A 93791-nucleotide genomic window follows, 5' to 3' on the forward strand; every position below is an offset into this window, starting at 1 on the left:
AAACATCAAGAAGCTAGAATCTAGAAGTGAGAAGCAATATTTTTACAGGCGAGATTTTTCTAGCTTCTAGCCTCTCGCTTCTAGCTTCTGTTTTTCCCAGTCACGGTTGTTGCGGGGATGACAAGCGGATAGTTTTTAGAGGCGCCCTGAATTTGCTGATTTTTCAGAGGTTACTTAGTATATTTTCAAACGATTCCGTCTGTGCTAACTATATCCCATGAGACGAGGACAATCACCTAAACTAATTGTAATTATTGTGTTTTTTTCTTCCCTCCTCCTGCTTTCGGGGTGCAAGGGTAAGATGGAACCGTCGGTCGGCACTTCCCCCCGCAAAGGAGGGGGACCTGCCGCAGAGGCAAAACAGCGCATAGATCCGCCAGTCCTGGAAGGAAGCGCTCGCGTAGCTAGGCTCGCCCGCGAAAAGATGGGCAAGGAATCGACAGTCGCGGAAAAAGCGGAGCAGGCCAAGAAGCAAAAGGAGAGCGTCGAAGAAAAAGAAAGTGCTCCCCTCGGTCCCCGCACCCCGGAGCTCCCCCCCGTCGAGCAAAAGGAAAAGGCGGCTGCGCTTTCCGACACCCCGGCCCTGAGCTCTCTTTCGGCCAGCGGGATAACTCCCCCGACGGATCAACCGCCCGTGGAGCCACATCAGGTTCCCTTTCAGCCCAAGCTCGTCACTGCAAAGACGAACATAGTCCTGATACTCGACGCATCCGGGAGCATGTCCGCCCCATTCGCTGCAAGCAGCAGCACCAAGTACGAGGTATTGCGCAAGGCGGTGGGCGAAGTGATGTTCGAGTTCATTCAGCAGCAGAAAGACTTTCCGAGAAATATCGCCATCAGGGTTTTCGGGTCCGAGAGCCCTGCCGACCTTGGGGATTGCAACGACACCAAGCTACTTCTCCCCATGGGTGAGCCTGTCCTTGAGGCCATAGAAAAAACCTTATCAGCGATCGAGCCCAAAGGGATGAGCCCCCTTTCGGTAGCGCTTGAAAAATCCCTTTCGGATTTCCCTGCCGTGAAGGAGGAGGACCGCGTGATTGTCCTCCTCTCCGACGGCGGCGATAACTGCGGAGCCGATGCCTGCGCGGCCGCCAAAAAGATCGACACCTCGGCTCAGGGGTACATCATAAACACGGTGGCATTCGACATAGCCCAGCAGGATCGTGAACAGCTGGAATGCATAGCACAATCCGGCGGCGGAAAATTCTTTCTCGCAAGAAACGAAAGCGAGCTGCGAAGCGCCCTTTCCGATGCGGTGAACTCCACAGTTCCTTACAACCTGAAACTCTCAGCCAAGGCCGGTGCCACACCTATTCCATTTCGCCTCAAGGTCTTCCGCGCCGGAACGCAGAGCGTCGTCAAGCAGGACGAGAGCATGGGCACGAAGCTCTTGAACCTCCCGGCGGGAACCTACGATCTGCTGATCGAATACTACGCCTCACCTGAGATGAGCAAGCCTTCCAAGATGCTCAAGGGGGTAGAAATAATCGAGACCACGAAGGTTGAACAGACGGTCAACTTCGATCTGGGGCAGGCGAATTTTCTGGCGCTCGATAACGATGGTCGCCCGGTCGCTGCAAAACTCGAAATCATTCCGCTGGGCCCGGACGGCCCTTCAGGTCCTCCGGCCATACTGGATATCGAGGCGCAGTCCACCCCTGTCTTTTTAACCCCTCAGAGTTACGACATAATGGCGAACCTCGCTGAAGTCACCCCGGAGGGATTTTCCATAAACGAAAAAAATGTCGCGGTAACTCTCGGTGAATCGAAGGATGTGACATTCCGATTTCAGAAGGGATCGTTGCTGCTGACAGGAGTCACGACGCAGGAAGAAAAAATTTCATTCGTCTATCAGGTTTATAAAGCCGGTCGCCCGGACCTCCCGATAGCAAACGGCGCGTTCGACAGCTCAGGCGGCACGGTACTGCTCCCTCCAGGCACTTATGAGATAATCGCGATCGGAACCGACCCTAAGATGGCAGCAAGCCCCAGGACTCGCATCAAGGAACTCGAAATAAAATCGGCCGAAGTAAAAGAGCTTCCAATCAGATTCGAAATGGGAACCCTGAAAATTTCGGCCGTGGACGGCAAAGACAACAAGATCCCCGCCGAGTTCACTATACGCGAAAAGGAAGATTCCACTGCCATTGCAAAGGCCAGGTCCGAATCGGGTGACCCCGTCATGCTCTCGCTTCCTCCCGGAACTTACGACATAGTAGCGGTGAGCCTGAAATCGGAACTTGAACCGAGGCCATCCGTTCCCGTTCAAAACGTGGAGGTAGCCGCAACGAAGCCTACCGAACAGGTGATCAAATTCATACTCGGAACGCTCAAGTTGCGGGGGAGAAACGCAAAAGAAATTCCGATCAAAACACAGTTCACGATCTACCGGGCAGCCTCCGATGAAGTCGTATCGAACGCGCCCCCCACCTCGGACTGGGTCGTCTTTGACCTCGCCCCCGGCGTATATGACGCGCTCGCGATAGACATCGCGTCCGCCACCGGAACCAAGCCGATGATCTGGCTCCGCGACCTGAAAGTAGAAGATGGCAAATCCTCCAGCCATGAGGCTATCTACACGACGGGCAAACTGAAGATAATAGGACGCGGGCCGAACAACAAGATCATCACCTGCAAGTTCAAAGTTTTCGAATACGGAGCCGACCGCGAAATAATAAGCGGAGTCACAGGCGACGATTGGGAAATCTTTGAAATCGATCCAGGAAAATACTACCTCGAGGCGAGTTACAAGGACGAAGATCTCTCGGTGGTCCTCAAAAAATGGATCAACATCGATATCGGCGACAACGAGGTCGTTGAACAGATATTGAGATTCTAAAGCGCCGCCGACGCCCGCTCACTCAATGCAGGACGAAGCGCTTTTCCTCTCCAGAGTAGTGAAGCATCTGCTCGAGGATTATGTTGGCGAGAATGTTGATTCTGTTGGAGCCATCGTCCGCCGCCAATTCTATGCCGTCCGGACCGAGCTCTATGGAAGCAAGCCCCGTCATGCCGAGCACGGTGTCCTCCTGCCCTTCGAAGGAAAAGTTCGAAGGAACGGGGATAGCAATGGCGCTGGCCTTGGGTGAATAGGCCGCAAGCGCCGTCATCAACTGATCCGCAAGGCTCGATATGAGTCTTCGCGATGGAATGGTGGTCGCGTTGGTCCCCTCGATCGGAGTTATCAGAAGCCTCGACCTGTCCGAAAGCGTTCTTATTTTTATTGAATACCCGCTTTCGCTCGACTCATCCATTTCAAAATCGCCGACCTCTATCCCTATCAGAGCGCTGACATCGAAACTTACGATCTGCCCTTTCCACGGATCCGGATCCTTGGGGCGCATCGATTTTATTATCGGCTTTCCGCTGGAATCCAACTTGATCGGCAGATTTCCATAACGGTCGGCTGGCTGGGACTGATCTATTTCAAGGGCATAGAAGGAAAGTTCGACCCCGCCGAGCTGTATTTCGAGGAGGTTTCCCTCTGGGACTTCCGAATCGCCGGAAAAATTCAGATCACCGCTCCTTGGAACCACCGGCATCTTTTCCACCGAGGAAACTGAGAGCCTCGGAGCCAGCGCCCTGTTGCCTCTTATAGCCATGAGCAGCGGCTGCTTGGGCGTAAAATAACCGTATCCGGAAAGCGCAGAACCGAGAAGCTCCATGACCCTCGGCCTCACATAGCAAAGGGTCGGAATAGAATCCTTCACTCCAGGCACCGGCTCGAAGGCATCGCACTCATTGACGAAATCAAAACCGATCTTTCCAAAAAAAGGCTCATGGATGTCTATGTCGAGAAGCCCTTTAACCGATTTGCCATCTCCATGCGCAATCCCCGTGTACAGAAGAGCGTTCACGGCATCGAGCAGTAGCGAAACTCCCAGTCCCTTCGAATATCTGTTGTATGAAGACGAGATATCGCCGGATGTGAGTATGACTCCCGCGCTTTCAACCATGTTACCGGGAGGAATCCCTGCGAAGTGCTTCTTGTTCCCAACTGCAAGGTCTATCGCTGCAGTAAGCCCCTTCGACGTGATTTCGCTATCCCCCCCAAGCTTGAAGCCAAGTGGAAGTTTAATCGCAGGCAAAATTCCGCCGAATATCCCGTCGCCCCCCTCCTCGCCGAGAGGAAGTTCCATAGAGAGATATCCTCGCATCAGGCCCGTCGCATATGAGGACCCCCCACAATAGATCAGCTTGTTGACGGCATCGAGAATCGCATCATTGACAGCCGCCGTCTGCGCGTGAATCGAGTTGAACGCCTTGCATGTTTCCCTGACGGAGGAGGATGCCCGCTTCACGTCGCACCAGATGAAATGCCCGAAGGGAGACGCATCCCCCACTATGTTCTCGAGAACAAGCGGCGAAGGAATATGTTTGCAATATTTCTTCCCCTTGTAGGAGCAGTCGTCATGGCGGCTGGAAAAAATAAGATAGTCGCCATCTCCCTTCCTTTCCCTCTTCACAAGGAGATCCACAGTCGCCTTCCGGAAGGAAACGAAAAGGGGGAGAGGATCTTTGTCCGAAAGACCGTCGCCATCTGCGTCCGTTGAAACATTCAAGTCCGCTCTTGTATTTTCAAGTTCCAGAACTATTGAAATTTCACCCTCCGCTAGATCGAAGGAGGATATTGCGATCGAACCTATCTGTGGAATTCCAGCAAGCTCAATTTTATATTCCGGACCGGCGCCCTTCTCCTCGCATCCATCTATCGAAACGGCTTCAGTCGATGTTGTGCTTTTCGCGCCATCGTCGCCTGAAGGATCCGCCTCCGGCTCCCCCATGAAGATCGAGGCTAAAAGTGTCGTAAACTCATCCGCGCCTAGGATATTATTTATGAACGGAACAAGCGCGTTTCTTAAAAACCCGCTGGACAATGACAGCGCGGCGGCCTTCGACACCCTCATCGATCCATTTTCTGAAAAAGGGCTCTCGATGCGCCCCCAGCCGAAGGTCCAGGAAAACTGGTGTCCCTCTTTTGATTCCATGCTGGCTATATTGATCCCCTCCCGAGGCTCTATCTCCGCCGAAAAAACTCCCGACGGGTCGGCACACAGCTCGCGCGGCTCCTCGCGATTCAACTGCACGTCAACGCATTCGATTCCACCGCCAAGGCGGAAATCCCATGATATGGTCGGATACTGATCTGCATCGTAGGATGGATGAGGAGGGGGAGAAATTATTTCCAGCTTCGGCACCTCCCCGGAAACCTTGAATTCATAAGGCTTTAAAAGCACGCACTGATCGCCGGTGGCGGCATTGCAGACCTTTATCAGAAGCTCATTATCCCCGGGCAAGACGGGGACTCCAACGAAAAATTTTCCCTGGCCGCCCTGCTCCACGTTGGTCACGCAAGCTATCTCTCTCTTCTCCCCACCCGCACCGACCGTGGAATTTTTCACTGAAACTTCAAGCCCGCCAGTGGAAGCCCCAATAAAATCGCAAAAACTGCAGTCGGGAAGAAGGTCCAGCGTTACCATTACAATGCCGGGATCCAACGTGCCCGAAGATTTTACGTCGGGCGAAAAAATGACCTGTGCATCCGTAAGCGAGGGCCTGACCACGCGGCTAGTTCGAATTCTTTTTTCGACCGCATCGCCCGAGAGTCTGCTCGCAGAAATCGATACCGCATGCGGGCCCGGTGAAGACAGAGGAACTCTTACCGAGTATCTTCCTTCCCTGTCTATGCAGAGCCTGTCGCTGTTTCTGCTTGCATCCCAGCATCCGGATGTATCGTAGGAAGATGTATCGACATAGCTTATCGCCTTGGTATATTCATGCTGAACCGCAATGCGAAGTTTTGCGAGGACCGATCCCTGCATATCTATGGTTCCGCGCATGACAAAATATTCCGAGTCCACTCCTCCCGGCGGCGAATCGACGCACAAAAAACCTGAGCCGATTTCGCAGATCACTATCTCCGGCTGACGCGGTATCTGGCACATGCCGGGGTTTTTCTCGCTGCCGACATTTCTCTCCTTCTCCGGAAGCTTATCCACATCCTCGTCGGAAAAGGAGATCGATCGTTGCAAAGAAGAAGAAGAAGAAGAAGATATCGATGAGTCCTGCCACCAGCTTCTTATCTTCGCAATATAATGATGCACTCCTGCATCAGAGACGCGCCCAGCGCAGACTATCAACAGGAACAGCAGGAGCTGTGCCGCAGGGAGAGCTATATTTTTAACTCTTCTCATACTTGCCCCCTTTCTCGTCCGTTAAAGAAAAAAGTTGCGTTAAAAAAGCCCGCCTGTGTCAATTATATGACGCAGGGGGCCGGAGCGGCGCATATTGCCGATGGATCATCCAAGGGGCTAGGGTCCCCCGAGAATCGGAGTTTCGAAAGTCGCGCAACTTTTTTTAAGACCGGACGATAAAGATGCCACATATGGCAAACAGAATCGAAGTAAAAATCCGCGGGGCGGCGGCCTTACTTGCCTGCTGCGCCGTTCTATTTTCATCCTGCGCCGGGGACGATTTCACCCCAGTCTATTTTCCTCCTCCGGCAGGGGAAACCGATGAAGCAAAGGCGCCGAGTGAAAACGTCACCGGAAGAAAATGCACCATAACATTCACATCGCGCCTCTGCGTCCAGATCAAAGGGGATAATATAGAGGCTGGCATCGGCGAGGGAGAAGAACTCTGCGGCGAAGTTCCCCCTTTCCCAATTCACATCTCCGGATCATCGGCAAAGCTGATAGGCTCGGAATTTCCCGATATACAATTCGAGGGGGGCGGTCTGCCTGTCCCCATAACCATCAACGCCAGAGGAAACAGCGATGGCACCTCCAACATTGCGGAGGGCCCCGTCGATTCATCTGGAAACATAAGCATGAGCGGATTTTCTTTCTTCATATCCGCTCTGGGGATAGTCGGCGAAGTCCCCAATCTGACATTGACCACAAAAGCAACCGAGGAGCTGCCGCATCTTCAGCCCGCGAGCGGTTCTCCCCCGGACGCCTCAGGGGCAATGAAGCTTGCGATAGGCACCGTGCTCGGATCGATAATCCCGGCAGCCGATACATATCTCAAGGGCGCTTCCATGCAAGCCTTATTCACCGGAGCGATATCCCCCTCCCTCAGCGAATGCGGAGGAGGTGGCGAGAAGAATATTTCGGTGACAGCGCTTTTTGTCGATCCTGACGGCCGTCAGACTGAGGCCCCCATAGCCGGGGATAAGTATCTGGACATCTCGAACGGAACCTATATCGCCGACACGAACCTCGACATCGGGAAGCGCTATGAAAGCAGCAGAAAATTTCGCGCGACCAACATCGGTTCGACCGTACAGCAGATATCGCTCCCCTCCAAGAAGGGTCCCTTCTACCTGGAATCTGTGCAGTCGCTAAACAGAACCCTCAAGGGTGGAGAGTCCATATCGCTAAATGTCACCTTCCGTCCGTCCATAGAAAACACGGAACCGGGAGTCATAACTGAATCCATAGCAATAGGCTCGGATCAGTTCATATTGCGCGCGACCGCCCTTTCAAAATCCGGAAAGGGATCGATCGACCTGTTGGATGAAAACGGCAACACGAAGGATCCCGGCGTAGAGATGGTAGAGATAGGTGGCTCGGCCCTTCCGGCCAGCACTCAGAGAAAATTCTTCCGCTGCAAGGAGCTGGACTGCTCCGGCACCCCTTCCTACACGGAATGCACAGCATGCGGAGATCCCTCATCCGAGCCCTGTTCACTACTTCCCATATCTACGGAAGGAAACCCGATGGCCGAAGTTGACTCATCCTGCAGCGCACTATATCCGGATGCGGCTCCGCTACTGACTATAGATCTCAAGGGAAACACCGGAATATCGCTGGACGCGAAAAAGCAGGTTCTTGCGATAAAAAATTCCGGCACAAACCCGCTGCAAATAACCTCGATAGCCATAGAGGAGCTTCCCGATAGCAAATCGCGCGGACAGTTCGCGATTCCCAAAAATGCCATCTTCGTCGCAAAGAGCATGAAGGAGATAAGCGACAAAATAGCGAAGGCGCTCTCCGGAGGAGGCGATTTTTCAGGCAGCAAACTCCCGGCCACCCTTCCACCTTTCCAGCCCAGCTATGATGAAACATCGATGTATGTCGTAGTGACCTATCAGCCCGATGACCTGCTCGGCGCAGACGGACAGATGGCCGGAATCGGAAGCGAGGTCAAAGACCGCGCCATCCTCAAGATACTCACATCCGACGGGGAGATAAAAACCGAGGTTTCCGGAACGACCACGATCCAGGAAAGCCCGGCGCTGGAAATATATTTCAAGACCTCCGGCGGATCGAAATACGTGGCGAATAAGAAGGAATTCCCCTTCAAGGGGGTGACGGCCGAAACCACTGACATATCATTTCCAATGTTCATGCGCACCTCCGACACCTCACAAAGCGCGATGCGCGTCGTATCGATATCGATAGAGGGCGAAGATAAGGATATGTTCCGCTGGCTCGACAGCAGGGAGAAGATAGACTCCGCCATACCGGAATCAGGCAAGGGTTTCCGTTGTTCCATCCCGGTGATAGACGAATCCAGCGGAGAGATGGTGGACGAGATCTTCGAGCTTGCCCCGGTATCGCTCTCATCGAAGGGGTTCGATCTCCTCCCCGGGGCGTTCACTACGGAGAATATGCCCCTCTTCGGATGCATCAATTTTCACCGTCAGGAAGGGACCAGCCTCAAGAAAGGAATATTCAACGCCGATCTGAAGATAGTGGCACAGGAACTGGACTCAGCAGGCAACCCGGCAAAAAACCCGGACGGATCCTACCGGCAAACTACGATGTCGGCTGTACTCAAAGCGGCCATAAACCCGAGATCGGGAATGATGGTCCTGAGAGTTACCCAGACGATGTCCGCGATTCTTAATCCAAAATTTCCAGGACTTTCCTCCATTTCATCCAAGCACGATCGAAGATTTTTACAGGAGGAAGGAAAACTGAAAGATTCCGACTATGAAGTTTTTTTAGGCGCCATAATTCTCGATCCGTTCGACGAGATGCATATCACGTCCACCGATGGCCAGGAGATCGTAAGTACTCCAGGTGACGGAGTAACCTCGGTATTCAGGGCGGTGGATACGCACCCCGTCACCACCGACTACCCTGAGGAAAACGCCTTCGACTTCGCCAGCCTCCTTCACGATAGTGAACTCGCTTCCGACAAAAAGGGAATTTTTAACGGATACCCTAACGTCCCCGAAGACCTTAAGTCGAATGGATGGAGAATATTTACATCGACTCTCTCATATCCGGGCCCCCTTCCACCCCCCGGGGTTCCAAAGCCCGACATGCCGTCGGATTGCGAAGTGGTGAATCCATGCGATCCTGAAGGACTTAAAAAATTCACCAAGTCGGGCGTGAAGTCAGGCGAAAAAGGGGCATGCGCCTTCTTCTACGCCTCGGGTGGAAGATTCGACAGCCCGGCATTTCACACTTCAGAAGAGATGGACGGCGGGGAATATGAAAATCTCTGCAACCGCGTGAATAAAAAACAGACGCTGAAGGATGTGAACACCGGATACTATTCTATCGACGGCGCCATCGTGTTCGAGGAGGTTGGACTTAGATTTTTCGGCCCGACCTTTTTCCACAACCCCGGCGGCCCGCTCGGAAACTATCCGCCGATGGACGAAGTATTTCACATGACATTCACCACCGAAATGTTGAAGCCACAAAAAAGCCCGGAAGATTTCAATATGCTTCCCGACGAGAAAATCAACATCTCCAAGTCGGAGTTCAAGATTAACCTCGACGATCCCAAGCTGATATCCCCTCCGATATGCAAGACCAACTCTCAGGACGTCCTGATCGGCGGGAAGATATACGATTCCTGGCGCTACATCGAAGGGCTACTTTTCAAAGACGAAGAGGGAACGATACCCGCTGGATGCCCCGGAGAAGGCTCGTCCTACACCGGAGGTTCCGCATATCTGCGCGGAAAGCCAGTTGATCACGAAACCGGCACCCTCACGATAGTGACCGGCGCCAAGTTCGGTTCCAACGAAGAGCTCTCCTTTGCCTTCAAGGATGTCATGATGTTCGTCGTCATGAAGGGATGGATCTGCGATCCGCTGGGGCGAGAGGAAGAGTTCGAAGGAAGTCGCTGCTATGACAGGGCGTTCAACGAAAGGGATGCGGAGGGCCAGCAATCTCTGTCGGAATAACGATCTTTGCGGAGGCTAAGACCTCCGGCGGAAGGATGCCGTCATGGCTGAAAGATTTTTCCCCGAAATAAAAATCAAGGATCCAAGGGAAGAGTTATCCCTTTCAGATTCCTTTGGGATAGGGGCCGAACTCAAGGTCGGCTATAATTTTTCCACTCCGATATCCGAAGGAAGCGGTTTGAGAATAGGTGCGGCGCTCGATTTTGAATTCGCCGACACATTCGACCGTTCAAATCTCATCGAGCTCCAGTTCATGCAATCATATTCCAAAGGCAACTCCTCAGCCGCGAAGAGTTCACACTGGGGGCTTCAATTCGGCGGCGGTTCCAAAGGAGCGATCGGGCGCATATTTGGAGATTCAGGACAACTCGCATTCTCGCTGAAGAATGAGTCGCTCTCGCTCATCGGCCTTGGCCACTCCGACATCAATGCCGCGATGATCGGCGAAGAAAGCACGAAATACACGATGGACATAGGAACCGAGGTCGGGCTCACATCCGAAATCAACCTCGGCGGAAGATGGCGAATGAACCTAGGACTCAGCGGCTACTACGGAATAATCTTCGGGGGCCACACTTCTGAATACAACCGACTTTCGTTGAACACGATGTTCAACATGGGCTTCGACCACGGACCACATTCCCTGAAAACGAAGGGAAATTTTGAAACCAATCTCAGCATAGGCGAGGAACTTCTCGGCTTCTATTCACTCGCACAGGGGATGGTCTTCCGCTACGCGATGAACAACACCCTTTCCGACGGACAGCAGCGCCTTGCGGAATACGGGCTGATCGGAGAGGAAGGATCGTCTCAAGGCCCCCTTGCCACGGTCCCCTACTTCATGATGGCGGCATCGCTCCTCGGAGGTTTTTCCGATCCGGTCGCGGATCACCTTCGTTCCAAGGCCTTCTGGGGCTACTTCACGGGATATCTACTCAGAGGAGGAGGATCATTATTTCTCTACGGCGACGCCTCTGCCAGCGGCGGAATCGGAGACTTTCTGACCGCGGCAAGGATGGGGGCATATGCGGCGGCGGGGATAAGCAGCGTCGAGTCGCGACGTTCACTAACGCAGGATCAGATTCTCTTTCGCGAAGAGATAGTCGATCTCGCCGCATTCGGCCTGAATTTTCTTCTGGCCGGAGTCGGAGAGGGAGTCAGCTATTCACCTTTGACCTCCGCAGGCGCGGGCTCGAACATTTCACTCGTGATATCGCCCGGCAGGGTTTCGAAAGTGGTAAGGAGTCGCAGCATCTCAGCCGGATATGCGGTCAAAGACAAGAGGGCTGCGCTTGTCCTTCACAACGATTTCAGGTCATTACCCCTCTTCACATCGCTCGCAGTAATGCTCGGCGGCACGGACAAAAGCCAGGAGATCCACACATCGATGGGTCCGCAGTACAGGCACAAGTACTTCAGGGTTTACGGCGGCCTCGATACGGTGATCCGCTTCGGCAAAGATGCCGGAGCACGCGTCGGCGTCGCGGGCGGCGGGGACGTGATAATTCCACTCTGGAAAAATAGGGAAGACTCCCCCGGCATCAGCTTCGGGCCTAAAGCGTTTAGCGACTTCACCGGAAATTGGGATCTGCTGATAACCGGAGGAACGACCTTCTAGAAAATTCTCGACAAATCTAAAACTATAAGACGCGCTCACTCCCTATAGAGGCCATGGGTTATTATGTACATCGCCACCGCCTTTTCCAGATCCTCATGAAAGCGCCTGCCGCTGCGGATTTTTTCGCGCACATCGGTGGAACTTATATTCGGTATCCTCGATTCGCTGCCGCGCGGAATCTCGATTATTTCAACCTCTCCCCTGATGCGTTCGAACTGATGCCACTTTGAGATATCCCCCCTGATATCGCTGCCAGCAACCAGAAGGAATCTGCTGTCGGGATCCCTTTTTTTCAGCCGTTCGATCGTCCGAAGGGTTATGCTGACCCCTCCCATTTCACGCTCTATGTCGCTGACCCTGATAGGAAAGGGAAGAGGTGAAAGGGCCAGATGGAGCATCGCCAGCCTGTGCTCGAATTTTTCGAGCGATTTGGAAAAAGGATGGATAAAGCACGGGACGACTATCACCTCGTCAGCCAGCCCCCTGTCAAAAATCCACCTGCATATTTCGGTATGGCCGCGATGAGGCGGATTGAACGAACCCCCAAAAATTGCGACTCTGTTCCTCACTCCTCCCCTTTCTGAAGCCCCACGCCTGTGCAAAGCGTCGGACAAAGAAGAGGGCTTGCTAAGCGCCCTCCGCACAATTAATATACGCCGCCGATATGAAACTCAACCGCGTAATTATAGTTTTCAAAAACCCCGGGCGGGTCGAACGTGAGAACACGCGTTTCGAGGGAAGCCCGGATTTCCCCGTAGAACATAAAAAAACCATCGATGCGGTCCGCAGGGCCGTTGAAGAGATGGGGCTTGCCTGCGATCTGATCGAAAGAGAGTGCATGCACGCAGGCCTCCCTGCCGACCTCATCGCCACCGTCGGAGGGGACGGGACATTTCTTATAGCATCGCAGTTCGCAGGCGAAATACCCATGCTCGGCATAAATTCGATGCCCGGATATTCGATAGGTTTTTTCTGCCGCGCCGACATCGACAACGTACATGACGTCCTCAAGGAAATAGCCTCCGGAAAGCTCGCACCAAAAAAACTGCAGCGGATCGAGGCATCGATAGACGGAGTCCCGGTAAAAAACCTCGCGCTCAACGACATACTCTTCGCGAGAAATTCTCCCGCAGAGATGTCTCGTTACGTGATAAAAGTCGGTGGAGAATCGGAGCATCAAAGAAGTTCCGGAATCTGGATATCGACGGGGGCTGGATCGAGCGCGGCCATACTCGCAGCAGGTGGCGTTCAACTCGATGCAGAATCTCATGAGCTCCAGTACCGCGTGAGAGAGCCGTATGCGGCTCAGATGAAAGATTATAAACTCTTGGGCGGACTGATAAATCAGGATGAACCTTTTGAAATAACCCCGCTGAGGGATGCCTACATATTCGTCGATGGCTCCTGCATAGTGCATCCCGTAAGGAAGGGGCAAGTCCTTTCCGCAAGGAGATCCAAATCACCGATAAAAGTATTTTTGTAATCCAGAGTTCTTCTTCTCCAGTCACGAGTCACGGTTGTTGCGGGATCCCCGATTAAAGCACTCGGGGATGACGATCTTCTCATCATTCGGGGATGACAACCTTCTCGTCACTCGGGGATGACGACCTTTACCAGTTACGGCTTTCAAGGCATCTCGACAATCATCGCCGTCGCCTCGCCTCCTCCGTTGCAGATGGCAGCAAGCCCGCGTTTTTTACCTGACTTGCGCAGGGCGTGAATCAGCGTAACCATTATCCGCGCGCCTGATGCGCCTATCGGGTGACCCAGTGCCACCGCTCCGCCATTCACGTTCACCAGGGCTGGATCGAGCGAAAATTCCTTTATCGCAGCCATGACAACCGCGGAAAAGGCCTCGTTGATCTCGAAAAGGTCGATATCGGAAATGGAAAGATTTGCCTTTTTCAGCACCGCCTTGATCGCTCCGACCGGTGCGGTTGTAAACCACTCCGGAGCCTGCGAAAAACTGGCATGAGCGATTATCGAAACCATGGGTTTCAGCCCCAGCTTCTTCGCCCTCTCTTCGCTCATCACCAGAACCGATGCGGCACCGTCAGATATCGAACTCGCGTTTGCCGGAGTGATCGTACCGTCTTTCTTAAACGGGGCCTTGAGGGTTGGAAGCTTCTCGAAGTTGACACGCGAAGGTTCCTCGTCGGTATCGCAGATCACGGGGTTCCCTTTCCGCTGGGGAACTTCCACTGGAGCTATTTCCTCCTTGAATAAGCCATCCGCAATCGCCCTCTGCGCTCTGTTATAGCTCTCTATCGCATAGGCGTCCTGCATCTCGCGAGTGAATGAATATTTTTCGGCACAAAGTTCCGCGCAGGTTCCCATGTGCGTATCGCTATAGATATCCCACAGCCCATCGAAGATCATCCCGTCCACGAGTTTGCTGTCGCCCATCCGCAAACCTCCGCGAGCATTCGGCAGATAGTAGGGAGGATTGCTCATCGATTCCATTCCGCCTGCGACGACTATCTCGGCATCTCCTGCGCGAATGGTCTTATCCGCCAGCATTATGCTGACGAGTCCGGAGCTGCAGACCTTGTTGACCGTGAGAACCCCGACCGAATCGGGAAGATCGGCGGCAAGCGAGGCCTGCCTCGCTGGCGACTGCCCCAATCCGGCGGGAAGCACGCAGCCCATTATCACACCATCTATAGATGAAGGATCGACCTTTGACCTGTCGCAAACCGATCTTATGGTGACAGCTCCGATATCAGGAGCGCGAAGCTGAGAAAGCGCGCCCTGAAAACTTCCGATCGGAGTTCTTGCCGCTGAAACGATAACCGTGCGTGTCATAATCTCCTCCCATTTGAATTTTTAAAAATCCTCCTTACTGCGAATCAAACCCTTTTGGATCATACGGGAACTGCTCGGCAATCGATTCGAAGGCCTTCTTCGCCTCGGCGGAGAGCTTCTTCGGAGGCACTACCTTCACGATCACGTACTGATCTCCGCGCTTGCCTCGCTTTCCCAGAACCGGAGCCCCTTTGCCGGAAAGGCGGAATTTCTGTCCGCCGGCCGTCCCAACCGGGATCTTCATTTTCGCACTGCCTCCGGTTGTCGGCACCTCGACACTTGCTCCCAGGACCGCATCGTAGATCGTCACGGGAATCTCGGTATAGATATCGGCCCCCTCCCGCCAGAAGAGCGGATGCGGCGTCACATGAATCCGTAAATAGAGATCGCCATCCTTCCCACCGCCAAAACCGGGCTGGCCCTTGCCGCTTATCCTGACCTTCGAGCCGTTGTCCACACCGGCCGGAATTTTTACGGTGAGATTTTCGGTCCTATCCCCTCGCCTGATCGATATTCTGCGCTCGGTTCCTTCTATGGCATCATCAAATGATACCTCCACATCCGCGAAGGTATCCTGCCCGTTTACCGTGGGCTGATAGGAAGACCTGCGCGCATCGCCGGGGGAGTACGTCTTTCTTCTAACCCCTCCCATGTTGAAGAGGTCGCCGAGGATATCTCCGAGGTCTCCAATATCTCCGAAGTTTATCTGGGAAGGATCGAAACCCTGCCCGCCCCCCGTGCTCTGCCATCTGAATCCGCTGAAATCCTGCCCGGCGCCATCGAATGCACTGCCGAACATATCGTATTTCTTGCGCTGCTCGGGATCGGAGAGGACGTTGTACGCCTCTGATATCTCTTTGAAACGTTCCTCAGCCCCCTTCTCCCCCTTGTTGACGTCGGGATGATACTGCTTCGCGAGCCTGCGATAGGCCTTTTTTATTTCATCGACGCTCGCCCCGCGGGGGACGCCCAGAACCTGATAATAATCTTTCATCCAAGCACCTCAGCCGTTCCCCTTAGCTAAAGTTATATTTTTCTGCGCCTGATATTTCCCCTTTTTGTCCGCGTAGGAGAGGGCGCACGCCTGATCGGACTGCAAAAAAAGAATCTGACCCATCCCCTCACCAGCATAAATTCTGGCGGGAAGAGGAGTCCTGTTAGAAATAGCTATCGTGGCGTGCCCTTCCCATTCCGGCTCGAAGGGTGTCACGTGGATATCGACGCCGCAGCGGGCATAGGTGGACTTGCCGAAGCAGATGGTGACCACGTCGCGCGGGATTCGGAAATATTCTATCGTCTTGGCGAGAACGTAGCTGCCCGGGGGAATGTCGCAAAATTCGCCTTCGTAATCGCGAAAATTCCCCGACGAATCGGCCTTCGGGTCCATAACAGCGTTCTGTCGCGGCTCAAAAATCTTGAATGTTGGGCCGATCCTGAAGTCGTAGCCGTAGGAAGAAAGCCCGTAGGATATCCCCTCCCTCACCTGTTTTTCCTCGAAGGGCTCTATCATCCCATTTTCCGTCGCCATGCGCTTTATCCAGCTGTCGGACTTCACCGCCATAAAAACTCCTTGTTTGTTTCTAAAATGTGGATATTGAAGCGCCTTATATACGCACCTTATCGGAATGACAAGCTTTACCATCCGTTATCACGAGGGGCGGGGATGCCGGATATCCGGCACGCCGGGGGCGGAATAAGAGATGCAAAACTGTAACCAGTCGCTTTCAAGGAATCGAATTATACTCCCGACCGCCCTCATCTGCACTTTCATATATATATGTACGATCACCATGGCGATCTCAACCCCCGATGTAACTCCCCTCCTCTGGCGTATCCCGTGGAGGACCTCCTTCATGTGGAAGAGTGAAAAGAAACCCCTGAGAAATTACGTTCCTATAAGTGAGATATCCCCTCACCTTCGCACCGCCGTCATCCTGGCCGAGGATGACCGCTTCGAGGAACATGAGGGGGTTGACTGGAAGGCGATAAAAAAAGCAGCGGAGATAAACATGCAGCGCGGGAAGTTCAGCCGCGGCGGCTCTACGATCACGATGCAGTTGGCAAAAAATCTCTACTTGAGCCCCGACAAGAACCTCTTTCGCAAGCTCAAGGAAATACTGATAACCTTCAAACTGGAAAACACGCTATCCAAGGAAAGAATTCTCGAGATATATCTCAACGTCGCCGAATGGGGGAACGGAATATTCGGTGCGGAGGCAGCGGCAAATCACTATTTTGGAAAGAAAGCCAAACATCTTTCCAGGCATGAAGCGGCATTTCTCGCGGCGATTCTGCCACGTCCAAAATTCTACGACCGAAATCGCGGCGGCCCCTACCTGCAACGCAGGATCTCATCGATAGAGGGACGGCTGTAACACCCGTGACTGGTGACTCGCAACTGGTTAACGGTCGGAACCCCGCGTTAGCGGCGGCTTACAGCATGCGGGAATGACATTCATTGTGTCATCCCCGAGTGACGAAAAGGTTGTCATCCCCGAGTGCTTTAATCGGGGATCCAGCAACGACCGTGACTGGTAACTCACTTCTAGATTCTAGCTTCTTGATGTTTTGGTCGATGGTCAATCGTCCATGGTCGAAGTTATTGTTACAGCTAACTTCTCAGAGGTTCCTTAAAAAAAGCCATTTCAGATTGTCTCCGAAATGGCTTCTTCTTCTACTTGGCGTCCCCACGGGGATTCGAACCCCGGTCGCCGCCGTGAAAGGGCGGTATCCTAGGCCTCTAGATGATGGGGACGTTTAATACAGCCGATAGTGCTTAGTGAGTAGTGTTTAGTTACCGTTTATTCCCTATTGAATGCTTCAAACCTTTGAGCATTTTAATTACTCCTAAGTTCGCATATCGTAATTTTTCTAATTTATCAACCGCGGTGCCCAAATTCTGCAATGTAGCGATCCAGTGATCCAATTCTATTGCAGATCTTATGGATATATTCCAATATCTGATGAATTCCTTTCCTTCGTAGCTGTCCTAGCCTTACGCAACATTCGCGCCTACGGATGATATCGCACTAAATAATTGTTTGACGATATGCTGGATTGGATAGCTATTCGGTAATTTTTCAAAGAGCGATAGAGATTCTTTTATGCACTCCTGATTCACCTGCCAAACCTTCAATTCTTTATACGTACCCAATCCGGGTCCTCCCAACTAAACACTAAGCACTATCAACTGCCCTTACTGTGAGCCGCCCGAGGCTCGAACTCGGGACCACATCCTTAAAAGGGATGTGCTCTACCAACTGAGCTAGCGGCCCAAAAACCCTTATCAAATAGCGAGGCTGCAACAAAAAGAGCCTTCAAAAAGTCGGCGGAACCTAGCAGATGACAGTTGTCGTGTCAATTGCCCTAAGCCCCTTTAAACTCATTTTTTGCTCTTAAAGGAGGGCTTTCAACCTCTTTTTGATTTGACAATCGTCAGCCGATACTTAAAACTTCGCCGAAATTTTTTAAACATAAAAAGGAGGGGGTATGGCGAAGGAAACATTGGTAGTAGTTTCGAAGGTTAAGGATTTCGTGAAGGAACAGGGTCTGCAGACCTCGGAAACAGCGGTGGACGCTATTTCTGACGCGGTCCGCGAGCTTCTTACGAAGGCCATCGAAAGGGCGAAGGCCAACGGCCGTCAGACGATAAAGGACCGCGATATCTAGTTTTTGAAATGGCGAACTGCCGGAAAGGCCTCGCATCATGCGAGGCCTTTTTTTTAGGGAGGCCTCCGATATTTGACCAAGGATAAAAATTCGAAAGTGAAGGGTATGACTTTAAGTAACCTCCGAAAAATCAGCAAATTCAGGGCGACTCTAAAAGCTGTGCGCTTGTCATCCCCACAACAACCGTGACTTGTGAGTGGTGAACGCTTGGAACGGGATTCCCGCTTACAGCATGCGGGAATGACGGCGTGATTGTCATCCCCGAGTGGTGTAATCGGGGATCCCGTAACAACCGTGAGTGGGAAAAACAGAGCTATCGGATGTTAGAGATGATCCGCCTCGCCGTATTCACTAAATCATTCCTAGCCTCAGGACTCCAGCTCACTTGGGAACTCCTTCCTTGACGGGAACTGGTGGTTCTGGATCGTGACAATGTTTTATTGGATACTGCCCTTACTGGTTGTGAATCAGAAGGAACTACGGCAGTGGTTGTGGTGGATTCAGAAGCAGCAGTTTGACCAGTGACGTCGGCGACTTCAACCTTCCCCCCCCCTCCCCCGGTTTCAAAAGCCCAATCAACCCGTTCACATCCATCCCCTCAACCCCTTTTCGATATGCAGGTCTTAGCGTAAGTGTAGTTTTAGAATTATCTGAGGATAGAATATTCCCCGTCGCCCCTTCGAGGGGAGAATATTGTCCTAGTTTGCCACCATCCTCCACGCACCAAGTCCCATTACTATCATAAAAAACTACATTTAGATTATTGGCTTCGACACTATCGGGCCATTCACTAACATTAAACGCCTGCGCTGTTACGACCCCTTTTGTTTTTTTATCCCCTTTCGGAATCCTAGTTAGCTCAACCTCCTCCCCCTTGCCATAGACTCTTTTCTCAACCACTTTCTTCGCCTCCTCCGCACTCTTGCCAAGAATTTTGGTGAGGTACCACTCGGCAAAATCCCTGCGCCAGAGCTCCCCTCCAGAGCTCGGGAGGGATCTTAAAAGTTCTTTGGCCTTTTTTACATCGCCATCTGCCTTATTTTGTATGATTGTTAACAATTGGCCTGCATTATTCTCACCGTATCCCTTATTATCGGCGATCGTATCCTTAAACTTTGCATCATCGATCGTTTCGGAGGGCTTGGCGCTCGCATCTATGTTTAGACTGTTGGAGCCTCCCCTTTGCGCCGGCGGCGGGGGAGCGGAGTGAGCCGGCGCGGCACCGCTAAAGTTCGGCGCCTCAGGCCCCTGCATCTTCATGAATTCGGCGACGGGATCATATGAAAGCCCCGGCCCCTGCTGCTGAGCTATCAGGCTACGGGCGTTCTCCGCAAAAAGTTTGGAAAGCTGGCCCGACCCCGCAGCTATCATGCTGGCCGCGGGAGAGTCGCCTGCGCCGAACATAGCGAAGTTGGATTCTCCAAATGAGCTGCCGATGCGCCCGGTGATAAAATCCTCCGCGCTTTTCGTTACGTTCGAAAGGGCGCCCAGAAATCCGGCAGGGTTATGAATCATCCCATCTTCAACTCTAAATCCGCCAGATAAAGCCATAGTCCCCTCGCTTCCCTAACTAGCCGCGAAGCATGTTGCCGCCATAAGGCGAGCCGAGCATGTCCGCGAGTTTGATTTCATCCTTGAGATCGCCGATCAGGCGATCCTTAAGCCCCTTCGCCTTGAAGAGGTCGGATATCTTTTCCGTGAGCTCCGAATTGAGCTTGGCTATCTCCGTCAACCGCGTCTTTTTCTCTATCAGCCGCCCGTAGAGCTGGGCCTTGGATTTCACCATCTCCACGCCGGGGTGGGAGGTGTCGAATTCGCTATAGACCACAAAGCTCGGGTCGCTTTCCGGAATCGCCCCTGCTTCCACCCCCTCTGCTGATGCCGCTATTCCCGCGGGAGCGGAGACCGCTTCATCCCTATTTTCCCCCTCTTCGCCGGTGCCGGAGCCAAAGCCTCCTAGCATGGCGTTTAGATCGCGCGCAGCATTCGATCCGCCGGCGTAGGCGATCGATCCACTCCCTTTCGATGATCCAGTTTTTCTTTCGGAGCCCTTTTCCCCACCCTTGCGGCCGGTTTTTTTGTCGGATTCGCCGGATTTGGAGGGTTTCGCGACATCCTGTGTCACCGAGGCCGCTAGAGCCCCTTCAGCGCGGGCCGGATCGGCGCTCTTTGGAATATCCTTCGCATCCACAGCAGAAGTCAGCTTAGCCGCGGATTTATTCCCCTTATCCGATGCCCCTCTTCCCCCCTCCTTTTTTCTGCCTGTCTGGTGTTCGGGTCCCTTATCACGGATGGATGGGCGCGCCCCCCGATCGGCATTCATCCCCCCCTGATTCGGGGCCTTTTGGGGATCTCCTACGAACTCGGTTCTAGCCGATGGCCCCTTGTCGAGAATGGGGTTTCTGGTCGCCGTAGCGGCCGGATCGAGAGCCTTTGCCTGCGCGGCCGGCATCTTTGTTTCGAGGCTTTTAAGGTTTGCGGCATCGGCCCTGTTTTTCAGGAACTCCTTCGATGCCTGCGAGCTTTCGGCAGCGGCGCGGCCATGGCTTTCCAGAGGAGCCCTTTCAGCCCTCTGATTATCCCCCCTCCCCACATCTATCTCGGGGCCTTTTAAAGGCGCAGCCGCCCCCTCCCTTCTTCTAGAGGGATCGGGAGGGGAAGAATTAGCCATATCCATGGCTTTAGAGGCCTGTGAGCCCTCCCTGACGGCGGAGCCTTCGCGCTTTTCAGCCAACTTCTCCGAGGTGCTCTTCTTCGATTGCTGCCAGCCATCCCCAAATTTTTTGATTCCAACCTCGCTCATCTCTTGGGACTCCTCTCACCACCTGCGCCCGGGGTTCAATATATGTAACTAGTTGTATTTACAGCTTATTACATAATAACTCCCGCCGGGACGGGGTACTTCGCCACTTGACTATGCAATTGACAAGCCAAGCGGAAAAATAATGAAGTCGATTATAGATATTCGATTTAATATATTGATTTATATAAACTTTAAAAGAAAACCCCCGGAGGGATGCGAGTTGCTCCGTCTGACGGATGAAGGGGCAGCTGGTGACTACCGTGACTCGTGACTGGAGGAAAATCGGGAGCGAAATTCATCTATGCGTGAGATCGATGACTCGACCTGTTGCCGCATGAGCTCGCCGGATGAAATCGCGCCCGAAATGGAATCGAAAACACGGTTCTCCAGCACAAGGTCTCCGGAACAGACCAGCACGGCGTCATTTCCGGCCGAAATCGCCATCGAAGCGGACTTCTCAGGGGGATGGCTGTCCGAAATCCCCTTCATCTCGAGGTCATCGGTGAGGATCAGCCCGCGGTATCCGATCTCGTTTCTAAGGAGGCCGGTTACGATCGACTTCGATATCGAAGCGGGAAATTTCGGATCCAGCGCAGGAACGAGGATATGAGCGGTCATGATTGAAGCAACCCCCATCCTTGCGGCAACATGAAATGGAATAAGCTCGCATTCATCAAAGCGCGCGCGCGAGTGCCTGAGAACGGGGAGCGCCAAATGGGAGTCGAGGTCGGTATCCCCATGCCCCGGAAAGTGCTTGCCGCAGGCCCCCACTCCATTTTGCTCGAGGGCGCGAATGAATTCAGCACCGAGATCGGCGACCACGGCGGCACTCGCAGAAAAGGCGCGATCCCCTATCGCCGGATTTTTCGGATTTGTCGCCACGTCGAGAACGGGCGCAAAATCGAGATCGATCCCGAGCTTCGCCATTTCACAGGCCGCCTTCGAAACGAGTTGCTTTACGGAGGCGCGCGGCTCTCTCATATTTTCATATTCGGCGGCAGGGGGAAGCTTAGGAAAGGGGGAGACCAGCCGACGCACCCTTCCCCCCTCCTCATCCACTGAGATGATGAGGTCATTTCCCCCCTCACTGCGAAGGTCGGCTATAAAACTGCGCAGCTGTGAAAGGGATTTCACATTCCTTGAAAAGAGGATGACTCCCGCAGGACGGACTCGCCGCATAAACTGGGCAAGTTCCACGGTCATCGCGGTGCCAGGTACTCCGACCATCATCAGCTGTCCGGCCTCCTGTCGCATATAACCTCCGATAATGCCGAGCATGAATAGCTGTTTTCGAGTAAGAGGAAGAAACTAGAATCTAGAAGTGAGAAGCGAGATTTCTAATCTCCGCTTTTTCTAGCTTCCAGCCTCTCGCTTCTAGCTTCTGTTTTTCCCAGTCACGCTTGTTACGGGATCCTCGATTACACCATTCGGGGATGACACCATGAATGTCATTCCCGCACGCTGTAAGCCGCCGCTAACGCGGGGCAGGCGGGAATCTCGTTCCAACCGTTCACCGCTCACCAGTCACGAGTCAGGGGTGCTATCTGTTCTTCGGCGCGAGCGCGTCGCGCAGTCCGTCCCCCAGAAAATTGAAACCGAGCACGACGAGCATTATGGCCACGCCGGGATATATCGAAAGATGCGGGGCTATCAAAAGATATTTCGTCCCCTGATCGAGCATCACCCCCCAGCTCGCGGCATCGACGGGAACACCGAGTCCAAGAAAGGAGAGCGAAGACTCGACCATTATCACCCCCGCCATGCCGAAGCTGGCGTTCACGAGAATCGGACCTATCATATTCGGGAAAAGGTGCCTCAGATAGATGCGCCATTTTCCGGCGCCGATCGCCCTCCCTGCTGCGACGAACTCGCGCTCCCTGAGTGACATCGTCTGGCCGCGCACGAGGCGAGCAAAGGTAACCCATCCCTTCAGGCAGAGGATGAAGATCACATTCACGATCGAAGGCTGAAGAAAAGCGGCGATGGCTATCGCGAAGAGAAAGCCGGGGAAGGCCAGAAAAACATCCGAAAAAAATATGAAAATTTTGTCGGGGATACCTCCGGCGTATCCAGACCACACCCCTATGAGGCTACCCAGAAGCATGGAAACTGCGGTGACCACAATCCCTATCCCGAGGGATATGCGAGCGCCATAGATGATGCGCGAAAGTATGTCGCGTCCATCGGCATCGTTGCCGAGCGGATATTCCAGCGACGGGGCTGCAAAGGCCATGTCGAGATTGTATTTGCCCGGATCGTGAGGGGCGAGCCACGGGGCGAAGATCGCTGCGACGATCAGGATCGCGACAAGCACCGCACCAATTTTTGAAGTCAGAGTTTTCATCAACCTCAGCCTTAGCCTGTTTTTTAGGTCAATGGTCTATACACCAGCCGCGGTCGTTGCGGGATCACCGATTACACCATTCGGGGATGACAACCTTCTCGTTATTCGGGAATGACACCATGAATGTCATTCCCGCACGCTGTAAGCCGCCGCTAACGCGGGGTTCCAACCGTTCACCAGTTACGAGTCACGGCCTTTATATCCTCACCTTCGGATCCGCAACCTTGTAAAATACATCCGTCGCCGTATTTATCAAAACGTACGCAAAGGAAATAACTATGATACACCCTTGCACCACCGGATAATCTCGCCTTGCAATAGAATCCAGCAGAAGCATTCCAAGCCCCGGCCAGTTGAATATCTTCTCCGTGATTATCGTCCCTGCCAGAAGGGCTGCGGTCTGCAATCCGATTATTGTGATTATCGGATTCAAGGCATTCCGAAGGGCGTGCTTGAAGATGACCCTGCATTCGGAGAGCCCCTTCGCGCGCGCGGTGGTCACGTATTCGCGAGAGATCTCCTCTATCATCGAGGAGCGCGTCAGTCTCGAAAGCATGGCAGCTAGCGCAGCGCCAAGCGTTACGGATGGAAGTATCAGGGATGAAAGGCTCTCGCGCCCGGAGATAGGAAGCCAGCCTAGCTTCACCGAAAAGATAAGTATCAGAACCGGCCCCAACCAGAAGTTCGGAATCGATATTCCGAAGAGAGATACGAACATGGCCGACTGGTCCCAGAAGGTCCCCTTCTTCACCGCAGCAAGGATGCCTGCAGGAATCGCTATTGCTACTGCCACGAACATCGCACAGACCGAAAGGATGAAGGTGGAACCGAAGCGGTCGCGGATATAGGATGTAACAGGACGCTTGTCGTAGATCGAATTGCCGAGGTCGCCAGTAAAAAGCCCTGCCAAAAATCTTCCGTACTGCTTTGCAACAGGCTCATCGAGATGGAGATTTTTGATGAGCTCCGCACGATCGGCCTGGATCGCGTTATCCCCGAGTATCAGATCGACCGGATCTCCGGGGATTGCGTGGATGAGAAAGAAGACGATAGTCGAGACCGCCAGAAGAACAGGCAGCGCGGCGAGCAGTCTTTTTATGATGTACACAAGGACCATTTCATACCTTTCAATTTGTTCAAGTCACGGCTTTTACTGGATCCCCGATTAAAGCACTCGGGGATGACAACCGTAATGTCATTCCCGCACGCCTTAGGCGGGAATCCCTTGCCAGCCGATCAACTTAACCTTAGCCTCAACCTGAACCTGTTCTTCCGCCAGTCACCATTCACGAGTCAGCAATCACCTTTTTTTCTTCTCCACCCCTACAAGCGTATGCAGGTCGCCATCGGGACGAAGCGTTACGCCGATGAGATTATCCCTGTAAAGCACCACATTTTTCTCGTACCAGAGCGGAAGGTATGGAAGATCCTGCAAGAGGATTTGCTGCACCCGCGCATAGATCTCCTTGCGCCTGGCGCGATCCATCGTCACCCTTCCGAGGAGCACCAGATCGTCCACCTCAGGATCGCTATACCTGTTCCTGTTGACTCCCTTTGGAGCGAGCTGGGAGGTGTGGCAGATGTCATAGAACATATCGGGCTCGGTGAGCAGCGACCATGAGAGCGAATACATCTGAAAATTTCCCTTTCTGATATCACCGTAGAATTTTCCCCACTCGTAAGGCTCGACGCGAACTCCGATGCCGACATCGCCAAGCTGATGCGCTATCATCTGTGCTATGTCGATGCGCTCCTTTACCGTCGAGGTCTTGTACACGATTACAAAGCGCTTCCCGGGGCCATCTCCATCCGGATCCGGAAAACCGGCCTCGTCCAGCATCCTCTTCGCCTGCGAGGGATCGAAGTCGTACCCCCTAAGCTCGCTGTTATATGCCCAGTTCTCCGGCGCGAGTATCGAGTTGGCTTTCACCGCGAGCCCCTTGAAACGATGCCCTATTATCGCATCCCTGTCTATGGCATGCGCTATCGCCCCCCGAACGAGCCCGTTTTTGAGAATGGGATCGGAAAGGTTGAACCCGAGATAGGTAACAACGACGCTCGTATCCGATTTCATCTTTATAGCGGGGTCTTCCAGAATCTTATCGATAAGCATCGGCGGAATTCCGTTCTGTACCAGATCTATCTCCCCTTTCATGAGCTTGAGGATTCTGACATTGTCATCCTTGATGACGTCGAAGGTCAGCTTCCTGGTTTTGGGAATCTCGCCGTAATATTCGGCGTTGGCCTCAAGCTCCACTATGGAATCGGAAACGAATCGAATGAGCTTGTACGGGCCAGTGCCGACGGGGGCGGTCCCGAAGCCCTCGCCCATCTCAGAAGCGGTCTTTTTCGGGACGATTCCTATTCCCAGAACGGTCAGAAATGGCGCATAGGGCTCCTTGAGTTCTATCCTGATCGATGTCGGCGACAGCACCTCCATAGCCTTGACCCTGTCGAAGGCCCCTTTGAATGGGGAGTTGAGCTCGCTTCCCAGTATCGACTTGTAAGTATACTCCACATCCTCCGCGGTCAGAGGAAGTCCGTTATGAAACTTCACCCCTTCCCTGATACGAAAGATGTAGATCGTCTCGCTCGGCTGCTCGTAGCTTTCGACCAGATTGGGGACGACTTCGAAGTTTGGGGTGAGCTTGAAGAGCCCGTCGCCGATGAGACGGGAGATCATTATCCCGTACGAGTCCGTGGCAAGCCTCGTGTCGAGAGTTACCGGGCCGTTTGGAATACCTACCCTAAGCGTGAAATCCGTTTCGGCGGAGCGCGAGCAGGAGAAGGAGAGGATCATCGAGATCAGGCAGACCAGAAGTCCAAACCGTAACGAGAGAGGCCTCATCATTCCCGCATTCTTTAAACCGCCAGCTGCGGCGGTGGTACGATCAGTCAGATCGCGGGATGCGGTTTTTACGTGATCCCCGATTAAATCATTCGAGGATGAGAAAAAGCCCCCCGGCTTCCGAAAAGGAATTAGCTCCGGATTCGTTTGATATTTACCGCAAAATATCATAGATACCCCCTGCCTGACTCCTGACAAATTACGTGGAACAATGACCTATGTCAAACAGACTCAAAAGAACATTCGTATCAGGGATAACCTTGCTATCGATTGCCGCCGCATCCCCACTCTCGGCGGCCAGTTCCTTGAACCTGAACAAGGCCCTCGGCAATCCGGGCTTCAGCAGGGAGGGAACCGCAATAGCTGTGATAGACGCCGAAAGCGGGCAACCATTGGCGATGCATAATCAGGATATCCCGCTAAACCCCGCCTCCTGTATGAAGATATTGACCGCAGCAGCCGCCCTATCTTCCCTCGGACCGAATTACAGGATGAAGACATCCTTCTATTCAGACCATGAACCCACAGGCGGGGTTATAAACAACCTCTACGTGCATGGTACGGGGGATCCGATGCTGGTCTCCGAGGAAGTTTGGAAAGCGGCGCGTGACGTCCGCGGCGTAGGAATCCAAAAGATCACCGGAGCGATCGTAATCGACGATTCATTCTTCGACTCGCACGAATTTCCCAGAAAGAACGGCAACGACGGCAGGGCCTACGCAGCCAAGACCTCCGCAGCCGCGGTGAACTTCAACGCGATAACGATCAAGGTGGCCCCCGGCGATGGCGCAGGCGCCCCTGCTATCGTAAGCGTGGAGCCGCCGGTCGACTACATCTCCATCGTAAACAAGGTGACGACGGGCGGAAAATACAATGTGGGGATATCCTCATCCCAAAATTCTCATGGAGAAACCTTCCTGCTTACGGGCTCGATTCCAAAAAACGCCGGAGTGCAGGCGATTCACAGAAGCATAAGCGACCCAATAAAATTCGCAGCATCAGCGCTGGCCTTTGCGCTTCGCCAAAATGGCGTCGAGGTGGGTTCAACGGTTCGCCACGCGACTGTTCCGCAGGGTGCGCATTTGATCGCCAGAAAGAATTCGAAGCCCATGTCGGAACTGATTCGCTCGATGAATAAGTTTTCCAATAATTTCATAGCTGAACAGATCGCCAAGCACATGGGAGCCGTGCGCTTCGGAAGCCCGGGCTCGACCTCCAAGGGGATCTCTGTGATATCGGAATACATGCGTTCCATTGGGATCCCACAGGAATCCTTCTCCATCGAAAACGGCTCCGGCCTCTCCGATCAGACTCGCATCACCGCAAACGCATTGGCACAGGTTCTCGCTTCGGCATATAGCGACTTCGCGATAAGGCCGGATCTAATATCCTCATTCGCGATCATGGGGGTCGATGGAACGACTCGCAATTGGAAATTTGCGGACAGGGTGCGAGGAATCGCAAGGACCAAGACCGGAACCCTCGGCGGAGTAAGCACGCTGGCCGGATACGTTCCCATGAAAAGTGGCAAAATAGCAGCATTTGCAATCCTCGTAAATGGACTCCCAAAGGGGGCCGATGCCGCGCACCGTGCGGAGGTTGAAGTGGTGAAGATGATAGCGGAGGCCACGCCGTGAGCAAAGAGAGGTCTTCAAGAATACTGCATGGATTCATCTCCGCATGCCTTGTGGCAGCGGTTGCGGCGTTCATAATCCTGGCGATTCCGGACCACCTTGGACGCGCGGGAATAGGCGCCGGTTCCGCGACGAAGAAAAATTTTCCCTCGGCGAAAAATCTCTCATCTATCGTCGATCTTGAAAAGGAGAAACAGGCGGCTGAAGTAAAGATTGAAAATCCATCCGGACAGCTCGCCTATTTCAAACCTGAGCAGGTCCCGATCCCTCCGGGTCAGGATGCACAGGCGCAGGATTTGACATTGACGGATCCCAATCAGTCTCCAGACGTGGCGGGAGGTAGCGGCGCAGCTGTCGATGACAGCAGCTTTGGAAATGCTGTACCGATTGAGCCGGAACCGACCGAAACCTTTCAGGGAGTCCCCGACAACTTCGTACCGGTTGCGGAGGATACTCCCAGAGGTTCATCCATAACGCTCGTCACGTACCCAAGATCCAGCCTGGCGATTCACGAGCCGCCCGCGCACGTTCTCAGAAGATCTAAGAAAGAATATTCCTGGATCTTCACACCGCCTGAGTTGGAAAAGGATGTGGCATTCTGGAAGGCGATCTATTCCCGATACGACAAGAACCAGGTCGTCCTGCATCATCCCATCTATCTCGATATCATCTATGATGTCGTAGATCTGGGATATATCGAAGGGGACATGCGCCTCTCGGAGCTGGAAAAACAGCACAAAAAGGAAAAACTCATCGAGGAAAAGCGCGAACGAATAGTTTCCATACTGGAAATGCTGGCTCAAAACCAGCGCCTCTCATCCTCTCTAAACGACGAGGAGTGGAGAATCAAAAAGCTCTTTGACAATGTGGGTGATCCGAAAAAATTCCAACGCGCCGCGGAGGAGTTTGGAGTTCGCGCCCAGATTGGACAGCGCGACAAATTTATCGCCGGGCTAAAATATTCAGGGCGATACCTCGGAGAGATCGAAAGAATATACGAAGAAAGCGGAATGCCCCGCGAACTGAGCAGACTCATCTTCGTCGAATCGATGTTCAATCTGAAGGCGAAGAGCTCCGTCGGAGCCAGTGGAATATGGCAGTTCATGCCACAGACCGGAAAATTATATCTGAGAATGAACAAGATAGTCGATGAGAGAAACGACCCGATCGCGGCGACGCACGCTTCTATCAAGCTGCTCAGGCACAATTACAATGAGCTCGGCACGTGGCCACTGGCCATAAACGCCTACAACGCGGGCAGAGGGCGCCTCAAACAGGCCGTCCAGACGCTTGGCACCAAAGACATCGCGAAGATCGTAAAAAATTTCAAACACCGCGCGTACGGCTTCGCATCGAGGAATTTTTTCCCGGAATATCTGGCTGCACTGGAGGTAGCCGAAAACCCGGAAAAGTACTTCGGGCCCATATCATATGACGACCCTCTTCGCTTTGAGATGGTGAGAACCGCATATCACATATCGCTTCCCAGCGTGGCCGGCGTCTCCGGCATACCGCTGGAAGAACTTCTGGAACTGAACCCCGGATTCAGCTCGAAGGTAATATCGGGCGACCAACTCATCCCCATCGCTTATCCGATTAAGGTGCCCGAGGGGAAGGGATCGATATTCATTGCAGCGGCGGCGAGGGCCCCAAAGAGTCAGCGGGGATCCATAAGGCACGTAGTGGCCCCCAACGAAACGGTAAATTCGATAGCTTGGATGTACGGCATCGACCCTACGAGGATACGGCAGGCCAATGCGAATATACGAAGAAACCCATCCAAGGGAGAGATCATAGTCATCCCTTTCGACTGAATAATTTCATTGCCTGCCTTTATCTGGCATGTTAACGAGGCAATCCGATGAAGATCAGAAAAGAGATAGCCGCTATCGTCGTAGCCGCCATGATGTTCCCGGCGATGGGAGCCTCCTGCGCTCGCCAACCCTCTTCCGCCCGCAGCGAAAAAATAATAAAAAGTCACTTCAAGAAATACGGCAAGAAGTTCAAACAGAGCGACTACAATTCGAACCCGGTCGAAAAAGTGGAAGTGATCTCACAGCAGGAGATCCACAAAAAACTCGTGGCGATAGAGGCCTTCATAACCCTTAAGGACGGAACGGTAAAACTCATCCACGCGACCGTTGAAAGGGGACCGGTCGGCTGGCGCTTCGTCTCATGGGAAAACGCAGGCTGATGTCGCTGCCGTCGCTCACCGCCTCAACCATTCCATCCCTGTCGGTTTTTATAATCCCTTCCGGATAACGCCACGAATCCTTCACGAAGGGCCTTACCCAGCGCGGACGTTCGTCTGAAAGAATAACATAATCAGGATCGAGCCTCTGAATCGATCTCTCTATTTTTTCCACATCGTATTTCCCCATCGAAGCGGCAAAGAGAAGCGCATTGGAAGGAACCGGGGCCCTGGCGGAATCTCCCTGCATCAGAATATTCACCTCATCGTGGATGATGTTGAGGGATATGGAATATTCGCCGCGTCTCGCGCCAAAGTCGCGCATCTGGTTTATGAATTCAAACCCCACTCCGGAACGAATTTCGCGCGTCACTTCCGCAGGCAGAACTTTAAGAGCATTGCCCTCCGACTTTATCCACTGCAGGAAGGAGGAAAATTCCGCACCGTCGGCATCGGGGCCGGAAGCCGAACCGACTATGATTTCCTCCGGCGAAAAATTTTCGATCATATAACGAAGCCCCTTGAAGCGCGTCACCTTCGGAGCGGTGACAACAATTGCAGAAAGTCGATGAACCCCCATCGACCAGAGAGCCGGGGCAACGATTCGCTCGCCTATGTCGAAATTTTCCCCGGAATTGCCTCCTCCATCCACTAGGATATCGCTTCCTCCCGGAAGACGAAGCAAGGCCGACTGCCCTTCCCCGACGTCGAAAAAATAAATCCGCAGACGGGTCTCAAAGAGAGGGAGCACCCTCCAGTATAGAGCATCGCCTAAAAGGAGGAGCGCAAAAAACGCAGGCAGGATGAATCTCATCGATCTTCCTTTTAAAATATCGGATGCGCTTATGGATATCAGAAATAGATATAAGAGCGACAACTCCAAAGCGGTGGGAGCGAAATTCAGGATCCCCCACGAACCGTGCTCGGCGGAAAAATTTGAAATCGAGAGAAGAGCCCCCGCCGGAATCGCGACGAGATGCCAGATCACCGCAGCTAACCATTGCGAAAATAGCGCCACGAGCGATGCGATAAATGCAGCCGGAACCAGCGCGAAGGCTGCAACAGGAATTGCCACTATATTTGTAAAAAAACCCAAAAGTGTTACGATCTTGAAGTGGTAGGCAACCAGCGGAGAAACCGCTATCGTGGCTGCAGCGGTTACCGAAGATGTGGATATCAGGGACGAGGCGATCCTGCGGGCCCATCTTGATTTGAAAAACCCAACGCAGCGCGCCTTCAAAAAAATCTCAAAGCGGCGGGCAAAGATGGCTATTCCCAACACCGCTGTCACTGAGAGCTGAAAGGAAATGTCGAAGAGAGAAAGCGGCATAATGAGAAGTATGAGCGCCACCGCAATCGCCAACGTATTGAGGAGATCCTGCCTGCGCCCGACAAGCATTCCAAAGAGATAGACGGTTATCATTATTCCGGCGCGAATCGATGAAATCGAATATCCTGTTATCACCACATACGACCATATCGCAGGAAGCGTAGCTAACGCCGCAATTCTCTGAACCGGCATGCACAGCAAAAGAAAAGAAATCCTACCGATAGAAATTTTTATGAGAAAAAAAATGAATGCCGAGACAAGCCCCACATGAAGACCCGATATTGCGAAGATATGCGATATCCCCGCCGCCGAAAATTCGCGGCGCAAATCGCCGCTGAAGAGATCCTTCTTGCCAAGCGCTACTGCCTCTATCACGCCCCTGCGCTCCTCTGAAATAGATGTGGGTATGGAGGCCGCAATATTGTTCCTGGCCCAGTTAATCGCGCGCTGTAAAATAGAGCTGTCTTCGCCGATGACTTCAAACTGGCCGTAGATCATGCCCGTCGCACCTATTCCACGCGAACCGAGAAATCTTCCGTATTCGAATTTGCCGGGGTTATCATTTTCATCCGAATCAAAAAACCTGCACCTGAAGCGCACCCGTTCTCCCTCTTGGGGAAGAAGCTTCGCCCTCGATGCGAAAAATCTCGCGCGTCCAGAAACAGAGGAAAGCGCCATCTCCGCACATTCACAGTTCTTCAGATCTATATCGGCGCTGCATCCGTTTCGCCTTCGCTGTGGAACTCCGGAAACGACCCCCTCGCAAAGACAAGATACGCTAGAATCCGGCGAAATCCCATCAAGTCCGATTGAGTTTTGCGCATGAATCGATGCGGATGCGCCGATGGCGAAGGATGCGATGAGGGCAAAAGACACTGAGGCCAAAAAATTCCAGCGGAACCACGCACACGCGATCAGCGATATAAATGAAGCAACGCCAAGGACCAGCATTGCACCAAAAAATTCAGAGGGTATGAGTCTGGAACTATACGCGCCAGTCGCGAGCGACGAGGCGAGGAGGAGCATCGGCCGGTATGTATTCCAGCGCGAAGCAGATATCGCTGTAGAGAGCTGAGACTTCCCTTTCGACTCCATCATATCTCTTGCTAGAACGAGAACCGGAGAGAATCAAGGCGAGTTTATCGCGCAACCCCATTAAAAATATTCTCACCTTTTCCGTCGGGCGTTGGTAGAAAAGCTGTATCGCTTTCCGAACATTTATATTGTTTACCCAGAACTCTCCGCTCTGAAGTTCGAAATTTATTCCGCCTGTAACGCGCTCGTATATATTCATCAACCGGGAATGAATCTTCTCCTGAAGGGCTCCCACCTTCGCATTGAACTCCGACATCCCTTTTCCACCTCTCGACCAGATATCGAGCTGGTAAAGCTGCAGACCTCGGGAGACGCCGCAGAGAAACTGGATGTCGCTTCTCTCCTTGTCGATCATATCCTCGATATCCACATCGTTTACGTGGATTCTGCCATTCTCCTCGTAGGTCCACTGCTCGTTGGGTCCGGCCCTGAAGGTCACACGATGATCAAGAGGAAGATCGCTGGCAGAGGTGGTCCTGCCACTTCCGCCTGACCTGCCAACCGCATCGGATTTCCTGAATCTGTTTATAAGGTCGACCATTTTATACCTTGGGGAAAAGAGGGCACAGACCCTCAAATTACTTATCGGCCATGAGGCGACTCAAAGTTGCTTCGTAGTCGGCATAAAAACTCTTTCCCTCCTCATCCTCCTTTAAAATTTCCACAAGCGAGTGAAGGGCGAGAACCTGGGCCTCGGAAAGCTCCATGTTCTTTAAGCTGTGACCTCTGAAGAAGATCTCACCCCTGAGGCGATCAAAATGGATAGAGGCTACCTCACCCTCCATTATGAAGGTGTAGGTCATGCGATCCTTATAGGCCGCAAGCATGCTATCGACCTGCTTTCCGGAAGGATTTCGGACCGGGCGCGCCCGCCCTCCCATCCTCCTCATGATCTCGAGCGGAGAGGAAAGATTCGGATCTGACCTGACTTCCTCAGCTCCAATCTCTTCGTATCCCCTGTTCATTTTAGGATCTCCCTTCTTTCCCGCATTCATGCGTTTGCAGAAAGCATGCCAGAGAGACGTAAAACAAAACCTTCTAACTATATGTTAATTATATCTTTTTCACTTTGAGAGGGCTGCTGGTGCGTCTCAAAGAGGGAAACGTGTGAGACGGGATGGAAGTATTTTGACGCTTTAGCAATCCCTTCCAGGGGGATTCCGAAGGAGAGAGAGACTTTGTATCCCCCCAAAAAATCGCTGGATATCGGACAATCATGCGTATTAAGGGAGTAAGAGCGGAGAGATTTGGAAATACATAGCCTTTCTCTCCCCCGAGGAGGAAATATCGAAACCAGGGAAGGAACAAAATTTCAGAGAATGGTATGGCGGGAGATCGCAAAAATTCCGTTCGGAAAGACGATCAGCTACAAAGAGCTCGCAAGGAGAATCGGTCACCCGAAAAGCTGTCGGGCTGTCGCCAACGCCTGCGGCGCAAATCCGCATCCTGTAAAAATACCCTGCCATCGGGTGATAGCGTCAGACGGATCCATAGGAGGATTTTCGCTCGGCATCGAAAAAAAGATCGCCCTTCTGAAAAAGGAAGGGATCACTTTCCCGCAGCGGCGGCGGAGCTCTTAGCGTTTTTCTTATCCATCCAAGCTCTGTAGGCGAGAAAGACGATCGCGAACAAAATCATACCGACGCTCAGGAGCTGATAGAAATCCGGATAGCTCTGACCATAGAAGATGGCCAGCGCATAAGTCGCTATCAGGCCGGCGATGACGCTTGAGGAACGATTGGCCGGAACCGTGAAGGTATTCTCACGCTTGTCGAGATAGATGAGGGTGCCAAAGATGCCCGTCCCCTGTGAAAAGAGCCCTATCAGCAAAGTATGGATGAAATACGGAGTCTTTGGAAGACCGACGAATCCCCACCACAGCTGACCGGGGACGCTCTCCCTTCCGGAGCCAATGCCGAACAGGGCGATGATAAACATCGAGACGAGGAGCAGAGGCATCGCAATGAGTTGTTCTTCGACGTAGTAGCGCATCTTTTCCGCGTAGTCACTGCTCTTGGCGAAAGTGCTCATCATATATAGCCTGAAGAAATATCCGACCAGATATACGATTATGTCGATGGCACAGACTATGGTCATCGCCGATCCGCCATCACCCATAAAAGCTACGAGCAGCGCGCCCATGCTCAAAGCGGAGGCTACCCACGAGGGCCAGTACACATTTCGCCTTCTCTTTTTCACGATCGTATCGACGATCGGAGCTATGACCAGAACGCCGCCGCGCATGAGGAGCATGGCAAAAACTATGCTCACTCCGCTGAAGGTGTATGCAAGCGTAGTAGTGATGATCTGAGAGGAGGTGCAAATGCCTGATATCACGGTGAACCAACGTGGACGCGGAATGGAATAACCGAGAAAATTAAAATGCGTGGCGTATTTCCACCAACCGGCAATCGTGATTATCACGTATATCGAGATAAAACCAGCAACGATCGCCATCGGCTGGATCTCCACGCCCGTGAAACCGACTCCGTTCATCCCCGCGAAAAATCCGCGGGTGATCATTTTCGTCATCATGGAGTACGGGACATACGAGGCGAAATATCCAAAACAGAGGGCCGCTATCCCAAAAACCGCCAACTTCTTTTTTATTTCACGAAACAGCTGCATGTTGATCTCCTTATTATGATGATAAGAGAGGAGCGTTAGCGAAAATTTCTACCCTATCAATATACCGGCTATAGTCGCAGTAAGACAGGAAACTATCGCGCCTCCGAGCATAGCGCGCATCGCTAGCTTGGAAAGATCGCTGCGGCGCTCGGGGGCCAATGCCGAAAGACCGCCTATCTGAATTCCTATCGAAGCGAAGTTAGCAAAACCGCAGAGCATATACGTACCCATGATCTGCGCCTTGGGCGTGATGGCGCCACTTTCGATCAACGGGGCGAGCTTGGCGTAGGCTACGAACTCATTCAGCGCCAGCTTCGTCCCGAGAAGATTCGCAAGCTCGAAGACATCCTGCCTCGGAACACCCATCAAAAAAGTAAGCGGGGAAAAAATCGTCCCCAGAATAGTCTTCAAACTTCCGGGGAAGTACCCTTCGTACTCCCCGTTGGCCATTAAAGCGCCTCCCAAAAGCGTGCCGTCGATGAGCCTGTCCAGAACGAGGAGAAGCTTATCGATAAAGGCGATGAGCGTAATGAATGCGATAAGCATCGCCGCCACATTGAGCGCCAGATGCAGCCCGTCGTAAACCCCTCTGGAAGCGGCATCAAGGACGTTGCTGCCGACGTCGATCTTCGGCAGGCTGACGCTTCCCGCAGTTTCGGAGACCTGAGTTTCAGGAAAGATTATCTTCGCAACCATGAGGCTCGCCGGAGCAGCCATCATCGATGCGATTATTATGTGCTGCGCAGGAATTCCCATCGCTATATACCCGGCCATGACGCTTCCGGCTATCGTTCCGAAACCGCCGACCATTATAGCGCAAAGTTCCGACATCGTGCAGCGATTGAGAAAGGGCCTTATCAGTAGGGGAGCCTCTGTCTGTCCCAGAAATATATTGGCAGAACAGGAAAGAGACTCAGCGCCGGAGGTCTTCATAAGCCTGGACATCACCCACGCAAAAATTTTGACTATCTTCTGCATGATTCCCAAGTAGTAGAGAATCCCCATGAAGCACGCAAAAAATATTATTATCGGCAAAACCCTGAAAGCGAACTGAAATCCGAAAATGTCCGCCTTCGAAGGATCCACTATGTAACCAAAAAGAAATTTAGTGCCGTGATCGGTGAGCATGAGGAAGGAGGTGACCTTCATGGCAAACCATTGTATCGCATCATTTCCACGTGGCCAGCTGATCAGCAGAAGTCCCATTCCAAACTGGATGGAAAAACCCACTATGAGGGTTCTGAAATTGATCCGTTTCTTGTTATTGGACATCAAAAATGCCAGGGCAAACAGCACGATAATTCCCAGCACTCCCATGTAGCGCTCCATCTCCCCTCCGTTATAGCCCCATCGACGGGGACCAGAATTTTGCTTTTCCCTTCGCCCTGTCTATCTCATCGAGAACACCGAAAGCGCCGAGCGCGATTTCGATCACCCTCTTCTCTCCCGCGGCCATGTCGGCCGGATCTATCCAGACATTCTCGCGCCTGTCCGCAATGACGAGACAGACCATCCCCGCCCTGTGTCCGGCCATATTCGAAAGGGTAAAAAGACATGATGATTCCATCTCAAAGTTGCAGACGTTCATCCGGGCAAGTTTTTTCGGAATCTCCTCATCGCGAATGGGAAAACCGGGGACCTTGCGCCCCTGCAGACCGTAGAAACCACTGCCTGTTGCAGTCAAGCCGACATGATATTGCAAGCGCATTCGATTTGCAGACTCTATCAGAGCGAGGACGACCTCATGATGTGCCACCGCAGGATATCCCTCGAAGACAAAAGCCGTGGATGTATTCTCCAGGCGCACTGAACCGGTGGAGATCACCTGATTGTTAAGCAAAACCCCCTCGCGAAGCCCCCCGCTTGTTCCAACTCTTATGAATGTCGGATTAGCGACGATCTGCGAAAGTTCTATCACAGCGATCTCGGTGTTGTCGGGTCCCATGCCAGTGGCCATCACGCTTATCGGAAGCCCTTTGTACTTTCCGGTGATAGTTACATACTCACGATTGCAGACCGGAGGATTCTTTTCGTCGAAGTATTCGGCAACCTTGTAAACGCGCGCCGGATCTCCGCACATCATTATATAGGGCGCCACCTCGCCCGGGGCGAGCCCTATGTGATACTGACGCCCTTCCGCCGTAGAGGCCAGCTCGGCCGATTTCATCTTGCTCTTCATCGCCATAAATCCTCCAGTCGTTCTGATTGGTTAGATAGCCGGATAGAATCCACTAGTCAACGCGCAGATGGAATTTCTTGAGAAAGCTGTGGCGATGAACCGGCGTGATGCCGTGTAGTCTGATCTCTTCAAAATGCGCCCGGGTTCCATACCCCTTGTGCAAAGCGAAGGAAAAACAAGGGTACTCTTCGGAAAGCCGCGACATGATGCTATCCCTGAAGACCTTCGCCACAACAGAGGCCGCGGCTATCGTGTGAGACTTATCATCCCCTCCGATGATAGGAAACTGTTCGACCGAAATACTGTCAATTTTATAAGGTCCGTCAACCATGACGGCATCGGGTTTCATCGCAAGGCCATCCAGCGCGCGCGACATAGCGAGCAAAGAGGCCTGATGAATGTTGACCCGGTCGATCTCCTCTGGGGAAACAGAGGAGATGGAATAGGCCAGAGATCTATCGACTATCTCAGAATAAAAAAACTCACGCCTTTTGGCTGTGAGCTTTTTAGAATCCCTCAGTCCTTCCAACCTGAAACCCTCGGGAAGAATGACGGCCGCTGCGACCACAGGACCCGCCAAAGGCCCGCGACCGGCCTCATCGACGCCTGCTATCGCAAGAAAACCTTTTTTGCGAAGAAGATCTTCGAAATCAAATGGCGAAGTTTTACTCTCCCGCCTTCTCTTCGGACTGCGGGGCTTCGGCTGCGTCTTCATCCGTTGCGATTCCCCCGTCTTCCAACAAGTATTCGCGCTGACCCTCTTTGATCCTTGCGGCCTTACCGCTGAGCTCCCTCAGGTAATAAAGTTTGGAACGACGAACGCTCCCTGAGGTCACCACTTCTATCTTTTCGACCTGCGGCGAGTGAAGGGGAAAAACCCTTTCAACTCCAACACCGAAGGAAATTTTTCTGACGGTAAAGGAAGAACTGACCCCCGCCCTGCGGCGCTTTATGCAAACACCTTCGAATATCTGGATTCGCTCCTTCTCACCCTCCTTGATACGGCAGTGAACTTTTAAGGTATCGCCGGGTCTAAAGCTGGGACGATCTCCGCGAAGGCCGCTTTTATCGATTTTTTCCATTATGTTCATAACCGGCTCCATCCTCTCTCTCCCCTCCTACGGGGCCTTTAAAGCTCGGGGCTTCTACCCACTTAACCCCTATTTGTCAACTATTTAGCTCGGATGTTTTTTGGATGTACCCGAAAAAGTCTCCCGGCATTCGAACTTTGCGATGAGGTCGGGCCGCCTCTCCGAGGTCCGGCGAAGACTCTCCTCATGGCGCCATCTCTCTATATCTGCATGATTTCCTGAGAGAAGTACTTTGGGAACCGCAATCCCCCTAAAAACCTCGGGACGGGTATAATGCGGATGTTCGAGAAGCCCGGATTCGAACGATTCCAGTTCCGCGGAGGCCTCATTGCCAAGGGCTCCAGGGAGGAGGCGTATCACCGAGTCGGCGATCACCATCGCCGGTATCTCACCTCCGCTAAGGATGTAATCACCGATGGAAATTTCCCTCTCCACCACGAGATCTATCGCCCTCTGGTCTATGCCTTCGTATCTTCCGCAGATCAGGATTATTTGGTCCAGCTGCGAGAGCTCCCTCGCGAGCTTCTGAGTAAAAGGCTCTCCCTGCGGCGCGAGCAGTATACATTGAGAATTCTTTCCACGAGAGATGCCCTCAACCGCTTCGACGAGAGGCCCGGCCATCATCACCATTCCGGCGCCCCCTCCGTAAGGTGAATCATCCACGCTTCTGTGTTTGTCTTTCGAGTGCTCCCTTATATCGTGAGTCTCGATCTCGACGATCCCCTTTTGCCTGGCGCGTTTGATTATCGAATCGGTGAAGGGGGAATCGAACATCTGCGGAAAAATTGTAAGTATGTCTATTTTCATTTCATCTATCCCTGATCCAACATCCCCTCCATCGGGCGGATGGTCATTACTTTTTTCGCAATATCTATATTGCGGATCACTTCGGAGATCGCCGGCACCATGATCTCACTTCCGCGCTTCGCGCCATCGGGAAGAATTTCGTATACATCATTTTCGCCCGCTGTAAATATCCGCACTATTTCTCCTACCTCGATTCCTTCTTCGGTTACGACTTTCATCCCAAGAATCTGATAGCTGTAGTATTCACCTTTTCCGAGCTGAGGAAGCCTTTCTTCCTCTATGAATATCAGGCTGCCGTTCAGCGTTTTCGCCGAATTTCTGTCTGAAATCCCGTCGAAGCGCACGATGGAAAAAGAGCCCTGGGTGCGAAGACCCACGACAGCGAACTTTTCAAATTCGGATTTGCCATCCCTTGACAACAAAAGATGCTCGCCCTTTGAGACCGGGCAGCTTCCGCTAGCCCAGATGACCTGACACTCGCCCTTAAGAGCGACCGCCCTGCCCACCCGTCCGCATTCGACGAGGCCGGTTGATTTATTGGATTTGCTGCACACGGAAACTATTCCAGAATCTCTAACACCGAAGGCTTGCGTATCTTGGTAGATGCAGCGGAAAGGATCGTGCGAAGAGCCCTTGCAGTCCTGCCCTGCTTGCCAATGACTTTCCCAAGATCCTCTTTGGCGACCTTGAGTTCAATTATGTTAGTCTGCTCCCCATCCACCTCGGTAACCTCGACCGAATCTGGTTTATCGACAAGAGCCTTGGCGATCATCTCAATAAGCTTGCTGATCGATTCCTCGGACATACGACTTCCTCCTTGAGGGAATCTCAAATATTTTAGATGTTCTTGATCAGCTTGGAAACCGTCTCGGTGGGCTTTGCACCCTTGCTCAGCCAATAAGCTATGCGTTCCTTATCAGCCACGACACGCTTCTCCTTGCTGCTCACATCATAGGTGCCAACAAGTTCGACAAAGGAGCTGTCCCTCGGTTGACGCTCGTCGGAAACCACTATGTGGTAAAAAGGAGCATTTTTCTTTCCACGCCTTGCCAGCCTGATCTTCACAGACATACTTCCTCCAGAATCTTTTTAATTAACTCGGGTAAAGGGCGAGAGCTGTTATCAAGAAAAGGCTTGTGTAGTCAAGCCTTTAAAGAGTTTTTTCATACCGCCCTTGGAAAACTTCCTCATCATCTCGGAATATAGCTCGAACTCCTTTATAAATCGGTTCAGATCAGTGACTGAAACCCCTGATCCTAAAGCGATTCTTTTACGCCTAGAGCCGTTTAAAAGTTTGGGGTTCGAACGCTCCGACTTCGTCATGGAGGATATCATCGCCTCCTTGCGCCTCAGCTCTTTTTCAAGCGTAACCGGGTCAATTTTATCGGCAATAACCCCAAAACCGGGGATCATACCCATAAATTTCTCCAACGGACCCATTTTTTTCATCATTTTCAGCTGTTCTACGAAATCATCGAAGGTAACTCTGCCGCCGGAGAGCTTTTTGGCTATCTGCTCGGCCTCTCCCTGATCGACGTTCGCCTGCACCTGCTCAACCAGGCTCACGACATCACCCATACCGAGTATGCGCCCCGCCATGCGCTCCGGATAAAAGGGTTCCAGGTCCTCAATTCGCTCCCCGGTGCCAACATATAATATCGGCTTACCAGTCACGGCCTTGACCGAAAGCGCCGCCCCTCCCCTTGCATCTCCATCGAGTTTGGTGAGGACCACGCCAGTAATCTCGAGAAGCTCGTTGAACGCTTTGGCTGCTTTCACGGCATCCTGCCCGGTCATGGAATCGGCGACATAAAGGATCCTCTGAGCCTCGACCTTTTTGGAAATCTCGCTGACCTCATCCATCATCAGCTGATCGATGTGAAGCCTGCCAGCGGTATCTATTATCAAAGTATCGTACCCGAATCTCTCCGCATGTCTTCTCGCCTCTTTGGCGATCTTTACAGGCTTGGTCTTGGGATCGGCATCGATGAAATCCACACCGCATTTTTCCGCCATGATCTTAAGCTGTGAGATGGCGGCAGGCCTGTACACATCGACGGAAACAAGCAGAGGTCTTCTCCCGATCTTCTTGCAAAGGAGGGCGAACCTCGCAGCTGTTGTCGTCTTGCCGCTTCCTTGAAGACCGACCACCATCGTGACGAGAGGAGGAGAAGAGGCAAAATCGAATGGCTGATGCGCTTTCCCGAGCGCGATTACCAATTCGTCGTGAACAATTTTCGTGAACTGCTGGGCCGGCGTGATAGAGGAAAGGACCTTTTCACCCACGGCCTGCACGGAGACCTTTTCGACGAAATCCTTCACAACCGCGAAATGCACATCGGCGGAGAGAAGAGCCAGCTTGATTTCCCGCGCTGCAGCGAGCACGTCGGACTCTTTCAGCTTACCCTTGCCGGACATCGCATCGAAGGTTTTTGAAAAAGCTGTCTTGAGATTTTGGAACAATTCAACCCTCCAAACCTATCTCGGCATTGATAGCATCGGCAATTGCAGCGACCAGATCGCCTATCTGAGATTCGTTTTCACCTTCCACCATCACTCGCGCGATATTCTCAGTACCGGAATATCTGACCAGGAGACGGCCGTGTTTGCCAAGCGTTTCCTCTGTCTTTTTGATCTCCGCGGCGACGCCCTTCATCCCTTCGAAGGGAACTTTCTCCCTGACAGGAACGTTTATTATCTTTTGGGGAAAGGGTTTGAAACTTTCAGCGACCAGCTCCGAAAGCCTCTTTCCATTCTGACGCATGATCGAAAGAACGCGAAGCGCTGCCAGAATCCCGTCTCCCGAAGTAGTATGATGAAGGAATATCACGTGGCCGCTGTTCTCTCCTCCCAGATTGTATCCCCCGCTGCGCATCACCTCCATGATGTATCGGTCTCCGACATCCGTGCGCAGAAGCTTGATTCCTTTTCGGGCGAGCGATATTTCAAGCCCCATATTGCTCATCGTCGTGCCGACGACGGTATCCTTTGCAAGCGAACCCTTCGAATGAAGATGGAAGGCACATATGGCAATAAGAGCGTCTCCATCGACGAGGGCGCCGTTTTCGTCGCACATGATTACCCTGTCGGCATCGCCGTCCAAAGCTATCCCAACATCAGCCCCCTGCTCACGCACTATCCTGCACATCTTCGCCGGATGGAGGGCTCCGCAATCCACATTTATATTGAGCCCGTTCGGCTGATTGAATATCGCATGGACGCGCGCGCCAAGCTCGGAGAAAATGGTAGGAGCCACCTTGTAACCGGCGCCATTGGCGCAATCCAAAACTATGTTGAAACCATCGAGCGTCAGCTGCGTAGGAAAGGTACCCTTGATGTACTGTATGTAACGTCCGCCTGCGTCGTCTATCCTGTACGCCTTCCCCATCTCGAGGGGAGGAACTCTCAACCTGTCGAGATCTCCGCTAAATATCATGCGCTCCATGTTGAACTCGGTCTCGTCGGGAAGCTTGAAACCCTGGTTGTCAAAAAACTTGATGCCGTTGTATTCCACAGGATTGTGCGAGGCGGAAACCATAACCCCGGCTCTCGCGCGCATGCTGTGAGCTATAAATGCTATTCCCGGAGTGGGAAGCGGCCCCACGAGCATGGCATCCACTCCCATCGAGCAGATTCCGGCAACCAACGCCGACTCGAAAACGTAACCTGAGAGCCTGGTGTCTTTTCCTATGACTATCCTCTTGAGCCCTGCGGCATTGCAAAAATGATTCGCTATCGCCTGCCCAAGTTTCACAGCAGTGCAGGAGTCCATGGGATAGCTGTTTGCTATGCCGCGAACCCCGTCGGTGCCAAAAAGTTTTCTTCCGTTGTGATACATATCGCCCCTCTGCCAAACGCTATTCCGATTCGGTGAGCTTCGCCACGACACGGTCGATCACCCAACTGGGAGTCGAAGCCCCCGCTGTTATTCCTATCGTCGTGGCATCTTTGAAATCGTCCATTGAAATCTCATCATCGGTTTCGATGAAAAATGTAGCAGCGCCGCACTCCCTCGATATTTCCGCAAGCCTGTTTGTGTTGGAGCTGTTTCTCCCCCCAACCACCACCATCGCATCGACGCGCCTCGCCAAATCCCTTACCTCCTCCTGCCTCATTCCAGTGGAACGGCATATAGTATCGAAGACGAGGCACTCGGGAAATCTCGACTTTATAAGGGCTACAAGCTGCTCGAATTTTTCTCTCTGCTGCGTGCTCTGCGAGACGACGCAGACCTTCCCAAGGTCGGGAGGAAGGGCCTCCACTTCGGCAGCGGTGTTCACGCAAGCTCCACGGTCCTCCGCAAAACCGAGCAGTGCCTTTACCTCAGGGTGCTCCTTATGGCCGATGATTATGATAAAATAGCCTTTTCTCAGATGGCCTCGAACCGTCCCTTGGATGCGCCCCACGTCCGGACATGTCGCATCGCAAATTACAGCTCCGCACTTCTCCAGCCGTTTTCTTTCTTCAGGCGGAACCCCATGGGTTCGTATCACGACAGTACCGGAGAGCTCGACAGGTATTTCATCTATAACGCAGATCCCCTGTTGCTCCAGCATTTCAACAGCCTGTGGATTGTGTATCAGCGGACCATAGGTATGGACGGGATGATTTTCCGGATGATTCTTGGCGACATCGAGGACCTTGTCGAAAGCCCTTCTGACTCCCCAGCAAAACCCGGCTGAAGTAGCGACTATGATGGTCTTTTTAGTCATTTTCATTTTCTCTATCGGCCTTTTTCGGAAGGGAAGAGGTCTTGGCTATATTATCAAGTATGCCGTTGACAAAGGCGCCGCTTTCGGAAGTTCCAAAACGCTTCGCTATTTCCACGGCCTCGTTGATAGAGACTTTGATCGGGATGTCCACCCTGAACAAAAGTTCATACACTGAAACCCGAAGCACGCTCTTGTCTACGGCTGCCATCCTCGATATTTTCCAGTTCGTAGAATTGTCCGAAATGGAGGAGTCTATCTTCTCGATATTGGAAACGACTCCGTCAAAAAGAACGTTGGCAAATTCCACAACCTCGGATGAAAACTCGTTGCCCCTCCAAAAGTTGTTCCTGACCATGCGAGCATCTTCTCCGCCAACGTCGAGTTGGTAGAGCATCTGAACCACGCATTCCCTGGCTTTTCTTCTAATTCCCATCGTCAGCCTATATTTCTCAGGACGTTGGCCATCTCTATAGCAGCCAACGCGGCTTCGGAACCCTTGTTGCCCTGCTTCGTGCCGGCCCTCTCTATCGCCTGTTCGAGGTTGTCGGCCGTGATAACTCCAAAGCTGATAGGAATTCCGCTGGAAAGCATCGTCTGCGCTAGACCGCGGGCAGACTGATTGGCCACGTGCTCGAAATGAGGAGTCGAACCCCTGATTATCGCACCCAGGCAAATGACGGCGTCGTATTTTCCACTTTCAGCCAGCTTCTTCGCCGCAAGCGATATCTCCATGGCACCGGGGACTTTGACGAGAACCGCATTCTCCAAATCTCCACCGCTTCTGGATATCACATCCATCGCCCCATCGACGAGCCTGGAGGTTATGAAATCGTTAAATCTGCTCACCACGACCGCCATCCTCAAACCCTTCGACGACAGGCCCCCTTCAATTATCTTCGGCATATCATATCCTCCCAAAGCATCCGCTTCAAACCTTCTCCAACAGATGCCCCATTTTTTCACGCTTTGTTTTCAGATAGAACTCGTTGTACTCCCCTGGTTCAATCTCTATCGAAACCCTTTCGACTATCTCTATGCCATATCCAGAAAGCCCTACCACTTTCTTGGGATTGTTAGTCATCAAACGCAGCTTGCGGATTCCCAGATCGACCAAAATCTGCGCGCCAATGCCATAATCGCGAAGGTCGGCTTTAAATCCCAATTTTTCGTTAGCCTCGACCGTATCAAAACCCTGGTCCTGAAGAGCGTATGCGTTGATCTTGTTGTGAATCCCTATTCCACGCCCCTCCTGGCGAATGTAAAGCAGCGCGCCCCGCCCTTCAGCCGAAATCATCTCCAGGGATTTTTTCAACTGCGCACCGCAGTCGCATCTGCTCGAACCAAAAACATCGCCGGTCAAGCACTCCGAATGAACTCTGACCAAGACTGGCTCACCGCTGGAAAGATCCCCCTTAACGAGGGCGATGTGCGCATGCGAATCTATGTCGTTGGTATAGGAAAAAATCTTAAAACCCTCATCGCAAAAGATGGGGAGCTTCGCACCAGAGCTGCGGTGAACCAGGGATTCTTTCCTCATCCTGTATCGAACGATATCCTCTATGCTCACTATGGAAAGGGAGTGCTTCTTCGCAAATTTTTCAAGATCGGGCATGCGCGCCATCGAACCGTCATCGTTCATGATCTCGCAGATTACTCCCGCGCTCTTCATTCCGGCGAGCCTGGCAAGATCAACGGAGCCCTCGGTCTGTCCAGTCCTAACCAAAACTCCGCCTTTTTTGGCGCACAGAGGAAAGATGTGACCCGGCCTGACCAGATCCTCAGGCTTCGCACCGTCGGCGATCGCGGCGAGAATTGTCGTGGCGCGATCGGCGGCTGAGATGCCGGTGGTAGTGCCGTGCTTCGCATCTATCGAAACGGTAAATCCGGTATGAAAGGCGGAGGTGTTTTTGCCGACCATCATCGGAAGATCGAGTTTTTTCGCGTCTTCATCGGTGATGGTCAGACAGACAAGCCCGCGTCCAAATTTAACCATGAAGTTGACAGCCTCGGGAGTAATCATCTCCGCAGCCATTGCGAGGTCGCCCTCATTTTCGCGGTCCTCGTCATCGACGAGTATCACCATCCGCCCCGCCCTGAAATCGGCGAGAGCCCTCTCCACCGCTGCGATGCTGCCAGCGTGCTCTTTGAAATCTATAACGGCCATGATTAGAATCCGTGTTTCTTGAGAAATTCCTCTGTAATCTTCGACCTCTCCGAATACTGCTCGCTGTCGAGAAAGCCAAGTTTCTCAACATACTTGCCGATTATGTCAACTTCTAAGTTGACCTCATCTCCGATGCGCATCGAGTGAAATGTCGAGTTTAGCTTGGTGTGTGATATCACCACCACGCTGAAGGAGTTCCCTCCGCATCTCGATATAGTCAGGCTTACCCCATCCACCGCGATCGAACCCTTTTCGACCATGTACCTGGAAAGGTTGTGCGGAATTTCTATGCTGAACTCCTGAAACCCTGTTTTAGTAATAATATCAATAACTTTTCCAACACCATCGACGTGTCCCTGCACCAGGTGGCCGCCAAAACGCCCCCCCGCCTGCATCGCCCGCTCGAGGTTTACACGCATCCCAGGCTTTAGCTTGCCCAGTGTGGACCTCGAAATCGTCTCAGGTGAGACATCTGCCCAAAAACATTTTCCGAGCCGGGAAGTGATCGTCAGACAGCAGCCATTGACTGAAATGGAATCGCCGACATTGCATCTTTCGATGTCAAATTCGGATGCTATTTCGAGGAGGAGCACATCATCTCTTTTTCTGGCGGAGCGAACCTCGCCAACTCCCTCAATTATTCCGGTGAACACCGCCGCCCCCTCTCACGACCGAACCCTCGATGACAAAGTTGTCTCCAAATCGCTGTATCGAAACGCCGGAGAGTTTCACAACTTTATCAATGCTCGGTATCGCAATACCGGGGAGAAAATCCTTCCCTCCTCCCCCGATGAAAACAGGAGCCATGCAGACCACCATATGGTCCACCAGCTTGCGTTTTATGAAATCGGAAAAAAGTTCTCCACCACCCTCGAGAAGTATGGAAGTAATTCCAAGTTCCCCTAGCTTCTGAAGCATGTGGGGCAGAAAAACGCGCCCCGAACCTGTGGCACGACACCTCATCACAGTGAAGCCATTTTTCTCTATCCAGCGAACTCTTGATGCAGGGGCCTTCGCAGTTGTGGCGAAGATGCAGCTCTGCTTCGGACGGCGAAAAAGCCTCGCGCTGCGAGGTATGTTTAGAGCGCTGTCTACTACTACAGCCACCGGCATGAGGCCGTGCCAATTCTTCAGCCTGACGTTCAGGCGAGGGTCATCCTTGCGGACGGTCCCTCCCCCTACCATCACCGCATCGACCGTACCGCGAATTCTATGCACATAGTTTCTACATTCTTTGTTGGTGATCCACTTCGATTCTCCGGTAGCGACGGCAATCTTTCCATCAAGAGAGAGCGCGGTCTTAGCCGTAACGTGGGGAACGCCGCTGATCATAAAGCGATTGTAACGATCATTCAATTTAACGCAGCTTTCTTCCAGTATGCCGACCGATACATCGATCCCTTTATCCTGCAGTGCCCTGATCCCCTTGCCATTTACGAGAGGATTCACATCCCTGGTTCCGATGAAGACACGCTTGATTCCCGCCGTAGCTATCGCATCGACACAGGGGGGCGTTTCCCCGTGATGGACACAGGGCTCCAGAGTGACATACATATCCGCCCCTCTCGCTTTCGACCCCGCATCCTCTAGGGCATTCACCTCCGCATGAGGCGTGCCCGCCTTTTTGTGGTATCCCTCCCCGACTATCTTTCCGCCCTTGACTATGACCGCTCCCACCATCGGATTTGGTGAAGTTCTTCCAAGCCCCTCGAGGGCCAGAGCCAGGGCCCATCTCATGTAGGATTCCCTTTTGCTCGACATCTCATTTCTCCCTATTGAGAAGCTCGTTGAGCTCTGACATGAACTCGTTTATATCCTTGAATGATCTGTAGACAGAAGCGAAGCGCACGTAGGCAACTTCATCCAACTTGTGCAGTGCAGCCATAACACGGGCGCCTATGACGGAACTCGGCACCTCTGAATCCCCCTGCTCCTGAACCCACCGCTCGATATCGTCGGCCACCGAGTTGATAGTCTCCATAGAGATCGGGCGTTTCTCGCAGGCCTTTTTAACTCCACCGACTATCTTCATGCGATCGAACGCCTCCCGACGACCGTCTTTTTTAACGACGGCGGGTAAAGGCTCCTCGACCCTTTCATAAGTCGTGAAGCGCTTGCCGCAGACCTCGCACTCGCGCCTTCTGCGGATGATGGCTCCATCCTTGGAAACCCTCGAGTCGATGACCTTGCTTTCAACAGTTGGACAAAATGGGCATCTCATCTTTTACCTGTAGAGCGGAAAAGCGTCACAAAGTTCCCGCACCTGGGATTTTATAGATGTCCGCAAGCTCTCGCTGGAAAGATCGGAAATAACATCCGCGATCCAGTTTCCGACGATATTCATCTCAGACTCTTTCATGCCGCGCGTTGTCATCGCAGGAGTCCCTATTCTGATGCCGGAAGTAATAAAGGGAGATCGAGTTTCCCTCGGGATCGTATTCTTGTTTACGGTTATGCCCGCATCTCCAAGCGCAGCCTCGACCTCTTTGCCGGTTACATCCTGGGCGGTCAAATCCAACAGCAGCAGATGGGTATCGGTGCCGCCGGAAACTATTCTGATTCCTCTCTTGGAGAGGGCTTCTGCCAGCGCCCTGGCATTCGCCACCACCTGTTTGCAATAGGTCGTGTAGGCGGGCTGCAGGTCCTCTAGAAATGCCACCGCTTTGGCAGCAATAACGTGCATCAGCGGACCTCCCTGCAGGCCGGGAAAGATCGATTTGTCGACGGCCTTGGCGAATTCCTCCTTGCACATAACCATTCCACCGCGCGGACCGCGTAGGGTCTTGTGGGTGGTCGTAGTTACAAAGTGACAATGTGGAATCGGACTTGTGTGAAGGCCCGTTGCAACGAGCCCGGCGGGATGGGCTATGTCGGCCATCAGGTATGCGCCGACCTCGTCAGCTATCTCACGAAATTTCGAAAAATCTATATCGCGTGAATAAGCCGATGCGCCGCAAACTATCAGCTTGGGCTTGTTCTTGTGTGCAAGTTTTCTGACTTCATCGAAGTCGATCAGTTCTGTTTCAAGATTAACGCCGTACGGAATCACCTTAAAATAAGTTCCGGATATGCTGACGGGGGATCCGTGCGTAAGATGCCCTCCGTGTGAAAGATTCATTCCAAGAAGAGTGTCCCCCGGCTTGAGTATCGAATAATAGACGCAGAGATTTGCCTGGCTGCCTGAGTGGGGTTGAACGTTGACGTGATCGCAGCCAAAAAGTTTTTTCGCGCGATCCCTTGCGAGATTTTCTGCTACGTCGACAAACTCGCAACCCCCGTAATACCGCTTCCCCGGATACCCCTCGGCATATTTGTTCGTCATCACTGAACCGAGCGCGTTCAAGACATTCTTAGAAACGAAATTCTCCGAAGCTATAAGCTCGAGCTTGTGTTCCTGCCTGCCGAGCTCGTCGGATATGGCCCTGGCAATTTCCGGATCAAAGTTTTTTAGGTTTTCCGAAATCACGGTTCCCTCCTTTTTGAAATGTGTCAGACGCAAAGCGAATCAGATTGCGCTTGGCTATCATAGGGTTTCAAAAAGGGCAAGGATAGTAAGGAAGGTAAAAAGCGGTTATTACAGCTCTATTTTGGCTATCCGAGGTTCGTGGCGCCCGCCTTCAAACTGGGTCATCAGAAAAACGTCAGTCAACAGAACCGCCATATCGAAGGCGGTTATCCTAGCGCCTATGCAGGCCACATTGGCATCGTTGTGACGCCTGGCGAGTTCCGCATCGACCTGGTCGCGCAGAACCGCCGCCCTGACTCCGCGATAGCGATTGGCCGCCATGCACATGCCTATGCCGGAGCCGCAGACCAAAAGCCCTCTATCGCATTCCCCGCGGGAAACCAGACCTGATACCTCTTTGGCGTAATCAGGATAATCGGATTTTTCGGCGCTGCGCGGGCCACAATCGATGACAGTTTCGCAGCGCGCCTGCAAATGCTTCTTCAGATGTTCCTTGAGTTCAAAACCTGCGTGGTCTGAGCCTATGGCGATCTTGAATTGCATCAGTTGTTCCTCTTTGAGATCAGGTCAATGGCATCTTGCACGGAGGAAAGATTCTCGGCGATTTCATCGTCGATATCCAATTCAAACTCCTCCTCGAACGCCATGACTATCTCCATGAAATCGAGATGGTCGGCGCCAAGGTCATCTATAAAGGATGACTGCAAGGAGATGTCCTCCTCGGAAAGGCCGAGTTGGTCAGCGATGATCTCCCTGACTTTCCCCGCTACTTGTTCAAGAGGCAGGTTCATGTTTGTGGACTATATCTCCTGACCGACGATTTCGCGGCCCTTGTAAAAACCGCAATGGATGCACACCCTGTGAGGAAGCTTGGACTGCCTGCACTGGGGACATATCGAAAGGTTCGTCGGTTTTCTCTTTGAGTTGGCCGCACGGCGCATATTTCTTCTGCTCTTCGATTTTTTTCTCTCTGGGACTGCCACAGCATTCTCCTTTCAAAAACGTTTCAAAAATAGCGCCCCAATTACATTAATAAAGGGCGCATGTCCAGCATCTAATGAAAATCTCAGCGTTTTTGCCCACCTACCAGCTTTAACCCCTTGAGGGGCGCCCAGCGAGGGTCGACCTCCTTCTCCGCACAGGAACACTTCCCGTCGTTCAGATTCTGACCGCATCGCTGACAGAGCCCGGCGCAATCCTTTTTACACAGGTGCTTCATGGGGATCTGAAGTATCACCTGTTCCCTAATGATATCGGATAGATCGATATAGTCTCCCTCGTAGAAGCCGAACTCCAGCTCCTCGCTGGAGAGCTCCACTTCGCCGTTTTCCTCCCTGCCGAATTCGTCGTCATCGGTGGAGGAGGGAATAAGCAAAACGCTTATCTCCACCCCCTGCCTGCTGTCATACTCGCAGAGGCATCTGTCGCAATCACGGCGGGTGGAATACTCGACATTTCCCTTTATATCGACATTGTCGCCGATCCTCTCGAGTAAAATTTCCGCACTGGCGGCTGCGCCACGAAGATGGGCCTCTCCGACTGCATCGGAAAGAAGATCATCAAGCCAGCGATCCTGCTCTGTAGCGGAGATCTTAAGGCCATCTTGCGGTATGTCGTCTAAAAATATTTCCATATATGAACCTGTATATAGACCTGTTTATTCATCTGCAATTGCGCTAAAATCAACGCACAGCGCCCAAACAGAGCTTAAAACATTTTTCTATTTTTTTATCGGCCGGTTCTTCTCGTCCACGAAGATCTTCCTGGGCTGAAAATTTCTGACCTCAGACTCATCGTAATCCCCATAGCCGCCGATGATTATCTTATCGCCCCGATTTATCAAAAGCGCGGCAGCCCCGTTTATGGATATCGTTCCAGAGGCGGGAGCCCCTTCGATAACATAGGTCACCAAACGTGCGCCGTTTGTCACATCCCATACATGGACCTGCTCATACTCGAACAGATCCGCGGCATCCATAAGGACCCTGTCTATGGTTATGGAACCTTCATAATCCGCAGAGGCATCGGTAACGGTAGCCCTGTGAATCTTTGATTTCAGCATTCTCCTGCGCATAGCGCGGGAACCTATACCGAAGGCTTAATACATGTCAACCGATGGATTATCTTATGAAATCTCTGAAAAGCTAGCTGCAACAAATAACTTCGACCATGGACAAGTGACCATCGACCAAAACCATCGATCGCAGCTGGTCAATGGTCCATTGTCGCTGATCTTTGATCAGCATTTTGTAAGACTGGATTATATTCGAAAATATCGTTATTAAGATTAAAATTACGATGAAGATTAAGATTACGATGAAGATTAAGATTCGGGGATGACAATCACGCCGTCATTCTCGCATGATTTAAGCGGGAATCCCGTTCCAACCGTTCACCAGTCACAAGTCACGGTCGTTGCGGGGATGACAAGCGCATAGCTTTTAGAGGCGCCCTGAATTTGCTGATTTTTCAAAGGTTACTTATAAGTTAAAGAACTTTATCCGGATGCCAGTTTTATATTGAAAGTTGGGAGAATACCTCTTGCAGAAGACCTTTTACAAAGCTAGATCACTGAGTACTATGAATACCGCTGATGAAAAAATAGTGATCTTCGGCTTCGGTGCACAGGGGCGAGTCCAAGCCCAGAACCTCCAAGAAAGCGGCCTCGATGTGACAGTCTCCCTCAGGCCCGAAAGCCCCCGTATAGAGGAGGTGCGCAAGCTTAAACTCACCTGTCGCACCGATCTAAAAAAAGCGGCCTCCGAAGCATCCATATGCGCCATCATGCTTCCGGATAGCCAGCAGGCTGAATTTTATTCCCAAATCCTTCAGGAGAATCTAAGGCCTGGCGCCGCGATCCTTTTCGCGCACGGTCTAGCGGTACACTACGGCATGATCGCGCCAAGAAATGATATCGACGTTATCCTGGTGGCCCCCCTCGCTCATGGAATCGCTGTGAGAGAGGAGTTTCTAGCTGGATCCGGAGTCCCCTGCGCGGTAGCGGTGGCACAGGATTTCACTGGAAGGGCCTTCGATCGTGCGCTCTTTTATGGAAAGGGAATAAGCAAAGATGGGCCCTTCATAAAGTCCACCTTTCGCGAGGAGGTGGAGACCGATCTTTTCGCCGAACAGGTAATACTCTGCGGAGGGCTGCCCGAGCTCATCCGCGCCTCATTCGAAACCCTCGTCTCAAACGGCTACAATCCAGAAATAGCATACCAAAGCTCCTTACGAGAGCTCCATCCGATACTCTCCCTCATGGAAAAACATGGCATAGAGGGGATGAGGAGAAGGATAAGCGACACGGCAAGGTTCGGAGCGGTCACGAGGGGAAAGAGGATCGTCGATTCAAAGACCAGGGTTGAAATGAATAATCTGCTATCGGAAATAAAATCTGGAAAATTCATCGAAGAGCTCAAGAAAGAGACGGCCTCGGGATTTTCGCAGACAGAAAGTTTGCTGGCAGATGACGCCTCCAGCGAATTCGAAAAGGTGCACCGTAAATTTGTAGAGGGAAAATTGAGATGAAAAGAGAGCCGGCGGTAGCAGGGTCTTTCTATCCCGGAACTTTCAGCGCGCTGACAAAAACCCTGAAGCGACTGATTCACCCGGTTGAAAATCCAAAGAAGGTCATATGTGCAATCGCGCCGCACGCGGGTTACGTCTATTCCGGAGAGGTCGCAGGAAGGATCTTTTCAGAGATATCCGTTCCGGAAAAGTGCATAGTACTTTCTCCCAATCACCGCGGCTACGGAGCCCGCGCCGCGATAATGGCGAAGGGAAGCTGGGCAATTCCTACAGGTGAAATCCCCGTGGATGAGGATATATCTTCCTCGCTTCTGCGAGAATCCACGGGGCTACGCGATGACATGAGCGCACATCTGCAGGAACATTCTCTGGAAGTTCAGCTCCCCTTTCTTCTTGCGCGGCAGCCAAAACTCAGAATAGCCCCGATAACGATTTCACTGCTTGGGGCGGCGGGGTGCGCCGAGCTTGCATCTGCCATCGCCAGAGTGGTTTCGAAATGCGACGAGGATATATTGATAGTCTGCAGCACAGACATGAATCACTTCGATGCTCAAGCGGAAACGATGGAGAAGGACAGGATGGCCATAGAAAAAGTCTTGGATCTTGATGCATCAGGGCTTGTTGAAATCTGCTCCAGCAGATCCATAACCATGTGCGGCGTTATCCCTACCGCAGTGGCAATCATGGCATCCCTTGAACTCGGGGCAAAAAAAGCGACTCTGGTCGAACACAAGACCTCCGGCGATGTTACGGGGGATTACACCTCGGTAGTCGGATACGCCGGATTCACAATAGAATAGGATGACCATTTTGCCTTGACGCAGCCCGCTGCTTTCCATACTTAATCTCCCCATGAAACCACGCGTACGATTTGCACCGTCACCAACCGGCTCTCTCCATATCGGAGGGGCCAGAACCGCTCTCTTCAACTGGCTCTTCGCCAGACACCACGGGGGCACATTCATACTCCGTATAGAAGACACGGACCTCGAGCGTTCCACGAAGGAATTCGAGAAATCGATCCTCGATGGAATGAAGTGGCTCGGGATGGACTGGGATGAAGGCCCGTTCTACCAGACGGAGAGGATGAATCTCTACAAGACGCATGTTCAAAAACTCCTCGATGATGGGAAGGCCTACAGATGCACATGCACCCCTGAAGAGCTGGAAGCAAAGCGTCAGCAGGCCCTAGCCGAAGGCCGCAAACCCAAGTATGACGGGAAATGCAGGAACAGCGACTCGAATCCGGATCTACCGGCAGCGATAAGGTTCAAGGCCCCTCAGGATGGCGCCACTGAATTTCACGACATCTGCAGAGGAACGATAAGGTTTGAAAACATAGAGCTCGACGATCTCATCATCGCCAGGAGCGACGGCAGTCCGACTTACAACTTCACAGTCGTAGTCGATGATGTGACGATGAAGATAAGTCACGTCATACGCGGCGACGACCACATCAACAACACGCCGCGACAGGTTCTGCTGTACAAAGCATTGGGTTTCGAAGTACCGGAATTCGCCCATCTTCCCATGATACACGGACCTGATAAAAAGAAACTCTCTAAAAGGCATGGCGCCGCGTCGGTTATCGAATATAAGGAGATGGGCTATCTTCCACACGCGCTGGTCAATTATCTGGCCAGGCTAGGATGGTCTCACGGAGACCAGGAAATTTTCACCATCGAGGAGCTGATCAGGAACTTCGATCTGGATTCCGTTGGGAATTCGCCCTCGGTATTCGATATGGAAAAACTCGGCTGGGTGAACAGAGAGCATATGAACAAGCTCTCCAATAATGAGCTTGCCGACCAAGTCGTTCCATTTTTGGAAGGAATCGGCTTAAAAATAGACGACCGCTCGTACGCCAGCGCAGCGATTGCGACAGAGAGAGAAAGAGGCAGAACTTTAAAGGAACTCGCGGATATCTCCGCATTCTATTTTCGCGATGAAATAGTCATCGATGAAAAAGCCGGCTCGAAGTGGCTTGGAGAGGCGGGCAAGTCGTTGTTAGCTGAAATCCTCATTCAATTGGAAAAGCTCGATCAATTCACAATCAATTCGATAAAAAATGTCATCGACTCAATCGCTGCTCAAAAAGCTCTCAAGATGCTAGACGTGGCCCAGCCGATAAGGGTCGCGTTGACCGGCACCACCGTCAGCCCGGGCATATACGAAGTGCTAAGTATTTTAGGAAAAGAGCGAGTCGTGAAGAGGATCAGGGCCGCGATCGGATAGATCCACAGTTCAGTAGACTTTTATTTTGATTACCCGATCCCCTTCCGAAGTGCGGCTCCTGTCAAAGCCGACGCGTTTCCCCACGACGAGATATTTCTTATCCCCTTTCGGGCCCACCAGTGCTGCCTCGTCGAGATTGAAATAGAGGTCCACTCCCTTCGCATCCTTTATGACACCGTACCCCTGTCGCGGATAAAAGCTCGATACACTACCCTTGGGGAAAAGATCGTTTTCCTCAACAAACTGCAACTCAGTTTCCCTCTCGATAGCGAACGGAACTGGAAGCCAGTTCGGATCCCTCACATCAAATTTCGGGGCGTCATTTTTCATATATCATCTTACAAACTTGTTACCCTTGCGCTTCGTAACGGCTGCTGCCTTCTTCACCCTAGCCTCGTCCTGCTTTTCAGGATTGATTATGGGTTCCAGGTAGAAATCTTCCCTGAGGCGTTCAACCTCTCTGATCCTCATCTGCGCGGGGTCCGTTCCATGAACTCGTATTATCGTCGGTCTTATGAAAACCATGAGTTCTGTGTTCTCGGTCTCCTTATCCTTTGACTTGAAAAGATTGCCCAGCACTGGAATCTTATGCAGATAGGGCACCCTCCTCCTAGTCAGCGTATCGTGATATCGCGAAAGCCCACCTATGACCGTGGTCTCTCCGTCCTTAACAAGGACCGTTGTGGTTGCGGTGTTATCGACGATTATCGGGACGCCCTGAATCGACCTTCTAAAATCCGGCGTCGATGTGATGGCCTCGATGTTCAACTTCACATAATCATCCACCGTAATCTGTGGCGTAACGGTGAGTTCGACGCCGGTTTTGATCTCGTCAAGCCCGCTCGTTCCAGTCGACGTACCCCCGCCTCCGGAAGTGCCTATGTTGACCGTACCGCTCCCCTGAACTAGCAGAGTTGCACCGCTGCGGATATTGGCGGCCTGACCGTTGGAAGTGACAACCGACGGATCAGAGATAACATAGATGTCGCCCCTTTGCTCGGCGGCTAGTATCTGAATGTCCAGTTGCGTCTTCTTGAAAAGCGAGCCTATCATGAGCCCGCTCGTAGGATTCGCTACAGGCAGATCGACATTCAGATTTCGCTGCGAATCAGCCTGACCTACCGATTCCACTCCTCCAAATCGGAATGCCGAGCCATCCCCTCCCCTGGAAGCGCCCCACTGAATGCCCAGCTGTTGGCCGAAGCTTCTGGTAGCTTCCAAAATCTTCGATTCGATGAGGACTTGGGCATCGCGTATATCGACATCCCCGATGAACCTTCGAATGTTGTCGAAGTTGGAGATCAGCTCCTTGATAATCAGTGAGTTGGTCCTAGCATCGGCTACCACGGAGCCGCGCGAAGAAAGCAATTTCTGAACCTTTTCCAGCATATCCGGGGCAGGCGCATAGCGGAGCCTGAAAGTTTCAGTTTTTAGATCCTCGCCGGATTCCTTGAACTGGTCATCTTTGCCGATCCTCACGACCTTGCCCTCGACTGCATATTCGAGGTTGTTGGCACGGATTACTGCATTTAGCGCGTCTGCTATTCTGATGTTCCTGAAACTGACATTGACAACTCCTTCTATGCCTTCAGGAATGATAATGTTGATGTCGGCAACCCAGGAGAGAAACTGAATAACCTCACGCAGCGACGCCTGACGAAAAGAGACATCGTATCTCTGATTATTTGTAATTCCGAAAAAGTTCTCAGTAGAAACCCTGCTTATACTACCCGTGTCAACTTCCGGCATGGCTGCGTGCGCAGGCAAGAGTCCCAAAATCCCCATCAGGGCAACTGAGAGAACAACAGTAAAAATGTGTCTTCTCATTTTATATCCCCCCACCTATACTCAGGATAAATACATCATCAACCCTTCTCAGCCTCACCTTCTCCCTTTCAATGAGATCGACTCTATAACCGGCTATCCTATCGCCAGGTTTCACCAGATATCCGCTTATCAGGGCGTATGCGTCCTCATCATCGCGATAGACTATCCCGCTTAACTGAAGTTCCTCGATAGAGAGATCCTCCGCTGAAGATGTTCCGCTTGAGAACGGATCGACATTGGTTTGGGCCGATCCTTCCGATACGCTGCTGCTGAACTCTTCCCACTGAAAATCGGAAAGCGACTGGGAAAAGGCAACCCCTCCAATTGCCAATACTGCCAAGAAGAGCGCGATGGAAAGATACATTTTATTTATCTTCATTAAGATCTCCATAAGGCTATACTTTCGGAATAAGCAGCACGGTATCCAGAGTGACCTTTAGAACCGTCTCCTTTTCCCCTTCCGAACGCATCGCAAAAGATTTGACGAGTAGCGGACGCCCGAGGCTTTCTATGGTTCTCAAGTAGTCCCTGATAGCCGTATATTTCCCTTCCATTTCGACAGTGATAGGAACAGAGCTGAAATTTTTCTCGTCTTTTCTTGCCCCTATTTCAACCTTGATGATCTTGGCTTTGCCGGCAATTTTTCTATTCGCGATCATATCGGCGGTGGAGTTGAGTTCTTCCGTGAAGTCCACGACCTTTCTCTCGAGGATTTTTTTCACATACGGATCCGTGTTGCTCGGCACCTCGGGTTCGGCAGTTATCGTTTCCAACTGGCTTCTGGTCGCATCGATCAACTTTCTGGTCGCATCTATCTGCTGCATCTGCCCGGCGAGATCATACTTCATCGCTCTGTTCTTAGCTGAAGTCGGCTGCCACATGGTTTCCAGAAAGATGACCAAAATCACAACGAGTGCAGCAAGGAATATTATTTTCTCCCTGAGGTTCGGCTCATCGTTCAAATTTATTTTTTTTGCTAGCATGGTTCAGTAATCCACCCTGGTTGGATAAGTGTCTATTTCATATCTTATGTTTCCGCTCCCGTCCGGAGAGAGATTCGAACTTATCAGCGATGTCCCAGTGAACATCTCATGGGACTCCAGCTGAAGTATCATCGATCTGAGGCTGCTCTGCGTCTTGGCATGGCCGTTGATCCTGAGCATATTGTTGCCATCGGCGTCCTTTACGACGTTTACAGAGTCCAGCCAAACCTTAGGAGGAAGGCTCCTGGTGAGAGCATTTAAAACTGCTGACCATCTCGGTCTATTCTGAACCATAGAAGAAAGATCCTCCTTGGCCGAAATTCCTATGTTTCTTCGGCTAACCTTCTGAATCCTGGAGAGGTTCTCTTCCTTTTCGGCCTCTATCAACATCGCCTTCTCCTTCGCACTGGCGAGGGAGCGGCCCAAGTAGTAGTATCTGGCAAACTGAAGCCCGTGCATCAAAAGCAAAAAAACGCACCATCCTCCCAAAGCGATGAGCATCGTCTTGTAGGTAAAACCCTTCCGGCTCTGAGCCAAAAAATTCATCCGGTGCAATGTGTCTATATCAGCCATTTTCCCTCACGGCAAAGCCAAGCCAACAGCAGCTACATAGGATGGGGCCTCATCCAAGATAGAGCCCTGTAGAATATCCGGCGGACAGAGGGCTACAAATGGATTGCAGGCCTTGGCCTTATGCCCAAGCGTCCTCTCGATATGCCTTACAAGCCCCGGGTAGCGCACGCCGATGTCGCAAACATGTATAAGATCAACCTGTTCAACATCGTACTGGATACAAAATGCATCAATGGATCTCTGAATCTCTATTACGAAGTTGCTGTAGAAATGAGTCATCGATGCCATGAACCTCGAATTGAAATCCCCCTCGGCGACCTTGGCCCATTCTTCTGAAGAGGAATCGGACGGAGACTGTTTAATCCAAAGCGCCAACATCTCCTCGATCTTAGTCTCCGGAACTCCGACGTCGCGGACGAGGTTCTTCTTCAAGGTGCCCTGACACATATTTGGAAGCGGGCGCGAAAAAAGAAGCTCGCTCCCCTTCATCACAGTGAAAATTGATATGCTTTCACCATACACGACACAGACATGATATTTGTCGTCATTCAAAACACCGTTGAGGGTGAAGGCTGCAAGGATGGCTGTAGCAGCCGGTTCGAGCGACACGAGCTTCAACCCGAGCGCTTTTACCCTCTCAGCATAGTTCGCTATGGCTTTTCGGGAAACACCAAATGCCATGACCGCAATCTTCCCCTCTTCAGGAATTTCCTGTAGCGGGCTGAAGCCGACGACATATTCCTCTATCGGCACCTCTATGTTTTCTCTGAAATTCCATCTGATGGCCTCCCTGACGTCGCCGTCGGGCATCTTCGGGAATACCATCCTCCGGATTTTAAGGCTGGGATCCTCGACGTTGACGGCCACCTTCTGCAAGCCGCCGCCGACCCTCGCCACAGCTCTGACGAAGTCTCTCTGTTGCTCGATGGTTGGCTGCGCGAGATTGAAGGCCACCCTCTCAAAGGCCTCCAGTTTGAAAACTCCCTGGGGGCTCTTTGCCAGCCGGACGATGCGGGCCTCGCTCCCCTCGAGGTGAATCCCAAGCCTCTCAGGTTTTTTATGCAAGAGAGCCCGCGCCTTCTTCACAATATCTTTGTAGTTCAATTTTTTCACTATTCGAGATCCATCAGCCGACTGCGTACGGAATCAATTACATTTCCTGGGAAATTCCCGCCTACGCTCAAAAACCTTTTGTAGTATTCCGCGGCCTTAGCCTTGTCGCCACGCACATCGTATAGGAACGCCAAGTTAAAGTTTGCCTCAGGATACGCGGGGGAAACTTTCAAGGCCTTTGTAAAATAATCGATTGCAGAGGTGTTGTTACCCAACTGCATATCAAGAACTGCAACATTGTTGAGTGCCTCCATGTAGTCGGCTTTGAGTTCTATCGCTTGCATATAATATTCCCTGGCCTTTTCATCGTTGCCGCGTTTCTTCTCGACCATGCCCAGGTTATTCCAAATCTCCGGGTCGCCTTTCTGCAGATTCAGCGCAGCTGAAAGATTGCTCCAAGCCGCGTTGTAGTCACCGTTCCTGTATGATTCGATCGACCTTTTCTTGAGAAGAGCGACATCGGATTCCTGAGGCTGTTGAGCTTCGGTAGTCGGCTGCCTCGGCGCAACTGCAGCAACATCGCCGGGTTTCGGTTTAAGGCGCAGATAGGCGAATATCCCAACCGAGATGGCAAGCAGAATGGCTAGAACTACCGTCCTCTTAGAAAAGCGGTTCTTCGATAATTCGGCGGCCCCCTCGATACTCGAAACGCCGGAACCGATAGAATCCTTCTGGGCTTCCTGCGCCTTCTTCAACGCTTCATGAATCAGAGACATCTGCTCCCCCAAAATTAAGCGGACATTACAAGTCTTTTGATCATCGCCCACGGCGAGACGCGCTCCCTGCCCCGCCAGTCGATGAGAGCCGTCTTCACATCATCCCTTGCAACTATGTACTGTCCCTTCACATATGCCGACATCAGCGCCTTGTCGCAAACTATGTTGATTAGGCGCGGATACCCCTTCGTCTCTTTGTGGATCAGCTTGTACGACGCCGGCTCAAAGAAGAGCTTTCCTCCTCCGCCGGCGATGGAGATCCTGTGATTTATATAACGCATCATCTCGGTCTGCGTCAGCGCCGTAAGATGAAACCTCGTTGTGATTCTCTGATCGAGCTGTCTAAGCTCGTGCGTCTTCAGTTTTTTGAGAAGTTCAGGCTGACCGACTAAAAGTATCTGCAGAAGTTTCGTCGAAGCAGTCTCGAGGTTGGTCAGCATTCTGATCATCTCAAGCGCCTCAATGGAAAGATTTTGCGCTTCGTCGATGACGACGAGGGCATTTCTCCCCTCTGCATGCATCTTCAGTAGAAAGTTGTTAAGCCCTTCGATCTGTTTCTGAGGCGAGTTGTAGCGGATATTGAGGCCGAAGTCCTTCGTGATCGACTTCAAAAGCTCTTCCACAGAAAGAAGCGGATTTATCAAAAGCGCCGTGGCCATGGATGGATCCAGGCGCGCCATCAAAACACGGGACATCAAGGTCTTTCCGGTACCGACCTCCCCGGTCAACATGGAAAAACCGTTGCGGTTGTTTATGCCGTAGATGATCGTATCAAGAGCCTGCTCGTACTGTTTGCCCATGAAAAGATATTGGATATCCGGGGTTATCGAAAAGGGCTTATCGGATAAACCAAAGAAATTCAAATACATAGACCCTCCCTTTGACAGCGGCAGTCTATACTTTTTTCATCCTTTTTGCAAAGAAAATTGTAATGAATTCAGGGGATTACCTACAGATCTGCACAGCTACTACGGGCAATAGGTCGGGGCGGTCAGGCTGGTTCCGTCGAACATGGTAAATGTATGCGTAAAACAGCCGTTATTTGGGGGATTGTTGAACTGATAGCGGTCCACCGTCGCGGTTGACCCCCCCCCGATATAGACATCGGTGACATCCGCATCGACGTCATTGTTCGTGGTCTGATTCCAGATAGTAACCCCGTTTACCACTATGCCTGTGAGTCGGCGCTGCCCCGGAAGACCGGTCCATTTGGTCCTTATTCTGTCGATAACGATTCCGGCCGGACAGGTATTTACCCAGCTCTGCCCTATGAGACCTTTGTCGCTGACCCTCATTCCAGAGGTATGTACCGAAAGGCAGGATGCCATATCCTGCGCATAGAAATTCACCGGAACGGTGAGTTCGCTGTTGTCCCTCATGATGTAGGTCACCGAAAAGTTTCTTCCCACTATGCTGTCATTAAAGGTTATGTAGTTCTGTGGGAAACTCTGACCTGGAGAGAATAGAAGTGGGTTGAAAAAATTTGCCAGAGTCCCGCTGGGAGCGATTCCGAACCATCTCCAAGCTCCATTTATAAAAATATTGCTCATCGTTATGATAGGTGCCGCCGGAAGCCAGGAAAGGCGCATCGCCTTTATCCCTATGGAGGTCGGTGGAGAACAGGCGTTAGTGAGCGTTCCTCCTATAATGCGGGTATTATTTGTGAAACCAGGATATGCCGCCGAGAGATCCGCCTCGAGGCATGCAGCCTCGTTATCGGCGTGAAACTGGTAGAATACATTTTTCGAAGAACCATCGCTCATCGTGTACAGGACGTTGAAATTTTGCGTCGGCAGCTCGGTGCTGAACCGTATTCTGGTCTGAGGAACAGAGGAACAGGAATTTATCGTGTAATCCGTTATGTCGATTGGCGTGCCGGGGGGTGCGCCAGGGGAATAATTCTGATAAACACTTGTGCCGCCAAGTGCAATTATAACTGTATTATCTCCGCTGAGCGGAGTCCAGCTCACAGTCATAGAGGCGATCGTTATGCTATTGGAGCAGGTGTTTTTGAGAACAGCACCGACTATTTCATAGGGCCACCAAATCGTGTTCATCGCAGCCCCTGAGATATCAACCTGCAGGCAGTCCGACATATTGCCGCCGGAGATTGGACCCTGAATCGAAAAACTCGGATTGGAACTCCCGAACATAGCGCTGACATCCGCGGTGCTGGTCAGTTTACCCGTGGCATCGTCGTATGCTACCGTAAAACGACCGGAACCAAGATAACGCACGTCGCCATCCGGATTTATTCCGTCATCGAGCCTCTTTAAGGCGTACTCCATCCCCGCATGAACAAGATCAAATGACTGTTCGGAGACGAGGTCATTGGTCCTTGCAATGGATCCTGTTGCAACCATGTGGGTGACGACCCCTCCCATCAGAGACAGGATGGCTATGATGATAAAGACCGCCACGATAGCGACGCCGGAGTTTGACCCTAATTTCGAAAATTTAATTTTTGGAAAATGAGACATAATATCTGTTCCTCAGGTATATGCCGCTGGAAGTCTCAACCACTCCGTGCGCAGATGAACTGACTTTGACAGAAATCCCTATCCTGTAAACCTTAGTAGGATTCGATGTTGAAACGCCGCCAGAGGTATAGTATGAGAATCCGCTGCCCGGCGCCAAATCCGAGGCAAGCTGTTTTCCATTTCTCAAAAGGTCCACACCTGAAATTTGGTAAGCGACCTGATTGCCGAGCGCATTTTTAAAAGTGATACTGCTGGATGATATCGAAGAGATATCAGCTGCCGGGTTGGCTATTCCCCTGAGTTCATTGCTCATGATATTTACAGCAAGCCTCGCCCCCTGCAGAGCTTCACGCCTCTCCGTAACAAGGCTGAACGAATCCATTCCAGAAATTAAAATTCTCCCCATTACGAGAGAGATCGCGGCTATGATGATCATAGTCAGCAATATCTCGACCAGCGTAAATCCTTTGCGCGATTTGATTTTCACAAAAAGCTCTCCAACTTCATGGACAAGGGGAAAATCCCCCGCCCCCTGAAACCTCAGATGGAACCATATCTGTCACAAGCGTTGTAAGGGTCACCGCCTCCCCCGCACTTCCTCCCCAGGATGTAGTGACCTGAACTTTTTTATAACCCGTGTCTATCACAGACTGGGACATATCAGACGGATTCACGTAATTTACATTTACCGAACGTGAAAACTGCCACGAACCGGAATTCACCGATGATGCACCCTGCGACACGACTGACGCATATCCAGATGATCCGCCATCGGCCTTGGCCTGCACGATCTCTTCCATTTTCTCCCTGGAGAGCTTTACCGCAACTACCGTTAGGTCGGCCTTTAAAGCCTCTTGCGTAAGGTTGCCGAATAAATATCCAAATCCGAAAAATGCTATGCCGACCACGACCATTATCAATACCGATTCCAGGAGAGAAAAACCTTTTGCGTTCCTAAAATTCATACGAGATCCTTTTTTCATTCTTTCATTTTCCCGTACCGGCAAGCGAGATAGCCGCATAATTTTTCTTCATGGAGAAGAGGTCGTGACAAATCCGGTCTCGGATCTCACCGTTATCACCTTCGTTACGCCTGACTGGGTGAGGACTATAGTAGAATCGGAAGCGATATCCGGAACTCCCACTGAATTAAAGGTTATGGTCGGAGGAGAGCCGACAAAAACGACGGGTGAAATGTCGATCAGCAAGCTGCCGGAACCCAGAGGATCTTTTGCGGGAGATCCTGGAATCCCTTCGAATATCTCATAATTCGCGGAGTCTATCGCGCGAAAACCGTAGGTGGAACCATGAGTCATGGCAAAATCCTGCGCCAATTGAATGTTGGACTGGAGCTTCCTGGCTATCGCATCGAGATCGGCGGCTGGAACATCGAAGGCTACTACGGCCGCTACCGCCATGATCCCCAAAAGAACCATGACCGCAACGAGCTCGACTATAGTAAAACCCCCGCACCCCTTGTGTTTGGATCCGAACTTCATAACCGCCCCCAAAAACTATGGCAGAGTGACAGATCTGCTCTTAGCGCTGGAATCCGTAAAGGTGACAGATATGTCTATCGTCTTACCTGAAATGCCAGAGGAAAATTTGATAAAATTAACTACCGCCGAGCCAGTAATTCTGTAATCCAGGATGTCGATCGGAGAACCGGAAGATATCCCGGACATATCATCATAGACATCGATGCCGTCTATCCTGATTCCCCTTACAGTCTCCCCCAGATTTGGAGAAATGGAAAAGGTCATCTTATCTATATTGATTGCATTTAAGCATGTTTTGTCGATAACAACGTTCTGCAGCTCATTACCCGAAGAACCGCCAACGACAGCTCCGGAAATATCTATCTCTGCGCAATCCCCCGCGAGCAAATCGGTGGTGATCGAGTGCGTGCGCTGAACATCGGAGGCAACACCTACAGCTGTGATCTTTCGTTGAAGCGGAGCAATACCGGTTGTAAACTTTGCTTGGCCTAGGACCTTATTGTTGACTATTGGATAGCCTCCCTCTTTTATTTCCCTCAAAGCATATTCAAATGCCGCCTGAACGGCATAAAAAGCGTATTCGCGTTTTATGCTCTTCATCCTCGACTCCTGGTCCATTGAAACGAGCGCTACAAGCGCCGCCCCCAAGACACCGAGAATGATCAGCGTAAAAAGAGTGCCGATTATTGAAACGCCCTTGTCGTTCACAAACTTCATCGGAAAATATCTCCTACTCAAAATTGCTGTACATAAACGACCTCGGGAAAACGTTCGTCCTAAGATGTATGCTGCCGGCACCTGCCGGCGCCTCAACGGTAAAATCTATATTGATAAGGCGCACGAGATGCGCCCATATCGTTCTGGTACCATCAGACTTCAAATAATCGAAATCTAAATAAACAACGTTCCCAGCCAGGAAATCTTCGTCACGATATATGCACGGAACACTCAATCCTTTTTTGCTCGCCGTGTAGCTTTTAAAATTGGTTGAAACTCCATCGACGTCGCGAAAGCCAAATTTGTTATCCGCCATCCATGTTATTTCGTCTGAATCTATCATCAGAATCTCATCGACCATCCTCTCCATTGCGAGCCTTGCGGTCTGCGACGCATCATGCCTGTTGACTATCAGCGAGTACACGTCGAGACCCGAGGTGAGAACTTTAGCGGCAACGCCGGCAATCACCCCCACAACGACGACGGTGAGCACCGTCTCGATGAAGGTAAACGCCCTTTTGGAAAGCAGCCTTCTCATTCTTACCTCAGTAATTGGAGATTATGGTAGGAATCGATACCCTCTGATTTGCAGCCTGTCCCCATACAACTGTAACTGTAACCCTCTTATATCCTGAAGAGGGTTCCGGCGTAATCAAATCGGACGATGCAACTTCGGCTATGTTTGTGCTCCTCGTGTAAACGCTTAAATCACCTGTAAATGTTTCGTTCGGATAGGCGTTCGATGTGATGGATCCATACCCCGAGGTAACCTTAGCAAGTATTATTCTCTCTAATTTTTCACGCGCAAGATTCGACGCAATAACATTCAAGTCTATCTGTATCGCTCCACGGGTGGCGTTTTCAAAAAGGGCCATGATGCCCACCATGCCGACCGAGATAATGACCACGGTCAAAAGAAGCTCGATCAAGGTAAAACCCCTGCGGCATAACTTCATCTATCCTCCACACACATCCTGCAGCTGCAGCTGGTTCCATAGTCGAGTATATCGATGAGCACCGCCCCGGTATTTTCTATCACGTATATTCTGCGTCTGGCGCCGCTGTCGGCCAGCACTTCTATATTACCTCCGCCTCCCATAGTAGGCTTTCCAAGTTTATTGAACTCGACTTGAAAGTTATTCGCCAGTGCGATGCTCCCGAAGTCGCTGACATTTTCCACCATCAAATTCTTTTCGAATGGATCTATAGCAGGATTGGATGGAATCCCATCGTAGACGGTATACCCTCCCCCCTGCGTAAACTTAACACCATGAGGAGATCCTTTTGAAGTCGCCATCTGCTGAGCAAAGCGTATATCCGATTGAATTTTTCTGGAAAGTGAGTCAACCGAAACGTTGCCTATGTCACCGGTGTAGGAGATGAAGAGGGCCGCAATCACTACCAGCATCCCCATGACCAGAACCAGCTCTATCATTGTGAAACCGCTCGAACGCATCTTTCACCTCAAGAAAAAAAGGGAAGCCGAGCGCTAGAAACCTCGACCTCCCTTTTAAATCTCAAAACAGTGCACAGCGCAAGCGACTGACAACGCTCGCCCATCAACCAAAGCTCACTGGAACGTGCCGTCCGTAATGTTATACGTAAAGGTCGTAACAGCCGTACCATCGTTGAAGGAATAGGAAGTCGCAGATGCCTTGGTCCAACTCGTATCATTGACCCCGTTCGAAAGAATGGTATCAAAGCATGTCACGCACGCACCGTTTGCATTGCTATCCAACGTTGCTGGATATGAACCAGAACCGCCGTTTGTAACCATGTCATTAGCCCTGTAAAGAGCTATCCCTGAGCGGACCGCGCCGACAACACCCTGCATCGAAGCCTGTTCAGCCGAAGTAGAGAGATCGAGGAATCTCGGGAGGGCGGAAATTGCCAATATGCCCAATATCGTGATAACCAGAATCAACTCAATCAACGTAAACCCTTTGCGACTCATAAAATCCTCCCCCTTGTTTAAATGGCACTTATTATATTATTCAATGCTAACTTTCGAGATTATAGTCCCATCCGCAAAAATTGTCTAGCCGATATTGACCAATAATTACAAAAAGTTAGATCACCAGTATTCATAACCGGCAGATGCGCTCCTAACCCACCCTGTGACCTTATCATACTGATATGGCGTCTCAAATGGGTCTATGATCGCTCCGGCCTTATTCAGCGTCAGATTATGAAAAAAGCGCCTCGGGATATCCTCACCAGGGAACTTGTATTCGCTGGATATCATCTCGGCGAGATCCTCGGGGTTTCTGCCATTGACCGCCTTGAATAGGTTGATCGATGTCCGGAGGGCCTGCAACTGGTAGAACATCGCCTTTTGATTGCTCAGCTGGCGTTCGAAATATATCGTTATGCTCATAATCGCAACAGTCAGCAGCGCAACAACGATCAGCGCAATTCTTTCAGAATTTCTCTTCATATATATAACCTCCTAGATATGCTCAATTTTTACTATCACCAGCGAGTGTACCCCTCAGTTGTAGACCTGACCCATCCCGAAACTGGATCGTATTGATATGGGTTGCCAAATGGATCTCGCAGCATATCCGCATCATCATCATACAGATATTCCAGATAAGGCTTGGTTGAATTTTCAGTGGTATACTTACTTTTTTCGAGTTCAACCAGGTCGGGCGGAAGCTGTTTGTTTATAACCGCATAAAGCGATATTGCAGAGCGAAGCATCGAAAGCTCCTGTATCAGCAGCCTTCTCTTTTGAACTGTCGCCCTGCCGGCGTATATTCCGGCCCCAAGAACCAGACTCAACATCACTACGACCGAGATAAGTACGACCTCAAAAGTGGATCTTTTCTTTTTCATCTCTCCCCCTATCAGTGCATCCCACCGACCACGGAAGACATATTCCATATGGGAAGGAAAATTGCCAGCGCTAAAAGCGCGACAAACGCAAAAATGCCAACTAAAAGTATCGGCTCCAGAAGCGTCGTGAGATTTTTTATCGTATGATCGACTTCCAGATCAAAATGCTCGGCTACGGTGGAAAGCATCTCATCGAGGGCGCCCGCCCTTTCCGCGACGGCCGCAGTTTCAATCATGACCGGAGGAAAATAGGTCTGCCGCGACATAGCTTCGGATAAAGTCGTGCCTCTTTTGATATCGTCCCTCACCTTCAAAATTTCCAAACCGAAGGCCGCATTGTCTATAACGTTGGCGACGACCTCGAGACTGCGAGGCATCGCCAGTCCGCTGTGGTAAAGGGCCGCCAAAATATGCCCAAACCTGGAGTTGGCAACCTTCAGGTTGAGTGGACCAAACACTGGCATCTTTAGCCTCAGGGCATCCATCTTAAAACGTCCGACCTTGGTGGTATAGAACCTTCTGAAGGCGACAAAACCGGCCATGGCGGCACCGAGGACGAGATACCAATAATTTCTCATGAAGTTGCTGATTCCTATCAGAAGCTTTGTCGGAAGCGGAAGCTCGGCGTCGTACCTACCATAGAACTCGACAAATCTCGGAACGACCAGTGTCATCAGGGTGGCGACGGCAACGACAAGAAAGAATATTACTATTTTGGGATACAGGGTAGCACCCTTAACATTTTTCTTAATCTCATAATCCTTTGAAAGAAGGGCTGAGAGTTTGCTGAGAACTTCTTCCAGTATTCCAGCCTCCTCGCCTGCGGCCAGCATTGAAACGTAGAGTTCGTTGAATATCTGAGGATGTCTTCCGAATGCCTGTGCAAGAGTTGATCCGGAACCTATGTCTGAACGCACCCTTATCAGGGCGTTGCGAAGGGTTCTGGCGCGGATTTGTTTGATCATCGTATCCAAAATGGTATCAATGCTAACTCCCGCTTTGAAAAGCGTATAGAACTGGCGAGTGAAGATCATTATATCTTCCTGCCTGACCTTGTTAAAAAGATCCGTAAACATCTTCAGTGAAAAAAAAGTCTTGGAGACCTCCTTGACCGAGATGGGGACCATCCCTTCCCTAAAAAGTCCCTCCTTAAGCTCCACTGAAGAAACCGCCTCGATCTCGCCAGAGATCAGAACTCCATCTTTGTCGCGAGCCTTGTATATGAATGTCGGCATATCAGCTATCCTCTCCTGTGACTCTCAAAACCTCTTCAACGGTGGTGATTCCGTCGATGATTCGCTGGACCCCCTGTTGCCGCATATCCTTGATCCCTCTCGACGTAACGTAAGAATCAAGCTCCGCCTCATTGGCACCGCTCATGACGAGTTGCCTCAGCTGCATATCCATATCGACAACTTTGAATAGCCCTATCCTTCCCGAATAACCACTCATCCTGCAGAATTTGCATCCGCGCCCTCTGAATAATTTCGTACCATCGGGAATTGAAAGTGCAGACATCTTCACCGGATCGGGCTCAACCGGAGACTTGCACTTGGAACATATTTTTCTGACGAGCCTCTGAGACATAACCCCGACTAGAGCCGATGCTATCATAAATTTTTCAACGCCGAGATCCTCAAGCCTTGAAACGGCGCCCAAAGCGGTATTCGTATGGATGGTCGAAAAAACGAGATGCCCGGTGATTGCAGCTCGAACAGCCATATCGGCCGTCTCCTGATCCCTAACCTCGCCCAACATTATTATGTCCGGGTCCTGCCTCAAAATAGATTTCATCGCAGAACCGAATGTCATGCCGGCTTTCACATTTACCTGCGCCTGATTGACCCCCGGGATTTCATTTTCTATCGGATCTTCGATGGAGACTATATTTCTGTCCTGTGAATTAAGACGCTGAAGAGCCGCATAGAGAGTCGTGGTCTTTCCTGATCCGGTGGGGCCTGTCACGAGGAAGATTCCGTAAGGGCGGGATATTATATTTTCGAAGGTCTGTTTCTGCAGGTCGTCAAAACCCAGAGAGTCCACTCCCAGCGATTGTTCCTTCGTAAGCAGCCTGATCACAACTTTCTCACCGTACATCGTAGGATAAGTAGACACCCTCATGTCGAGGTTTTTGCCGCTCATCCTCGCTCTCACTCTTCCATCCTGTGGAATGCGCCTCTCGGCGATATCCATTCCACCTATGATCTTGATTCTGGTGATTATCGGAAGGTGAAGCTGTTTTTTAAGAATGAGCCTCTCCTCAAGAACGCCGTCAACTCTGTTCCTGATTTTAAGTGTTTTCTCCGCTGGCTCGATATGGATGTCGCTGGCCCCTTCCTTCGCCGCGGTCGCCAAAAGCCTGTTGACCTCGGCTATCACCTGAGAACCCGACGCCATTTCCTTGAGCTGCTCGGCCATGTCTTCAACGGACTCGGAACCGTATTGAATTATTTCAATTTCATCCTTCCCCTCGCCGGTTCCATCCATAGCCCGATAATTCTCAGCTATGAGTTGATCGATCTCATCCTGAGCTGCAAGCATCGGCTGAATGCGGCAGTTGAGCGCCGCCCTGACGTCATCGAGCGCAAAGACATCGAGGGGATCGGCCATAGCGATGGTTAGCGTATCCTCTATTTTGAACATCGGCATGAAATGATATTTCTTGGCAAGGCTCATCGGAACGAGCTTCACCGCATCGGAATCGATCGTATAGTCACCGAGGGCGACAAAGGGAATGTTGAGGCGTTTGCTCAAAAATTCAAATATCTGTTCGCGGTCGAGAAAACCCTTGCGAATAAGTATGTGACCGAGGTTTCCGCCAAGGTTTTTTGAGTCTCCTGAACGACGGCCAGCTGATCGGCGCTTATCAGGCCGGCCTCAACGAGCTCCTGCCCAAGGTTATCAAGAATTTTAAAGGTATTCTTTGACATGGAGCCCCCACGAAACGGGCGGCATATTACCAAACAGATATAGGCAAGGTCAACTTATTGAAGCCCTGCGCAGCGGACTATCCTTTTATTTAGGACTCTGATATACAGGTCGCTATGTCATACTTCAAAGAAAGAGCCCCTTCCGGAATGATCTTGTTCATGGCCCTCCTCGGGCTAATTGTGGCCGCAGGATTTACCAAGATCTCCGGCTACGACATATGGTGGCACCTCAAAACCGGCGAGATAATTTTCAGCACGAGGCAGATCCCCTTAAATGATATATTTTCCTACACGGCCATGGGAAATCCATGGGTAAACCATGAATGGCTCTTTCAGGTCATGGCGTGGCTGCTCTATTCTAAGATAGGACTTTCCTCCCTAACACTTCTGCAGTTCGGCATAGTAGCGGCGATGTCGATATTCCTGTACTCGACATTTCTCCGGACTACTGAATCGAAGATCGCAGCGATGTTCGGCACAGCACTGACAACGCTATCGGTGGCCGACAGGGTGATGATGCGCCCATTTCTTATAGGACTAATGCTAACCGCTTATTTCCTTTTCCGTCTTCATTCGTACGTAACAAAAGACAAGGGCTCTCTTTTTGAACTTCCATTCTTAACCATCCTCTGGGTCAATGTACACGCAGGAGGAATGATAGGACCATCCCTCATACTGGCCTTCGCCGCAGGGGAAAGCTTGCAGCGTCTGATCGCCATCAAGACGAAATGGGGAGCCCAATCACCCTCCTCTCCTGACATCATCCGCAAGTTGTGGCTAGTCGGGATCACCAGCACGGTCGCTGCGATCATCAACCCGTTCGGCACAGAGACATACACATTTTCGACATCCCACTTTCAAATGAAAGCGATACTCTCGTTCACTCAGGAATGGATTCCCGTACTCGATCCAAGGCTAGACGGCGTATTTTCTCAGATATTATTCCGAATACTGCTCCTGCTCACACCCTTATCATTCGTAGTCAACAGAAGAAGCGCCCGCCTTTCACACCTCGGAATATGGGTGATCGCATCTATGATGGTGCTCAAGGGAAGAAGGTTTACCGCTGACTACGCAATAATGATGACCCCCATAATATTCCTCAACTTTAGGACGCTAGCCGGCAAATTCAGGGTCACCGCCGGGGCTGAAAACCTGAGAAGATGGGGAAGCGTCCTGATAGTTTCGGTAATTTCACTCATAGCCGTTCGCGACGGCATCCCAGCGACAATACGCGGAGGAACAGCCGGAGAACTGGGTCTAGGGATCGTCAGCAACTTTCCTTCCGGAACAGCCGACTTTTTGGAACGCGAGGGGATACATGGCAGGATGTTCAACGAGATGGGCCTGGGAGGATATCTCATCTTCCGGCGATGGCCGAAAGAATTGGTATTCATAGATGGAAGGACTCCTGTCTACGGAGATGAGTTCTATCTCGAATACATGGACATCATCCAAAACCCCAGAAACCTAGAGGCTCTGCTCAAAAAATATGGTATCGACTATATGGTATTCAACGCCTATCAGGCTTGGAGCATGCGACACATGCACCGCTACATATCGACGAGGCCGGATTGGAAGCTGGTCTATGCGACAAGCCATGGGTTCGTATATCTGAAAGACAAGCCTGAATATCGTGAGAAAATAGAACGCCTCTGGATTCCGGAACATCCTCTGGTAGAAGAGATGAAACGCATAGGCGAGATCAAAGTAAAAAAAGATATGAAAGATATCGGCGATTCTGATATTGTACCCGAAAACAACAGGGGGAAATGACGATGACATTAACATTAAGAGACCTTCTTATCCACACCATAGAAAAAAAAGGCAGCGACCTCCACATAAACACCGGCCTCCCGCCTCAGGTGAGGATAGACGGAAAGCTGACACCGATCGGCGACTCTCCGCTATCTCCGGAACAGGCGAAGGAGCTTTGTTATGAATGCCTGAACCAGGAACAGGTCATGCATTTCGAAACCGAGAGATCGATAGATCTATCGTTTCAAATAGAGGGGCACTCCAGGTTCAGGGCGAACATATTCTGGGCGCTCGATACCGTCTGCGCAGCCTTCAGGCCGATACCGCTCCAAATTCCCACCCCAGATACCCTCGGCATTCCCGCCTCTGTGCTGAATCTGATAAACAAGCCGAGAGGGCTGGTGCTCGTAACCGGTCAGACTGGAAGCGGAAAATCCACGACACTGGCCTCTATGCTTGAACAGATAAATCAAAACAGCCATGAACATATAATAACCATAGAGGATCCGATCGAATACCTATTCACGCAGAAAAAGTCCCTTATCAATCAGAGGGAAATAGGACGCGATGCCCACGGCTTCAGCCAAGCCTTGCGATACATACTGAGGCAGGACCCCGATGTAGTTTTGATCGGCGAGATGCGCGATTTGGAAACCATTCAGAGCGCCATAACGGTCGCTGAAACCGGCCACTTGGTCTTTGCGACGCTGCACACCAATTCCGCCGTTCAATCGGTGGACAGGATCATCGATGTTTTCCCGCCGCACCACCAGAACCAGGTAAGAACTCAGCTTTCATTCATGCTCGAAGGCGTCGTCTCACAGCAGCTTCTACCCAAAATCGGCGGGGGGAGAACCTTGGCCATGGAAATTCTGTTGCCGAACTCAGGAATAAGAAATCTCATCAGAGAAGGGAAAACCCACCAGATCGCAGCACAGATGCAGATGGGACAACAGCACAGTGACATGGTGATGATGGATCAATCGCTGGCCAAACTTGTAAAAGCCGGAATTGTGGATCACGATGAGGCGCGCCGAGCGGCTATAAACGTTGAGGACTTCAACAGTTATATGCTCTGACCGGCTGCCCCCCTTGCAAAGCCTATTCTGCTTTACATTTAAGAGGGACTTTTGATATGTTCGCGCGGACTCAAGGACATAGTTTCTGCTATCCACAGGGGGAGTTGTATGTCAGGTCACAATAAATGGTCTACAATCAAACATAAAAAAGGGGCTGCCGATGCGAAAAGAGGCAAAATCTTCTCAAAGCTCATTAAAGAAATCTCTGTCGCCGCACGGGTCGGGGGCGGTGATCCAAATAGCAACCCAAGGCTTCGCACGGTACTCGACAAGGCGCGTACTGCCAATATGCCCAACGATAACATTACAAGGGCAATCAAACGAGGTACTGGTGAACTCGAAGGCGTCAGCTATGAGGAAGTCACCTTTGAAGGTTATGGCCCAGGCGGAGTCGCCGTACTTGTTGAAACGATGACCGACAACAGAAACAGGACGGTCGCGGAGCTCAGGCACATATTTTCGAAGCGGGGTGGAAATCTCGGCGAGGCTGGATGCGTGGGTTGGATGTTCAACAAACAGGGAGTGCTCACCTTTGATATGTCGGTAGGCGAGGAAGCTCTGATGGAGACTGCCCTTGAAGCCGGCGCCGAGGACATAAAAGATGATGAAAACACGCTTACCGTGATCACCTCCCCTTCAGTCTTCGACAAAGTCAAAGCGGCCTGCACCTCCAAAAACCTCGCATTTATAGAAGCGGAAATCAGCATGATTCCGCAGAACACTGTCAAACTGGAAGGCGGCGATGCGGAAAAGATGCTGAAGCTCATGGATGATCTCGAAGACCATGATGATGTCCAAAACGTGTACGCCAATTTCGATATAGATGCGGAGACGATGGAACAATTCGCATAACCAGAGAGAATGCCGATGCGCGTCCTAGGGATAGATCCGGGAAGCAGGACAACTGGATATGGCATAGTGGAAATATCTCAAGGCAAAGTTCATCATGTAGACAACGGCGGGATTTCGCCATCCCCCTCACTCCCCTTTGCAGAGAGGCTTAAGCAAATTTATCGGGGTCTGCAAAAACTGATAGAGGATCATAGACCCGATGCCGTCGCGATAGAAAACATCTTCGTCGCGAAAAATGTTAAAAGCTCGCTGATTCTGGGGCACGCCAGAGGGACAGCGATGCTGGCGGCTTCGATAGCCGGAGTCGAAGTCACAGAATATTCGCCCCGAGAGGTTAAACAGGCGGTCGTTGGAACCGGCAATGCAACCAAGGATCAAATTCAGCGGATGGTGAAAGTAATGTTATCACTCCCAGAAGTGGCATTCGAAGATGCCTCCGACGCCCTCGCTGTAGCCATATGCCACTGTAATGCGGAGAGCTATAACAGTAAACTCAAAAGCGCCCTAAAAAAGGGGACCGTTAAAAGATGATATCCATGCTAACAGGAATTCTCGTCCAAAAGAGTCCGAACCACTGCACGGTGGATGTCGGAGGGGTCGGCTACAATGTTCACACATCGCTTTCGACCTACAGCACCCTTCCCGAGATAAATGAAAAAGTATCGCTCGCAATACATACATATGTGAGAGAGGACCAGCTCCAGCTCTTTGGATTTTTTACCAGCGATGAAAAACTTATTTTCCAGAGGTTGATTTCAATATCGGGAATAGGCCCCAAGCTTGCTATGTCCATACTTTCCGGCCTTCCCCCTCACGCCCTTACCAGAGCTATAGAATCAGGCGACAGCGCCAGGCTATCATCCATACCCGGCATAGGTAAAAAAACTGCCGCGCGGATAGTTATCGAACTTAGAGATCGCATCGGCAAAGATCTGGCCAGCGTATCAAGCGCTGCCGGTGAACATCCCTCAAGCATAAAGGAGGATGCCATATCGGCATTGGTGAATCTCGGCTACAGGAGGCCTGAAGCGGAGCGCGTAATTTTCGCCATCGCCGACATCGACAAGATGCGCATCGAAGATGCCATAAGAAAGGCGCTCCAGGAGTTAAACCGCGTATGAAGGAAAGAGGAGAAAATATTTTAAGCGCGATCGATATCTTCGAAGAAGATAAAAAAACAGATCTCAGCCTTCGGCCGCATAATCTCACAGAATACATTGGACAGCAAAAACTCAAGGACCGCCTTTCGCTTTTCATAGAGGCCGCCAAGAAACGAGGAGAACATCTCGACCATGTCCTTTTCTCAGGCCCTCCCGGGCTTGGAAAGACGACGATGGCAAATATCATCGCAAATGAGCTCGGAGTCGATATCACCACGACTTCCGGACCCGTGATAGAGAGAACGGGAGATCTCGCCGCCATACTGACAAACCTGAAAGATCACGATGTTTTGTTCATTGATGAAATTCACCGCCTCAACAATGTCGTCGAAGAGGTGCTATACCCGGCTATGGAGGATTTCAAGTTGGACATCCTGGTCGGACAGGGTCCATCAGCAAAGACCATCAAGTTGGACTTGCCGAGATTCACACTCGTTGGGGCAACCACTCGCTCCGGGCTTCTAACCTCCCCGCTTCGGGATCGTTTTGGCGTAAGCGCCCACCTGGATTTCTATCCCCCGCAGGACCTACAGTACATAGTGGTACGATCGGCGAAGATACTGGGAGTCGAGATAGATCCCTACGGCGCTTTCGAAATAGCCAAGAGGTCCCGCGGCACACCCAGAATCGCAAACAGACTCCTGCGAAGAGTCCGCGACTTTGCCCAGATAAAAGCTCACGGCTACATCGATCTCTCCGTGGCATCGGACGCACTCCAGATGTTGGATGTCGACGAAAAGGGATTCGACGATATGGACAGAAGAATCCTGAAGACTATCATCGAAAAATTTTCAGGCGGACCGGTTGGGATAGACACAATATCTTCTGCGATCAACGAGGAGAAGGATACCATCGAGGATGTCTACGAGCCATATCTGATACAGTGTGGCTACCTCAACAGAACTCCGCGGGGGAGAACGGCGACTAAGCTTGCTTACGACCACTTAGGGCTGCCATTTGGAGACTCCAAACAAAAGCCTCTCTTCTAGCACCATGAAAGCGTTCCTCAGAAAAACAGCCGAAGGGTTTCTCTCGCTGGTAACTCCGACCAGGCTCGCCGTAATACTTATATCATCCTTTTTCTTCTGGTTTCTGGCATTTGGAGACCAGGGGCTCTATCAGCTGAAAGAGCTCATGGAAATGAAATCGAAGCTTTCGCTCGAGCAGAAGAAGATAAACGAAGAGATAGATCACATCGCCAAACAGAAAGAAATTCTCTCCGATCCAAAAAAACTCGAAATGGTGATAAGAAACGAGCTCGGATATATCAAACCGGGAGAAGTCGTATTCGAAGAAAAACCTGCTGAATCAAAAAAACAAACTGCCGAAGCGGAAAATGATGAGGTTATTAAATCGGCAGAGTGAACGTCCCTATCTTTATAAGAGGACGCGCAAGTCTTCCAGTTATCGAAAGAGGATATCTTCCATCTTCACCCTTCTGTTTTTCGACTATGAAGAGGAATGGGAGCGCCTTTTCCAGGGTCTCAGAAGCCTTAAAGGTTCCATTGAGATTAAAACGGTAATTTGCAATATCATTGGAAAGAAATATTTTCCCTGTGATGTCGAGCTCCAGATCCCCTCCGGACAGTTTAAAAGATAAAACGGTTACAGTTCCTTTGCCTATTTCGAGCTTTAACAGGGAGCCTCTGCCTTTTGAAATAACCAGGTCGGGAAGCGGCATCTCAAGTTCCCCGAGCTTCGCATTGGTGGCTGCAATTTTTATGTCATCCAAATGGAGTTCCAGCTTCCCCTCCGAACGGATTGGCCTCTGCCTGTCTATTTTCAAATCGACCCTGCCGTCTATCTGGCTGGATATGGGCATCTTCGTAGAAGCGCCGACAACATCGAAATTTTTAAGATCGACATCATCGAGCGACATGTTGAGCAAAATCTCGTCGGCGCTCTGTACTGCGCTTCCCGAAATCTCCCCGCGACCTATGTCGAGGTCAAAGGATATTTTGGGGCTTCCAAAAATCAGCGAGGTAAGAGAGGCCCGCCCCTTCGCCCTATTCACCTTTAAGAGCTCGGCGCCACCTTCGTCAAGAGACTTTACCTTCAAACCCCTCACATCTATTCCGGTAAACCAGTAGGGCGAAAAATCTTCTACGACTATTTCATATTTATTTGAAAGCTGCTGCTCTATCGCAGCGACTATCCTGTCCTTGAGTATCGAATAAGGCAGGCTCCAATACAAAAAAATCACAAAGCTCACAAAAAACAGCGAAATGTAAAGAGCATATTTAAACATTTTGTTCATCAGAGGTTCTCCGCAGCCCCCTCGAGCAGTCTGTATGTTGACACGGTGAAAGAGACATCGAGTTCCTGCTTGTTATCAAACCTGGTCTTAACTGAAAGCGATTTGAGATTCAGCGTAGTACTGGGATTGTTCTCTATGGCGTGCAAGTAATTGATAAGCTCATTGAGGGTGACCTTGCGTAGCCTCACGTCAACTGAGGCTTCATCAAAAACTTCGGAGGGCGCAGCAGCCCTCTCCTTCAAAGAATCTATGCGGTCTTTCAGGCCGTTTTGCTCGGCAAGAGTTTCCAAGGTCGTTGAAATCGAAGAATCGAATCCTCCGCCGATTGAGACCCTCATCTGCTTGAGCTTGGCGGCATTTTGATCGTAATTCTCAAGCGCGCGCATGACTTCACGCAGCTGAGTTCTGCCCTTGTCGGCCTCCCGCTCCAGGCTCGCTATCCTGCTGGAAGCGACTGTAACAGGAAGGACCAAGACGAGAATGACCACAACCGCGGCAGCGGCCATAGCGAAGGTCTGCTCGCGCGGATTCATCCCCAGATAGACGCTGTAGAGGCTGTCCAACCTAAATTTCTCTATGGTGAATCTCCCGAGTCGTAGCGCCACGGATCAACTCCCCTGTTTTACGGAAGCGGCAAGGTCCATCGAAAGTTTGAATTTAACCTCTCCCTTTACTCCCTTGCTGACATTTCCCGTGCTGACATTTGCAAATTTGCTGGACTTGTCGAATGTCTGTTTCACTACATCGACAGTCTTGAAATCATCGACTACGCCAGAGAGCGTAACTCTTCCCTCGCCTATGCTGAGATCCACCACCTCTATCTTCAGCTGATCCCTCGGAGGAAGAGCCTCAGAGATATCCTTCATGATATTGAGCGGTGAAGCGCCAACCATCGAATTGAGCTGGGCGATTCTCTCATCGACCTCCGCTTGTTTTGACTTTATGAGGGAAAGCGCCGCTTTCGGAGTTCCCAAGGCCCGAACCGGCGTGTCCGGCATCGCCTGTTTGACTATCGTAGTAACATCATCGCGAAGTTTGTCGACTTGTCTTTTCACCGAATAATATTTTGCGCTGAAATTTACAAGAGCGAGAAAAATAATTGCACCGGCCACGATCGCAACTTTGCGAACGCTCCCGCCCAACTTTTCAACATCCCCCTTGAAAGCAAACTCCCCCTTGCGAAGGTTCACATCAGGGCCGCTCCCGGCAACCCCCTTAAGGGCGAGGGCCAGTGCCTGTGATATGACATGGCGGTGAGCCTCTCCTCTATCTATTTTGGAGAAGTGAAAATCGAGGCAGTTGAGATAAGTGACGTTCATCTTCATGACATCGGATAGATATCTGTCAAGCCCCGGCAATCTTGAAGACCCTCCTGAAAGATAGATGCCTTCTACAGGAACATCCTCCATCTCCCTGAATGTAAAAAGAGTCTGCCTTAGATGCAGCAGGAATTCATCTAGAACTCCACGGATGGCTGTGACAACACCCTTTGAAATGTCATCCATGACCTCATCGTCAACTAGGGGGATCTGCCCCATCTCTATTTTCAGACGCTCGGCCTCGTCGTAGGGTACGTTGAGCTGCTTAGCTATCGCCTGCGTTATCGTTTTTCCTGCAATGGATATGGCCCTGATGTAACCGAGATTTCTCCCGTGGCAGATGGTAACGGTACTCTTCTCGTGGCCGATATCCAGTATGGCATAGGCCCCCTCAGGTGGAACCATCCCCAAGTTGACCAGATTGACAAAATCTATCCCTTCCACGCAGACGTATCTCGGGTCTATGCTGACAGATTCCAGGGTCGAAAGTTCTTTGGCGAGGTCGAGCTTTTGAACATAAACCGCCATGATCCTGGATGTATTTTTCTCCTGCCACAGAACCGCATAGTCCAGAGTCACCTTCTCAATATCGAATGGGATAAAGCTCTCTACCTCAAAAGAGATCGCCTCATCTATTTTTTTCGAACTGCTAAATGGAAAGGTAAGAAGCCTTGAGGTCACCTTCTGGGCTGGGAAACCAACGGCCGCCACCTCCCAAGCGATGTTAAAATCATCTATCAATCCCTGCAGAGCGATGGCCCTCGATTCGTCAGGGGTCAGGAGTTCATTGTATTGAACGGGGCGTTCATAAAATTCCACAAATGAAAAACTCTTAAAGCCCCGCTCTATGACGGCCACTTTTACGGAATAACTCCCGATATCGATTCCTATAACCCTCTGTGGCATAGCATTATCCGCCTTTAATTTCCCTGCGAGAATAGCACAGCCGAACTGTCATATCAAACTGGTTAATATCGCTAATAGATCCTCCAGTACAGGATCTTCCATTTTTTGGGGTCCTGATTCTCAACATCAAGAACGGCCTTTATTCTAACCGTGGTATCTCCAGCCTGCCCAGCCAGTTTTAACGTGAAGAACCTGCTGCTTGAAGTGAGGTAGCTGGCGAAGGTGGAACCTCCCCGCATTCCGGTCTGCCCGGTCCCCTGATCTTCATCGGTCGTACCGCGAATAGCCTTGTCCAAGGCATCGGCTATTTTCGATACGGCCTGATCACCTATCCCGCTATCCGCGCAGGCGGTGTTGATGGAATCGTAGAGACGATTCATCTCATCAACGTCGCCTGTTCTCACGGGGGGAAGATCCGGCGTAGAGGATATGTATCTCACGATCAGACTTTCAACGATTTCCCTGGGCGCGGTGCATGGATTTATCTTACCATCGCCATAGATGGTAAAATTTTCCTGCAGCTCCGGAAACCATAGATCCGTAACGCCGTCGATCAGATAAGCCTCCAGTAGCGTTATCAATTTTGAGTTTCTGGGTTGATATGGAACTCCGAGTCTGTCGTAAATCGATCGTTCCGCTCCGCCGATGCGACCGCTTATCTCATTTATCTCACCATCCGTATCAATCCAGTCACCTATGTTGTCCACTATCTGCGAAATCTGCACCCCAGAGTCCTCAAAGAGGGCTTCATATTTTTTATCTGAAAGAAATTTATAGAGATACTGTTTGTATTCGTCGAATGGACTGGGTTTGCCATCCCCTGCAGATGTCTTGCTCAGCCCCACAAATCCATTCAAATTGATTTTTGTCCCCTCGTCGATGCATTCGCCGTCGAAGTCACCCTCGAATTCGAGAAATTCAGAGGCCATTTTTTCTGCGGATACCGAGGCGCTGCGCTGAAGGCGCTCTATCTTATCCTCGATCTGAGATTCCTCTCCGCCTTCCCCTTCATCCTCTTCACCACCCGCCCCGCCCATGAGCCCCTCCAAACCGCCACCTGTGAAGACGGCTCGTATCAATCCCGTCGAAAGAGGAAACTGCTGACAGAGCGGCATATTAGCGGCTCCCCCAAGATATTGAGAGAGGTTCTGACTCTGCACGATCTGGCGAAACATCCTGTCGAACTTTAGTTCCAGCAGCATGAAGCTGTATGCGGACTTGGCGAGGTAATACGATTGAAGCCTGTCTCTCTCGTTCATAGCAAGGTTGTAGTTAACATTCGTGTTGTACGCGAATTCAACCAGAACGGTGGAAAGAACCACGATGGCCGATAAAACCAGCATGAGAGCTACACCTTTTTTGTTAAACACTCTTTTCATCAGCATGGTCCTGACATTCAAAGCCCTATCGGGTTCTCCCACAAAGCCAGCATGACAGCGGTTGAAAGTGTAATTTCTGCCCCATCATCGTCCGGATCCGGAAACGCAATCCCGATCCTCACAGCCATGGGCAACTTCATACTCCAATCCACCATCTCGCTGTTCCATGTCTTCATCCACTCGCGTTTGGCAGGATGGTAGTACTCGAGGTTGAATTCCCTTATTCCCTCGACAAGAACGAGTGGCTTCCCCTTTACATCGGTGGTGTTATCCAGCCACGGATCGGCACGCCGGATGAGATTGTAGACCCCGGGTTCATCGGATGGAACCACCTCGTAAGAAATTTTGACCTGATCGCATTCCTTGGCCTGTTTGTATAGCCGCATGTGCGAAAGGGATGTAAACTTAAGTAAATCCTGAGCACCCTGGTCATCCCCTATGAAAAAAGTTTTGGCGCCGGAGGTGAACGCCGCCTGTTCTGACCCTGCCCCCTCACCTGCAACTTTCTTGCTGAGAAAGGCCACTGCGAGGTCGTCGGATATCTTGCGCAGCACTACCCGGCCATTTTGAAAGACCGAGTCCCTAAGCTCGGTGCGCTCTTTAGCCCTGAAACTTTGGGAGGAAGACGACCATATCAGGGTCATGATGACCCCCAGTATCGCCACGGCGATGAGGACTTCCAACAACGTGAATCCTTTTTGCAAAATATTTTTCATTGTTCCGACAAACCTCAAAGTTTGACTATATGGGTAACCACATCTACTGATTGTTCTTCACCAAGCTCCAACCACTTGATCTTCAGTTTCAACTCCCTCACGGTTTTGGATATTTCTTTCGTCAATTGCTGGCCGATCATCTGCTGAAAACCGCCCTCTTCGCCGGTCATGGGAGCTGGCAGCTCAACTTTTTTGACTTCCATCTCCCAAGAATAGTCTTCATAGGGCTCGTCGAATTTTCCCTCTTCACTTTTCTCATCGGGAAACTCATTCATCTGTATACCCTTGTGGAGTTCAACTTCGATCTCAACCATCTTCTGCCTTGCCAGCATGGTGGCAACCGTCATCCTCTCGGCGCGACCACTCGTTATCAGCGTATTCCCGGAAAAATCCATCAATGCCAAAAGGGATACCGCCAGTATCGCCATGGCGACCATCACCTCGAGCAGAGTAAAACCGTGGGATTTTTTTGAGGGACCGTCGAGCATCATTCCTCCAATGACCTGTAGGAATCTTCTATGCTGACCCGCCCGCTTATGGGACTTGTCTTTAGCGAATAAATCAACTCGTCATCCTCGTCGCGAAAATTTATTATGGCGCTCTGAACATAGCCGTTTGGGAAAAAATAAATCTCCGCCTGACCGGAATCCATTGGGAAATTTCTGTGTTCGACGTAGATATCCTTGAAGAAAATTCCATCAGGAAGTTTGCTCGGCTTGAGAAGATAAGAATCTACCTGGGTAAAAACCGGTTCCTTTCTTTCCACAGGAGGAATGTTTTCAGCCCCAGGCACAAGGGGATTAACTTCGGCGGTTTTCTGAGATCCCGCTTTTTCCTCTTCCTTTTTGGAATCCTTCTTTGCATAAGGGCGAGAAGAGGAGCTTTCATCCTCCTTGATTATCGTGACCGGATCGGAGGTCGCCTCCACCCAGTAAGCGTTCTCTGAGATATCCAGAACAAGCTTCACGTATATGCCCTCAGTGGCCGATTTGTTATAGATATATCTTATTGTGGAGCCCATCTTGGCAGTCGCCTTCTTCATGTTGAGATCGAGCATGTCGTCCATATTACCCATTACGATACCAAGTATTAGACCAAGAACCGCCAAAGCGACGATGATCTCAAAGAGAGTGAATCCGGAATGTCTGCGTATGATTTTTTTCATCTCGAATGAATTTAAAAATGGCCGACCCGGACCGGAAGTTCCGACCGGGCCGGCCTAGATTTTTTAAAAATATCAGTTCATGGCATCAGAAGAGCTTATATCGGCATCAGCCCCTTCCCCGCCTTCCTGGCAGTCGGCGCCAAGAGAATAAATCTCATAGGGATGTCCCTGTTGGCCTGGCTGAAAGTACTGATAGTCGCACCCGAATGGATCCTGAGGAAGCCTTCCCCCTTTGAGATAGCCGTTAGGGGGATATCTCTTGGGAAGCCTTCCTATGGTGGGTCGCTCAACGAGGGCGGCAAGCCCCTGCTCGGTGGAAGGATAATACCCGTTATCCCTTCTGAAGTGTTCCAGAGCCTCTTCAAAAACCTTTATCTGCGACATCGCAGTCTTCTGCTTTGCCTCATCAAGGCTATCCATCACGTTGACAGTAACGACTGTAGCGATAAGACCAAGGATCGTGATAACGACCATGATCTCGATAAGCGTCATACCTCTCACATCACCCCAAAACTTCCTCATTTCACCCCTCCTTGTGTAAAGTTTAATGACTGTATTTTATCCCAGCTGATTGAGCTTCATGATCGGTAGCAATATCGACAGCACTATAAAAGAGACCACCGCTGCCATAACTATTATCATGAGAGGCTCGAGAAGCGTAGTAAGCGTTGCTAAAGTGTTATCGACCTCCGAATCGAAAGTATCCGCCACCCTTTCAAGCATGCTCTCAAGTTCGCCCGTCTTTTCACCGATCGCTATCATGTGTGTCACAAGCGGCGGAAATTCCTTGCTCCTCTTGAGAGGGTCAGCGACACTCTGTCCTTCCCTTACGCTGTCGCGCGTCTGCTCTATCACATCGCGAAGCCTGGTATTTGTAACTATATTTCGAACTATGTCCATAGAAACAAGAAGAGGAACTCCGCTGGCAAGAAGCGTTGCAAGCGTGCGCGAAAATCTTGCGATTATGATCATCCTGTTGAGCTTGCCAAAAAGCGGAACCGTTAAGGCTTTGCGATCCCACAGAGCTATGCCGGCAGGAGTTTTCAGATACTTTTTCACTCCGTATACAAGCAGGGGGACTCCAATCGCAAAGATGTACCAATAATTTGAAATGGCGCCGCTGACTCCCATCAAAATCTTCGTGGGAAGAGGAAGCGTCGCACCTGTATCCTCAAATATAGCGGTCACCTTCGGAACAACGACAACCAGAAGGGCTATCATGAGCAGCAATCCGACCACCGACATGATGACTGGATATATCATAGCCCCGATGACCTTGCTGCGCAACTTAGCCTGTCCTTCGGTAAAATCGGCAAGCCTCTGGAGAACTACATCTAGAGTACCGCTGTTCTCTCCGGCGTTTATCATGTTGACATAGAGGTCCCCAAATACCTTTGGATATCCCTTTAAAGCATCGGACAATTTGCTGCCCTCTATGACCTTGTCCTTGACGCGGGCAAGTATGCTGCGCAGCTTCGGATTTTCAACCTGATCCACCAAGGCGGTCAGGGCGTCGACAAGCGGGATATTCGCATCTAAGAGGGTGGCTAGCTGTCTGGTCATAACAGCGACCTCCTGGACCTTGATCCTCTGAAAGTATTTCGAAAAATCGATCTGCATCCCGAGGCCGACCTTTTGCTTCATCGCCCCTTCTATGCCAAGAGAGGTCGGAAATATATTCATTCGGCGCAACTTGACTCTGGCCGCACGTTCATTTTCCGCATCCACCGTCCCGGCGGCGCGCTTGCCTTTCGAATCTATTCCTACATATTGAAAAACAGGCATCCGCTACATCCCTTTCTAAACGCTGTCTTCCTGCGTCACTCTCATAACCTCGGCTATCGACGTCATGCCGAGAAGAACCTTCTGCGCGGCATCCTGGCGAAGAGTTTTCATTCCCTGGGCAACGGCCACGTTTTTTATCGTCGCAGCATCGGACCCCTTCATCAGCTCAGCCCTCACATTGTCGGTAACCATCATGATCTCATGTATGGCCATTCGTCCCGAGTACCCGGTCTCCATGCAGACAGGGCAGCCGACGGGCTTGAATATCTGGCGGCCCTTCAGATCTTCTAGCTTCAGTCCGATCTGAGCGAGTTCCTCTTCGTCGGGAACGTACTTTCTGGCGCAGTCCCTGCAAACCGTACGCACCAGCCTCTGCGCAGCGATTCCGAGAACGGACGATGCGACCAAAAACGGCTCGACCCCCATCTCAACAAGCCTCGTTATCGAGCTTGGCGCATCGTTCGTATGAAGCGTTGAGAGAACCAAGTGACCCGTCAGCGATGCCTGGATGGCGACTTCAACCGTCTCACGGTCGCGAATCTCGCCGACGAGTATGATATCCGGATCCTGCCTGAGAAATGCGCGAAGCCCGGAAGCAAAGGTCAGATCGATCTTCGGATTCACTTGCATCTGATTCACGCCATGCAGCTGATACTCGACGGGATCTTCAACCGTAAGTATCTTCACATCGCCCGTATTGAGCCTGGAGAGAGCCGAATACAGGGTGGTCGTCTTTCCTGAACCGGTAGGGCCGGTGACGAGCAAGATCCCATTGTGATAACTTAGAAGCTTTTTGAATATTCCAAGATTTTCACGGGAAAAACCGAGGGACTCCACGTCGAGCAGAATCGCGCTCGCATCGAGGAGCCTCATCACCACGCTCTCGCCGTGCGCCGTGGGAATAGTGGAAACGCGAATGTCGATATCCTTTCCCGCGATTTTGATGCGTATTCTACCGTCCTGCGGCATCCTCTTCTCGGCGATATTCAACTGACTCATAATCTTTACGCGGGAGATAATGGAATTCTGTGCGCGCTTTGGCGGAGTCATTATGTCGTACAAAATACCGTTGATCCTGAACCTGATTTTAAGTTCCCGTTCAAATGGCTCTATGTGAATATCGCTGGCCTTCTGCTTCACGGCTCTAAACAACAGTGAGTTAACAAGACGGATGATGGGAGCCTCATCGTCGGCATCAAGCAGATCGACCGGCTCGTTGAAATCGTCGGCGATCTCGGTCCCTTCGTCGAGCTCGCTCATCTGATCTTCGCCAGAGCCCGTGGCCTTATTGTAAACCGCGTTGATCGCGTTGACTATCTCATACGAGCTGGCGATAACCGGTTTTATATCACAGCCAAAAAGTATCCTGAGATCATCGAGCGCGAAAAAATTGGTCGGATCAGCGATGGCCACATGAACCAGATTTCCTTCCTTGCGAAGCGGAAGGACCTCATTTTGCTTGGCGTAGTTTATCGGAAGATTGGAGATCAGATCGGTGGCTATCGCTTCCACGTCAATTTTATTTTCGTATGGAAAACCGAGTTGGATCGAGAGCGCTTTAAGTATATCCTCCGAGCGAAGAAATTTTAGCTGAACGAGGGCGTCACCCAGTTTGATCCCTCGCTCGCGCTGAACGGCGAGGGCCTGCTCCAACTGATCTTCAGTGAGAGAGCTTGTTTCCAGCAGAATTGCGCCTAGGCTTCTTTCCTCCATACCCCGTTCAATCCCCCTTTAAACGATCGATCAATAACCGAAATCAGGCGACCCCTTTTGATTCAGCTTCGGCGTCCCCGGCGCCGTGCTTTGCTGTGGCGCTAACTGAGGAGGCGGAGCCAAATACTGCATCTGCGGAGCGCCGTCAGCGCCCAGCGGTGCGACGGTTATCACGGGCTGCGAAACGGCCAGAGGTGCAGTCCCCGGCTGCTGATAGTTCTGCCCTGAAGATGAAACGGGAACTGCTGGTCTGGGAGCGTAGTCGAGCAAATCAGCCCTATGAGCGGCAAGCGATTCGTTAATCTGCCTCTGCTGCCTTCTGCCAAAATTATTTGAAACGAAATCATTGCGCTGCTGAATCTTTCTCTTGGTAATTTCCGCGAAGTCCGAAGGATCGCGAATGACGTACGGAGTTATGAAGACAAGAAGATTCGTTTTATTTCCCTGTTTACTCCTGTACTGAAAGAGCCAGCCGAGAATAGGAATATCGCCAAGCAGAGGTATCTTGCTCCTGTTGGAAGTATCCATATCTTCCATCAAACCGCCCAGCACCACGGTCTGGCCATCCATGGCGACGACTGTGGTCTGAATTTCCCTTTTGGTAGTATCAGCGGCGCCGGTGTCAGGATTTGGGACCGAGGTAAAATTCGAAAGTTTATGGTGAATCTGGAGCCTCACCGAATCCCCTTCGGTGATCTGCGGAGTGATCTTGAGCATCAAACCGGCCTCCAATGGAGTCGGCTCGAAAGTCGTGGTTCCGGCATTGGCGATCGTAGTGGATTTTTTGGCATAGATGGTCTTGCTGACATCGATGCTCGCCTCCTGATTGTCGAGGGTGAGAATATTCGGCGTCGAAACGATATTGGCCTGCGACTGAGTCTGAAGAAAATTCAGAAAAGCGGCAAAAGCCGGGATGGTGAGCTCCTGCGAACCGCCGCCGCTGCTCGGTATATCGATCGTGATAGTATCCCTTGAAAGAAGACCGCCCAACAAACCAGGCTGCGAAAAAAGACCGGTGGGTGTAAAAAACTGAGCGGGGTTCATCCCGCTGAAACTCGAACCTCCGAAACCGATCAGGCTGCCGGCCGTTCCACCGCCATAGCCGGTAGCGCCGGCGGTAGAACCACGCGTAACGGACAATTCCATGACTATGGACTCGAGATAGACCTGCCGCCTAGGGACATCGAGTTTGGAGATCAACTCGTCGACCAGTCTCTTATAGTCTTTGGCCGAAGAGGTAATTATAAGCGCGTTGGTAGTTTCATCTGCACCTATCTTTATTTCGTCTCCAAAGCTCGCAACGGCTGTTCCGGCCGCACCCTTGCTTCCATCACCCTTTGCAGCCCCCTTTGCAGTACCCATCGAACGCGCCCCCGACGTGATAGCAGAAAGGGTTTCAGCCATCTCCATAGCGTTGGCGTATTTCAGGTAATGCACATGGATGTTGCCCCCCTCCCCCATATCGAGGGGAACATCCAGCTTGGCAATGACCTCTCTGACTTTTCCTATAGCCCTCTTGCTCGCATAGACGATGATGGAATTTGTGCGTTCGTCGGCTATGATTTTTGAAACCTCTTTCAACTCTTCCAATTGGGAACCGGTCGTCGCCCCTCTCCTTGTTGTAGCTGTCGGTCTGGCTGTCGTCCCCCTGGAGGACTGCTGTTCTATCTCAAAAATATTCAACACAGTCGCCGCGACCTGCGTAGCATCCGCATAATTTATCGGCACGATTTCAAGAACCTGCTGTGGCCCCTCCTGATCGAGCTCCTTGATGATCTTCATGAGGCGATCGATGTTAGTTCCGGAATCCGTAATCACCAGGGTGTTGGTAGAGGGATAGGCAAACATATTTCCATTTTTCGAAATCAGATCCTTGATTGCGCTGGACATATCAAGGGCGCTGATATTCTGAAGCGAGATAAGCCTGGTCACGTAGCTGTCGGTCTCAGGCGTGCTGTCAACGTAGATCGGAATGGGCGACGATATCGCATCCTTGAGCGCAACTATCTTAATGATCCCCCCGGGCCCCGTCACTGTAGTAAAACCGCCGACCTCGAGGGCCGAAAGAAAGGCCTGATACGCCTCCTCTTTGGTCATCTTCCTCTCGGAGAGAATCGTGACCTTTCCCCTGATTTTGTCGTCGATGATGAAATTTTTTCCGGTCGCCTTGCTGATCTGTTTGATTATGTCCTTTATGTCCTGGTCCTGGACATTGAGATAGACCAGATCATCCTCCTCAGCAGAGGGCGAGACGGGGACAGGATCCTGCTCCAGAGGAACGGTTCTCACGTCCCCCGCCTGAGGGAGCCTTACCGTGCGCCCCCCTTCTTCATCCTGCGCAAGGGAAAGCACAGGAGAGAGGATAAGCGTAAAAATGAGTAAAAACGCCAATGTATTTTTAACGTATCTCATATTCAAGTGTGGTGGGCTGGCCCTGCCTTATCAGGTCCAGCGCTATGCTCTTTTGATCCTTGAGCTGATTAAAAATTTCAAAACCCCTTTTGATATCCAGTTCGAGGCCATTGATTTTTTGAAGGACATCCCCTCTCCTGAGGCCGAGCTTAGCAAATAGGGAACCATTCTTCACCGACAAAATCTTCATCCCCGAAACTCTGTTTCCCGAAAAATTCGGCACCGCTCTTATGTCCGTGTAGAGCTTATCAAGATTCTGAAGGGCATTCTCTACCTCGCGCTGATCCACCGCAAACTTCCCCCCCTCCTGAACGACGGTAAGATCTTTTTTCTCACCCTTGTCAGCCGGAGCGGCAGAGGCAAGCGCATCTGCCGGAGCACCGAATATGCTCGGCCCCCCGTCAGCCATCACCTCCGCATATTCTAGGCGTTCGCCGTTTAAAAATTCGATCCGGTCCGGCTGAACCAGGACGAGCTTCGTGTTCGGGGCGAAGCTCTCCTCATCCCCTACGGCATAGACGTTGAAAGTCGAGCCTCCCTTCCCGGTCCCGCCCGTGATAGTGGCGGTGGACCTCTTGTCGCGCCCGGCACCCACGACCAGAACTCCTATCACTTTGATCCCGAGGCTGGTGGGAACAGCCTGTCCTGAAATATAACTTTCGTCGCTATCACTTTTAGACTCCCTCTCTACAGGCGCGTCCGGTGCCCTCTCCGAAGGGTCAAACATATTGCGCTCTACTATCACGCTATAATCCGAGAGCGGCCTGCGCTCGCTTTGGACAGGAGGGGCGTCAGCAACGGTTAAAACCCCTATCGACTTCTTGACCTCAAGGCTTTTGCCTACATAGACGCTGGTGATCCTGGCCAAAAAAAACGAGCAAAGCAGCACACCTATAAGATCTATAATCCACGAGTACTGGCGAAAAAAACCACCCATTAAGCGGCTCCCCTTTTGCGGGCATTATACATATGGTCGCAATAAGTTAAAACAGAAAAATACTTAAAAATAACAATATCTTTTGCCACTTGCGGCAAAACTTTTCACAAAAATTTTGGATGGGCCTGTCAAAAGCTTTAGGGTAGAAGATTATACATATCAATAGTATAGCGGCTATTTCAAAACTTAGTATGTAACAATAGGGGCTAGCACGCTAATTTAAAAATGATTAAGTTTGGAAATTGATGATTGGCGCACTATAAATCAACCCGTTGGCCAGCAATAGTTACAGGATTTTATCAGTCACAAGGTCGGCCGGGGCGAACCCTCCTGCAGAGCGGAATCTCGTTCGATGGGTATAAAAAATTTAAACGAAGCCCCGTTCTCCTCGTGGCTTTCTACCCATATCCTCCCGCCATGCATCTCTATGAACTGCCTCGCCAGCGACAACCCTAGCCCGGTTCCGCCAAAGCTCCTGGTGATAGAGCTGTCGGCCTGGCGAAACATCTCGAATATCTTGTCGTGCTGGTCTTCCGGGACTCCTATGCCGCTGTCAGTAACCTGAAACAAGACGAGATCCCCCCCATGTCTCATCCTCAAATTGCCGTTACCCTTTGGAAAGACGTCGGAATTCGAATTCTCGAGCGTAACCTCGACCCTTATCCAACCCTTAGGCGGGGTGAACTTATTGGCATTGGCCATAAGGTTCAGGATAACCTGCTGTATCTTTCTCTCGTCCCCTTTCACGATCGGAATCTCGGGATCTATGCTGAGCTCAAAGAGCTGAGACTTTCTTTTTATCAGCGGGGAGATGGTCGCCACCACGCGCCTTACGGTTTCTTCGATGCTGAAGGAGGTAATGTCTAACTCCATACGGCCGGATTCTATCTTGGTTAAATCGAGGAGACTGTTGATCATCTCGAGAAGATCGGCGGCATTGTGGAGCACCTCCTTGACGCTGTCGCGCTGCTCCTCAGAAAGCTCGCCCATCACCTCCTCCATGAGTAGCTCTGAAAAGCCTATGATGGCGGTTAGAGGTGTACGAAGTTCGTGGCTCATGGTCGCCAGGAACTCCGACTTAACATCGTTGGCCCTCTTCAAGTCCTCGTTCATCCTGCGAAGCCTATCAACCATAGCCGCCGCCTCGAGGGAAAGCGCGGCCTGGTTGGCGAAGGACTCCATAGTGGCGACCTGTTCATCCTCAAAAAACGGATATTTGCTAAAGCCTATAAGAGCCCCAAGGACGTTCCCCTCCAGGACGAGGGGAAGGGCTATCATCTTTCGCACACCCATCAGGTGTTGAAGCTTTTCACACCTCTCAGGGGAAAGGTTGGATGTAAAGCCACCGAAGATCTCGTGAATCTCCCTCCTGAAAACTATCCTGTGTTTCGATATCTCGCGCATTATCTGGTTGTTTTCCAAAAGTTCCGAAAGGGGAAATTCCATTCCGTCCGGAGAGGCGCCGAGAATCTCGGAAATCTCGGCCGTGCGCGGGTGCGTGCCGGGGGTGTACAGGCGAATCATGTCCCTCTTCCTGTCGAAGTGCAGAAGTATCGCCGATTCCAGCTCAAGCCCCTGCAAAACCCCGGCAAGGAGCTGATGTATGACATTGCTAATCACCGCCACGCTCCTCACCGCAGCCCCCACGCTGTGAAGAGCGGTCAGTTCTCTATTTCGTTTTTCGAGCGCCCTCTCCCTCTGCTGGGAGAAAAAAATCGAGACCTTGACGGTATAGATGACCGCAGCCATGAATATCACGAGAAGCGTGAAGTGCGCCGCCGATGTGTAGGTCGGAATCGGAAGTCTGCCGCCGTAATTATAAATCAGGGGCGGAAAAACGCCAAATTTACAGAGGAGCAGAAAAACGCCATATGTCAGACCGGAAAAAACAGCGATCAATCCTGCTAGATAATGATTGTATATAAATCCCGCTGTCATCGCATAGAATAGGTAGAGGATGAAATTTGAGCTGTGCGGCCCCCCTGTCAGGTAGATGACCGCAGTTATAGCGACCAGGTCGCTCATCAGCTCAGCTATGAAAGAGGATATCAGAAACCTATCTCTGATGACGTTATAGTAGGCAATTGCGGTGACAAAAAAACAGCAGAGTATCAGCAGCCCAGCCCCTATGGCCTGGGCGAGGATCCCGCGTGTGAAAAAGAGAAAGAAGGCCCAAAAGCCGACAAATGCTAAAATCCTCAATTTGGTAGTAAATATGTGGCGCCGGCGATAGTCGGGCACGAAGGTATCTATCAGGTTCTCACGGGAGATCATTTGGTGGGGAGTATTATCAAGGGGTTGTGATTATAGCAAGAGATTCGGTCCACAAACCGTAAGCAAACTCCTTGACTTTGCTTCGGAATCCCATTAGTAACGCCGGGCTTTCAAGGAGGAAATCATGGCAAGAGTTACGGTTGAGGATTGTCTTGAAAACGTTGAAAATCGCTTCGCGCTTGTACACGCAGCAGCGCTTAGAACGAAACAACTCTACAAGGGGTCCCGTCCGATCGTCTCCTGCAAAAACAAGGAGGCTGTAACCTCGCTCAGGGAAATCGCCGAAGGCAAGGTTCGGATCGTCTCCGATGATCTGACCCCATCTGAAAAATAAGATATTCCATAAAATTTTATTTTTTGAAATATTGCAGGCGGAATGGCGCGCTCTTTTCAAATTTGCTGAGGGAACTTTCTCTTCGTTGCATACATGCCGGAGTGGCGGAATTGGCAGACGCAGCAGACTCAAAATCTGCCGAAGCTTACCCTTCGTGCCGGTTCAAGTCCGGCCTCCGGCACAATCCGGCTCTTTTTACAAAAGGGCTGGATTGAAAATAGCATTGGAAAATAGAAAATGGAGGCGAATGTCTTTTCCTTTTGAAAGATTGGATGTGTATCGAAAATCGATAGACGTTATCGAAAAAATCGAAGACATCTGCGAGTCTCTAAAGGGAAAGATAAGCCGTTCACTCCAGGATCAGTTTAGCAGAGCAGCAATGTCTATAGCGCTTAATATTGCTGAAGGAAATGGGAAGGGACACAAAGCGGAAAAAAGACAGTTTTTCTGGATAGCTCGCGGTTCCTGTTTTGAATGCATACCTATAATCCAAATCCTTCACCGGAAAAAACTGTTAACTGACATTCAACACTCCGACTTATTTGAATCGCTCGAAATTATCGCTAAAATGTTAACAAATTTAATAAAGTCGGTTGAGAAAAACTTGGAAGGCTGAAGTCGATTGACAATTTTCTAATGCTATTTTCTATCCCGCCGCAGGCGGGATTTGCCGAGATAGCTCAGCTGGTAGAGCAGCTGATTTAGGCAGCCCTTATGAAAGCGGCTGCGCATGCAGACGGTTTCGTTAGGGCTGCGAATCCCTGGAGTGCGA

General features: G+C 51.3%; 96 protein-coding genes and 3 tRNA genes. 23 read left to right on the forward strand and 76 right to left on the reverse strand.

The features are described from left to right. Positions 1-256 precede the first annotated feature (256 nt). Positions 257-2839, forward strand: a complete 2583-nt coding sequence (locus tag GX659_00755) for a VWA domain-containing protein (GenBank protein NLD27320.1) — start codon at positions 257-259, stop codon at positions 2837-2839. A 22-nt stretch (positions 2840-2861) separates the two neighbouring features. Here GX659_00755 and GX659_00760 read toward each other — a convergent pair whose 3' ends face one another. Then, positions 2862-6194, reverse strand: a complete 3333-nt coding sequence (locus GX659_00760) for a hypothetical protein (GenBank protein ID NLD27321.1) — start codon at positions 6192-6194, stop codon at positions 2862-2864. Positions 6195-6385: 191 nt separating this feature from the next. Between GX659_00760 and GX659_00765 the strand changes: the two genes are divergently transcribed. Continuing rightward, positions 6386-10150, forward strand: coding sequence for a hypothetical protein (locus tag GX659_00765; GenBank protein ID NLD27322.1), 3765 nt, complete (start codon positions 6386-6388; stop codon positions 10148-10150). A gap of 43 nt (positions 10151-10193) precedes the next feature. Next, positions 10194-11768, forward strand: a complete 1575-nt coding sequence (locus GX659_00770; protein ID NLD27323.1) for a hypothetical protein — start codon at positions 10194-10196, stop codon at positions 11766-11768. Positions 11769-11803: 35 nt separating this feature from the next. Here GX659_00770 and GX659_00775 read toward each other — a convergent pair whose 3' ends face one another. Then, entirely contained in the window at positions 11804-12337 is a 534-nt protein-coding gene (locus GX659_00775; protein ID NLD27324.1) for a nicotinate-nicotinamide nucleotide adenylyltransferase, read from the reverse strand. 95 nt (positions 12338-12432) lie between these two features. Between GX659_00775 and GX659_00780 the strand changes: the two genes are divergently transcribed. Beyond that, on the forward strand, positions 12433-13251 hold the full coding sequence (locus tag GX659_00780) for a hypothetical protein (GenBank protein ID NLD27325.1): 819 nt from the start codon (positions 12433-12435) through the stop codon (positions 13249-13251). A gap of 143 nt (positions 13252-13394) precedes the next feature. On the opposite strand, the gene GX659_00785 is transcribed toward GX659_00780, so the two are convergent. Genes GX659_00785 through GX659_00795 form a run of 3 tightly spaced genes read right to left on the reverse strand, consistent with a single transcriptional unit; the run spans position 13395 to position 16134 of the window. Further along, complete coding sequence (locus GX659_00785) at positions 13395-14573, reverse strand: thiolase family protein (GenBank protein ID NLD27326.1); 1179 nt, start codon at positions 14571-14573, stop codon at positions 13395-13397. 34 nt (positions 14574-14607) lie between these two features. After that, a complete protein-coding gene (locus GX659_00790; GenBank protein NLD27327.1) occupies positions 14608-15567 on the reverse strand; it encodes a DnaJ domain-containing protein in 960 nt (319 codons plus the stop codon). Positions 15568-15576: 9 nt separating this feature from the next. Next, on the reverse strand, positions 15577-16134 hold the full coding sequence (locus GX659_00795; protein ID NLD27328.1) for a dCTP deaminase: 558 nt from the start codon (positions 16132-16134) through the stop codon (positions 15577-15579). Positions 16135-16273: 139 nt separating this feature from the next. Between GX659_00795 and mtgA the strand changes: the two genes are divergently transcribed. Beyond that, on the forward strand, positions 16274-16948 hold the full coding sequence (mtgA, locus tag GX659_00800) for a monofunctional biosynthetic peptidoglycan transglycosylase (GenBank protein ID NLD27329.1): 675 nt from the start codon (positions 16274-16276) through the stop codon (positions 16946-16948). A gap of 304 nt (positions 16949-17252) precedes the next feature. Here the strand turns inward: mtgA and GX659_00805 are convergent. The 3 genes from GX659_00805 to GX659_00815 all read right to left on the reverse strand — a co-directional run bounded on the left by GX659_00805 (position 17253) and on the right by GX659_00815 (position 17848). Continuing rightward, a tRNA-Glu gene (locus GX659_00805) sits at positions 17253-17328 on the reverse strand. Between the two features lie 39 nt (positions 17329-17367). Continuing rightward, positions 17368-17538 carry a hypothetical protein gene (locus tag GX659_00810; protein NLD27330.1) on the reverse strand — a complete coding sequence of 57 codons (171 nt, stop codon included), beginning with the start codon at positions 17536-17538 and terminating at the stop codon, positions 17368-17370. 237 nt (positions 17539-17775) lie between these two features. After that, positions 17776-17848 (reverse strand) — tRNA-Lys (locus GX659_00815). 214 nt (positions 17849-18062) lie between these two features. Here GX659_00815 and GX659_00820 point away from each other — a divergent pair. Beyond that, complete coding sequence (locus GX659_00820; protein ID NLD27331.1) at positions 18063-18242, forward strand: hypothetical protein; 180 nt, start codon at positions 18063-18065, stop codon at positions 18240-18242. A 477-nt stretch (positions 18243-18719) separates the two neighbouring features. Here GX659_00820 and GX659_00825 read toward each other — a convergent pair whose 3' ends face one another. From GX659_00825 to GX659_00850, 6 genes are all read right to left on the reverse strand, one after another. Further along, positions 18720-19793 carry a hypothetical protein gene (locus GX659_00825; GenBank protein ID NLD27332.1) on the reverse strand — a complete coding sequence of 358 codons (1074 nt, stop codon included), beginning with the start codon at positions 19791-19793 and terminating at the stop codon, positions 18720-18722. Positions 19794-19812: 19 nt separating this feature from the next. Next, positions 19813-21045: a hypothetical protein gene (locus GX659_00830; GenBank protein ID NLD27333.1), complete on the reverse strand. Its 1233-nt coding sequence runs from the start codon at positions 21043-21045 to the stop codon at positions 19813-19815. Between the two features lie 255 nt (positions 21046-21300). After that, a complete protein-coding gene (nagZ, locus tag GX659_00835; GenBank protein NLD27334.1) occupies positions 21301-22299 on the reverse strand; it encodes a beta-N-acetylhexosaminidase in 999 nt (332 codons plus the stop codon). 286 nt (positions 22300-22585) lie between these two features. Beyond that, a complete protein-coding gene (locus tag GX659_00840; protein NLD27335.1) occupies positions 22586-23389 on the reverse strand; it encodes an ABC transporter permease in 804 nt (267 codons plus the stop codon). A 196-nt stretch (positions 23390-23585) separates the two neighbouring features. Further along, entirely contained in the window at positions 23586-24506 is a 921-nt protein-coding gene (locus GX659_00845; GenBank protein ID NLD27336.1) for an ABC transporter permease, read from the reverse strand. Between the two features lie 183 nt (positions 24507-24689). After that, the gene (locus GX659_00850) at positions 24690-26240 is read right to left on the reverse strand and encodes an ABC transporter substrate-binding protein (protein ID NLD27337.1); all 1551 of its coding nucleotides are present in this window, start codon (positions 26238-26240) and stop codon (positions 24690-24692) included. Between the two features lie 215 nt (positions 26241-26455). Here GX659_00850 and dacB point away from each other — a divergent pair, with 215 nt between their 5' ends. Genes dacB through GX659_00865 form a run of 3 tightly spaced genes read left to right on the forward strand, consistent with a single transcriptional unit; the run spans position 26456 to position 30065 of the window. Beyond that, complete coding sequence (gene dacB / locus GX659_00855; GenBank protein NLD27338.1) at positions 26456-27874, forward strand: D-alanyl-D-alanine carboxypeptidase/D-alanyl-D-alanine-endopeptidase; 1419 nt, start codon at positions 26456-26458, stop codon at positions 27872-27874. Then, positions 27871-29685, forward strand: coding sequence for a transglycosylase SLT domain-containing protein (locus GX659_00860; GenBank protein ID NLD27339.1), 1815 nt, complete (start codon positions 27871-27873; stop codon positions 29683-29685). The genes dacB and GX659_00860 overlap by 4 nt, the downstream gene beginning before the upstream one ends. A 47-nt stretch (positions 29686-29732) precedes the next feature. Then, positions 29733-30065: a hypothetical protein gene (locus GX659_00865; protein NLD27340.1), complete on the forward strand. Its 333-nt coding sequence runs from the start codon at positions 29733-29735 to the stop codon at positions 30063-30065. Here the strand turns inward: GX659_00865 and GX659_00870 are convergent. From GX659_00870 to GX659_00880, 3 genes are read right to left on the reverse strand one after another with little or no spacing between them, the layout of a single operon-like run. Then, entirely contained in the window at positions 29998-32487 is a 2490-nt protein-coding gene (locus GX659_00870) for a DUF4131 domain-containing protein (protein ID NLD27341.1), read from the reverse strand. The two genes, GX659_00865 and GX659_00870, sit on opposite strands and share 68 nt — an antisense overlap. Then, entirely contained in the window at positions 32378-33028 is a 651-nt protein-coding gene (locus tag GX659_00875; GenBank protein ID NLD27342.1) for a hypothetical protein, read from the reverse strand. Before GX659_00875 ends, GX659_00870 begins: the two co-directional genes overlap by 110 nt. Positions 33029-33065: 37 nt before the next feature. Beyond that, the gene (locus GX659_00880) at positions 33066-33482 is read right to left on the reverse strand and encodes a hypothetical protein (protein NLD27343.1); all 417 of its coding nucleotides are present in this window, start codon (positions 33480-33482) and stop codon (positions 33066-33068) included. Between the two features lie 324 nt (positions 33483-33806). Between GX659_00880 and GX659_00885 the strand changes: the two genes are divergently transcribed. Then, a complete protein-coding gene (locus GX659_00885) occupies positions 33807-34067 on the forward strand; it encodes an MGMT family protein (protein ID NLD27344.1) in 261 nt (86 codons plus the stop codon). Here GX659_00885 and GX659_00890 read toward each other — a convergent pair. From GX659_00890 to GX659_01005, 24 genes are all read right to left on the reverse strand, one after another. Further along, positions 34036-35115, reverse strand: a complete 1080-nt coding sequence (locus GX659_00890; protein NLD27345.1) for a hypothetical protein — start codon at positions 35113-35115, stop codon at positions 34036-34038. The genes GX659_00885 and GX659_00890 overlap by 32 nt on opposite strands. Before the next feature lie 48 nt (positions 35116-35163). Beyond that, the gene (locus tag GX659_00895; protein ID NLD27346.1) at positions 35164-36444 is read right to left on the reverse strand and encodes a NupC/NupG family nucleoside CNT transporter; all 1281 of its coding nucleotides are present in this window, start codon (positions 36442-36444) and stop codon (positions 35164-35166) included. Positions 36445-36454: 10 nt separating this feature from the next. Continuing rightward, complete coding sequence (locus tag GX659_00900; GenBank protein NLD27347.1) at positions 36455-37300, reverse strand: nucleoside phosphorylase; 846 nt, start codon at positions 37298-37300, stop codon at positions 36455-36457. A 46-nt stretch (positions 37301-37346) separates the two neighbouring features. Continuing rightward, positions 37347-38009, reverse strand: a complete 663-nt coding sequence (locus tag GX659_00905; GenBank protein ID NLD27348.1) for a ribonuclease HII — start codon at positions 38007-38009, stop codon at positions 37347-37349. Next, complete coding sequence (rplS, locus tag GX659_00910) at positions 37960-38385, reverse strand: 50S ribosomal protein L19 (GenBank protein ID NLD27349.1); 426 nt, start codon at positions 38383-38385, stop codon at positions 37960-37962. The genes GX659_00905 and rplS overlap by 50 nt, the downstream gene beginning before the upstream one ends. Before the next feature lie 84 nt (positions 38386-38469). Next, positions 38470-39192, reverse strand: coding sequence for a tRNA (guanosine(37)-N1)-methyltransferase TrmD (gene trmD / locus GX659_00915; protein NLD27350.1), 723 nt, complete (start codon positions 39190-39192; stop codon positions 38470-38472). A gap of 5 nt (positions 39193-39197) precedes the next feature. After that, a complete protein-coding gene (rimM, locus tag GX659_00920; protein ID NLD27351.1) occupies positions 39198-39746 on the reverse strand; it encodes a 16S rRNA processing protein RimM in 549 nt (182 codons plus the stop codon). A 5-nt stretch (positions 39747-39751) separates the two neighbouring features. Then, positions 39752-39997, reverse strand: coding sequence for a KH domain-containing protein (locus GX659_00925; GenBank protein NLD27352.1), 246 nt, complete (start codon positions 39995-39997; stop codon positions 39752-39754). A gap of 32 nt (positions 39998-40029) precedes the next feature. Then, positions 40030-40263, reverse strand: coding sequence for a 30S ribosomal protein S16 (rpsP, locus tag GX659_00930; protein ID NLD27353.1), 234 nt, complete (start codon positions 40261-40263; stop codon positions 40030-40032). A gap of 51 nt (positions 40264-40314) precedes the next feature. Next, a complete protein-coding gene (ffh, locus tag GX659_00935; GenBank protein ID NLD27354.1) occupies positions 40315-41610 on the reverse strand; it encodes a signal recognition particle protein in 1296 nt (431 codons plus the stop codon). 46 nt (positions 41611-41656) lie between these two features. Further along, positions 41657-43030, reverse strand: coding sequence for a phosphoglucosamine mutase (locus GX659_00940; GenBank protein NLD27355.1), 1374 nt, complete (start codon positions 43028-43030; stop codon positions 41657-41659). Between the two features lie 19 nt (positions 43031-43049). After that, positions 43050-43904, reverse strand: a complete 855-nt coding sequence (gene ispH, locus GX659_00945) for a 4-hydroxy-3-methylbut-2-enyl diphosphate reductase (GenBank protein ID NLD27356.1) — start codon at positions 43902-43904, stop codon at positions 43050-43052. After that, complete coding sequence (gene nusB / locus GX659_00950) at positions 43897-44337, reverse strand: transcription antitermination factor NusB (GenBank protein ID NLD27357.1); 441 nt, start codon at positions 44335-44337, stop codon at positions 43897-43899. Before nusB ends, ispH begins: the two co-directional genes overlap by 8 nt. A 2-nt stretch (positions 44338-44339) precedes the next feature. Next, positions 44340-44807: a 6,7-dimethyl-8-ribityllumazine synthase gene (locus GX659_00955; protein ID NLD27358.1), complete on the reverse strand. Its 468-nt coding sequence runs from the start codon at positions 44805-44807 to the stop codon at positions 44340-44342. 25 nt (positions 44808-44832) lie between these two features. Next, the gene (locus GX659_00960; GenBank protein NLD27359.1) at positions 44833-46068 is read right to left on the reverse strand and encodes a bifunctional 3,4-dihydroxy-2-butanone-4-phosphate synthase/GTP cyclohydrolase II; all 1236 of its coding nucleotides are present in this window, start codon (positions 46066-46068) and stop codon (positions 44833-44835) included. 2 nt (positions 46069-46070) lie between these two features. Further along, the gene (locus GX659_00965; GenBank protein ID NLD27360.1) at positions 46071-46721 is read right to left on the reverse strand and encodes a riboflavin synthase; all 651 of its coding nucleotides are present in this window, start codon (positions 46719-46721) and stop codon (positions 46071-46073) included. Beyond that, positions 46702-47829: a bifunctional diaminohydroxyphosphoribosylaminopyrimidine deaminase/5-amino-6-(5-phosphoribosylamino)uracil reductase RibD gene (gene ribD, locus GX659_00970; protein NLD27361.1), complete on the reverse strand. Its 1128-nt coding sequence runs from the start codon at positions 47827-47829 to the stop codon at positions 46702-46704. The genes GX659_00965 and ribD overlap by 20 nt, the downstream gene beginning before the upstream one ends. 1 nt (position 47830) lies before the next feature. Then, positions 47831-48289 (reverse strand): transcriptional repressor NrdR, encoded by a 459-nt coding sequence (gene nrdR / locus GX659_00975; GenBank protein NLD27362.1) that lies wholly within the window; start codon positions 48287-48289, stop codon positions 47831-47833. A 3-nt stretch (positions 48290-48292) separates the two neighbouring features. Next, a complete protein-coding gene (locus tag GX659_00980) occupies positions 48293-49561 on the reverse strand; it encodes a serine hydroxymethyltransferase (GenBank protein ID NLD27363.1) in 1269 nt (422 codons plus the stop codon). An 81-nt stretch (positions 49562-49642) separates the two neighbouring features. Then, entirely contained in the window at positions 49643-50077 is a 435-nt protein-coding gene (gene rpiB / locus GX659_00985) for a ribose 5-phosphate isomerase B (GenBank protein ID NLD27364.1), read from the reverse strand. Further along, the gene (gene acpP / locus GX659_00990) at positions 50077-50325 is read right to left on the reverse strand and encodes an acyl carrier protein (protein ID NLD27365.1); all 249 of its coding nucleotides are present in this window, start codon (positions 50323-50325) and stop codon (positions 50077-50079) included. The genes rpiB and acpP overlap by 1 nt, the downstream gene beginning before the upstream one ends. Before the next feature lie 9 nt (positions 50326-50334). Continuing rightward, positions 50335-50517 (reverse strand): 50S ribosomal protein L32, encoded by a 183-nt coding sequence (gene rpmF / locus GX659_00995; protein NLD27366.1) that lies wholly within the window; start codon positions 50515-50517, stop codon positions 50335-50337. An 83-nt stretch (positions 50518-50600) separates the two neighbouring features. After that, the gene (locus GX659_01000; protein ID NLD27367.1) at positions 50601-51167 is read right to left on the reverse strand and encodes a DUF177 domain-containing protein; all 567 of its coding nucleotides are present in this window, start codon (positions 51165-51167) and stop codon (positions 50601-50603) included. 87 nt (positions 51168-51254) lie between these two features. Then, a complete protein-coding gene (locus GX659_01005) occupies positions 51255-51608 on the reverse strand; it encodes an aspartate 1-decarboxylase (protein ID NLD27368.1) in 354 nt (117 codons plus the stop codon). Positions 51609-52114: 506 nt separating this feature from the next. Between GX659_01005 and ilvC the strand changes: the two genes are divergently transcribed. The 3 genes from ilvC to gltX are packed head-to-tail and all read left to right on the forward strand — an operon-like array spanning position 52115 to position 55297. Continuing rightward, the gene (gene ilvC / locus GX659_01010) at positions 52115-53062 is read left to right on the forward strand and encodes a ketol-acid reductoisomerase (GenBank protein ID NLD27369.1); all 948 of its coding nucleotides are present in this window, start codon (positions 52115-52117) and stop codon (positions 53060-53062) included. Continuing rightward, positions 53059-53862 carry an AmmeMemoRadiSam system protein B gene (gene amrB / locus GX659_01015; protein NLD27370.1) on the forward strand — a complete coding sequence of 268 codons (804 nt, stop codon included), beginning with the start codon at positions 53059-53061 and terminating at the stop codon, positions 53860-53862. Before ilvC ends, amrB begins: the two co-directional genes overlap by 4 nt. 52 nt (positions 53863-53914) lie before the next feature. Further along, positions 53915-55297: a glutamate--tRNA ligase gene (gltX, locus tag GX659_01020; protein NLD27371.1), complete on the forward strand. Its 1383-nt coding sequence runs from the start codon at positions 53915-53917 to the stop codon at positions 55295-55297. A gap of 9 nt (positions 55298-55306) precedes the next feature. Here gltX and GX659_01025 read toward each other — a convergent pair whose 3' ends face one another. The 22 genes from GX659_01025 to GX659_01130 form a co-directional block, all read right to left on the reverse strand. Further along, positions 55307-55627, reverse strand: a complete 321-nt coding sequence (locus GX659_01025; GenBank protein ID NLD27372.1) for a hypothetical protein — start codon at positions 55625-55627, stop codon at positions 55307-55309. A 3-nt stretch (positions 55628-55630) separates the two neighbouring features. Next, on the reverse strand, positions 55631-57124 hold the full coding sequence (locus GX659_01030; GenBank protein ID NLD27373.1) for a hypothetical protein: 1494 nt from the start codon (positions 57122-57124) through the stop codon (positions 55631-55633). Position 57125: 1 nt separating this feature from the next. Continuing rightward, a complete protein-coding gene (locus GX659_01035) occupies positions 57126-57503 on the reverse strand; it encodes a hypothetical protein (GenBank protein NLD27374.1) in 378 nt (125 codons plus the stop codon). A gap of 16 nt (positions 57504-57519) precedes the next feature. Then, the gene (gene pilO, locus GX659_01040) at positions 57520-58107 is read right to left on the reverse strand and encodes a type 4a pilus biogenesis protein PilO (protein ID NLD27375.1); all 588 of its coding nucleotides are present in this window, start codon (positions 58105-58107) and stop codon (positions 57520-57522) included. 3 nt (positions 58108-58110) lie between these two features. Further along, entirely contained in the window at positions 58111-58680 is a 570-nt protein-coding gene (locus GX659_01045) for a hypothetical protein (protein NLD27376.1), read from the reverse strand. 6 nt (positions 58681-58686) lie between these two features. Continuing rightward, positions 58687-59793: a pilus assembly protein PilM gene (locus tag GX659_01050; protein ID NLD27377.1), complete on the reverse strand. Its 1107-nt coding sequence runs from the start codon at positions 59791-59793 to the stop codon at positions 58687-58689. After that, positions 59793-60509, reverse strand: a complete 717-nt coding sequence (locus GX659_01055; GenBank protein NLD27378.1) for a tetratricopeptide repeat protein — start codon at positions 60507-60509, stop codon at positions 59793-59795. Before GX659_01055 ends, GX659_01050 begins: the two co-directional genes overlap by 1 nt. 14 nt (positions 60510-60523) lie before the next feature. Continuing rightward, on the reverse strand, positions 60524-61378 hold the full coding sequence (locus GX659_01060; GenBank protein ID NLD27379.1) for an AAA family ATPase: 855 nt from the start codon (positions 61376-61378) through the stop codon (positions 60524-60526). Positions 61379-61477: 99 nt separating this feature from the next. Beyond that, the gene (locus GX659_01065) at positions 61478-62989 is read right to left on the reverse strand and encodes a hypothetical protein (GenBank protein NLD27380.1); all 1512 of its coding nucleotides are present in this window, start codon (positions 62987-62989) and stop codon (positions 61478-61480) included. Further along, positions 62967-63476, reverse strand: a complete 510-nt coding sequence (locus tag GX659_01070) for a type II secretion system protein (protein ID NLD27381.1) — start codon at positions 63474-63476, stop codon at positions 62967-62969. The genes GX659_01065 and GX659_01070 overlap by 23 nt, the downstream gene beginning before the upstream one ends. 16 nt (positions 63477-63492) lie before the next feature. Then, a complete protein-coding gene (locus GX659_01075) occupies positions 63493-63954 on the reverse strand; it encodes a type II secretion system protein (GenBank protein NLD27382.1) in 462 nt (153 codons plus the stop codon). Between the two features lie 66 nt (positions 63955-64020). Continuing rightward, positions 64021-64488, reverse strand: coding sequence for a prepilin-type N-terminal cleavage/methylation domain-containing protein (locus GX659_01080; protein NLD27383.1), 468 nt, complete (start codon positions 64486-64488; stop codon positions 64021-64023). A 15-nt stretch (positions 64489-64503) separates the two neighbouring features. Next, positions 64504-65205, reverse strand: coding sequence for a hypothetical protein (locus GX659_01085; GenBank protein NLD27384.1), 702 nt, complete (start codon positions 65203-65205; stop codon positions 64504-64506). Between the two features lie 13 nt (positions 65206-65218). Further along, the gene (locus GX659_01090) at positions 65219-65743 is read right to left on the reverse strand and encodes a hypothetical protein (GenBank protein NLD27385.1); all 525 of its coding nucleotides are present in this window, start codon (positions 65741-65743) and stop codon (positions 65219-65221) included. 7 nt (positions 65744-65750) lie between these two features. Further along, on the reverse strand, positions 65751-66161 hold the full coding sequence (locus GX659_01095) for a prepilin-type N-terminal cleavage/methylation domain-containing protein (protein NLD27386.1): 411 nt from the start codon (positions 66159-66161) through the stop codon (positions 65751-65753). After that, entirely contained in the window at positions 66158-66661 is a 504-nt protein-coding gene (locus GX659_01100) for a hypothetical protein (GenBank protein NLD27387.1), read from the reverse strand. The genes GX659_01095 and GX659_01100 overlap by 4 nt, the downstream gene beginning before the upstream one ends. Positions 66662-66775: 114 nt before the next feature. Then, positions 66776-67159 carry a type II secretion system protein gene (locus GX659_01105; protein ID NLD27388.1) on the reverse strand — a complete coding sequence of 128 codons (384 nt, stop codon included), beginning with the start codon at positions 67157-67159 and terminating at the stop codon, positions 66776-66778. A 120-nt stretch (positions 67160-67279) separates the two neighbouring features. Continuing rightward, the gene (locus GX659_01110; protein NLD27389.1) at positions 67280-67642 is read right to left on the reverse strand and encodes a hypothetical protein; all 363 of its coding nucleotides are present in this window, start codon (positions 67640-67642) and stop codon (positions 67280-67282) included. Between the two features lie 35 nt (positions 67643-67677). Beyond that, the gene (locus GX659_01115; GenBank protein NLD27390.1) at positions 67678-68043 is read right to left on the reverse strand and encodes a hypothetical protein; all 366 of its coding nucleotides are present in this window, start codon (positions 68041-68043) and stop codon (positions 67678-67680) included. Between the two features lie 11 nt (positions 68044-68054). After that, positions 68055-69278 (reverse strand): type II secretion system F family protein, encoded by a 1224-nt coding sequence (locus tag GX659_01120; protein NLD27391.1) that lies wholly within the window; start codon positions 69276-69278, stop codon positions 68055-68057. Position 69279: 1 nt separating this feature from the next. Next, entirely contained in the window at positions 69280-70797 is a 1518-nt protein-coding gene (locus GX659_01125; GenBank protein ID NLD27392.1) for a type II/IV secretion system protein, read from the reverse strand. Further along, positions 70794-70973: a hypothetical protein gene (locus tag GX659_01130; GenBank protein ID NLD27393.1), complete on the reverse strand. Its 180-nt coding sequence runs from the start codon at positions 70971-70973 to the stop codon at positions 70794-70796. Before GX659_01130 ends, GX659_01125 begins: the two co-directional genes overlap by 4 nt. A 114-nt stretch (positions 70974-71087) precedes the next feature. On the opposite strand from GX659_01130, the gene GX659_01135 reads away from it, so the two are divergent. The 7 genes from GX659_01135 (at position 71088) to GX659_01165 (ending at position 77187) form a co-directional block, all read left to right on the forward strand. Continuing rightward, positions 71088-72749 (forward strand): hypothetical protein, encoded by a 1662-nt coding sequence (locus tag GX659_01135; GenBank protein NLD27394.1) that lies wholly within the window; start codon positions 71088-71090, stop codon positions 72747-72749. A gap of 2 nt (positions 72750-72751) precedes the next feature. Then, positions 72752-73810 carry a type IV pilus twitching motility protein PilT gene (locus GX659_01140; GenBank protein ID NLD27395.1) on the forward strand — a complete coding sequence of 353 codons (1059 nt, stop codon included), beginning with the start codon at positions 72752-72754 and terminating at the stop codon, positions 73808-73810. A gap of 108 nt (positions 73811-73918) precedes the next feature. Next, positions 73919-74662, forward strand: a complete 744-nt coding sequence (locus tag GX659_01145; GenBank protein ID NLD27396.1) for a YebC/PmpR family DNA-binding transcriptional regulator — start codon at positions 73919-73921, stop codon at positions 74660-74662. A 15-nt stretch (positions 74663-74677) separates the two neighbouring features. Then, positions 74678-75193 (forward strand): crossover junction endodeoxyribonuclease RuvC, encoded by a 516-nt coding sequence (gene ruvC, locus GX659_01150; GenBank protein ID NLD27397.1) that lies wholly within the window; start codon positions 74678-74680, stop codon positions 75191-75193. Beyond that, positions 75190-75783, forward strand: a complete 594-nt coding sequence (gene ruvA, locus GX659_01155; GenBank protein ID NLD27398.1) for a Holliday junction branch migration protein RuvA — start codon at positions 75190-75192, stop codon at positions 75781-75783. The genes ruvC and ruvA overlap by 4 nt, the downstream gene beginning before the upstream one ends. Continuing rightward, positions 75780-76811 (forward strand): Holliday junction branch migration DNA helicase RuvB, encoded by a 1032-nt coding sequence (gene ruvB / locus GX659_01160; protein NLD27399.1) that lies wholly within the window; start codon positions 75780-75782, stop codon positions 76809-76811. The genes ruvA and ruvB overlap by 4 nt, the downstream gene beginning before the upstream one ends. Positions 76812-76815: 4 nt before the next feature. Beyond that, a complete protein-coding gene (locus tag GX659_01165) occupies positions 76816-77187 on the forward strand; it encodes a hypothetical protein (protein NLD27400.1) in 372 nt (123 codons plus the stop codon). Here the strand turns inward: GX659_01165 and gspN are convergent. From gspN to GX659_01230, 13 genes are all read right to left on the reverse strand, one after another. Continuing rightward, a complete protein-coding gene (gspN, locus tag GX659_01170; protein NLD27401.1) occupies positions 77171-78079 on the reverse strand; it encodes a type II secretion system protein GspN in 909 nt (302 codons plus the stop codon). The two genes, GX659_01165 and gspN, sit on opposite strands and share 17 nt — an antisense overlap. Beyond that, a complete protein-coding gene (locus GX659_01175) occupies positions 78079-78684 on the reverse strand; it encodes a hypothetical protein (GenBank protein ID NLD27402.1) in 606 nt (201 codons plus the stop codon). The genes gspN and GX659_01175 overlap by 1 nt, the downstream gene beginning before the upstream one ends. Positions 78685-78687: 3 nt before the next feature. Further along, positions 78688-80304 carry a pilus assembly protein PilM gene (locus GX659_01180; GenBank protein ID NLD27403.1) on the reverse strand — a complete coding sequence of 539 codons (1617 nt, stop codon included), beginning with the start codon at positions 80302-80304 and terminating at the stop codon, positions 78688-78690. Positions 80305-80375: 71 nt separating this feature from the next. Then, positions 80376-81683 carry a general secretion pathway protein GspK gene (locus GX659_01185; protein ID NLD27404.1) on the reverse strand — a complete coding sequence of 436 codons (1308 nt, stop codon included), beginning with the start codon at positions 81681-81683 and terminating at the stop codon, positions 80376-80378. Positions 81684-81700: 17 nt separating this feature from the next. After that, the gene (locus GX659_01190; GenBank protein NLD27405.1) at positions 81701-82399 is read right to left on the reverse strand and encodes a prepilin-type N-terminal cleavage/methylation domain-containing protein; all 699 of its coding nucleotides are present in this window, start codon (positions 82397-82399) and stop codon (positions 81701-81703) included. Positions 82400-82413: 14 nt separating this feature from the next. After that, positions 82414-82890, reverse strand: a complete 477-nt coding sequence (locus GX659_01195) for a prepilin-type N-terminal cleavage/methylation domain-containing protein (GenBank protein ID NLD27406.1) — start codon at positions 82888-82890, stop codon at positions 82414-82416. Continuing rightward, on the reverse strand, positions 82887-83564 hold the full coding sequence (locus GX659_01200) for a prepilin-type N-terminal cleavage/methylation domain-containing protein (protein NLD27407.1): 678 nt from the start codon (positions 83562-83564) through the stop codon (positions 82887-82889). Before GX659_01200 ends, GX659_01195 begins: the two co-directional genes overlap by 4 nt. A gap of 72 nt (positions 83565-83636) precedes the next feature. Continuing rightward, a complete protein-coding gene (gene gspG, locus GX659_01205) occupies positions 83637-84086 on the reverse strand; it encodes a type II secretion system major pseudopilin GspG (GenBank protein ID NLD27408.1) in 450 nt (149 codons plus the stop codon). 36 nt (positions 84087-84122) lie between these two features. Beyond that, positions 84123-85349, reverse strand: a complete 1227-nt coding sequence (gspF, locus tag GX659_01210; protein ID NLD27409.1) for a type II secretion system inner membrane protein GspF — start codon at positions 85347-85349, stop codon at positions 84123-84125. Positions 85350-85364: 15 nt separating this feature from the next. After that, positions 85365-87062: a type II secretion system ATPase GspE gene (gspE, locus tag GX659_01215; GenBank protein ID NLD27410.1), complete on the reverse strand. Its 1698-nt coding sequence runs from the start codon at positions 87060-87062 to the stop codon at positions 85365-85367. Between the two features lie 30 nt (positions 87063-87092). Next, positions 87093-89474 carry a type II secretion system secretin GspD gene (gene gspD / locus GX659_01220; GenBank protein NLD27411.1) on the reverse strand — a complete coding sequence of 794 codons (2382 nt, stop codon included), beginning with the start codon at positions 89472-89474 and terminating at the stop codon, positions 87093-87095. Continuing rightward, on the reverse strand, positions 89461-90411 hold the full coding sequence (locus GX659_01225) for a hypothetical protein (protein ID NLD27412.1): 951 nt from the start codon (positions 90409-90411) through the stop codon (positions 89461-89463). The genes gspD and GX659_01225 overlap by 14 nt, the downstream gene beginning before the upstream one ends. Positions 90412-90714: 303 nt before the next feature. Next, positions 90715-92685: a GAF domain-containing protein gene (locus GX659_01230; GenBank protein NLD27413.1), complete on the reverse strand. Its 1971-nt coding sequence runs from the start codon at positions 92683-92685 to the stop codon at positions 90715-90717. Positions 92686-92809: 124 nt separating this feature from the next. On the opposite strand from GX659_01230, the gene GX659_01235 reads away from it, so the two are divergent. The 3 genes from GX659_01235 (at position 92810) to GX659_01245 (ending at position 93635) form a co-directional block, all read left to right on the forward strand. Beyond that, positions 92810-93019 (forward strand): DNA-directed RNA polymerase subunit omega, encoded by a 210-nt coding sequence (locus GX659_01235; GenBank protein NLD27414.1) that lies wholly within the window; start codon positions 92810-92812, stop codon positions 93017-93019. A gap of 95 nt (positions 93020-93114) precedes the next feature. Beyond that, positions 93115-93200 (forward strand) — tRNA-Leu (locus GX659_01240). 66 nt (positions 93201-93266) lie between these two features. Continuing rightward, a complete protein-coding gene (locus GX659_01245; GenBank protein NLD27415.1) occupies positions 93267-93635 on the forward strand; it encodes a four helix bundle protein in 369 nt (122 codons plus the stop codon). The last annotated feature ends 156 nt before the right edge of the window (positions 93636-93791 follow it).

It is taken from the genome of Myxococcales bacterium (assembly GCA_012513515.1).
Taxonomy (GTDB): Bacteria; UBA10199; UBA10199; order 2-02-FULL-44-16; family JAAZCA01; genus JAAZCA01.

What these genes read in the sequence shown, in the direction of transcription:
- GX659_00760 (NLD27321.1), bottom strand. Translation starts at nt 6,194, where the DNA reads ATGAGAAGAGTTAAAAATATAGCTCTCCCTGCGGCACAGCTCCTGCTG.
- GX659_00765 (NLD27322.1), top strand. Translation starts at nt 6,386, where the DNA reads ATGGCAAACAGAATCGAAGTAAAAATCCGCGGGGCGGCGGCCTTACTT.
- GX659_00770 (NLD27323.1), top strand. Translation starts at nt 10,194, where the DNA reads ATGGCTGAAAGATTTTTCCCCGAAATAAAAATCAAGGATCCAAGGGAA.
- GX659_00780 (NLD27325.1), top strand. Translation starts at nt 12,433, where the DNA reads ATGAAACTCAACCGCGTAATTATAGTTTTCAAAAACCCCGGGCGGGTC.
- GX659_00785 (NLD27326.1), bottom strand. Translation starts at nt 14,573, where the DNA reads ATGACACGCACGGTTATCGTTTCAGCGGCAAGAACTCCGATCGGAAGT.
- GX659_00790 (NLD27327.1), bottom strand. Translation starts at nt 15,567, where the DNA reads ATGAAAGATTATTATCAGGTTCTGGGCGTCCCCCGCGGGGCGAGCGTC.
- GX659_00795 (NLD27328.1), bottom strand. Translation starts at nt 16,134, where the DNA reads ATGGCGGTGAAGTCCGACAGCTGGATAAAGCGCATGGCGACGGAAAAT.
- mtgA (NLD27329.1), top strand. Translation starts at nt 16,274, where the DNA reads ATGCAAAACTGTAACCAGTCGCTTTCAAGGAATCGAATTATACTCCCG.
- GX659_00820 (NLD27331.1), top strand. Translation starts at nt 18,063, where the DNA reads ATGGCGAAGGAAACATTGGTAGTAGTTTCGAAGGTTAAGGATTTCGTG.
- GX659_00825 (NLD27332.1), bottom strand. Translation starts at nt 19,793, where the DNA reads ATGGCTTTATCTGGCGGATTTAGAGTTGAAGATGGGATGATTCATAAC.
- GX659_00830 (NLD27333.1), bottom strand. Translation starts at nt 21,045, where the DNA reads ATGAGCGAGGTTGGAATCAAAAAATTTGGGGATGGCTGGCAGCAATCG.
- nagZ (NLD27334.1), bottom strand. Translation starts at nt 22,299, where the DNA reads ATGCGACAGGAGGCCGGACAGCTGATGATGGTCGGAGTACCTGGCACC.
- GX659_00840 (NLD27335.1), bottom strand. Translation starts at nt 23,389, where the DNA reads ATGAAAACTCTGACTTCAAAAATTGGTGCGGTGCTTGTCGCGATCCTG.
- GX659_00845 (NLD27336.1), bottom strand. Translation starts at nt 24,506, where the DNA reads ATGGTCCTTGTGTACATCATAAAAAGACTGCTCGCCGCGCTGCCTGTT.
- GX659_00850 (NLD27337.1), bottom strand. Translation starts at nt 26,240, where the DNA reads ATGATGAGGCCTCTCTCGTTACGGTTTGGACTTCTGGTCTGCCTGATC.
- dacB (NLD27338.1), top strand. Translation starts at nt 26,456, where the DNA reads ATGTCAAACAGACTCAAAAGAACATTCGTATCAGGGATAACCTTGCTA.
- GX659_00865 (NLD27340.1), top strand. Translation starts at nt 29,733, where the DNA reads ATGAAGATCAGAAAAGAGATAGCCGCTATCGTCGTAGCCGCCATGATG.
- GX659_00870 (NLD27341.1), bottom strand. Translation starts at nt 32,487, where the DNA reads ATGGAGTCGAAAGGGAAGTCTCAGCTCTCTACAGCGATATCTGCTTCG.
- GX659_00875 (NLD27342.1), bottom strand. Translation starts at nt 33,028, where the DNA reads ATGGTCGACCTTATAAACAGATTCAGGAAATCCGATGCGGTTGGCAGG.
- GX659_00880 (NLD27343.1), bottom strand. Translation starts at nt 33,482, where the DNA reads ATGAATGCGGGAAAGAAGGGAGATCCTAAAATGAACAGGGGATACGAA.
- GX659_00885 (NLD27344.1), top strand. Translation starts at nt 33,807, where the DNA reads ATGGTATGGCGGGAGATCGCAAAAATTCCGTTCGGAAAGACGATCAGC.
- GX659_00890 (NLD27345.1), bottom strand. Translation starts at nt 35,115, where the DNA reads ATGCAGCTGTTTCGTGAAATAAAAAAGAAGTTGGCGGTTTTTGGGATA.
- GX659_00895 (NLD27346.1), bottom strand. Translation starts at nt 36,444, where the DNA reads ATGGAGCGCTACATGGGAGTGCTGGGAATTATCGTGCTGTTTGCCCTG.
- GX659_00900 (NLD27347.1), bottom strand. Translation starts at nt 37,300, where the DNA reads ATGGCGATGAAGAGCAAGATGAAATCGGCCGAGCTGGCCTCTACGGCG.
- GX659_00905 (NLD27348.1), bottom strand. Translation starts at nt 38,009, where the DNA reads ATGAAGACGCAGCCGAAGCCCCGCAGTCCGAAGAGAAGGCGGGAGAGT.
- rplS (NLD27349.1), bottom strand. Translation starts at nt 38,385, where the DNA reads ATGAACATAATGGAAAAAATCGATAAAAGCGGCCTTCGCGGAGATCGT.
- trmD (NLD27350.1), bottom strand. Translation starts at nt 39,192, where the DNA reads ATGAAAATAGACATACTTACAATTTTTCCGCAGATGTTCGATTCCCCC.
- GX659_00925 (NLD27352.1), bottom strand. Translation starts at nt 39,997, where the DNA reads ATGTCCGAGGAATCGATCAGCAAGCTTATTGAGATGATCGCCAAGGCT.
- rpsP (NLD27353.1), bottom strand. Translation starts at nt 40,263, where the DNA reads ATGTCTGTGAAGATCAGGCTGGCAAGGCGTGGAAAGAAAAATGCTCCT.
- ffh (NLD27354.1), bottom strand. Translation starts at nt 41,610, where the DNA reads ATGTCCGGCAAGGGTAAGCTGAAAGAGTCCGACGTGCTCGCTGCAGCG.
- GX659_00940 (NLD27355.1), bottom strand. Translation starts at nt 43,030, where the DNA reads ATGTATCACAACGGAAGAAAACTTTTTGGCACCGACGGGGTTCGCGGC.
- ispH (NLD27356.1), bottom strand. Translation starts at nt 43,904, where the DNA reads ATGACTAAAAAGACCATCATAGTCGCTACTTCAGCCGGGTTTTGCTGG.
- nusB (NLD27357.1), bottom strand. Translation starts at nt 44,337, where the DNA reads ATGGGAATTAGAAGAAAAGCCAGGGAATGCGTGGTTCAGATGCTCTAC.
- GX659_00955 (NLD27358.1), bottom strand. Translation starts at nt 44,807, where the DNA reads ATGCCGAAGATAATTGAAGGGGGCCTGTCGTCGAAGGGTTTGAGGATG.
- GX659_00960 (NLD27359.1), bottom strand. Translation starts at nt 46,068, where the DNA reads ATGGCCGTTATAGATTTCAAAGAGCACGCTGGCAGCATCGCAGCGGTG.
- ribD (NLD27361.1), bottom strand. Translation starts at nt 47,829, where the DNA reads ATGTCGAGCAAAAGGGAATCCTACATGAGATGGGCCCTGGCTCTGGCC.
- nrdR (NLD27362.1), bottom strand. Translation starts at nt 48,289, where the DNA reads ATGAGATGCCCATTTTGTCCAACTGTTGAAAGCAAGGTCATCGACTCG.
- rpiB (NLD27364.1), bottom strand. Translation starts at nt 50,077, where the DNA reads ATGCAATTCAAGATCGCCATAGGCTCAGACCACGCAGGTTTTGAACTC.
- acpP (NLD27365.1), bottom strand. Translation starts at nt 50,325, where the DNA reads ATGAACCTGCCTCTTGAACAAGTAGCGGGGAAAGTCAGGGAGATCATC.
- GX659_01000 (NLD27367.1), bottom strand. Translation starts at nt 51,167, where the DNA reads ATGGAAATATTTTTAGACGACATACCGCAAGATGGCCTTAAGATCTCC.
- GX659_01005 (NLD27368.1), bottom strand. Translation starts at nt 51,608, where the DNA reads ATGCGCAGGAGAATGCTGAAATCAAAGATTCACAGGGCTACCGTTACC.
- ilvC (NLD27369.1), top strand. Translation starts at nt 52,115, where the DNA reads ATGAATACCGCTGATGAAAAAATAGTGATCTTCGGCTTCGGTGCACAG.
- amrB (NLD27370.1), top strand. Translation starts at nt 53,059, where the DNA reads ATGAAAAGAGAGCCGGCGGTAGCAGGGTCTTTCTATCCCGGAACTTTC.
- gltX (NLD27371.1), top strand. Translation starts at nt 53,915, where the DNA reads ATGAAACCACGCGTACGATTTGCACCGTCACCAACCGGCTCTCTCCAT.
- GX659_01025 (NLD27372.1), bottom strand. Translation starts at nt 55,627, where the DNA reads ATGAAAAATGACGCCCCGAAATTTGATGTGAGGGATCCGAACTGGCTT.
- GX659_01030 (NLD27373.1), bottom strand. Translation starts at nt 57,124, where the DNA reads ATGAGAAGACACATTTTTACTGTTGTTCTCTCAGTTGCCCTGATGGGG.
- GX659_01035 (NLD27374.1), bottom strand. Translation starts at nt 57,503, where the DNA reads ATGAAGATAAATAAAATGTATCTTTCCATCGCGCTCTTCTTGGCAGTA.
- pilO (NLD27375.1), bottom strand. Translation starts at nt 58,107, where the DNA reads ATGCTAGCAAAAAAAATAAATTTGAACGATGAGCCGAACCTCAGGGAG.
- GX659_01045 (NLD27376.1), bottom strand. Translation starts at nt 58,680, where the DNA reads ATGGCTGATATAGACACATTGCACCGGATGAATTTTTTGGCTCAGAGC.
- GX659_01055 (NLD27378.1), bottom strand. Translation starts at nt 60,509, where the DNA reads ATGTCTCTGATTCATGAAGCGTTGAAGAAGGCGCAGGAAGCCCAGAAG.
- GX659_01060 (NLD27379.1), bottom strand. Translation starts at nt 61,378, where the DNA reads ATGTATTTGAATTTCTTTGGTTTATCCGATAAGCCCTTTTCGATAACC.
- GX659_01065 (NLD27380.1), bottom strand. Translation starts at nt 62,989, where the DNA reads ATGTCTCATTTTCCAAAAATTAAATTTTCGAAATTAGGGTCAAACTCC.
- GX659_01075 (NLD27382.1), bottom strand. Translation starts at nt 63,954, where the DNA reads ATGAATTTTAGGAACGCAAAAGGTTTTTCTCTCCTGGAATCGGTATTG.
- GX659_01080 (NLD27383.1), bottom strand. Translation starts at nt 64,488, where the DNA reads ATGAAGTTCGGATCCAAACACAAGGGGTGCGGGGGTTTTACTATAGTC.
- GX659_01085 (NLD27384.1), bottom strand. Translation starts at nt 65,205, where the DNA reads ATGAAGTTTGTGAACGACAAGGGCGTTTCAATAATCGGCACTCTTTTT.
- GX659_01090 (NLD27385.1), bottom strand. Translation starts at nt 65,743, where the DNA reads ATGAGAAGGCTGCTTTCCAAAAGGGCGTTTACCTTCATCGAGACGGTG.
- GX659_01095 (NLD27386.1), bottom strand. Translation starts at nt 66,161, where the DNA reads ATGAAGTTATGCCGCAGGGGTTTTACCTTGATCGAGCTTCTTTTGACC.
- GX659_01100 (NLD27387.1), bottom strand. Translation starts at nt 66,661, where the DNA reads ATGCGTTCGAGCGGTTTCACAATGATAGAGCTGGTTCTGGTCATGGGG.
- GX659_01105 (NLD27388.1), bottom strand. Translation starts at nt 67,159, where the DNA reads ATGAGTCGCAAAGGGTTTACGTTGATTGAGTTGATTCTGGTTATCACG.
- GX659_01110 (NLD27389.1), bottom strand. Translation starts at nt 67,642, where the DNA reads ATGAAGAGAAATTCTGAAAGAATTGCGCTGATCGTTGTTGCGCTGCTG.
- GX659_01115 (NLD27390.1), bottom strand. Translation starts at nt 68,043, where the DNA reads ATGAAAAAGAAAAGATCCACTTTTGAGGTCGTACTTATCTCGGTCGTA.
- GX659_01120 (NLD27391.1), bottom strand. Translation starts at nt 69,278, where the DNA reads ATGCCGACATTCATATACAAGGCTCGCGACAAAGATGGAGTTCTGATC.
- GX659_01130 (NLD27393.1), bottom strand. Translation starts at nt 70,973, where the DNA reads ATGTCAAAGAATACCTTTAAAATTCTTGATAACCTTGGGCAGGAGCTC.
- GX659_01135 (NLD27394.1), top strand. Translation starts at nt 71,088, where the DNA reads ATGTCATACTTCAAAGAAAGAGCCCCTTCCGGAATGATCTTGTTCATG.
- GX659_01140 (NLD27395.1), top strand. Translation starts at nt 72,752, where the DNA reads ATGACATTAACATTAAGAGACCTTCTTATCCACACCATAGAAAAAAAA.
- GX659_01145 (NLD27396.1), top strand. Translation starts at nt 73,919, where the DNA reads ATGTCAGGTCACAATAAATGGTCTACAATCAAACATAAAAAAGGGGCT.
- ruvC (NLD27397.1), top strand. Translation starts at nt 74,678, where the DNA reads ATGCGCGTCCTAGGGATAGATCCGGGAAGCAGGACAACTGGATATGGC.
- ruvA (NLD27398.1), top strand. Translation starts at nt 75,190, where the DNA reads ATGATATCCATGCTAACAGGAATTCTCGTCCAAAAGAGTCCGAACCAC.
- ruvB (NLD27399.1), top strand. Translation starts at nt 75,780, where the DNA reads ATGAAGGAAAGAGGAGAAAATATTTTAAGCGCGATCGATATCTTCGAA.
- GX659_01165 (NLD27400.1), top strand. Translation starts at nt 76,816, where the DNA reads ATGAAAGCGTTCCTCAGAAAAACAGCCGAAGGGTTTCTCTCGCTGGTA.
- gspN (NLD27401.1), bottom strand. Translation starts at nt 78,079, where the DNA reads ATGAACAAAATGTTTAAATATGCTCTTTACATTTCGCTGTTTTTTGTG.
- GX659_01180 (NLD27403.1), bottom strand. Translation starts at nt 80,304, where the DNA reads ATGCCACAGAGGGTTATAGGAATCGATATCGGGAGTTATTCCGTAAAA.
- GX659_01185 (NLD27404.1), bottom strand. Translation starts at nt 81,683, where the DNA reads ATGAAAAGAGTGTTTAACAAAAAAGGTGTAGCTCTCATGCTGGTTTTA.
- GX659_01190 (NLD27405.1), bottom strand. Translation starts at nt 82,399, where the DNA reads ATGAAAAATATTTTGCAAAAAGGATTCACGTTGTTGGAAGTCCTCATC.
- GX659_01195 (NLD27406.1), bottom strand. Translation starts at nt 82,890, where the DNA reads ATGATGCTCGACGGTCCCTCAAAAAAATCCCACGGTTTTACTCTGCTC.
- GX659_01200 (NLD27407.1), bottom strand. Translation starts at nt 83,564, where the DNA reads ATGAAAAAAATCATACGCAGACATTCCGGATTCACTCTCTTTGAGATC.
- gspG (NLD27408.1), bottom strand. Translation starts at nt 84,086, where the DNA reads ATGAGGAAGTTTTGGGGTGATGTGAGAGGTATGACGCTTATCGAGATC.
- gspF (NLD27409.1), bottom strand. Translation starts at nt 85,349, where the DNA reads ATGCCTGTTTTTCAATATGTAGGAATAGATTCGAAAGGCAAGCGCGCC.
- gspE (NLD27410.1), bottom strand. Translation starts at nt 87,062, where the DNA reads ATGGAGGAAAGAAGCCTAGGCGCAATTCTGCTGGAAACAAGCTCTCTC.
- gspD (NLD27411.1), bottom strand. Translation starts at nt 89,474, where the DNA reads ATGAGATACGTTAAAAATACATTGGCGTTTTTACTCATTTTTACGCTT.
- GX659_01225 (NLD27412.1), bottom strand. Translation starts at nt 90,411, where the DNA reads ATGGGTGGTTTTTTTCGCCAGTACTCGTGGATTATAGATCTTATAGGT.
- GX659_01230 (NLD27413.1), bottom strand. Translation starts at nt 92,685, where the DNA reads ATGATCTCCCGTGAGAACCTGATAGATACCTTCGTGCCCGACTATCGC.
- GX659_01235 (NLD27414.1), top strand. Translation starts at nt 92,810, where the DNA reads ATGGCAAGAGTTACGGTTGAGGATTGTCTTGAAAACGTTGAAAATCGC.
- GX659_01245 (NLD27415.1), top strand. Translation starts at nt 93,267, where the DNA reads ATGTCTTTTCCTTTTGAAAGATTGGATGTGTATCGAAAATCGATAGAC.